A 115343-nucleotide genomic window follows, 5' to 3' on the forward strand; every position below is an offset into this window, starting at 1 on the left:
GCGGCTATGGCAATAACGGATTGATCCTCTACATTATACGGAGATGTATTTTCCAGACGAGTAAACAGTTCATCCATGTGCTTTTCAAGCAAATTATTTTTATTGGCATTGGATTCCAGAGACAACCTGGCACAGCATACCATCACTCCCCAGAGAGACATCGATATATCTTGCTGAGATAACTGAGGGTATTGACTGATTTGGTAGACAAGATGTTCAGTCGTGGATTTAACCACATTCAGCTCAACGAGTTCACCCAGTTTCGCCATGGCCCACAGCAGGTTGGAGATATACTGAGGAATAAACTGGTCTTTGCTTGTGTTCACTTGGGACAAAAGTGCGGTCAAGGCATCGTTGAGCCCTGGTGTTTGCTCCTGCCCGTTGTTCACCAGTTTCGCCATGGCCCACAGCCGGTGGGTGATATCCCGGGCATTAAATTGGTCTTTCTGTGCGTTCATGTGGAGCAACAGCGCGGCTACGGCTTCTTTGAGTTCTGGTGTCTGCGCCTGCCCGTTGTCCACCAGTTTCGCCATGGCCCACAGCAGGTTGGTGATTTCCTGGGGGTTAAAGTTGGCTTTCAGTGCTTTCAAGTGGGGCAACAGCGTGGCCACGGCCGCTTTGAGCTCTGGTGTCAGCGCCTGCCCGTTGTCCACCAGTTTCGCCATGGCCCACAGCAGGTTGGCGATATGCTGAGGAATAAATTGGTTTTTCAGTGCTTTCAAGTGGGGCAACAGCGCGGCTACGGTTGCTTTGAGCCCTGGTGTCAGCGCCTGCCCGTTGTCCACCAGTTTCGCCATGGCCCACAGCAGGTTGGCGATATGCTGAGGAATAAATTGGTCTTTCTGTGCATTCACGTAGGGCAACAACGCGGCCACGGCCTCTTTTAGCCCAAGTGTCAGTTCCTGCCCGTTGTCCACCAGTTTCGCCATGGCCCACAGCAGGTTGGCGATACCTTGTGGTTTAAAGTTAGCTTTCTGTGCATTCACGTGGGGCAACAATGCGCCTAAGGCCTCGTTGAGCCCTGATGTCTGCTTCTGGCCGTTGTCCACCAGTTTCGCCATGGCCCACAGCAGGTTCGCGATTCCCTGTGGTTTAAAGTTAGCTTTCTGTGTGTTTACGCGGGGCAACAGCACGACTAAGGCCGCGTTGAGCTCTGGTGTCTGCTCCAGCCCGTTGTCCATCAGTTTTGCCATGGCCCACAGCAGGTTAGCGATTTCCTTTGGCTTAAAGTTAGTTTTCTGTGCGTTCACATGGGGCAACAGCACGGCCACGGCCTCGTTGAGCCCTGGTGTCAGCTCCAGCCCGTTGTCCACCAGTTTTGCCATGGCCCACAGCAGGCCGGTTATGCCCTGAGTATTAAATTGGTCTTTCTGTGCGTTCACGTGGGGCAATAACCTGGCCACTACCTCTTTGAGACCTGGTGTCCTCTTCTGCCCGTTGTCCATCAGTTTCGCCACGGCCCACAGCAGGTTGACGATTTCCTGTGGGTTAAAGTTAGCTTTCTGAGTGTTCACGTTGGGCAATAACGCGGCAATAGCCCCTTTGAGCTCTGGTGTCTGCTCATGGCCGTTGTCCACCAGTTTCGCCATGGCCCACAGCAGGTTGGCGATACCCTGAGGAATAAATTGGTCTTTTTGTGCGTTCACGTGGGGCAACAGCGCGGCCACGGCCTCTTTGAGTTCTGGTGTTTGCTCCTGCCCGTTGTCCACCAGTTTCGCCACGGCCCACAGCAGGTTGGCGATTTCCTGTGGTTTAAAGTTAGCTTGCTGTGCGTTTACGTGGGACAACAGTGCGGACACGGCCTCTTTAAGCTCTGGTGTCCACTCCTGCCCGTTGGCCATTAGTTTCGCCATGGCCCACAACAAGTTGGCAATATGCTGGGCATTAAATTGGGCTTTCTGTGCGTTCACTCGGTGCAACAGGGCGGTCACGGTCTCTTTGAGTTCTGATGTTTGCTCCTGCCCGTTGTCCACCAGTTTTGCCATGGCCCACAGCAGGTTGGCGACACCCTGGGCATCAATATACCTGGCGTGAGGTTTTTGGTTGCACTTGAATATGATTGCATCAAGTAGTGTTGACAGTAAGGCAGCCTGAGTACGCTTAACACGCTGATCCATGGGTTTATGAGGGGTAAAAACACCCGCTGAAGTCAATGAGTGGAGTGTTGTCGTAAGGCTTCGCCAGTCCCAGCGCCGTGATATGGTAAAATTTTGCAGCAAACGTATCAGCTGGCTTTGTTCCGCTCGATTTAACGGTCTTTTTGCAGCGGATGTGTATTGTTTAATTGAATTGGCATACTGGCCGTGATTTCTCCCATCATAGCGATGACCGAAATGATGCAATTTACTTACCAGGTCATCCATTACTTCCTGTTTGATGAGCGCCTTAAAATCTTGAGCAGGGTTTACTGTACGGCGCTGTAGATATTGAGAAGAGCGTGTGTCAGAAGAATGGTAAAATTCATTGCGACCCGGGTTAGTGCGTGGGTTATTATCCCACTGCCTGACCGTGGCCTGTCTGTATCGTCCACACCTCGAAGCAGCAGCACGGCCACTCGCTCGGTTATGATTATTATCGGATCTTACGTATTGACCACTGATACCGGCAGAGCTTCCGTCCATAATTATATTTCATTAATTCATGGAAATATAAAAAGCAGACTGCTGTGCGGTTCAGAAGTTCATTTTGCTGAAATGTTTATCACCGGAATATGAACACGGTTCTAGATTTCATAATTCCCCGGCTCGTCAAGGCAATCCAGGACAAACGACACCAATCATATATTGACCATTCCATGCAGGATCTTCTGACGCAAAGAGTGCTGCAAATGGCCTGCGGTTATCAGGATGCCAAATGACAGCAACCATTTGCGTAAGGACCCCATGTTCAAGCTGGCTGTCGGTCGCAGTCCTCTGAATGCCGAGACCCATCTGGCATCAGCCCCCACATTTACACGACTCGGGAAGGGCTTGTCCCGCAGGGATATATACGACCTGGCCTACGCCTTTGCAGAGCATTTTCTCAGCAGCTATAAAAAACCGCCCAAGCTGGCAGTCATTGATCTGGATCACACGGCCAGCCTGACCCACGGTGCTCAACAGTACAGTCTGTTTAATACCAAATACGGCAATACCTGCTACTTGCCACTGATGATTTTTGAAGGTTTGAGCGGGAAGTTGATCACAGCCATTCTTCGGCCGGGTAAAACACCTTCGGGACGAAAGCATGGCAGAAGCTCGCCACTGTTTGCAAACACGTACAGCTTACGCCCGATTAAATAAATTACCGATACCTTACCGGGTGCGTCTGTATGGCGAGGCTCAGTATCAGGCAAAGAGCTGGAAAGGGCTGGATACACGTGTCATATATAAGGCTGAAGTGAACCAGATGGGTGACAACCCTCGCTTTGTATTGACATCAATCAAGAATGCCTCGGCCCGGTGCGTTTATTAGCTGTTCTATTGTCCCAGAGGACAGGATGAAAACTACATCAAACACCTGATTGTCTTGCTGGTATTATCACCCAGCAAGGATTGCCAACTGCTGTATGAGTAACTTTATTGGAGCTATCCAGGGCAACTACTTGTTTTTTTGTTGTGCAGTGTCTGTGGGTAGTTGGTTCAATGGTGCAGGCTGATCAGTTACCAACGTTGCTTTGTTTAATAGTTCCCGGAGGGCAGCAATTTCCTCGCGATTTGTTTTGCAGCTCTCATTAATCTCTTTTTGTTCCCTGTATAATTGATCCAGCTTGTCCATTGGCTTTTTGTTCAATTCCTTAATATTCTTTTCAAGATTCTCAATTTTTTTCTGGTTTTCGGTAAGTTTCAAAGTATTCTGTCTCAGCCTGTTCGATAATTGTTCAAACCTTTCCACTAGTGCATTGTTTAACTGCTGTTTGTTTTTGAGCAGTAGTACATTAGTGTATTGATGCCAGGCAATGCTGCGACGATTCAGGGTGCCAGCCAGGAGATTGGCACCGCAAAATGTCATAAAACCAACAGGTTCAGGTGTTATAGGGCTAACGATGCTACCGAAAATTTCACCAAAAACTGCACAACAGGCCGAACCTGCCAGCAAATCAAAATCTAAATAGTCTAACAAGTGTTCGGACGGCGCAATCGGGGGTGGTTGCATGATTGTTAATTCCTGAAAATGAGGGCTACATACTTAGTTAGTTATTACGGCGATAGATCAAACTAAAACATTTCCTCTAATATCCGACTTTCTTTCCAGAAAAAAGTTCAAAATATTTGATTGAAGGACCTTGGCTTTTTTTTCCTCTTCCTTGTTCTTTTTTTGGGTTTGCCTGTTTGCTTCTCTGAATGCTCTTCGCCGGTTAAGTAACAGTGATGTGAGGATTGACACCCGTTATCGATGGTAACGTTTGCCTCATATACCCACCCGATTTTATAGGATACAGAACCATGGGCCTGTGGCGGGATGTCCAGCCTGGTCTTTATTTCATCAATACATCGTTTTATTGAATCCGGGTTCAAAAAGGTGTTAGTGGGGATTTCAATGACCTCAAATCCTGCTTTTTGCAGCAGTGCGATTTTCAGCAGAGTCGAACCATTCCTGGTTTTGAAATCACCACACACGTAATGAAAGGGTCCCTGAATTTCAATAATAATATTGTGGTCAGGCAGTAGCAGATCAACCGGAGGTAATGAGTTCAGACTCCTTTCTGCTTCAATTTTTAAAGAGGGAATAGATGATTGAAGTTGATCGTGGAAGTCGGTTTGATGTTTTGAAATGCTGGTCTGGTAATGGGGGACGATGGGACACGCCCTGTCAAGCCAGCTTGCGGCCATGGCAATGAGGGATTGTTCCTCTACATCGTTTGGGGATGCATTTTCGAAGCGAGTAAACAGGGCGTCCATGTGCTTTTCAAGCAAGCTGTTTTTATTGGTATTGGCATTGGCATCTGGACAGAGCCTGGCACAGCATACCAATACTCCCCAGAGAGACATCGATATATCTTGCTGAGATAACTGAGGGCATTGACTGATTTGGTAGAGAAGAAGTTCAGACGTGGATTTAACCACGTTCAGCTCAACGAGCTCACCCAGTTTCGCCATGGCCCACAGCAGGCTGGCGATATCCCGGGCATTGAGTTGGACTTTCTTTGCGTTCTCGTGGGGCAACAGCGCGGCCACGACCTCTTTGAGACCTGGTGTCTGCTCCTGCCCGTTGTCCACCAGTTTTGCCATGGCCCACAGCAGGTTGGCGATACCCTGAGGAATAAATTGGTCTTTTTGTGCGTTCACGTGGGGCAGCAATGCGGCCACAGCCTCTTTGAGTTCTGGTGTCTGCGCCTGCCCGTTGTCTACCAGTTTCGCCATGGCCCACAGCAGGTTGGCGATTTCCTGGGGTTTAAAGTTAGCTTTCAGTGCCTTCACATGGGACAGCAGCGTGGCTACGGCCGCTTTGAGCTCTGGTGTCTGCGCCTGCCCGTTGTCCACCAGTTTTGCCATGGCCCACAGCAGGTTGGCGATTTCCTGGGGGTTAAAGTTAGCTTGCAGTGCTTTCACGTGGGGCAGTAGCATGGCTATGGCCGCTTTGAGCCCTGGTGTCTGCTCCTGCCCGTTGTCCACCAGTTTCGCCATGGCCCACAGCAGGTTGACGATACCTTGTGGTATAAAGTTAGCGTTCTGTGTATTCACGTGGGGCAACAATGCGCCTGAGGCCTCTTTGAGCCCTGGTATCTGCTCCAGCCCGTTGTCCACCAGTTTCGCCATGGCCCACAGCAGGTTGGCGATATCCTGGGCATTAAATTGGACTTTCTGTGCGTTCATGTGGGGTAACAACACGGCTAAGGCCTCTTTGAGCCCTGGTGTCTGCTCCAGCCCGTTGTCCACCAGTTTCGCCATGGCCCACAGCAGGTTGGCAGTTTCCTGTGGCTTAAAGTTAGCTTTTTGTGTGTTCACAAGGGTCAACAGCACGGCCACAGCCTCTTTGAGGCCTGGTATCTGCTCCAGCCTGTTGTCCACCAGTTTCGCCATGGCCCATAGCATGTTGGCGATATGCTGGGCATCAAATTGGTCTTTCTGTGCATTCACGTTTGGCAACAGCACGACTAAGGCCTCTTTGAGCCCTGGTGTATGCTCCAGCCCGTTGTCCACCAGTTTTGCCATGGCCGACAGCAGGTTGGCATTTTCCTGTGGCTTAAAGTTAGCTTTCTGTGCGTTCAAGTGGGACAAAAGTATGGCCAAGGTCTCGTTGAGCTCTGGTGTCAGCTTCTGCCCGTTGACTACCAGTTTCGCCATGGCCCACAGCATGTTGGCGATCTGCTGAGGAATAAATTGGACTTTCTGTGCGTTCACGTGGGGCAACAGCGCGGCCACTGTCGCTTTGAACCCTGGCGTCCACTTCTGCCCGTTGTCTACCAGTTTTGCCATTGCCCACAGCTGGTTGGAGATTCCCCAGGCATCAATGTCCCTGGCTTGAGGTTTTTGGTTGCACTTGAATATGATGGCATCAAGTTGTGTTGACAATAAGTAAGCTTGAGTTAGCTTGACACGCTCATCCATGGGGTTATGAGGGGTAAAAAACCCCGCTGAAGTCAATGAATGGAGTGTTGTTGTAAGGCTTCGCCAGTCCCAACGCCGTGTTATGGTAAAATTTTGCAGCAAACGTATCAGCTGGCTTTGTTCAGCTTGATTTAACGGTCTTTTAGCAGCTGATGTGTATCTTTTAATTGAATCAGCATACAGACCGTGATGTCTCCCATCATAGCGATCACCGAAACGATAAGATTTACTCACCAGATCAGCCATTATTTCTGGTTTGATGAGCGCCTTAAAATCTTGAGCAGGGTTAACTGAACGGCGCTGTAGATGTTGAGAAGGGCGTGCGTCAGAAGAACGGTAAAATGTAGTACGCCCCGGGTTTGTTCGTGGGGTATCATCCCACTGCCTGACCGTGGCCTGTCGGTATCGTCCACGCCTCGAAGCAGCAGCACGGCCACCCGCTCGGTTATGATTATTATCGGATCTTGCGTATTGACCACTGATACCGGCAGAGCTTCCGTCCATAATTATATTTCATTACTTCATGAAAATATAAAAAGCAGACTGCTGTGCGGTTCAGAAGTTCATTTTGCTGAAATGATTATATATAAGCAGTGCCGTATTTCTCATCTGCAGACCCGCTTTTAAGTGATACGGAGCCATGACCCTGTGGCGGGATGTCCACCCTGGTCTTTATTTGATCAATATATAGTTTTATTGAATCCCGGCTCCTGAGCTGGTTAACCGGGATTTCAATGACCTCAAATCCTGCTTTTTGCAGCAGTGCGATTTTCAGCAGAGTCGAACCATTCCTGGTGTTGAAATCACCATTCACGTAATGAGACCGTCCCTGAATTTCAATCACCATGTTGTGGTCTGGCAGTAGCAGGTCAACCGGAGGTAATGAGTTCAGACTCTTTTCTTCTTCAATCTGCAAAGAGGGAATGCATGATTGGAGTTGAGTGCGAAAGTCGGCTTGAGGTTTTGACAGGTTAGTCTGGTAATGGGGGACGATCGGACACGTTCTCTCAAGCCAACTGGCGGACAGGGAAATGATGCGTTGATCTTCTTCATTATCTGGGGATGTATTTTCCAGGCGAGTAAACAGGTCATCCATGTGCTTTTCAAGCCAGTTATTTTTATTGGTATTAGAGTCTAGAGACAACCTGGCACAGCATACCATGACTCCCCAGAGAGACATCAATATCGCTTGCTGAGAGAGCTGAGGTTTTTCACTGATTCGGTAGACAAGAGATTCGAACGTCGATTTAACCACGTTCAGCTCAACGAGCTCACCCAGTTTTGCCATGGCCCAGAGCAAATTAGCGATTTGCTGTGGATTAAAGTTAGCTTTCTGTACGTTCACGTGGGGCGACAGCGCGGCCACGGTCTCTTTGATCTCTGGTGTCTGCCCCTGCCCGTCGTCCACCAGTTTCGCCATGGCCCACAGCAGGTTGGCAATACCCTGTGGTTTAAAGTTGGCTTTCTGTGCGTTCACGTGGGGCAACAGCGCGGCCACGGTCTCTTTGATCTCTGGTGTCTGCTCCTGCCCGTCGTCCACCAGTTTCGCCATGGCCCACAGCAGGTTGGCAATACCCTGTGGTTTAAAGTTGGCTTTCTGTGCGTTCACGTGGGGCAACAGCGCGGCCACGGTCTCTTTGATCTCTGGTGTCTGCTCCTGCCCGTCGTCCACCAGTTTCGCCATTGCCCACAGCAGGTTGGCGATTTCCTGTGGTTTAAAGTTAGCTTTCTGTGCGTTCACGCAGGGTAGCAGGGCGGCCACGGACTCTTTGAACCTTGGTGTCTGCTTTTGCCCTTTCTCCGCCAGTTTCGCCATCGCCCACAGCAGGTTGGCGATATGCTGAGGAATAAATTGGTCTTTCAGTGCTTTCACGTGGGGCAACAGCGCGGCCACGGCCTCGTTGAGCCCCGGTGTCCGCTCCTGCCCGTTGTCCACCAGTTTCGCCATGGCCCACAGCAGGTTGGCGATTCCCTGGGCATTAAATTGGTTTTTCTGTATGTTCACGAGGGGCAACAGCGCGGCCACGGCCTCTTTGAGCCTTGGTGTCTGCTCTTGCCCGTTATCCACCAGTTTTGCCATGGCCCACAGCAGATTGACGATTTCCTGTGGGTTAAAGTTCGCTATTTGTATGTTCACGTGGGGCAACAGCGCGGCCATGGCCTCTTTGAACTCTGGTGTCCGCTCCTGCCCGTTGTCCACCAGTTTCGCCATGGCCCACAGCAGGTTGGCGATATGCTGAGGATTAAATTTGTCTTTCTGTGCGTTCACGTGGGGCAACAGCGCGGCCATGGCCTCTTTGAACTCTGGTGTCCGCTCCTGCCCGTTGTTCACCAGTTTCGCCATGGCCCACAGCAGGTTGGCGATATGCTGAGGAATAAATTGGTCTTTCTGTGCGTTCACGTGGGGCAACAGCGCGGCCACGGCCTCTTTGAGCCCTGATGTCCACTCCTGCCCGTTGTCTACCAGTTTCGCCATGGCCCACAGCAGATTGGCTATGCCTTGGGGATCAATATTCCTCGCTTCAGGTTTTTGGTTGCAGTTAAATATTATTGCATCAAGTAGCGTTGACAATAAGGCAGCTTGAGTACGCTCAACACGCTCATCTATGGGGTTATGGAGGGTAAAAACACCCGCTGAAGTAAAGGAATGCAGTGTTGTCGTCAAGCTTCGCCAATTCCAGCTCCGCGTTGCTGTGAAATTTTGCAGCAAGCGCATCAGCTGGCTTTGTTCCGCGCGATTTAACGGTCTTTTAGCAGCTGACGTGTATTTTTTAATTGAACTGGCATATCGACCGTGATTTCTCCCATCATAGCGATGACCGAAACGATATGATTTACTCACCAGATCATCCATTACTTCTTGTTTAATGAGGGCATTGAAATCTTGAGCAGAGTTCACTGAGCGGAACATTAGATTTTGAGAAGAGCAAGCGTCAGAAGAGTGGTAAAAATCGTTACGCCCCGGGGTAGTACGGAGGGGATTATCCCACTGTTCGACTGTACCATGTCTATATTGCACACGCCTTGAAGAAGCGGCATGGTCATTCGGTTGGTTGTAATCATTATCTGATTTTGCGTATTTACTACTGATACCAGCAGAACTTCTATCCATAATTATATTTCATTAATTCATGAAAATATAAAAAGCAGACTGCTGTACAGTTCAGAAGTTCATTTTGCTGAAATGTTTATATATAAGCAGTGCCGTATTTCTCATCTGCCGACCCGCTTTTAAGTGATACAGAGCCATGATCCTGTGGCGGGATGTTTATCCTGGTCTTTATTTGATCAATGTATAGTTTTATTGAATCCCGGCTCCTGAGCTGGTTAACCGGGATTTCAATGACCTCAAATCCTGCTTTTTGCAGCAGTGCGATTTTCAGCAGAGTCGAACCATTCCTGGTGTTGAAATCACCACTCACGTAATGAGACGGTCCCTGAATTTCAATCACCATATTGTGGTCTGGCAGTAGCAGATCAACCGGAGGTAATGAGTTCAGACTCTTTTCTTCTTCAATATTCAAAGATGGAAGGCATGACTGGAGTTGATCGCGGAAGTCGGTTTGAGTTTTTGAATTGTTTGTCTGGTAATGGGGGATGACCGGACACGTTCTCCCAAGCCAACTGGTGGCCATGGAAATGATGTGTTGATCCTCTTCATTATCCGGGGATGTATTTTCCAGGCGAGTAAACAGGTCATCCATGTGCTTTTCAAGCAAGTTATTTTTATTGGCATTAGAGTCTAGAGCCAACCTGGCACACAATACCATGACTCCCCAGAGAGACATCAATATGCCTTTCTGAGAGAGCTGAGGGTGGTCAATGATTTTGTAGATAAGCGATTCGGACGTGGAGGTAACCACATTCAGCTCTACAAGCTCGCCCAGTTTCGCCATGGCCCATAGCAGGTTGGCGATTTCCTTTGGTTTAAAGTTTGCTTTCTGTGCGTTCACGAGGGGCAATAGCACGGCCACGGCCTCTTTGAGCTCTGGTGTCCGCTCCTGACCGTTGTCCATCAGTTTTACCATGGCCCACAGCAGGTTGGCGATATGCTGAGGCATAAATTGGTCTTTCTGTGCGTTCACGAGAGACAACAGCGCGGCCACAGCCTCTTTGAGACCTGGTGTCAGCTCCTGCCCGTTGTCCACGAGTTTCGCCATGGCCCACAGCAGGTTGGCGATTTCCTGTGGGTTAAAGTTAGCTTTCGCTGTGTTGACGAGTGGCAACAGCGCGGCCACGGCCTCTTTGAGCAGCGGTGTCAGCTCCTGCCCGTTGTCCACGAGTTTCGCCATGGCCCACAGCAGGTTGGCGATTTCCTGTGGTTTAAAGTTAGCTTTCTGTGCGTTCACGCAGGTTAGCAGGGCGGCGACGGCCTCTGTGAACCTTGGTGTCTGCTTTTGCCCTTTGTCCGCCAGTTTCGCCATAGCCCACAGCAGGTTGGCGATATGCTGAGGAATAAATTGGTCTTTCAGTGCTTTCACGTGGGGCAACAGCGCGGCCAAGGCTTCGTTGAGCCCTGGTGTCCGCTCCAGGCCGTTGTCCACCAGTTTCGCCATGGCCCACAGCAGGTTGGCGGTTCCCTGGGCCTTAAATTGGTTTTTCTGTATGTTCACGAGGAGCAACAGCGCGGCCACGGCCTCTTTGAGCCTTGGTGTCTGCTCTTGCCCATTATCCACCAGTTTCGCCATGGCCCACAGCAGGTTGGCGATATGCTGAGGAATAAACTGGCCTTTCTGTGCGTTCACATGGGGAAACAGCGCGGCCACGGCCTCTTTGAGCTCTGGTGTCTGCTCCTGCCCTTCGTTCGCCAGTTTCGCCATGGCCCACAGCTGGTTGGCGATATCCTGGGCATTAAATTGATCTTTCTGTGCGTTCACGTGGGGCAACAGCGCGGCTACGGCCTCTTTGAGCTCTGTTGTCTGCTCCTGCCCGCTGTCCACCAGTTTCGCCATGGCCCATAGCAGGTTGGTGATTTCCTGTGGTTTAAAGTTAGCTTTCTGTGTATTCACCTGGGGCAACAGCGCGGCCATGGCCTCTTCGAACTCTGTTGTCTGCTCCTGCCCGTTGTCCACCAGTTTCGCCATGGCCCACAGCAGGTTGGCGATAGCCTGAGGAATAAATTGGTCTTTCTGTGCGTTCACATGGGGCAACAGCACGGCCACGGTCCCTTTGAACCCTGTTATCCACTCCTGCTCGTTGTCCACCAGTTTTGCCATGGCCCACAGCAGGTTGGCGATCCCCTGGGCATTAAATTGGTCTTTCTGTGCGTTCACGAGGTGCAACAGCGTGGCCACCGTCTCGTTGAGACCGGGTGTCCGCTCTTGCCCGTTGTCCACCAGTTTGGCCATGGCCCACAGCAGGATGGTGATATGCTGAGGAATTAATTGGTCTTTCTGTTCGTTCACATGGGGCAACAGCGCGGCCACGGTCTCGTTGATCTCTGGTGTCCGCTCCTGCCCGTTGTTCACCAGTTTCGCCATGGCCCACAGCAGATTGGCAATTTGCTGGGGGATAAATTGGTCTTTATTTGCGTTTAGATGGGGCATCAGCGCGGCCACGGCCTCTTGGAACTCTGGTGTCTGCTCCTGCCCGTTGTCCACCAGTTTCGCCATGGCCCAAAGCAGGTTGGCGATTCCCCGGGCATCAATATCCCATGCTTTAGCTTTTCGGTTGCACTTGAATATTATTGCATCCAGTAGCGTCGACAATACGGCAGCTTGTGTACGCTTAACACGCTGATCCATCGGTTTATGAGGGGTAAAAACACCCGCTGAAGTAAATGAGTGCATTGTTGTCGTCAGGCTTCGCCAATTCCAACTCCGTGTTACTGTAAAATTTTGCAGCAAACGCATCAGCTGGCTTTGTTCAACCCGATTTAACGGTCTTTTAGCAGCTGACGTGTATTTTTTAATTGAATTGGCATATAGGCAGTGATCTCTCCCATCATAGCGATGACCGAAACGATACGATTTACTCACCAGGCCATCCATTATTTCCTGTTGGGTGAACGCATTAAAATCTTGAGCAGGATTTACGGAACGGCGCGGTAAATATTGAGAAGGGCATGGGGCAGAAGATTGGTAAAATTCATTACGCCCCGGGGCTGTCCGGGGGGGAGGATCCCACTGTCTGACTGTGGCATACCTGTATCGCCCACACCTTGAAGAAGCGGCATGGTCATTCGGTTGGTTGTAAGCATTATCTGATCTTGCGTATTTACCACTGATACCTGCAGAGCTTCTGTCCATAATTATATTTCATTAATTCATGAAAGTATAAAAAGCAGACTGCTGTTCTGTTCAGAAGTTCATTTTACTGTAATGCCTGTAAAACCAATCCGTTATTTTCAAATCATTTTGGGCAACAGGTATTCAACGCTGGCGCTCCATCCCTGGAATATGAACACAGTTCTTGAGTCATGATGAAAGGGAAGAGGTTATTGGCTTTTTTTTTCTCTTCCTTTTTCTTTTTGTTGGTTTGCCCGTTTGCTTTTCTAAATGTTCTTCGGCGGTTAAGTAACAGTAATCTGAGGATTGACACCCTTTATCGACGGTAACGTTTGCCTCATCTGCCCACCCGATTTTATATGATACAGAGCCATGGCCCTGAGGCGGGATGTCCACCCTGGTCTTTATTTGATCAATACATCGTTTTATTGAATCCGGGTTCCAAAAGGTGTTAGTGGGGATTTCAATGACCTCAAATCCTGCTTTTTGCAGCAGTGCGATTTTCAGCAGAGTCGAACCAGTCCTGGTTTTGAAATCACCACACACGTAATGAGAGGGTCCCTGAATTTCAATAATAATATTGTGGTCTGGCAGTAGCAGATCAACCGGAGGTAATGAGTTCAGACTCCTTTCTGCTTCAATCTGTAAAGAGGGAATACATGATTGAAGTTGATCGCGGAAGTCGGTTTGAGTTTTTGAAATGGTTGTCTGGTAATGGGGGACGATCGGACACACTCTGCCAAGCCAGCTTGCGGCCATGGCAATGATGGATTGTTCATCTCCATTGTTTGAGGCTGCATTTTCCAGGCGAGTAAACAGGCCATCCATGTGCTTTTCAAGCAAGCTGCTTTTATTGGCATTGGCATCTGGAGAGAGCCTGGCACAGCATACCAATACTCCCCAGAGAGACATCGATATATCTTGCTGAGATAACTGAGGGCATTTACTGATTTGGTAGACAAGAAGTTCAGTCGTGGATTTAACCACGTTCAGCTCAACGAGCTCACCCAGTTTCGCCATGGCCCACAGCAGGTTGGCGATTTCCTGTGGTTTAAAGTTCGCTATTTGTGTGTTTACGTGGGGTAACAGCGCGGTCACAGCTTCGTTGAGCCCCGGTGTTCGCTCCTGCCCGTTGTCCACCAGTTTTGCCATGGCCCACAGCAGATTGGTGATACCCTGTGGTTTAAAGCTAGCTTTCTGTACGTTGACGTAGGACAACAGCGCGGCCACGGCCTCGTTGAGCTCTGATGTCTGATCCTGCCCGTTGTCCACCAGTTTCGCTATGGCCCACAGCAGGTTGGCGATATCCCGGGCATTGAATTGGTCTTTCTTTGCTTTCACGTGGGGCAACAGCGCGGCCACGGCCTCTTTGAGACCTGGTGTCTGCTCCTGCCCGTTGTCCACCAGTTTTGCCATGGCCCACAGAAGGTTGGCGTTACCTTGGGCATTAAATTGGTCTTTCTGTGCGTTCACGTGGGGCAACAGCGCGGCCACGGCCTCTTTGAGACCTGGTGTCTGCTCCTGCCCGTTGTCCACCAGTTTTGCCATGGCCCACAGCAGGTTGACGATATGCTGAGGGATAAATTGGTCTTTCTGTGTGTTCACGTGGGGCAACAGCGCGACCACGGCCTCGTTGAACTCTGGTGTTTGCTCCAGTCCGTTGTCCACGAGTTTCGCCATGGCCCACAGCAGGTTGGCAATGGCCTGGGCATTAAATTGGTCTTTCTGTGTGTTCACGTGGGGCAACAGCGCAACCACGGCCTCGTTGAACTCTGGTGTTTGCTCCAGTCCGTTGTCCAGCAGTTTCGCCATGGCCCACAGCAGGTTGGCAATGGCCTGGGTATTAAATTGGTCTTTCTGTGTGTTCACATGGTACAACAACGCGGCCACGGCCTCGTTGAGCCCTGGTATCTGCTCCTGCCTGCTGACCACCAGTTTCGCCATGGCCCACAGCAGGTTGGCGATATCCTGGGCACTAAATTGGTCTTTCTGTGCGTTCACGTTGGGCATCAGCGTGGCCACAGCCTCTTTGAGCCCTGATGTCCACCCCTGACCGTTGTCTACCAGTTTCGCCATGGCCCACAGCAGGTTGGCAGTATGCTGAGGAATAAATTGGTCTTTGTGTGCGTTCACATGGGGCAACAGTGCGGTCATGGTCTCTGTGAACTCTGGTGTTCGCTCCAGCCCGTTGTCCACCAGTTTTGCCATGGCCCACAGAAGGTTGGCGTTACCCTGGGCATTAAATTGATCTTTCTTTGCGTTCACGTGGGGCAACAGCGCGGCCACGGCCTCTTTGAGCCCTGGTGTCAACTCCTGCCCGCTGTCCACCAGTTTCGTCATGGCCCACAGCAGGTTGACGATACCCTGAGCCTTAAATTGGTTTTTCTGTACGTTCACGTGGGGCAACAGCGCGGCCACAGTCTCGTTGAACTCTGGTGTCCGCTCTTGCCCGTTGTCCACCAGTTTCGCCATGGCCCACAGCAGATTGGCGATATGCTGAGGAATAAATTGGTCTTTCTGTGCGTTTACGCAGGGCAACAACGTGGCTACAGCCGCTTTGACGCCTGTTGTCTGCTCCTGTCCGTTGTCCACCAGTTTCGCCATGGCCCACAGCAGGTTGGCGATATCCTGAGTATTAAATTGGTCTTTCTGTGCGTTTACGTGGGACAACAGGGTGGCTAAGACCTCTTTGAACTCTGGTATCCGCTCCTGCCCACTGTCCACCAGTTTCGCCATGGCCCACAGCAGGTTGGCGATACCCTGGGCATTAAATTGATCTTTCTGTGCGTTTACCTGGAGCAACAATGCGGCCACGGCCTCGTTGAGTTCCGGGGTCCGCTCCTGCCCGTTGACCACCAGTTTCGCCAAGGCCCACAGCAGGTTGGCGATATGCTGAGGAATAAATTGGTCTTTCTGTGCGTTCACATGGGGCAACAGCGCGGCCACTGCCTCTTTGAGCCCTGGTGTCCAATGCTGCCCGTTGACCACCAGTTTCGCCATTGCCCACAGCTGGTTGGCGATTCCCCGGGCATCGATGTCCCTGGCTTGAGGTTTTTGGCTGCACTTGAATATGATTGCATCAAGTAGCGTTGATAATAAGGCAGCTTGAGTACACTTAACACGCTCATCCATGGGTTTATGAGGGGTAAAAACACCCGCTGAAGTCAATGAATGAAGTGTGGTCGTGAGGCTTCGCCAGTCCCAACGCCGTGTTATGGTAAAATTTTGTAGCAAACCTGTCAGCTGGCTTTGTTCCGCTCGATTTAACGGTCTTTTAGCAGCTGATGTGTATTTTTTAATTGAACTGGCATACCAGCTGTGATTTCTCCCATCATAGCGATGACCGAAACGATGCGATTGATTCACCAGATCATCCATTATTTCCTGTTTGATGAGCGCATTAAAATCTTGAGTAAGGTCTACTGAACGGCGCTGTAGATTTTGAGAAGGGCATGCGTCAGGAGAACGGTAAAATGTATTGCGCCCGGGATTAGTGCGTGGGGTATCATCCAACTGCCTGACCGTGGCATGTCGGTATCGTCCACGTCTCGAGGAAGCGGCATGGCCACCCGGTCGATTACAATCATTAACTGATCTTGCGTATTGACCACTGATACCGGCAGAGCTTGTATCCATAATTATATTTCATTAATTCATGAAAATATAAAAAGCAGACTGCTGTGCCGTTCAGAAGTTCATTTTGCTGAAATGTTTATATAAGTAGTTAACCAAATGAAATCATATTTTCTGACTAAGTGGACGGTCACTCCCGGCAACTGCTCCTGCGTAGCTCTATCTCCTGCATCCATGCAATCGTGCGGCGTTACAACGCCAGTCACATAGCAACGGCTATGCTCCCTGCGTTCTGCCTTGCATAGTAACCGTCCACTTAGCCAGAAATATACGATTCCATTTGGCCAACTACTTAAGCAGTGCCGTATTGCTCATCTGTCGACCCGCTTTTCAGTAATACAGAGCCATAACCCTGTGGCGGGGTGTCTACCCGGGTCTTTATTTGATCAATACATAATTTCATTGAATCCTCGCTCATGAGCAGGTTAATCGGGATTTCAATGACCTCAAATCCTGCTTTTTGCAGCAGTGCGATTTTCAGCAGAGTCGAACCTTTCCTGGTGTTGAAATCACCACTCACGTAATGAGACGTTCCCTGAATTTCAATCACCATGTTGTGCTCTGGCAGTAGCAGGTCAACCGGGGGTAATGAGTTCAGACTCTTTTCTTCTTCAATCTTCAAAGAAGGAATGCATGATTGGAGTTGAGCACGGAAGTCGTCGGCCTGAAGTTTTGAAACGTTTGTCTGGTAATGGGGGACGACCGGACACGCTCTGCCAAGCCAGCTTGCGGCCATGGCAATAATGGATTGATCCTCTTCATTGTCTGGATATGTATTTTCCAGGCGAGTAAACAGATCAACCATGTGCTTTTCAAGGACGTTATTTTTATTGGCATTAGAGTCTAGAAACAACCTGGCACACAATACCATGACTCCCCAGAGAGACATCAATATGTCTTTCTGAGAGAGCTGAGGGTTGTCACTGATTCGGCAGACAAGCGATTCGGACGTGGAGGTAACCACATGTAGCTCAATAAGCTGACCCAGTTTCGCCATGGCCAACAGCAAGGTGGCGATACCCTGTGGTGTAAAATTATCTTTCTGTGCGTTCACGAAGGGCAATAGCGCGGCCACAGCCTGTTTGAGCTCTGATGTCTGGTTCTGCCCGTTGTCCACCAGTTTTGCCATGGCCCACAGCAGGTTGACGATTCCCCGGGCATTGATATCCTCGACTTGAGGTTTTTGGTTGCACTTGAACGTTATTGCATCCAATAGCGTGGACAATAAAGCAGCTTGAGTGAGCTTGACACTCTGATCCACGGGCTTATGAGGGGTAAAAACGCCCGCTGAAGTCAATGAGTGACATGTTGTCGTCAGGCTTCGCCAGTTCCAGCTCCGTCTGACTGTAAAATTTTGCAGCAAAGGCATCAGTCGGCTTTGTTCAGTTCGATTTAACGGTCTTTTAGTCGCTGACGTGTAATTTTTAATTGAACTGGCATATTGACCGTGATCTCTCCCATCATAGCGATGACCGAAACGACTCGTTTTACTCACCAGGTCATCCATTCTTACTGGGTTGATGAGCGTCTTAAAATCTCGAGCAGGGTTTACTGAACGGCGCACCAGAAATTGAGAAGATAAAGCGGCTAAAAATTCACTGCACCACTGGGCTATGCGGGGGGGATCATCCCATTGTTTGACTGTGGCATGTCCATATCGCCCACACCTTGAAGAAGCGGCATAGTCATTCGGTTGGTTGTAACCATTATCTGATCTTGTGGATTTTCCACTGATACCGGCAGAGCTTCTATTCATAATTATATTTCATTATTTCATGAGAATGTAAAAAGTAGACTGCTGTTATGTTCAGAAGTTCATTTCACTGAAATATTTATAAAACCAGCTCGTTGGGGATACACATCTACTTCTTATGCCACCAATCCGTTATTTTCAAATCATTTTGGCCAACTGCTTATTGCTTTTTTTTCTCTTCCTTTTTTTGGTTTGCCTGTTTGCTTTTCTGAATGCTCTTCGGCGGTTAAGTAACAGTGATCTGAGGATTGACCCCCTTTATCGGCGGTAGCGTTTGCCTCATCTGCCCACCCGATTTTATGTGATACAGAGCCATGGCCCTGCGGCGGGATGTCCACTCTGGTCTTTATTTGATCAATATATCGTTTTATTGAATCCGGGTTCGAAAGCGATTTAGTCGGGATTTCAATGACCTCAAATCCTGATTTTTGCAGCAGTGCGATTTTCAGCAGAGTCGAACCATTCCTGGTTTTGAAATCACCACACAGGTAATGAGAGGGCCCCTGAACTTCAATAATAATATTGTGATCTGGCAGTAGCAGATCAACCGGAGGTAATGAGTTCAGACTCCTTTCTGCGGCAATCTTTAAAGAGGGAATGCATGATTGAAGTTGATCGCGAAAGTCGGTTTGAGTTTTTGACATGTTAGTCTGGTAATGGGGGATGATCGGACACGCTCTGCCAAGCCAGCTTGCGGCCATGGCAATGATGGATTGATCCTCTTCACTGGCTGGTGATGTATTTTTCAGGCGAGTAAACAGGTCATCTATGTGCTTTTCAAGCACGTTATTTTTATTGGCGTTGGAGACAAGAGATAACCTGGCACAGCATACCATTACTGCCCAGAGAGACATCAATATCGCTTGCTGAGAGAATTGAGCGTTGTCACTGATTCGGTAGACAAGCGATTCGAACGTAGAGGTAACCACGCTCAGCTCAACGAGTTCACCCAGCTTCGCCATGGCCCACAGCAGGTTGGCGATACCCTGAGGATTAAATTGGTCTTTCTGTGAGTTCACGTGGGGCAACAGCACGGCCAAGGCTTCTTTGAGCTCTGCTGACTTTTCCTGCCCGTTGTCCAGCAGTTTCGCCATGACCCAGAGCAGGTTGGTGATACCCTGAGCACTAAATTGGCCTTTCTGTACGTTCACGCTGGGCAGCAGCGCCGCCACAGCCTCGTTGAGCTGTGGTGTTCGCTTCTGCCCGCTTCCTACCAGTTTCGCCATGGCCCACAGCAGGTTGGCGATACCCTGAGGATTAAATTGGTCTTTCTGTGCGATCACGTGGTGCAACAGCGCGGCCACGGCCTCGTTGAGCCCTGGTGTCTGCTCCTGCCCGTTGTCCACCAGTTTCGCCATGGCCCACAGCAGGTTGGCGATTTCCTGTGGTTTAAATTTAGCTTTCTGTGCGTTTACGTGGGGCAGCAGGACGGCCACGGCCTCTATGCTCACTGGTGTCTGCTCCTGCCCGTTGTCCACCAGTTTTGCCATGGCCCACAGCAGATTGGCGATATGCTGAGGAATAAATTGGTCTTTCTGTGCGATCACGTGGGGCAACAGTGCAGCCACGGCCTCGTTGAGCCCTGGTGTCCACTCCCCATTGTTCACCAGTTTCGCCATGGCCCACAGCAGGTTGGCGATTTCCTGTGGTTTAAAGTTCGCTATTTGTGTGTTTACGTGGGGTAACAGCGCGGCCACAGCTTCCTTGAGCCTTGGTCTTCGCTTCTGCCCGTTGTCCACCAGTTTTGCCATGGCCCACAGCAGGTTGGCAATATGCTGAGGAATAAATTGGTCTTTTTGTACTTTGACGTGGGGCAACAGCGCGGCCACGGCCTCGTTGAGCCCTGGTGTCCGCTCCTTCCCGTTGTCCACCAGTTTCGCCATGGCCCACAGCAGGTTAGCGATATGCTGTGGTTTAAAGTTCGCTATTGGTGTGGTTACGTGGGGTAACAGCGCGGCCACAGCTTCGTTGAGCCCTGGTGTTCGCTCCAGCCCGTTGTCCACCAGTTTCGCCATGGCCCACATCAGGTTGGCAAGATGCTGAGGAATAAATTGGTCTTTTTGTACTTTCACGTGGGGCAACAGCGCGGCCACAGCCTCGTTGAGCCCTGGTGTCCGCTCCTGCCCGTTGTCCACCAGTTTCGCCATGGCCCATAGCAGGTTGGCGATATGCTGAGGAATAAATTGTTTTTTCTGTGCGTTCACGAGGGGCAACAGCGCTGCCACGGCCTCGTTGAGCTCTGGTGTCTGCTCCTGCCCGTTGTCCACCAGTTTCGCCATGGCCCACAGCAGGTTGGCGATATGCTGAGGAATAAATTGTTTTTTCTGTATATTCACATGGGACAACAGCGCGGCCACGGCCTGTTTGAGCCCTGGTGTCCGCTTCTGCCCGTTGTCCACCAGTTTCGCCATGGCCCACAGCAGGTTGGCGATATGCTGAGGAATAAATTGGTCTTTCTGTACCTTCACGTGGGGCAACAGCGCGGCCACGGCTTCGTTGAGTGCTGGTGTCCGCTCCTGCCCGTTGCCCACCAGTTTTGCCATGGCCCACAGCAGGTTGGCAATTTCCTGTGGTTTAAAATTAGCTTTCTGTGCGTTCACATGGGGCAACAGCGCGGCTACCGCCTCGTTGAACTCTGTTGTCAGCTGCTGCCCGTTGTCCACCAGTTTCGCCATGGCCCACAACAGATTGGCGATGCCCTGTGGTATAAAGTTAGCTTTCTGTACGTTCACGTGGGGCAGCAGCGCGGCTACGGCCTCTTTGAGCTCTGGTATCAGCTCCTGCCCGTTGTCCACCAGTTTCGCCATGGCCCACAGCTGGTTGGCAATTCCCCGGGCATCAATATCCCTGGCTTCAGGTTTTTGGTTGCAGTTAAATATTATTGCATCAAGTAGCGTTGACAATAAGGCAGCTTGAGTACGCTTAACACGCTCATCTATGGGGTTATGGGGGATAAAAACACCCGCTGAAGTAAATGAATGAAGTGTTGTCGTCAGGCTTCGGCAATTCCAGGTCCGCGTTGCTGTGAAATTTTGCAGCAAACGCATCAGCTGGCTTTGTTCCGCTCGATTTAAAGGTCTTTTAGACGCTGACGTGTATTTTTTAATTAAACTGGCATATAGGCCGTGAGCTCTCCCATCATAGCGATGACCGAAACGATGCGACTTATTCACCAGATCATCGATTATTTCCTGTTTGATGAGCGCATTAAAATCTTGAGCAGGGTTTACTGAACGGCACTGTAGATGTTGAGAAGGGCATGCGTCAGAAGAACGGTAAAATTTATTACGCCCCGGGTTAGTGCGTGGGGTATCATCCCACTGTCTGACTGTGGCATGTCTATATCGGCCACGCCTTGAAGAAGCGCCCTGGTCATTCGGTCGGTTATAATTATTATGTGATCTTTCGTATTTACCACTGATACCTGCAGAGCTTCTATCCATAATTATATTTCATTAATTCATGAAAATATAAAAAAGTAGACTGCTGTTTTGTTCGGAAGTTCATTTTGCTGAAATGTTTATATATAAGCAGTGCCGTATTTCTCATCTGCCGACCCGCTTTTAAGTGATACAGAGCCATGACCCTGTGGCGGGATGTCTACCCTGGTCTTTATTTGATCAATGCATCGTTTCATTGAATCCTGGCTCCTGAGCTGGTTAACCGGGATTTCAATGACCTCAAATCCTGATTTCTGCAGCAGTGCGATTTTCAGCAGAGTCGAACCATTCCTGGTGTTGAAATCACCATTCACGTAATGAGACGGTCCCTGAACTTCAATCACCATGTTGTGGGCTGGCAGTAGTAGGTCAACCGGGGGTAATGAGCTCAGACTCTGTTCTTCTTCAATCTGCAAAGAGGGAATGCATGATTGGAGTTGAGCGCGAAAGTCGGCCTGAGATTTTGACATGTTTGTCTGGTAATGGGGGACGAACGGACACGCCCTGCCAAGCCAGCTTGCGGCCATGGCAATAACGGATTGATCCTCTTCATTGTCTGGATAGGTATTTTCCAGGCGAGTAAACAGGTCATCCATGTGCTTCTCAAACACGTTATTTTTATTGGTATTAGAGTCTAGAAACAACCTGGCACACAATACCAGGACTCCCCAGAGAGACATCTTTATGTCTTTCTGAGAGAGCTGAGGGTTGTCACTGATTCTGTAGACAAGCGATTCAAACGTGGAGCTAACCACGCTCAGCTCAACGAGTTCACCCAGTTTCGCCATGGCCCACAGCAGGTTGGCGATCCCCCAGGCATTAAATTGGTCTTTTTGTACGTCCACCTGGGGCAACAGCGTTACTACGGCCTCGTTGAGCCCTGGTGTTCGCTCTTGTCCGTTGTCCACCAGTTTTGTCATAGCCCACAGCAGGTTAACAATATTCTGAGCAATAAATTGGTCTTTTTTGGCATTCACGTGGGGCAACAGCACGACGACGGTCTCGTTGAACTCTGGAGTCCGCTCCTGGCCGTTGTCCAGCAGTTTCGCCATGGCCCACAGCAGATTGGCAATACCCTGTTGTGTAAAGTTGGCTTTCTGTGCGCTCACGTGGGGCAACAACGAGGCCATGGCCTTGTTGAGCTCAGGTGTCCGCTCCTGCCCGTTGTCCACCAGTTTCGCCATGGCCCACAGCAGGTTGGCGATACCCTGTGGTGTAAAGTTGGCTTTCTTTTCGTTTACACGTGGTAACAGCAGAGCCACGGCCTCGTTAAGCCCTGTTGTTCGCTCCATTCCGTTATCCACCAGTTTCGCCAAGGCCCACAACAGGTTGGCGATTTCCTGTGTTTGAAAGTCAGCTTTCTGTGACTTCACGTTTAGCAACAGCGCGGCCACGGCCTCGTTGAACTCTGGAGTCCGCTCCTGCCCACTGTCCATCAGTTTTGCCATGGCCCACAGCAGGTTGGCGATAGCCCGGGCATGAAACTGTTCTTTATGTGCGTTCACGTGGGGCAACAGCGCGGCCATGGCCTCGTTGAACTCTGGTGTTCGCTCCTGCCCGTTGTCCACCAGTTTTGCCATGGCCCACAGCAGGTTGGTGATACCCTGTGGTTTAAAGTTCGCTTTCTGTGCCTTCACATGGGGCAACAGCGCGTACACGGCCTCGTTGAGTCCTGGTGTCTGTTTCTGCCCGTTGTCCACCAGTTTTGCCATGGCCCACAGCACGTTGGCGATATGCTGAGGCGTAAATTGGTCTTTCTGTGCGTTCACGTGGGGCAACAGCGCATCCACGGCCTCGTTGAGTCCTGGCGTCTGTTTCTGCCCATTGTCCACCAGTTTTGCCATGGCCCACAGCAGGTTGGTGATACCCTGGGCATGAAATTGGCCTTTCTGTGCGTTCACGTGAGGCAACAGGGCGGCCACAGCCTCGTTGAGTTCTGGTGTCTGCTCCTGGCCGTTGTCCACCAGTTTCGCCATGGCCCACAGCAGTTTGGTGATTCCCTGTGGTTCAAAGTTAGCTTTCTGAGCGCTCACTTGCGGCATCAGCGCGGCCACGGACTCTTTGAGCCCCGGTATCCACTCCTGCCCGTTGTCCACCAGTTTCGCCATAGCCCAGAGCAGATTGGGGATAGCCTGAGGAATGCATTGGCCTTCCTGTACGTTCACGCGAGGCAACAGCGCGGCCACGGCCTCTTTGAGCGCTGGTGTCTGCTCCTGCCCGTTGTCCACCAGTTTCGCCATGGCCCACAGCAGGTTGGCGATATGCTGAGAAATAAATTGGTCTTTCTCTGTGTTTACGCAGGGCAACAACCCGGCCACGGCCTCGTTGAGCCCCGGAGTTTGCTCCTGCCCGTTGTCCATCAGTTTTGCCATAGCCCAAAGCAGGTTGGCGATTTCCCGTGATTTAAAGTCAGCTTTCTGTGTTTTCACGCAGGGCAACAGGGCGGCCACGGCCTCGTTGAGCGCTGGTGTCTGCTCCTGCCCGTTGTCCACCAGTTTCGCCATAGCCCACAGGAGGCTGGTGATTTCCTGTGGTATAAAGTGAGCTTTCTGTGTTGTCACGTAGGGCAACAGTGCAGCCACAGTCTCTTTCAGCTTTGTTGTCTGCTTTTGCCCGTTGTCCACCAGTTTCGCCATGGCCCACAACAGATTGGTGATATCCTGGGCATTCAATTGGTCTTTCTGTGCGTTCACGTGGAGCAACAGCGCGGCTACGGCCTCGTTGAACTCTGGTGTCTGCTCCTGCCCGTTGTCCAACAGTTTCGCCATGGCCCATAGCAGGTTGGCGATTTCCCGTGGTTTAAAATCAGCTTGCTGTGCGTTCACGCGGGTCAACAGGGCAGCCATGGCCTCATTGAGTTCTGGTGTCTGCACCTGGCCGTTGTCCGTCAGTTTCGCCATGGCCCACAGCAGGTTGGCGATATGCTGAGGAATAAATTGGTCTTTCTGCTCATTCATGTGAGGCAACAGCGCGGCCACGGCCTCTTTGAACTCTGGTGTGCGCAGCTGGCCGTTGTCCACCAGTTTCGCCATGGCCCACAGCAGGTTGGCGATTCCCCGGGCATCAATATCCCATGCTTTAGCTTTTCGGTTGCATTTGAAAATTATTGCATCCAGCAGTGTCGACAACAGGCCAGCTTGTGTACGCTTAACACGCTGATCCATAGGTTTATGGGGGGTAAAAACACCTGCTGAAGTAAATGAGTGCAGTGTTGTCGTCAGGCTTAGCCAATTCCAGCTCCGCGTTGCAGTGAAATTTTGCAGCAAACGCATCAGCTGGCTTTGTTCAGCTCGATTTAATGGTCTTTTAGACGCTGACGTGTATTTTTTAATTGAACTGGCATATAGGCCGTGATCTCTCCCATCATAGCGATGACCGAAACGATACGATTTACTCACCAGGCCATCCATTATTTCCTGTTGGGTGAGCGCATTAAAATCTTGAGCATGATTTACTGAACGGCGCAGTAGATATTGAGCAGGGCGTGGGGCAGAAGAATGGTAAAATTCATTACGCCCCGTGGCTGTGCGGGAAGGAGGATCCCATTGTCTGACTGTGGCATGCCTGTATCGCCCACGCCTTGAAGAAGCGGCATGGTCATTCGGTTGGTTGTAAGCATTACCTGATCGTGCGCATTGACCGCTGATTCCGGCAGAGCTTCTATTCATAATTATATTTCATTAATTCATGAAAATATAAAAAGAAGACTGCTGTGCGGTTCAGAAGTTCATTTTGCTGAGAGGTTTACCCTGGTTTTTATTTGATCAATACATAATGTCATTGAATCCTGGTTACCAAGCTGGTTAACCGGGATTTCAATGACCTCAAATCCTGCTTTTTGCAACAGTGCGATTTTCAGCAGAGTCGACCCATTCCTGGCTTTGCAATCACCATCCACGTAATGAAAGGGGCCCTGAACCTCAATCACAATGTTGTGATCTGGCAGCAGCAGGTCAACCGGAGGTAAAAAGTTCAGACTCTTTTCTTCTTCAATCTGCAAAGTGGGAAGGCATAATTGGAGTTGCTCACGGAAGAAGGTTTGAGGTTTTGAAATGACGGTCTGGTAACGGGGGAAGAACGGACAAGGTACCCCAAGCCAACTTGCGGCCATGGCAATGATGGATTGATCTTCTTCATTGTCCGGGAAGTCTGTTTTCAGCCGGGTAAACAGTTCATCCATAGGCTTTTCAAACTCATTATTTTTATTGCCATTGGAGACCAGGGACAGCCTGGCACAGCATACCATTACTCCCCAGAGAGACATCAATATCGCTTGCCTGGAGACCTGGGGGTTGCCACTGATTCGGTAGACGAGCGATTTGAACGTCGATATCACCACGTTCAGCTCAACGAGTTCACCCAGCTTCGCCATGGCCCACAACAGGTTGGCGATATGCTGAGAAGTAAATTGATCTTTCAGTGCGTTCACGAGGGGTAACAGCGCGCCCACGGTATCATTGAACTCTGGCGTCTGCTCCTGTCCTTTGTCCATCAGTTTCGCCATGGCCCACAGCAGGTTGGCGATATGCTGAGGAATAAATTGGTCTTTCTGTGTGTTCACGTGGGGCAACAGTGCCGCCACGGCCTCGTTGAGCTCCGGCGTCTGTTCCTGCCCGTTGTCCACCAGTTTCGCCATTGCCCACAACAGGTTGGCGGTACCCTGTGGTTCAAAGTTAGCTTTCTGTGGGCTAACGTGGGGCAGCAGCGCGGCCACGGCCTCTTTGAGCCCCGGTATCCACTTCAGCCCGTTGTCCACCAGTTTCGCCATGGCCCACAGCAGGTTGACAATATGCTGAGGAATCAATTGGCCTTTCTGTGCGTTCACACAGGGCAACAGCGCGGTTATAGCCTTGATGAACTCTGTTGTCGGCTCATACCCATTGTCTACCAGTTTGGCCATGGCCCACAGCACGTTGGCGATTTCCTGTGGTTTAAAGTTAACTTTCTGCTCGTTCACGTGGGGCAACAGTGCAACCAGAGCTTCGTTGAGTTCTGGTATCCGGTCCTTCATGTTGTCCACCAGTTTCGCCATGGCCCACAGCAGGTTGGCGATGCCCTGAGGTTTAAAATTGGCTTTCTGTGCGTTCACCTGGTGCAGCAGCCCGGCCATGACCGCGTTGGGCTCTGGTGTCGACTCCCCTTTGTCCATCAGTTTTGCCATGGCCCACAGCAGGTTGGCGATATGCTGAGGAATGAATTGCTCTTTATGAGTGTTCACATGGGGTAACAACGCGGCCGCAGCTTCTTTGAGCCCCGATGTCTGCTCCAGCCCGTTGTCCGCCAGTTTCGCCATGGCCCACAGCACGTTGGCGATTTCTTGTGGTTTAAAGTTGGCTTTATCTGCGTTCACGTGTGCCAGTAGCGCGGCCACGGCCTCTTTGAGCTGTGGTGTCCGCTTCAGCCCGTTGTCCACCAGTTTCGCCATGGCCCACAGCTGGTTGGCAATATGCTGGGGAATAAATCGGTATTTCTGTGCGCTCACATGGGGCAACAGCGCGGTCACGGCCTCGTTGAACTCGGGTGTCCACTTGTGCCCGTTGTCCACCAGTTTTGCCATGCTCCAAATCAGGTTGGCGATTTCCTGACGTTTAAAGTTAGCTTTCTTTATGTCCACCTGGGACAAAAGCGCGGTCACAGCCGCATTGAAATCGGGTGTCCGCTCCTGACCGTTGTCCATCAGTTTCACCATGGCCCACAGCAGGTTGGCGACACCCTGGGCATTAAATTGTTCTTTTTGTGCCTTCACACAGGGCAACAGCGCGGCCACGTCCTTGTTGAGCCCCGGTGTCTGATCCTGGCCGTTGTCCACCAGTTTCGCCACAGCCCACAGCAGGTTGGCGATACCCTGTGGTTTAAAATTTGCTTTCTGTTCTTTCACTTTGTGCAATAGCGCGGCTACGGCCTCTTTGAGTTCTGGTGTCTGCTCCTGCCCATTGCTCACCAGTTTTGCCATGGCCCAAATCAGGTTGGCGATATGCTGGGCATTAAATTGGTCTTTCTGTGCGTTTATATGGGGCAACAGTGTGGCTACGGCTTCGTTTAGCTCAGGTTTCTGTTCCTGCCCGTTGATCACCAGTCTCGCCATGGCCCACAGCAGGTTGACGAGATGTTGAGGAGTACATTGGGCTTTCTGTTTGTTCACGCGGGGCAACAATGCGGTCACGGCATCGTTGAGTTCGGGTGTCCATTCGTGCCCGTTGACCAACAGTTTCGCAATGGCCCACAGCTGGTTGGCGATATCCTGGGCATTAAATTGATCTTTCTTTGCCTTTACGCGGGGCAACAGCGCAGTCACAGCCTTTTTGAGTTCCGGTGTCTGCTTCTGCCCGTTGTCCACCAGTTTCGCCATGGCCCACAGCAGGTTAGTGATTTCCTGTGGTTTAAAGTCAGCTTTCTGTGCGTTCACGCAGGGTAACAGGGCAGCCATGGCCTCTTTGAGTTCTGGTGTCTGCTCCTGGCCGTTCTCCACCAGTTTCGCTAAGGCCCACAGCAGGTTGGCGGTATGCTGAGGTATAAATTGGTCTTTCTGTGCATCCACGTGTGGCAACAGCGCGGCCACGGCCTCCCGGAACTCTGGTGTGTGCTTCTGGCCGTTGTCCACCAGTTTCGCTATGGCCCACAGCAGGTTGGCGATTCCCCGGGCATCAATATCCCATGCTGCAGCTTTGCGGTTGCACTTGAATATTATTGCAGCCAGCAGCGTTGACAATAAGGCAGCTTGTGTCCGCTTAACACGCTGATCCATGGTGTTATCAGGGGTAAAAACACCCGCTGAAGTAAATGAATGAAGTGTTGTCGTCAGGCTTCGCCAATTCCAGCTCCGTGTTACTGTGAAATTTTGCAGAAAACGCATCAGCTGGCTTTGTTCAGCTCGATTTAAAGGTCTTTTAGAAACTAACGTGTAATTTTTAATTGAACTGGCATATTGTCCGTGATCTCTCCCATCATAGCGATCACCGAAACGATTCGATTTACTCAGCAGGCCATCCATTATTGCCTGCCTGGTGAGGGTATTGAAATCTTGAGCAGGGTTTACTGAACGGTACTGTAGATGCTGTGAAGAGCGTGTGAAAGAAGAATGGTCAAATTCATTACGCCCCGGGGCAGTGCGGGGGGGATTATTCCATTGTCTGACGGTGGTATGTCTATATCGCCCACGCCTTGAAGAAGCGGTATGGTCACCCGGTTGGCTGTAACCATTATCTGATCTTGCGTATTGACCACTGATGCCGACAGAGCTTCTGTCCATAATTATATTTCATTAATTCATGGAAATATAAAAAGCAGACTGTGGTTTTGTTCAGAAGTTCATTTTGCTGGAATGTGAAAACGGTTCCTGGGTCGAGAGGAGGGGGTTCCTCGCTTTTTTTTCTTCCTCTTGGCTGGTTTGCCGGTTTGTTCTTTTGACTGTTCTTCGGCGGTTAAGTAACCGTGATCTGAGGGTTGCCTGTCATCAGCAGTAATGCATGCCTCATCTGCCCACCTTCTTTTAATTGATACAGAGCCATCCCCCTGTGGCGGGATCCCTGTCCTGGTTTTTATTTGATCAATGTATGGTTTCATTAAATCCTGATTGTCAAGGCTGTTAACCGGAATTTCAATGACCTCAAATCCTGCTTTTTGCAACAGTGCGATTTTCAGCAGAGTCGAACCATTCCTGGTGTTGAAATCACCACCCACGTAATGAGACGGTCCCTGAACTTCAATCACGATATTGTAATCTGGCAGTAGCAGGTCAACCGGAGGCAATGAGTTCAGACTCTTTTCTTCTTCAATTTTCAGAGATGGGATAGATGATTGGAGTTGATCGCGGAAGTCGGCTTGGGTTTTTGAAATGTTTGTCTGGTAATGGGGGACGACCGGACAGGTTCTGCCAAGCCAACTTGCGGCCATGATCATGATGGATTGATCCTCTTCATTATCTGGTAGGGTCTCTTCCAGGCGCGTCAACAGGTCATCCATGTGCTTTTCAAACACGTTATTTTTATTGGTTTTGGAGTCTAGAGCCAACCTGGCACAGCATACCATGACTCCCCAGAGAGACATCGATATCTCTTCCTTATTAGAAAACTGAAGGTTTTTACTGATTCGATAGACAAGCGATTCGAACGTAGAGGTAGTCAGGTTCAGCTCAACGAGTTCACCCAGCATCGCCATGGCCCACAACAGGTTGGCGATATGCTGAGAAATAAATTGCTTCTTCTTATCGTTAACATCGGATAGCAACGCGGCCACAGCTTCTTTGAGCCCTGGTGTCTGCTCCAGCCCGTTGTCCACCAGTTTCGCAATGGCCCACAGCACGTTGGCGATATGCTGAGGAATAAATTGGTCTATCTGTGTTTTCACGTGGGGTAACAGTGTAGCCACGGCCTTTTTGAGCTCCGGCGTCTGTTCATGCCCGTTGTCCACCAGTTTCGCCATGGCCCACAGCAGGTTGGCGGTACCCTGGGCATTAAATTGGTCTTTCTGTGCATTCACGTCGAGCAACAGTGCGGCCACAGCTTCTTTGAGCTCTGGAGTTTGCTCCAGCCCTTTGTCCACCAGCTTCGCCATGGCCCACAGCAGGTTGGCGATATGCTGAGGAATAAATTGCCCCTTCTGAGCGTTCACATGGGGCAACAACGCGGCCACAGCTTCTTTGAGACCTGGTGTCTGCTCCAGCCCGTTGTCCGCCAGTTTCGCCATGGCCCACAGCACGTTAGCGATTTCCTGTGGTTTAAAGTTAGCTTTCTCCGTGTTGATGCATGGCAACAGCGCGGCCATGGCCTCCTTAAACTCTGGTGATCGCTCCTGCCCGTTGTCCACCAGTTTCGCCATGGTACACAGCAGGTTGGCGATACCCTGTGGTTTAAAATTGGCTTTCTGTGCGTTCACCTGGTGCAGCAGCCCGGCAATGACCGCGTTGGGCTCAGGTGTCGACTCCCCTTTGTCCATCAGTTTTGCCAGGGCCCACAGCAGGTTGGCGATATTTTGAGGAATAAATTGCTCCTTCTGAGCGTTCACACGGGGCAACAACGCGGCCAGAGCTCCTTCGAGCCCTGGTGTCTGCTCCAGCCCGTTGTCTGCCAACTTCGCCATGGCCCACAGCACGTTAGTGATTTCCTGTGGGTTAAAGTTAGCGTTCTCCGTGTTGATGCATGGCAACAGCGCGGCCATGGCCTGGTTAAACTCTGGTGTTCGCTCCTGCCCGTTAGCCACCAGTTTCGCCATGGCCCACAGCAGGTTGGCGATATGCTGAGAAATAAATTGGTCTTTCTGTGTGTTCACGTGGGGCAACAGCGCCCCCAGGGCCTTGTTGAACTCTGGTGTCCGCTCCTGCCCGTTAGCCACCAGTTTCGCCATCGCCCACAGCAGGTTGGCGATTTCCTGATGTTTAAAGTTAGCTTTCTTTATGTCCACTTGGGACAAAAGCGCGGTCACAGCCGAGTTGAAATCGGGTGTCCGCTCCTGCCCGTTGTCCACCAGTTTCGCCATGGCCCATAGGAGGTTGGCGATTCCCTGGGCATTAAATTGGTCTTTCTGTGCGCTCACGAGGGGCAACAGCGCGGCCACGGCCTCCTTGAGCTCTGGTGTCCGCTCCTGCCCGTTGTCTACCAGTTTTGCCATAGCCCACAGCAGGTTGGCGATACCCTGGGCATTAAATGGTTTTTTTGGCATCTTCACAAAGGGCAACAGCGCGGCCGCGGCCTCTTTGAGCCCCGGTGTCAGCTTCTGCCTGTTGTCTACCAGTTTCGCCATGGCCCACAGCAGGTTGGCGATACCCTGGGCATTAAATGGTTTTTTTGGCATCTTCACAAAGGGCAACAGCGCGGCCGCGGCCTCTTTGAGCCCCGGTGTCAGCTTCTGCCCGTTGTCTACCAGTTTTGCCATGGCCCACAGCAGGTTGGCGGTATGCTGAGGTATAAATTGGTCTTTCTGTGCATCCACGTGTTGCAACAGCGCGGCCACGGCCTCTTTGAGCTCTGGTGTCCGCTTCTGGCCATTGTCTACCAGTTTTGCCATGGCCCACAGCGGGTTGGCGATATCCTGGGCATTAAATTTATCTATCTTTGCCTTCACGAATGGCAAAAGTGCGGCCAAAGCCTCTTTGAGCCCTGGTGTCAACTTATACCTGTTATCCACCAGTTTCGCCATGGCCCACAGCAGGTTAGCGATTTCCTGTGGGCTAAAGTCAGCTTTCTGTGCGTTCACGAGGGACAACAGCGATGCCACGGCCTTTTTGAACTTTGGTGTCAGCTCCTGCCCGTTCTCCACCAGTTTCGCCATGGCCCACAGCAGGTTGGCGGTATTCTGAGGTATAAATTGGTCTTTCTGTGCATCCACGTGTGGCAACAGCGCGGCCACGGCCTTTTTGAGCCCCGGTATCAGCTTCTGCCCGTTGTCTACCAGTTTCGCCATGGCCCACAGCAGGTTGGCGACCCCCTGGGCAGCAACATCCTCGTCTTGAGTTTTTTGGTTGCACTTGAATATGATTGCATCAAGTAGTGCTGACAATAAGTGAGCTTGAGTAAGCTTAACACGCTCATCCATTGGTTTATGAGGGGTGAAAACACCCGCTGAAGTAAATGAGTGAAGTGTTGTCGTCAGGCTTAACCAATTCCAGCTCCGCGTTGCGGTGAAATTTTGCAGCAAATGCATCAGCTGGCTTTGTTCCGCTCGATTTAACGGTCTTTTAGACGCTGACGTGTATTTTTTAATCGAACTGGCAAATTGACCGTGATTTTTCCCATTATAGCGATGACCGAAACGATCCGATTTTCTCACCAGATCATCCATTTTTTCCTGTTTGATGAGGGCATTAAAATCTGGAGCAGGGTTTACTGTACGGCTCTGTAGAGATTGAGAAGAGCGTGTGCCAGAAGAATGGTTAACATTACGCCCCGGGGCAGTGTGGGGGGGATTATTCGATTGTCTGGCGGTGGCATTCCTATATCGCCCACGCCTTGAAGACGCCGCATGGCTACCCGGTTGGTTGTAACCATTACCTGATCTTGCGTATTGACCACTGATACCAGCAGAGCTTCTGTCCATAACTATATTTCATTAATTCATGAAAATTTAAAAAGCAGACAGTGGTTCTGTTCAAAAGTTCATTTTGCTGAAAAGTTTACTTGAGTCATGATGGGAGGAAGACGATTACTGGCTGTTTGTTTTCTTCCTCTTTGCCGGGTTGGTTTGTTCTCCTGAATGTTCTTCGGCGGTTAAGTCACCGTGATCTGAGGGTTGCCTGTCATTAGCAGTAACGCATGCCGCATCTGCCCACCTTCTTTTAAGTGATACAGAGCCATGCCCCTGTGGCGGGATGCCTGTCCTGATCTTTATTTGATCAATATATGGTTTCATTAAATCGTTGTTCAAAAGCTGGTTAGCCGGGATTTCAATGACCTCAAATCCTGCTTTTTGCAGCAGTGCGATTTTCAGCAGAGTCGAACCATTCCTGGTTTTAAAATCACCACCCACATAATGAGAGGGACCCTGAACTTCAATCACCATGTTGTGATCTGGCAGTAGCAGGTCAACCGGAGGTAATGAGTTCAGACTCTTTTCTTCTTCAATCTGCAAAGAGGGAATGCATGATTGGAGTTGATTGCGGAAGTCGGCTTGAGGTTTTGAAACAGTTGTCTGGTAATGGGGGACGACAGGACAGGCTCTACCAAGCCAACTTGCTGCCATGGCAATAACGGATTGATCCTCTAAGTTATCCGGAGATGTATTTTTCACGCGAGTAAACAAGTCATCCATGTGCTTTTCAAGCCAGTGATTGTTATTGGCGTCTGGTGACAACCTGGCACAGCATACCATTACTCCCCAAAGGGACATCAATATCGTTTGCTGAGAGAGCTGAGGATTTTCACTGATGCGGTCGACAAGCGATTCGAACGTAGAGATAACCACGTTCAGCTCAAGGAGTTCACCCAGTTTCGCCATGGCCCACAGCAGGTTGGCGATTCCCTGGGCTTTAAATTGGTCTTTCTTTGCGTTCACGTGAGGCAACAGAGCAGTCACGGCCTCGTGAAGCCCTGTTGTTCGATCCTGCCCGCTATCCATCAGTTTCGCCATTGCCCACAGCAGGTTGGCGATACCCTGTGGTTTAAAGTTACCTTTCTGTGCGTTCACGTGTGGCAAAAGCGCAGCCACGGCCTCTTTAAGCTGTGGTGTCCTATCCTCCCCGTTGTCCAGCAGTTTCGCCATGGCCCACAGAAGGTTAGCGATTCCCAGGGCATTAAATTGGTCTTTATGTGTGTTTACGTGGGGCAACAGGGCGGCCACGGCCTTTTTGGGCTCTGTTGTTAGCTCTTGCCCGTTGTCTACAAGTTTCGCTATGGCCCACAGCAGGTTGGCGATACCCTGTGGTTTAAAGTTTGCTTTCTGTGCGCTCACGTGGGGCAACAGCGCAGCCAACGCCTCGTTGAACTCTGGTGTTCGCTTTTGCTCGTTGTCCACCAGTTTCGCCATGGCCCACAGCAGGTTGGCGATATGCTGAGGAATAAATTGGTCTTTGTTTGCGTTCACGTGGGGCAACAGCGCGGCCACGGCATCATTGAGCCCTGGTGACCACTTCTGCCCGTTGTCCAACAGTTTCGCTATGGCCCACAGCAGGTTGGCGATACCCTGGGCATCAAATTGGTCCTTCTGTGCGTTCACATGGGGCAACAGCGCAGCCACGGCCTCTTTGAGCTCTGGTGCCCGCTCTAGCCCACTGCCCACCAGTTTCGCCATGGCCCACAGCAGGTTGACAATACCCTGTGGTTTAAAGTTAGCTTTCTGTTCATTTACGTGGGGTAACAGCGTAGCCACGGCCTCGTTGAGTTCTGGTGTCTGTTCCTGTCCGTTGTCCACCAGTTTTGCCATGGCCCACAGCAGGTTGGCGATATGCTGAGGAATAAATTGGTTTTTTTGGGGTTCACGTGGGGCAAAAGTGCGGCCAAAGCCTCTTTGAGCCCTGGTGTCAACTTATACCTGTTATCCACCAGTTTCGCCATGGCCCACAGCAGGTTGGCGATACCCTGGGCATCAAATTGGTCCTTCTGTGCGTTCACATGGGGCAACAGCGCAGCCACGGCCTCTTTGAGCTCTGGTGCCCGCTCTAGCCCACTGCCCACCAGTTTCGCCATGGCCCACAGCAGGTTGACAATACCCTGTGGTTTAAAGTTAGCTTTCTGTTCATTTACGTGGGGTAACAGCGTAGCCACGGCCTCGTTGAGTTCTGGTGTCTGTTCCTGTCCGTTGTCCACCAGTTTTGCCATGGCCCACAGCAGGTTGGCGATATGCTGAGGAATAAATTGGTTTTTTTTGGGGTTCACGTGGGGCAACAATGCGGCCACAGCCTCTTTGAGCCCTGGTGTCAACTCATGCCTGTTATCCACCAGTTTCGCCATGGCCCACAGCAGGTTGGCAATTTCCTGTGGTTTAAAGTTGGTTTTCTGTGCGTTCACGAGGAGCAACAGTGCGGCCACGGCCTCGTTGAACTCTGGTGTCTGCTCCTGCCCGTTGTTCACCAGTTTCGCCATGGCCCACAGCAGGTTGGCGATTTCCTGTGGTTTAAAGTGAGCTTTCTGTGCGTTCACGAGGGGCAACAGCACGGCTACGGCCCCGTTGAGCCCTGGTGTCTGCTCGTGCCCGTTGTCCACCAGTTTCGCCATGGCCCACAGCAGGTTGGCAATTTCCTGTGGTTTAAAGTTATCTTTCTGTGCGTTCACGTCGGGCAATAGCCTGGCCAGGGCCTCATTGAGCCCCGGTGTCCGCTCCTGGCCCTTGTCCACCAGTTTCGCCATGGCCCATAGAAGGTTGGCGACACCCTGGGCATTAAATTGGTCTTTCTGTTCGTTCACGAGGGGCAACAGTGCGGCCACAGCCTCGTTGAACCCTGGTGTTCGCTCCTGCCCGCTGTCTACCAGTTTTGCCATGGCCCACAGCAGGTTGGCGACACCCTGGGCATCAATATCCCTGGATTGAGGTTTTTGGTTGCACTTGAATATTATTGCATCAAGTAGCGTTGACAGTAACGCAGCTTGAGTATGCTTAACACGCTCCTCCATGGGGTTATGAGGGGTAAATACACCCGCTGAAGTCAATGAATGAAGTGTTGTCGTCAGGCTTCGCCAATTCCAGCTCCGTGTTACGGAAAAATTTTGCAGTGAACGTATCAGCTGGCTTTGTTCGGCTCGATTTAATGGTCTTTTAGACGCTGACGTGTATTTTTTAATTGAATTGGCATATTGACCGTGATGTCTCCCATCATAGCGATCACCGAAACGATAAGATTTACTCACCAGGTCATCCATTATTTCCTGTCTGGTGAGAGCATTAAAATCTTGAGCAGGGTTTACTGAACGGTACTGTAGATGTTGAGAAGAGCGTGTGAAAGAAGAATGGTAAAATTCATTACGCACCGGGGCAGTGCGGGAGGGGTTATCCCATTGTTTGACTGTGGCATATATATATCGTCCACGCCGTGAAGAAGCGGCATGGCCACCCGGTCGGTTATAATAATTATCTGATCTTGTGTATTGACCACCGATACCAGCAGAGTTTCTATCCATAACTATATTTCATTAATTCATGAGAATATAAAAAGCAGACTGCTGTTCTGTTCAGAAGTTCATTTTGCTGGAATGTTGATCAATGTAAGCAGTGGGAGAAACTCATCTGCTCCTGATGCCAACCATCCATTATCTTCAAATCATCCGGGGCGAAATTCAGGGGCAACAGGTCTTCAGCTGGTAGAACTTTACTTGAATGTGAAAACGGTTCCTGGGTGGAAGGGAGGGGGGGGGGTACTGGCTGTTTTTTCTCTTCCTCCTGGCTGGTTTGCCGGTTTGTTCTTCTAACTGTTTTTCGGCGGTCAGGTAACCGTGATCTGAGGGTTGCCTGCCTTTATCAGCAGTAACGTATGCCGCATCTGCCCACGTTCTTTTAAGTGATACAGAGCCATGCCCCTGTGGCGGGATGCCTGTCCTGGACTTTATTTGATCAATGTATGGTTTCATTGAATCCTGAGTCAAGAGCCTGTTAACCGGAATTTCAATGACCTCAAATCCTGCTTTTTGCAACAGTGCGATTTTCAGCAGCGTCGAACCATTCCTGGTGTTGAAATCACCACCCACGTAATGAGAGGGCCCCTGAACTTCAATCACCATGTTGTGATCTGGCAGCAGCAGGTCAACCGGAGGCAATGAGTTCAGACTCTTTTCTTCTTCAATCTGCAAAGAGGGAAAGCATGATTGGAGTTGATCGCGAAAGTCGCCCTGGGTTTTTGAAATGTTTGTCGGGTAATGGGGGACGACTGGACACGCTCTCCCAAGCCAACTTGCGGCCATGGCAATGATGCGTTGATCCTCTTCATTGTCTGAGGATGTATTTTCCAGACGAGTAAACAGGTCATCCATGTGCTTTTCAAGCCAGTTATTGTTATTGGAGTCCAGAGACAATCTGGCACAGCAAACCATGACTCCCCAGAGAGACATCAATAGGTCTTGCTGTAAGAGCTGAGGGTGTTCACTGATTCGGTAAACAAGCGATTCGAACATAGAGGTCACCAGGTTCAGCTCAACGAACTCACCCAGTTTCGCTGTGGCCCACAGCAGATTGGCGATTTCCTGTGGTTTAAAGTTAGCTTTCTCCGTGTTGACGCGTGGCAACAGCGCGGCCATGGCCTCGTTAAACTCTGGTGTTCGCTCCTGCCCGTTGTCTACCAGTTTCGCGATGGCCCACAGCAGGTTGGCGATATGCTGAGGAATAAATTGGTCTTTCTTTGCGTTCACGAAGGGCAACAGCACGGCCACGGCACCTTTAAGCCCTGGTGTTCGCGCCTGCCCCTTGTCCACCAGTTTCGCCATGGCCCACAGCAGGTTGGTGATATGCTGAGGAATAAATTGGTCTTTATTTGCATTAACATAGGGCAACAGCGCCGTCACTGCCGCTTTGAGCTCTGGCGTCAGCACCTGCCCGTTGTCCACCAGTTTCGCCATGGCCCACATCAGGTTGGCGATATGCTGAGGAATAAATTGGTCTTTCTGTGCGTTCACGTGGGATAAAAGCGCGGCCACGGTCTCTTTTAGCCCTTGTGTTCGCTCTTGCCCCTTGTCTACCAGTTTTGCCATGGCCCACAGCAGGTTGGCGATACCCTGAGGTGTAAAGTTTGCTTTCTGTGCGCTCACGTGGGGCAACAGCGCAGCCACCGCCTCGTTGAGCTCCGGTGTTCGCTTTTGCCTGTTGTCCACCAGTTTCGCCATGGCCCACAGCAGGCTGGCGATTCCCGGGGCATTAAATTGGTCTTTATGTGCGTTTACGTGGGGCAACAGCGCGGCTACGGCCTTGTTGAGCCCTGGTGTCTGCTCTTGCCCGTTGTCCACCAGTTTCGCCATGGCCCACAGCAGGTTGGCGATATGCTGAGGAATAAATTGGTCTTTCTGTGCGCTCAAGTGGGGCAACAGTGCGGCCACGGCCTCGTTGAACTCTGGTGTTCGCTTTTGCCCGTTGTCCACCAGTTTCGCCATGGCCCACAGCAGGTTGGCGATACCCTGTGGTTTAAAGTTTGCTTTCTGTGTGCTCACGTGGGGCAACAGCGCAGCCACTGCCTCGTTGAACTCTGTTGTTCGCTTTTGCCCGTTGTCCACCAGTTTCGCCATGGCCCACAGCAGGTTGGCGATACCCTGTGGTGTAAAGTTAGCTTTCTGTGCGTTCACGTGGGGCAACAGTGCGGCCACGGCCTCTTTGAGCACTGGTGTTTGCTCCTGCCCGTTGTCCACCAGTTTCGCCATGGCCCACAGCAGGTTGGCGATTTCCTGTGGTTTAAAGTGAGCTTTCTGTGCGTTCACGTGGGGCAACAGCGCGGCCACGGCCTCTTTGAGTTCTGGTGTCTGCTGCCCGCTGTCGACCAGTTTTGCCATGGCCCACAGCAGGTTGGCGATTTCCTGGGGTTTAAAGTTAGCTTTCTGTGCGTTCACGTGGGGCAACAGCGCGGCCACGGCCTCGTTGAGCCCTGGTGTCTGCTCCTGCCCGTTGTCCACCAGTTTCGCCATGGCCCACAGCAGGTTGACGATTTCCTGTGGGTTAAAGTTCGCTTTTTGTGCGTTCACGTCGGGCAATAGTCTGGCCACGGCCTCATTGAGCCCTGGTGTCCGATCCTGCCCGCTGTCCACCAGTTTTGCCATGGCCCACAGCAGGTTGGCGATACCCTGAGAATTAAACAGGTCTTTCTGTGTGTTCACGTGGAACAACAGCGCGGCCACGGCCTCGTTGAGCTCTTGTGTTCGCTTCTGCCCGTTGTCCGCCAGTTTCGCCATGGCCCATAGCAGGTTGGCGATTCCCTGGGCATCAATGCCCCTGGCTTGAGGTTTTTGGTTGAGGATAAATATTATTGCATCCAATAGCGTTGACAATAAGTTAGCTTGAGTAAGCTTTACGCGTTCATCCATGGGGTTATGAGGGGTAAAAACACCCGCTGAAGTCAATGAATGAAGTGTTGTCGTCAGGCTTCGCCAATTCCAGCTCCGTGTTGCTGTGAAATTTTGCAGCAAGCGCAGCAGCTGGCTTTGTTCCGCTCGATTTAACGGTCTTTTAACAGCTGACGTGTATTTTTTAATTGAACTGGCATATTGACCGTGATCTCTCCCATCATAGCGATCACCGAAACGATAAGATTTACTCAGCAGGCCAGCCATTATTTCCTGTCTGGTGAGGGTATTGAAATCTTGAGCAGGGTTTACTGAACGGTACTGTAGATGTTGAGAAGAGCGTGTGAAAGAAGAATGGTAAAATTCATTACGCCCTGGGGCAGTGCGGGAGGGGGTATCCCATTGTCTGACTGTGGCATATCTATATCGTCCACGTCTTGAAGAAGCGGCATGGCCACCCGGTCGGTTATAATAATTATCTGATCTTGCGTATTGACCACTGATACCAGCAGAGCTTCTATCCATAACTATATTTCATTAATTCATGAGAATATAAAAAGCAGACTGCTGTTCTGTTCAGAAGTTCATTTGGGGCGAAATTCAGTGACAACAGGCCTTCAACGTTGGTAGAACTTTCCTGGAATGTGAAAACGGTTCCTGGGTCGAAGGGAGAGGATTACTGGCTGGTTGTTTTCTTCCTCTTTCCTGGTCTGCCGGTTTGCTCTTTTGAATGTTCTTCGGCGGTTAAGTAACCATGATCTGAGGGTTGCCTGCCTTTATCAGCAGTAACGTATGCCTCATCTGCCCACCTTCTTTTAACTGATACAGAGCCATGACGTTGTGACGAGATGTCTACCCTGGCCTTTATTTGATCAATACATCGTTTCATTGAATTCCGGTTCCAAAGCATGTTAATTGGGATTTCAATGACCTCAAATCCTGCTTTTTGCAACAGTGCGATTTTCAGCAGCGTCGAACCATTCCTGGTTTTGAAATCACCACCCACGTAATGAGAGGGACCCTGAACTTCAATCACCATGTTGTGATCTGGCAGTAGCAGGTCAACCGGAGGCAATGAGTTCAGACTCTTTTCTTCTTCAATCTGCAAAGAGGGAAAGCTTGATTGGAGTTGATCGCGAAAGTCGGATTGACGTTTTGACATGGTAGTCTGGTAATGGGGGACGACCGGGCACGCTCTCCCAAGCCAGCTTGCGGCCATAGCAGTGATGGATTGATCTTCTTCATTGTCTGGGGAGGTGTTTTCCAGACGAGTAAACAGGTCATCCATGTGTTTTTCAAGCCAGTTATTGTTATTGGAGTCTAGAGACAACCTGGCACAGCAAACCATTACTCCCCAGAGAGACATCAATATGTTTTGCTGTGAGAGCTGAGGGGTTTCACTGATTCGGTAAACAAGCGATTCGAACATAGAGGTAACCATGTTCAGCTCAACGAACTCACCCAGTTTCGCCGTGGCCCACAGCAGATTGGCGATTTCCTGTGGTTTAAAGTTAGCTTTCTGTGTGTTCACGTGGCGCAACAGCGCGGCCACGGCCTCGTTAAACTCTGGTGTCCGCTCCTGCCCGCTATCCACCAGTTTCGCCATGGCCCACAGCAGGTTGGCGATAGCCTGTGGTGTAAAGTTATCTTTCTGTGCGTTCACGTGTGGCAACAGCGTGGCCAGGGCCTCTTTAAGCTCTGGTGTCCTATCCTGCCCGTTGTCCAGTAGTTTCGCCATGGCCCACAGCAGGCTGGCGATTTCCTGTGGTTTAAAGTTAGCTTTCTCTGGGTTCACTTGTGGCAACAGCACGGCCACGGCCTCTTTAAGCTGCAGTGTCCGCTCCTGCCCGTTGTCCACCAGTTTCGCCGTGGCCCATAGCAGGTTGGCGATTTCCTGTGGTTTAAAGTTAGCTTTCTGTGTATTCACGTGGGGCAACAGTGCGGCCACGGCCTCTTTGAGCGCTGGTGTCCGCTTCTGCCCGCTGTCAACCAGTTTCGCCATGGCCCAAAGCAGGATGGTGATACCCTGGGCATTAAATTGGTCTTTCTGTTCGTTCACGTGGGGCAACAACGCGGCCACGGCCTCTTTGATCTCTGATGTCCGCTCCTGCCCGTTGTCCACCAGTTTCGCCATGGCCCACAGCAGGTTGGCGAAATGCTGAGGAATAAATTGGTCTTTCTGTGCATTCACGCAGGGCAGCAGCGCGGCCACGGCCTCGTTGAGCCCTGGTGTCCGCTGCTGGCCGTTGTCCACCAATTTCGCCATGGCCCACAGCAGGTTGGTAATACCCTGTGCATCAAATCGGTCTTTATGTGCGTTTACCCGAGACAACAGCGCGGGCACGGCCTCGTTGAACTCTGGTGTTCGCTCCTGCCCATTGTCCACCAGTTTCGCCATGGCCCACAGCAGGTTGGCGATTTCCTGTGGTTTAAAGTGAGCTTTCTGTGCGTTCACGCAGGGCAACAGCGCAACCACACCCTCGTTGAGCTCTGGCGTCTGCTCCTGCCCGTTATCCACCAGTTTTGCCATGGCCCACAGCAGGTTGGTGACACCCTGGGCATTAAATTGTTCTTTCTGTGCGTTCACGTGGGGCAACAGCGCGACCACGGCCTCGTTGAACTCTGGTGTCTGCTCCTGCCCGTTGTCCACCAGTTTCGCCATGGCCCACATCAGGTTGGCGATTTCCTGTGGTTTAAAGTGACCTTTCTGTGCGTTCACGTAGGGCAATAGCCTGGCCACGGCCTCATTGAGCCCTGGTGTCCGCTCCTGCCCGTTGTCCACCAGTTTCGCCATGGCCCACATCAGGTTGGCGATTTCCTGTGGTTTAAAGTGACCTTTCTGTGCGTTCACGTAGGGCAATAGCCTGGCCACGGCCTCATTGAGCCCTGGTGTCCGCTCCTGCCCGTTGTCCACCAGTTTCGCCATGGCCCACAGCAGGTTGGCAATATGTTGAGGAATAAATTGGTCCTTCTGTGTGTTCACGTGGGGCAACAGTGCGGCCACAGCCTCGTTGAGCACTGGTTTTCGCTCCTGCCCGCTGTCTACCAGTTTCGCCATGGCCCACAGCAGATTGGCGACACCCTGGGCACCAATATAGCTGGCTTCAGCTTTTTGGTTGCACTTGAATACTATTGCATCCAGCAGTGTCGACAACAGGACAGCTTGTGTACGCTTAATACGCTGATCCATAGGTTTATGGAGGGTAAAAACACCTGCTGAAGTGAATGAGTGCAGTGTTGTCGTCAGGCTTAGCCAATTCCAGCTTCGCGTTGCTGTGAAATTTTGCAGCAATCGCATCAGCTGGCTTTGTTCCGCTCGATTTAATGGTCTTTTAGACGCTGACGTGTATTTTTTAATTGAACTGGCATATAGACCGTGATCTCTCCCATCATAGCGATGACCGAAACGATAAGCTTTACTCACCAGGCTATCCATTATTTCCTGTTTGATGAGAGCATTAAAATCTTGGGCATTGCTTATTGAATGGCACAGTAGATATTGAGAAGAGTGTGTAGCAGAAGAATGGTAAATTTCATTACGCCCCGGGACCGTGCGGGATGGGTTATCCCATTGTCTGACTGTGGCATATCTATATCGTCCACGCCGTGAAGAAGCGGCCTGGTTATCCGGTTGGTTGTCATCATTGCCTGATCTTGCGTATTGACCACTGATACCAGCAGAGCTTCTATCCATAACTATATTTCATTAATTCATGAGAATATAAAAAGCAGACTGCTGTTCTGTTCAGAAGTTCATTTTGCTGGAATGTGAAAACGGTTCCTGGGTCGAAGGGCAGGGATTACTGGCTTTTTGTTTTCTTCCTGTATCCTGGTTTGCCGGTTTGCTCTTCTGAATGTTCTTCGGTGGTTAAGTAACCGTGATCTGAGGGTTGCCCGCCTTTATCAGCAGTAACGTATGCCTCATATGTCCACTCACTTTCAAGTGATACAGAACCATGCTCCTGTGGCGAGATGCCTATCCTGGTCTTTATTTGATCAATGTATGGTTTCATTAAATCCTCATTCCATAACCTGTTAACCGGAATTTCAATGACCTCAAATCCTGCTTTTTGCAACAGTGCGATTTTCAGCAGAGTCGAACCCTTCCTGGTTTTGAAATCACCACCCACGTAATGAAACGGTCCCTGAACTTCAATCACCAGGTTGTGATCTGGCAGGAGCAGGTCAACCGGAGGCAGTGAGTTCAGACTCTTTTCTTCTTCAATCTGCAAAGAGGGAAAGCATGATTGGAGTTGATCGCGGAAGTCGGATTGAGGTCTTGACCTGATAGTCTGGTAATGGGGGACGAACGGGCATGCTCTCCCAAGCCAACTGGCGGCCATGGCAATGATGCGTTGATCCTCTTCATTGTGCAGGAATGTATTTTCCAGACGGGTAAACAGGTCATCCATGTGCCTTTCAAGCCAGTTATTTTTGTTGGCATCAGAGACCAGAGACAATCTGGCACAGCATACCATTAACCCCCAGAGAGACATAAATATGTCTTGCTGAGAGAGCTGAGGATTTTCACTGATTCGGTAGACAAGCGCTTCGAACGTAGAGATAACCACGTTCAGTTCAAGGAGTTCACCCAGTTTCGCCATGGCCCACAGCAGGTTGGCGATTCCCTGTGGTTTAAAGTTAGCTTTCGCTGCGTTCACGTGAGGCAACAGCACAGCCACGGCCTCGTTAAACTCTGGTGTCCGCTCCTGCCCGCTATCCGCCAGTTTCGCAGTGGCCCACAGCAGATTGGCGATTTCCTGTGGTTTAAAGTTAGCTTTCTGTGTGTTCACGTTGCGCAATAGCGTGGCAACGGCCTTGTTAAACTCTGGTGTCCGCTCTTGCCCGCTATCCACCAGTTTCGCCATGGCCCACAGCAGGCTGGCGATTTCTTGTGGTTTAAAGCTATCTTTCTGTACGTTCACGAAGGCCAACAGCCTGGTTACGGCCTTTTTGAGCTGTGGTGTTCGCTCCAGCCCCTTATCAACCAGTTTCGCCATGGCCCAAAGCAGGTTGGCGATTTCCTGTAGTGTAAAGTTACCTTTCTGTGCGTTCACGTGGGGCAACAGCGTGGCCAAGGCCTCTTTGAGCTGTGGTGTCCGCTCCAGACCCTTATAAACCAGTTTCGCCATGGCCCATAGCAGGTTTGTGATTCCCTGGGCATTAAATTGGTCTTTATGTGCGTTTACGTGGGGCAACAGCGCGGCCACGGCCTTGTTGAGCCCTGGTGTCTGCTCGTGCCCGTTGTCCACCAGTTTCGTTATGGCCCACAGCAGGTTGGCGATATGCTGAGGAATAAATTGGTCTTTATGTGCGTTCACTTGGGATAAAAGCGCGGTCACAGTCTCTTTGAGCCCTGGTGTTTGCTCCTGCCCGTTGTCTACCAGTTTTGCCATGGCCCACAGCAGGTTGGTGATACCCTGTGGTGTAAAGTTTGCTTTCTGTGCGCTCACGTGGGGCAACAGCGCAGCCACAGCCTCTTTGAGCCCTGGTGTCAACTCATGCCTGTTATCCACCAGTTTCGCCATGGCCCATAACAGGTTGGCGATTTCCAAGGCATTAAATTGTTCTTTCTGTGCGTTTACGTGGGGTAACAGCGCGGCCACGGCTTTGTTGAGCCCTGGTGTCTGCTCTTGCTCGTTGTCCACCAGTTTCGCCATGGCCCACAGTAGGTTGGCGATATGCTGAGGATTAAATTGGTTTTTTTTTGCGTTCACGTGGGGCAACAGCGCAGCCACCGCCTCGTGGAACTCTGGTGTTCGCTTTTGCCCGTTGTCCACCAGTTTCGCCATGGCCCACAGCAGGTTGGCGATACCCTGTGGTTTAAAGTTTGCTTTCTGTGTGCTCACGTGGGGCAACAGCGCAGCCACTGCCTCGTTGAACTCTGTTGTTCGCTTTTGCCCGTTGTCCACCAGTTTCGCCATGGCCCACAGCAGGGTGGCGATACCCTGTGCTGTAAAGTTAGCTTTCTGTGCGCTCACGTGGGGCAACAGTGCGGCCTCGGCCCCGTTGAGCACCGGTGTTTGCTCCTGCCCGTTGTCCACCAGTTTCGCCATGGCCCACAGCAGGTTGGCGATTTCCTGTGGTTTAAAGTGAGCTTTCTGTGCGTTCACGTGGGGCAACAGCGTGGCTACGGCCTCTTTGAGTTCTGGTGTCTGTTCCTGCCCGTTGTCCACCAGTTTTGCCATGGCCCACAGCAGGTTGGCGATATGCTGAGGAATAAATTGGTTCTTTTTTGCGTTCACGTGGGGCAACAGTGCGGCCACAGCCTCTTTGAGTCCTGGAGTCAATTCATGCCTGTTATCCACCAGTTTCGCCATGGCCCACAGCAGGTTGGTAATGCCCTGGGTGTTAAATTGGTCTTTCTGTGCTTTAACGTGAGGCAATAGCCTGGCCACGGCCTCATTGAGCCCTGGTGTTCGCTCCTGCCCGTTGTCCACCAGTTTCGCCATGGCCCATAGCAGGTTGGCAATATGCTGAGGAATAAATTGGTCTTTCTGTGCGTTCACGTGGGGCAATAGTGCGGCCACAGCCGTGTTGAGCCCTGGTGTTCGCTCCTGCCCGCTGTCTACCAGTTTCGCCATAGCCCACAGCATGTTGGCGATTTCCTGGGCACCAACATAGCTGGCTTCATGTTTTTGGTTGCACTTGAATATTATTGCATCAAGCAGTGTTGACAATAAGGCAACTTGAGTATGCTTAACACGCTCATCTATGGGGCTATGGGTAGTAAAAACACCTGCTGAAGTAAATGAGTGGAGTGTCGTCGTCAGGCTTCGCCAATTCCAGGTCCGCGTTGCTGTGAAATTTTGCAGCAAACGCATCAGCTGGCTTTGTTCCGCTCGATTTAACGGTCGTTTAGCAGCTGACGTGTATTTTTTAATTAAGCTGGCATATTGACCGTGATGTCTCCCATCATAGCGATCACCGAAACGATAAGATTTACTCAGCAGGCCATCCATTATTTCCTGTTTGGTGAGGCTATTGAAATCTTGAGCAGGGTTTACTGAACGGTACTGTAGATGTTGAGAAGAGCGTGTGAAAGAAGAATGGTAAAATTCATTACGCCCCGGGGCAGTGCGGGAGGGGGTATCCCATTGTCTGACTGTGGTATATTTATATCGTCCACGCCTTGAAGAAGCGGTTTGGTCATCCGTTTTTTTGTCATCATTGCCTGATCTTGCGTATTGACCACTGATACCAGCAGAGCATCTATCCATAACTATATTTCATTAATTCATGGAAATATAAAAAGCAGACTGCGGTTCTGTTCAGAAGTTCATTTTGCAGTAATGTGGAAACGGTTCCTGGGTCGAAGGGAGAGGATTACTGGCTGTTTGTTTTCTTCCTCTTGGCTGGTTTACCGTTTTGTTCTTCATGATGTTCTTCGGCGGTTGAGTAACCATGATTTGAGGGTTGCCTGCCTTTATCAGCAGTAATGTATACCGCATCTGCCCAACTTCTTTTAAGTGGTACAGAGCCATGCCCCTGTGGCGGGATCCCTGTCCTGATTTTTATTTGATCAATGTATGGTTTCATTAAATCCTGATGGCAAAGCCTGTTAACCGGAATTTCAATGACCTCAAAACCTGCTTTTTGTAACAGTGCGATTTTCAGTAGAGTCGAACCATTCCTGGTGTTGAAATCACCACCCACGTAATGAGACGGTCCCTGAACTTCAATCACTATGTTGTGATCTGGCAGGAGCAGGTCAACCGGAGGTAATGAATTCAGACTCTTTTCTTCTTCAATCCGCAAAGAGGGAAAGCATGATTGGAGTTGATCGCGAAAGTCGACCTGGGTTTTTGAAATATTTGTCTGGTAATGGGGGACGACTGGACACGTTCTGCCAAGCCAAATGGCGGCCAGGGCAAGGATGGATTGATCATCTTCATTGTTCGGGAATGTATTTTCCAGGCGAGTAAACAGGTCATCCATGTTCTTTTCAAGCACGTTAATGTTATTGGTATTGGAGAACAGAGACAATCTGGCACAGCATACCATGACTCCCCAGAGAGACATCGATATGTCTTGCTGAGAGAGCTGAGGGTTGTCACTGATTCGGTAGACAAGCGATTCGAGCGTGGATGTAACCACGTTCAGGTCAACGAGTTCACCCAGTTTCGCCATAGCCCACAGCAGGTTGGCGATGCCTTGGGCATTAAATTGGTCTGTTTGTGCGTTCACGTGTGGCAACAGCGCGGCCACGGCCTCATTGAGTTCTGGTGTCTGCTCCTTCCCGCTGTCCACCAGTTTTGCCATGGCCCAGAGCAGATTGACGATTTCCTGTGGTTTAAAGTTAGCTTTCTGTGGGTTCACGTGGGGCAGCAGCCCGACCAGGGCCTCATTGAACTCCGTTGTCCGCTCCTGCCCGTTGTCCACCAGTTTCGCCATGGCCCACAGCAGGTTGGCAATACCCTGTGGTGTAAAGTTAGCTTTTTGTGCGTTCACGTGGGGTAACAGTGCGGCCACGGCCTCATTGAACTCTGTTGTCCTCTCATCGCCGTTGTCCACCATTTTCGCCATGGCCCACAGCAGGTTGGTGATACCCTGAGGTTTAAAGTTGGTTTTCTGTGCGTTTACGAGGAGCAACAGTGCGGCCACGGCCTCTTTTAGTTCTGGTGTCTGCTCCTGCCCGTTGTCCACCAGTTTCGCTATGGCCCACAGCAGGTTGGCAATTTCCTGAGGTTTAAAGTTGGTTTTCTGTGCGTTCACGAGGAGCAACAGTGCGGCCACGGCCTCTTTGAGTTCTGGTGTCTGCTCCTGCCCGTTGCCCACCAGTTTCGCCATGGCCCACAGCAGGCTGGCGATTTCCTGTGGTTTAAAGTTGGTTTTTTGTGCGTTCACGAGGAGCAACAGTGCGGCAACGGTCTGTTTGAACCCTGGTGTCAATTCATGCCTGTTATCCACCAGTTTCGCCATGGCCCACAGCAGGTTGGCGATATGCTGAGGGATAAGTTGATCTTTCTTAGCATCCAGGTAGGGCAACAGCGCGGCCACGACCTCGTTGAGCCCTGGTGACCGCTCAAGCTCGCTGTCCATCAGTTTCGCCATGGCCCACAGCAGGTTGGTAATATCCTGGGCATTGAATTGGTCTTTCTGCGCCTTCACGTGGGGCAACAACACGGCTACGGCCGCTTTAAGTTCTGGTGTCCGCTCCTCCCCTTTGTCCACCAGTTTCGCCATGGCCCACAGCAGGTTGGCGATTTCCTGTGGTGTAAAGTTAGCTTTCTGTGCGTTCACGTGGGGCAACAGCACGACCACGGCCTCGTTGAGCCCTGGTGTCTGCACCAGCCCTTTGTCAACCAGTTTCGCCATGGCCCATAGCAGGTTGGCGATATGCTGAGGAATAAATAGGTTTTTCTGTGCGTTCACGTGGGGCAACAGCCCGGCTACGGCCTCTTTGAGTTCTGGTGTCTGCTCCTGCCCGTTGTCCACCAGTTTTGCCATGGCCCACAGCAGGTTGGCGATTTCCTGTGCTTTAAAGTTAGCTATCTGTGCATTTACGTGGGGCAACAGCGTGGTCACGGCCTCTTTGAGCTCTGGAGTCTGCTCCTGCCTGTTGTCCATCAGTTTCGCCATGGCCCACAGCAGATTGGCGATACCTTGTGGTTTAAAGTTAGCTTTCTGTGCGTTCACGTAGGGCAACAGCACGGCCTCGGCCTCGTTGAGTTCTGGTGTTTGCTCCTGGCCGTTGTCTACCAGTTTCGCCATGGCCCACAGCAGGTTGGCGATTTCCTGTGGTTTAAAGTTAGCTTTCTGTACGTTCACGTGGGGCAACAACGCAACCAGAGCCTCTTTGAGCCCTGGTGTTTGCTCCTGCCCGTTGTCCACCAGTTTCGCCATGGCCCACAGCAGGTTGGCGATTTCCTGTGGTTTAAAGTTATCTTTCTGTACGTTCACGTGGGGCAACAGCGCGACCACGGCCTCATTGAACTCTGTTGTCCGCTCCTGCCCGTTGTCCACCAGTTTCGCCATGGCCCACAGCAGGTTGGCGATACCCTGTGGTCTGAAGTTAGCTTTTTGTGCGTTCAATTGGTTCAACAGCGCGGCCAAGGCCTCTTTGAGTGCTGGTATTTGCTCCTGCCCGTTGTCCACCAGTTTTGCCATGGCCCACAGCAGGTTGGCGATACCCTGTGGGTTAAAGTTAGCTTTCTGTGTGTTAACGTGGGGCAGCAGCGCGGCCACGGCCTGTTTGAGTTCTGGTGTCTGCTCCTGGCCGTTGTCCACCAGTTTCGCCATGGCCCACAGCAGGTTGGCGATACCCTGTGGGTTAAAGTTAGCTTTCTGTGTGTTAACGTGGGGCAGCAGCGCGGCCACGGCCTCGTTGAGCTCTGGCCTCCGCTTCTGCCTGTTGTCCGCCAGTTTAGCCATGGCCCATAGCAGGTTGGCGATTCCCCGTGCATCAATGTCCCTGGCTTGAGGTTTTTGGTTGCAGTTAAATATTATCGCATCAAGTAGCGTTGACAATAAGTTAGCTTGAGTAAGCTTTACACGCTCATCCATGGGGTTATGAGGGGTAAAAACACCTGCTGAAGTCAATGAATGAAGTGTTGTCGTCAGGCTTAGCCAATTCCAGCTCCGTGTTGCTGTGAAATTTTGCAGCAAACGCATCAGCTGGCTTTGTTCAGCTCGATTTAACGGTCTTTTAGCAGTTGACGTGTATTTTTTAATTGAACTGGCATATTGACCGTGAAGTCTCCCATCATAGCGATCACCGAAACGATAAGATTTACTCACCAGATCATCCATTATTTCCTGTTTGGTGAGAGCATTAAAATCTTGAGCAGGGTTTACTGAACGGTACTGTAGATGTTGAGAAGAGGGTGTGAAAGGAGAATGGTAAAATTCATTACGCCCCGGGGCAGTGCGGGAGGGGTTATCCCATTGTCTGACTGTGGCATATCTATACCGTCCACGCCTTGAAGAAGCGGCTTGGTTACCCGGTTGGTTGTAATCATTATCTGATCTTGTGTATTGACCACTGATACCAGCAGAGTTTCTATCCATAACTATATTTCATTAATTCATGAGAATATAAAAAGCAGACTGCTGTTCTGTTCAGAAGTTCATTTTGCTGGAATGTTGATAAATGTAAGCAGTGGGAGGAACTCATCTGCTCCTGATGCCACCCATCCGTTATCTTCAAAACATCCGGGGCGAAATTCAGGGGCAACAGGTCTTCAACGCTGGTAGAACTTTACTTGAATGTGAAAACGGTTCCTGGGGCGAAGGGAGGGGATTGCTGGCTGTTTTTTCTCTTCCTCTTTGCTGGTTTGCCGGTTTGTTCTTTTAAATGTTCTTGGGCAGTTAAGTAGACGTGATCTGAGGGTTGCCTGTCATCAGCAGTAACGTATGAATCATCTGCCCACCTTCTTTTAAGTGATACAGAGCCATGCCCTTGTGGCGGGAAGCCTAGCCTGGTCTTTATTTGATCAATGTATGGTTTCATTAAATCCTGACTCAAGAGCATGTTAACCGGAATTTCAATGACCTCAAATCCTGCTTTTTGCAACAGTGCGATTTTCAGCAGCGTCGAACCATTCCTGGTGTTGAAATCACCACCCACGTAATGAGAGGGCCCCTGAACTTCAATCACCATGTTGTGATCTGGCAGGAGCAGGTCAACCGGAGGCAATGAGTTCAGACTCTTTTCTTCTTCAATCTGCAAAGAGGGAAAGCATGATTGGAGTTGATCGCGAAAGTCGGCCTGGATTTTTGAAATGTTTGTCGGGTAATGGGGGACGACTGGACACGCTCTCCCAAGCCAACTGGCGGCCATGGCAATGATGCGTTGATCGTCTTCATTGTCTGAGGATGTATTTTCCAGACGAGTAAACAGCTCATCCATGTGCTTTTCAAGCCAGTTATTGTTATTGGAGTCCAGAGACAATCTGGCACAGCAAACCATGACTCCCCAGAGAGACATCAATAGGTCTTGCTGTAAGAGCTGAGGGTGTTCACTGATTCGGTAAACAAACGATTCGAACATAGAGGTCACCAGGTTCAGCTCAACGAACTCACCCAGTTTCGCGGTGGCCCACAGCAGATTGGCGATTTCCTTTGGTTTAAAGTTAGCTTTCTGTGTGTTCACGTGGCGCAATAGCGCGGCCACGGCCTCGTTGAGCTCTGATGTCCACTCCCCGTTACCCACCAGTTTCGCTATGGCCCACAGCAGGTTGGCGATTTCCTGTGGTTTAAAGTTAGCTTTCTCCGTGTTGACGCGTGGCAACAGCGCGGTCATGGCCTCGTTAAACTCTGGTGTTCGCTCCTGCCCGTTGTCCACCAGTTTCGCCATGGCCCACAGCAGGTTGGCGATATGCTGAGGAATAAATTGGTCTTTCTGTGCGTTCACGAAGGGCAACAGCACGGCCACGGCCCCTTTAAGCCCTGGTGTCTGCTCCTGCCCGTTGTCCACCAGTTTCGCCATGGCCCACAGCAGGTTGGCGATATGCTGAGGAATAAATTGGTCTTTAAATGCGTTCACGTGGGGCAACAGCGCGGCGACGGACTCGTTCAGTTCTGGTGTCCGCTCCTGCCCGTTGTCCACCAGTTTCGCCATGGCCCACAGCAGGTTGGCGATAGCCTGTGGTGTAAAGTTATCTTTCTGTGCATTCACGAGTGGCAACAGCGCGGCCACGGTCTCTTTAAGCTTTGGTGTATCCTGCCCGTTGTCCAGTAGTTTCGCCATGGCCCACAGCAGGTTAGCGATTTCCTGTGGTTTGAAGTTAGCTTTCGCTGTGTTCACGAGTGGCAGCAGCGCGGCCACGGCCTCTTTGAGCCCCGGTGTCCGCTCCTGCCCGTTGTCCACCAGTTTCGCCATGGCCCACAGCAGGTTGGCGATAGCCTGTGGTGTAAAGTTATCTTTCTGTGCGTTCACGAAGGGCAACAGCGCGGCCGTGGCCTTGTTGAGCCCTGATGTCTGCTCCAGCCCGTTGTCCACCAGTTTCGCCGTAGCCCATAGCAGGCTGGCGATTTCCTGTGGTTTGAAGTTAGCTGTCTGTGCGTTCACCTGGGGCAACAGTGAGGCCACAGCCTCTTTGAGCCCTGGTGTCTGCTCCTGCCCGTTGTCCACCAGTTTTGCCATGGCCCACAGCAGGTTGGCGATATGCTGAGGAATAAATTGGTTTTTCTTTGCGTTCACCTGGGGCAACAGTGTGGCCACAGCCTCTTTGAGCCCCGGTGTCCACTCCTGCCCGTTGTCCACCAGTTTTGACATGGCCCACAGCAGGTTGGCGATACCCTGTGGTGTAAAGTTTGCTTTCTGTGCGCTCACTTGGGGCAACAGCGCAGCCAACGCCTCGTTGAACTCTGGTGTTCGCTTTTGCCCGTTGTCCACCAGTTTCGCCATGGCCCACAGCAGGTTGGTGATATGCTGAGGAATAAATTGGTCTTTCTGTGCGTTTACGAAGGGCAACAGCACGGCCACGGCCCCTTTAAGCCCCGGTGTCCGTTCCTGCCCGTTGTCTACCAGTTTTGACATGGCCCACAGCAGGTTGGCGATTTCCCGTGGTTTGAAGTGGACTTTCTGCCCGTTCACGTGGTGCACCAGCGCGGCCAGGGCCTCGTTCAGTTCTGGTGTCCGCTCATGCCCCTTGTCCACCAGTTTTGCCATGGCCCACAGCAGGTTGGTGACACCCTGGGCATTAAATTGGTCTTTCTGTGCGTTTACGCGGGTCAACAGCGCGGCCACGGACTCGTTCAGTTCTGGTGTCCGCTCCTGCCCGTTGTCTACCAGTTTCGCCATGGCCCACAGCAGGTTGGCGATATGCTTAGGAATAAATTGGTCTTTCTGTGCGTTCACGAAGGGCAACAGCACGGCCACGGTGCCTTTAAGCCCTGGTGTCTGCTCCTGCCCGTTGTCCACCAGTTTCGCCATGGCCCACAGCAGGTTGGCGATACCCTGTGGTCTGAAGTTAGCTTTCAGTGCGCTCACGTGGGGCAACAGCCCGGCCACAGCCTCGTTGAGTTCTGGTGTCTGTTCCTGCCCGCTGTCCACCAGTTTTGCCATGGCCCACAGCAGGTTGGCGATTTCCCGTGGTTTGAAGAGAACTTTCTGCCCGTTCACGTGGTGCATCAGCGCGGCCAGGGCCTCGTTCAGTTCTGGTGTCCGCTCATGCCCGTTGTCCACCAGTTTCGCCATGGCCCACAGCAGGTTGGTGACACCTTGGGCATTAAATTGGTCTTTCTGTGCGTTTACGCGGGTCAACAGCGCGGCCACGGACTCGTTCAGTTCTGGTGTCCGCTCCTGCCCGTTGTCCACCAGTTTCGCCATGGCCCACAGCAGGTTGGCGATATGCTGAGGAATAAATTGGTCTTTCTGTGCGTTCACGAAGGGCAACAGCACGGCCACGGCCCCTTTAAGCCCTGGTGTCTGCTCCTGCCCGTTGTCCACCAGTTTCGCCATGGCCCACAGCAGGTTGGCAATTTCCTGTGGTTTAAAGTTAGCTTTTTGTGCGTTCACGTCGGGTAATAGTCTGGCCACGGCCTCGTTGAGCTCTTGTGTTCGCTCCTGCCCCTTGTCCACCAGTTTTGCCATGGCCCACAGCAGGTTGGCGATACCCTGAGAATTAAATAGGTCTTGCTGTGTGTTCACGTGGAACAACAGCGCGGCCACGGCCTCGTTGAGCTCTTGTGTTCGCTTCTGCCCGTTGTCCGCCAGTTTAGCCATGGCCCATAGCAGGTTGGCGACTCCCTGGGCATCAATGTCCCTGGCTTCAGGTTTTTGGTTGCAGATAAATATTATTGCATCCAGTAGCGTTGACAATAAGTTAGCTTGAGTAAGCTTTACACGCTCATCCATGGGGTTATGAGGGGTAAAAACACCCGCTGAAGTCAATGAATGAAGTGTTGTCGTCAGGCTTCGCCAATTCCAACTCCGTGTTGCGGTAAAATTTTGCAGCAAGCGCAGCAGCTGGCTTTGTTCCGCTCGATTTAACGGTCTTTTAGCAGCTGACGTGTATTTTTTAATTGAACTGGCATACAGACCGTGATCTCTCCCATCATAGCGATGACCGAAACGATAAGATTTACTCACCAGGTCATCCATTATTTCCTGTTTGATGAGCGCATTAAAATCCTGAGCAGGGTTTACTGAGCGGTTCTGTAGATGTTGAGAAGAGCGTGTGAAAGAAGAATGGTAAAATTCATTACGCCCGGGGACAGTGCGGGAGGGGTTATCCCATTGCCTGACTGTGGCATATCTATATCGTCCACGCCGTGAAGAAGACGCCTGGCCATTCGGTTGGTTGTCATCATTGCCTGATCTTGCGTATTGACTACTGATACCAGCAGAGCTTCTATCCATAACTGTATTTCATTAATTCATGAGAATATAAAAAGCAGACTGCGGTTCTGTTCAGAAGTTCATTTTGCTGGAATGTTGATCAATGTAAGCAGTGGGAGAAACTCATCTGCTCCTGATGCCAACCATCCGTTATCTTCAACGCATCCGGGACGAAATTCAGGGGTAACAGGTCTTCAACGCTGGTAGAACTTTCCTGGAATGTGAAAACGGTTCCAGGGTCGAAGGGAAGGGATTACTGGCTTTTTTTTCTTCCTCTTGGCTGGTTTGCCGGTTTGTTCTTCGGCGGTTAAGTAACCATGATTTGAGGGTTGCCTGCCTTTATCAGCAGTAATGCGTGCCGCATCTGCCCACCTTCTTTTGAGTGATACAGAGCCATGCCCCTGTGGCGGGATGCCTGTCCTGGTCTTTATTTGATCAATGTATGGTTTCATTAAATCCTGATTCCAAACACTGTTAACCGGAATTTCAATGACCTCAAATCCTGCTTTTTGCAACAGTGCGATTTTCAGCAGAGTCGAACCATTCCTGGTTTTGAAATCACCACCCACGTAATGAGAGGGCCCCTGAACTTCAATCACAATGTTGTGATCCGGCAGTAGCAGGTCAACCGGAGGCAGTGAGTTCAGACTCTTTTCTTCTTCAATCTGCAAAGAGGGAAAGCCTGATTGGAGTTGATCGCGAACCTCGGATTGACGTTTTGACATAGTAGTCTGGTAATGGGGGATGACCGGGCACGCTCTCCCAAGCCAACTGGCGGCCATGGCAATGATGCGTTGATCCTCTTCATTGTCTGAGGATGTATTTACCACACGTGTAAACAGGTCATCCATGTGCTTTTCAAACCAGTTATTGTTATTGGAATCCAGAGACAATCTGGCACAGCAAACCATCACTCCCCAGAGAGAAATCAATATTTCTTGCTGTGAGAGCTGAGGGTTTTCACTGATTCGGTAAACAAGCGATTCAAACATAGAGGTAACCATGTTCAGCTCAACGGACTCACCCAGTTTCGCCGTGGCCCACAGCAGATTGGCGATTTCCTTTGGTTTAAAGTTAGCTTTGTGTGCGTTCACGTGGCGCAACAGCGCGGCCACGGCCTCGTTGAACTCTGATGTCCACTCCCCGTTGTCCACCAGTTTCGCTATGGCCCACACAAGGTTGGCGATATGCTGAGGAATGAACTGATCTTTCTGTGCATTCACGTGAGGCAACAGCGCGGCCAAGGCCTTGTTGAGTTCTGGTATCCACTTCCCGTTGTCCACCCGGTTGTCCACCAGCTTCGCCATGGCCCACAGCAGGTTGGCGATATTCTGGGCATTAAATAGGTCTTTCTGTACGTTCACGTGTTGCAACAGCGCAGCCACGGCCTCGTTAAACTCTGGTGTCCGCTCTTGCCCGCTATCCACCAGTTTCGCCATGGCCCACAGCAGGTTGGCGATATGCAGAGGAATAAATTGGTCTTTCTGTGCGTTCACGAGGGGCAACAGCGCGGCCACGGCCTCTTTGAGCCCTGGTGTCTGCTCCTGCCCGTTGTCCAGTAGTTTCGCCATGGCCCACAGCATGTTGGCGATTTCCTGTGGTTTTAAGTTAGCTTTCTCTGGGTTCACTAACAGCACGGCCACGGCCTCTTTGAGTTGTGGTGTCCACTCCAGCCCGTTGTCCACCAGTTTTGCCATGGCCCATAGCAGGTTGGCGATTTCCTGTGGTTTAAAGTTAGCTTTCTGTGCGTTCACGAAGGGCAACAGCGTGGCCACGGCCTGTTTGAACTGTGGTGTTCGCTCAAGCCCCTTATCAACCAGTTTCGCCGTGGCCCAAAGCAGGTTGGCGATTTCCTGTGCTTTAAAGTGAGCTTTCTGTGCATTCACGAAGGGCAACAGCGTGGCAACGGCCTCTTTGAGCTGTGGTGTCCGCTCCAGCCCCTTATCAACCAGTTTCGCCATGGCCCACAGCAGGTTGGCGATTCCCCGGGCATTAAATTGGTCTTTATGTGTATTTACGTGGGGCAACAGCGCGACCACGGCCTTGTTGAGCCCCGGTGTCTGCTCTTGCCCGTTGTCCACCAGTTTCGCCATGGCCCACAGCAGGTTGGCGATACCCTGTGGTTTAAAGTTTGCTGTCTGTGCGCTCACGTGGGGCAACAGCGCAGCCACCGCATCGTTGCGCTCTGGTGTTCGCTTTTGCCTGTTGTCCACCAGTTTCGCCATGGCCCACAGCAGGTTGGCGATACCCTGTGGTTTAAAGTTAGCCTTCTGTGCGCTCACATGGGGCAACAGAACGGCCTCGGCTCTGCTGAGCATCGGTGTTTGCTCCTGCCCGTTGTCCACCAGTTTCGCCATGGCCCAGAGCAGGTTGGCGATTTCCTGTGGTTTAAAGTTACCTTTCTGTGCGTTCACATCGGCCAATAAGCTGGCCACGGCCTCATTGAGTTCTGGCGTCTGTTCCTGCCCGTTGTCCACCAGTTTCGCCATGGCCCACAGCAGGTTGGCAATATGTTGAGGAATAAATTGGTCCTTCTGTGCGTTCATGTGGGGCAACAGTGCGGCCACAGCCTCGTTGAGCCCTGGTTTTCGTTCCTGCCCGCTGTCTACCAGTTTCGCCATGGCCCACAGCAGGTTGGCGACACCCTGGGCACCAATATAGCTGGCTTCAGCTTTTTGGTTGCACTTGAATATTATTGCATCAAGCAGTGTTGACAATAAGGCAACTTGAGTATGCTTAACACGCTCATCTATGGGGTTATGAGGGGTAAAAACACCCGCTGAAGTAAATGAGTGCAGTGTTGTCGTCAGGCTTCGCCAATTCCATTTCCACGTTGCTGTGAAATTTTGCAGCAAATGCATCAGTTGGATTTGTTCCGCTCGATTTAACGGTCTTTTAGTAGCGAACGTGTATTTTTTTATTGAGCTGGCATATTGCCCGTGATTTCTCCCATCATAGTGATCACCGAAACGATAAGATTTACTCACCAGGCCATCCATTATTTCCTGTTTGATGAGCGCATTAAAATCTTGAGCAAGGTTTACCGAACGGCGCTGTAGATTTTGAGGAGGGCATGCACCAGGAGAATGGTAAAATTCATTGTGCCCCAGTGCAGGGCGGGGGGGATTATCCCGATGTCTGACTGTAAACTGTCTATATCGTCCACGCCTTGCAGAAGCGGTATGGTTATCCGGATGGTTGTCATCACTACCTGGTCTTGCGTATTTTCCACTGATACCAGCAGATGTTCTATGCATAATTATATTTCATTAATTCATGGAAATATTAAAAGCAGACTGCGGTTCTGTGCAGAAGTTCATTTTGTTGGATTGTGAAAACGGTTCCTGGTCGAAGGGCTGTCTCTTAGTCAGATCTCTACACCCTTTGTCATCCGGTAAGTGTGGAGACGGTCTTGCAGTTTCGCCCAGCCATCCCAAACAACTAACCATCCGGAAACGCCTGTTCGTTTAGAGTCACCCAAGGTTGGTTCTTCAGCCAAAGCATCAAAAAGAAGTTGGTTATCACCAATTAAAATTCGGTTTTGTGTTGCTCTGACAACAAACCTTTGACTGTGAGTGGTCTTGTACTGATATATTCATAAACATCGGCTTCACGATCGCAGACACTAACTACCTTGGTCATTTGGGCACCCAGCCTGTGCTCAATGCTTTCAGAGGACTGCTGCCACTTAAAACTTTCTTTTTTCTTCGTAAGGTCGCTGCTTGCGAGTGTTCCGCTTGCCGCGCTCCCCGTCGTCTCTAATCCAGCGTTGCTGATCAATCAGCCCCATTGTTCGCTCAGTATCAGCATCCAGAAGCAACACTGAGTGAGCCCAAATGCCTCTGGCATTGCTATTTTTTGGTTCACTATATCGCCCAGTCTGACCTGATGGAATGTTTGTAGCTGAGAGTGGTACTGTCTTCAATGGCTAACAAGAGTTGTGCATCGTGTACAGCGAGCGCGGTCGCCTGAAATCCGGCTCTGCAATAAGTAGTTAACCAAATGAAATCATATATTTCTGACTAAGTTGTCAGTCACTCTGCGGCGTTGCAACTCCGGTCACATAGCTACGGCTATGCTCCCTACGTTGCGCCTTGCATAGCAACTGCCCACTTAGCCAGAAATATACGATTCCATTTGGCCAACTACTTAGCATCCGGTTCTACAGCTTCATTTCCAATAAATCGATAGGCACCTTCAACCACTGCAAGGTTGCTTTCACAAGAGGAGGCTAAAGATGAGCCCGTGTGGGCAGCCAGCTCAGCGGCTACATGAGTTAGTCTTTTTGTACGACGCTTGTCACCTAAGTCTGAGCACTTGAAAGTATGTTCAGCCCATTGCTGAAGAGGTAGTGGTGTAAACATAGTCTTGACCTATCTCAGAAAGGATAAGTCAAGTATAGAAGTTGTGACTAAGAGACAGGTCGAAGGGAGGGGATTACTGGCTGTTTGTTTTCTTCCTCTTTGCAGGTTTGTCGGTTTGCTCTTCTAAATGCTCTTCTGCGTTTAAGTAACCGTGATCTGTGGGTTGCCTGCCTTTATCAGCAATAATGTATGCCGCATCTGCCCACCTTCTTTTAAGTGATACAGAGCCATGCCCCTGTGGCGGGATGCCTATCCTGGCCTTTATTTGATCAATGTATGGTTTCATTAAATCCTGATTCAAAAGCCTGTTAACCGAAATTTCAATCACCTCAAATCCTGCTTTTTGCAACAGTGCGATTTTCAGCAGAGTCGAACCATTCCTGGTTGTGAAATCACCACCCACGTAATGATATGGTCCCTGCACTTCAATCACCATGTTGTGATCTGGCAGTAGCAGGTCAACCGGAGGTAATGAGTTCAAACACTTTTCTTCTTCAATCCGCAAAGAGGGAATGGATGATTGGAGTTGAGCGCGGAAGTCGGCCTGAGGTTTTGAAATGGTTGTCGGGTAATGGGGGACGAACGGACACGTCCTGCGAAGCCAGCTTGCGGCCATGGCAATGATGGATTGATCTTCTTTATTGTCCGGGGAGGTGTTTTCCAGACGAGTAAACAGCTCATCGATGTGCGGTTCAAGCCAGTTATTGTTATTGGAGTCCAGAGACAATCTGGCACAGCAGACCATTACTCCCCAGAGCGACATCAATATGTCTTGCTGTGAGAGCTGAAGATTTTCACTGATTCGGTAAACAAGCGATTCAAACACAGAGGTAGCCACGTTCAGCTCAACGAACTCACCCAGTTTCGCCGTGGCCCACAGCAGGTTGGTGATTTCCCGTGGTTTAAAGTTCGCTTTCTGGGTGTTCACATGGCGCAATAGCACGGTCACGGCCTCGCTGAGCTCTGATGTCCACTCCCCGTTATCCACCAGTTTCGCCATGGCCCACACAAGGTTGGCGATTTCCTGTGGTTTAAAGTTAGCTTGCTCTGTGTTGACGTGTCGCAACAGCGCGGCCACGGCCTCGTTGAGCCCTGATATCAACGCCCCGTTGTCCGCCAGTTTCGCCATGGCCCACAGCAGGTTGGCGATATCCTGGGCATTAAATAGGTTTTTCTGTACATTCACATGTTGCAGCAGCGCGGCCACGGCCTCGTGCAGCTCTGGTGTTTGCTCCAGCCCATTGTCCACCAGTTTCGCCATAGCCCACAGCAGGTTGGCAATATGCTGAGGGTTAAATTGATTTTTCTGTGCATTCACGCCGGTAAACAGCACGGCCAGGGCGGCTTTGAGCTCTGGTGTCTGCTCCTGCCCGTTGTCCACCAGTTTCGCCATGGCCCACAGCAGGTTGGCAATATGCTGAGGAATAAATTGGTTGTTTCGTGCGCTCACTTGGGGCAACAGCGCGGCCACAGTCTCTTTGAGCCCTGGTGTCCACTCCTGCCCGTTGTCCACCCGTTTCGCCATGGCCCATAGCAGGTTGGTGATTTCCTGAGGTTTAAAGTTAGCTTTCTGTGCGTTCACGAGGGGCAACAGCGCGGCCACGGCCTTGTTGAGTTCTGGGGTTTGCTCCTGCCCGTTGTCCACCAGTTTTGCCATGGTCCACAGCAGGTTGGCGATATGCTGAGGAATAAATTGGTTTTTTTTTGCGTTCACGAGGGGCAACAGCGCGGCCACGGCCTTGTTAAGTTCTGCTGTCTGTTCCAGCCCGTTGTCCACCAGTTTTGCCACGGCCCACAGCAGGTTGGCGATATGCTGAGGAATAAATTGGTTTTTTTTTGCGTTCAGGTGGGGCAACAGTTTGGCCACAGCCTCGTTGAGCCCTGGTGTCAACTCATGTCTGTTATCCACCAGTTTCGCCATGGCCCACAGCAGGTTGGCAATGCCCTGGGCATTAAATTGGTTTTTCTGTGCGTTCACGCGGGGCAGTAGCGCAGCCACGGCCTGGTTAAGCTCTGGTACCAACTGCTGCCCGTTGTCCACCAGTTTCGCCATGGCCCACAGCAGGTTGCTGATGCCCTGGGCATTAAATTGGTCTTTGTGGGTGTTCACAAGGGGCAACAGTGCGGCCACAGCTTTGTTGAGTCCTGATTTTTGCTCCTGCTCGCTGTCTACCAGTTTTGCCATGACCCACAGCAGGTTGACGACACCCTGGGCATCAATATCCCTGGCTGGAGGTTTTTGGTTGCACTTGAATATGATGGCATCAAGTAGCGTTGACAGTAAGGCCGCTTGAGTACGCTTAACCCGCTCCTCCATGGGCTTATGAGGGGTAAATACACCCGCTGAAGTCAATGAATGCAGTGTTGTCGTTAGGCTTCGCCAATTCCAGCTTCGTGTTACGGAAAAATTTTGCAGTAAAGGTATCAGCTGGCTTTGTTCGTCTCGATTTAATGGTCTTTTAGCAGCTGACGTGTATTTTTTAATTGAACTGGCATATAGGCCGTGATCTCTCCCATCATAGCGATCACCGAAACGATCCGATTTATTCACCCAGCCAATGATTATTTCTTCTTTTATGAGGGCATTAAAATCTTGAGCAAGGTTTACTGAACGGTGCAGTAGATTTTGAGGAGGGCATGCGTCAGGTGAATAGTAAAATTCATTGTGCCCCGGGGCAGGATGGGAAGGATTATTCCGATGTCTGACTGTACACTGTCTATATCGTCCACCCCTTGCAGAAGCGGTATGGTTATCCGGCTGGTTGTCATCATTACCTGATCTTGCGTATTGATCACTGATACCAGCAGAGCATCTATTCATAACTATATTTCATTAATTCATGAGAATATAAAAAGCAGACTGCGGTTCTGTTCAGAAGTTCATTTTGCAGGAATGTGAAAACAGTTTCTGGATCGAAGGGAGGGGATTACTGGCTGTTTTTTTCTTCCTCTTGGCTGGTTTGCGGGTTTGTTCTTGTAAATGTTCTTCGGCGGTTAAGTGACCGTGATCTGAGGGTTGCCTGCCTTTATCAGCAGTAACGTATGGCGCATCTGCCCACCTTCTTTTAAGTGATACAGAGCCATGCCCTTGTGGCGGTATGCCTGTCCTGGTCTTTATTTGATCAATGTATGGTTTCATTAAATCCTGATTCCAAAGCCTGTTAACCGGAATTTCAATGACCTCAAATCCTGCTTTTTGCAACAGTGCGATTTTCAGCAGAGTCGAACCATTCCTGGTGTTGAAATCACCACCCACGTAATGAGAGGGCCCCTGAACTTCAATCACCATGTTGTGATCTGGCAGGAGCAGGTCAACCGGAGGCAGTGAATTCAGACTCTTTTCTTCTTCAATCTGCAAAGAGGGAAAGCATGATTGGAGTTGATCACGGAAGTCGGATTGAGGTTTTGACCTGATAGTCTGGTAATGAGGGACGAACGGGCACGCTCTCCCAAGCCAACTGGCGGCCATGGCAATGATGCGTTGATCCTCTTCATTGTGCAGGAATGTATTTTCCAGACGGGTAAACAGGTCATCCATGTGCTTTTCAAGCCAGTTATTTTTGTTGGCATCAGAGACCAGAGCCAATCTGGCACAACATACCATTAACCCCCAGAGAGACATAAATATGTCTTGCTGAGAGAGCTGAGGGTTGTCACTGATTCGGTAGACAAGCGATTCGAACGTGGATGTAACCACGTTCAGGTCAACGAGTTCACCCAGTTTCGCCATAGCCCACAGCAGGTTGGCGATGCCCTGGTCATTAAATTGGTCTTTTTGTGCGTTCACGTGTGGCAACAGCGCGGCCACGGCCTCATTGAGTTCTGGTGTCTGCTCCTTCCCGCTGTCCACCAGTTTTGCCATGGCCCAGAGCAGATTGACGATTTCCTGTGGTTTAAAGTTAGCTTTCTGTGGGTTCACGTGGGGCAGCAGCCCGACCACGGCCTCATTGAACTCCGTTGTCCGCTCCTGCCCGTTGTCCACCAGTTTCCCCATGGACCACAGCAGGTTGGCAATACCCTGTGGTGTAAAGTTAGCTTTTTGTGCGTTCACGTGGGGTAACAGTGCGGCCACGGCCTCATTGAACTCTGTTGTCCTCTCCTCGCTGTTGTCCACCATTTTCGCCATGGCCCACAGCAGGTTGGTGATACCCTGAGGTTTAAAGTTGGTTTTCTGTGCGTTTACGAGGAGCAACAGTGCGGCCACGGCCTCTTTGAGTTCTGGTGTCTGCTCCCGCCCGTTGTCCACCAGTTTCGCTATGGCCCACAGCAGGTTGGCAATTTCCTGAGGTTTAAAGTTGGTTTTCTGTGCGTTCACGAGGAGCAACAGTGCGGCCACGGTCTGTCTGAACCCTGGTGTTTGCTCCTGCCCATTGTCCACCAGTTTCGCCATGGCCCACAGCAGGTTGGCGATATGCTGAGGAATAAATTGGTCTTTCTGTGCGTTTACGTGGGGCAACAGCGCGGCCACGGCCTCGTTGAGTTCAGGTGTTCGCTCCTGCCCGTTGTCCGCCAGTTTCGCCATGGCCCACAGCAGGTTGGCGATATGCTGAGGAATAAATGGGTCTTTTTGTGCGTTCACGAGGGGCAACAGCGCGGTCACCGCCTTGTTGAGTTCTGGTGTCTGCTCCTGCCCGTTGTCCACCAGGTTTGCCATGGCCCATAGCAGGTTGGCGATACCCTGGGTATTAAGCTGGTCTTTCTGTGCGTTCACGTGGGGCAACAGCGCGGCCACGGCCTCTTTGAGCCCTGGTATGTGCTCCTGCCCGTTGTCCACCATTTTCGCCATGGCCCACAGTAGGTTGACGATAGCCTGAGGAATAAATTGGTCTTTCTTTGCATTCATGAGGGGCAACAGCGCGGCCACGGTCTCGTTGAGTTCTGGTGTTTGCTCCTGCCCGTTGTCCACCAGTTTCGCCATGGCCCATAGCAGGTTGGTGATTCCCTGGGCATTAAGTTGGTCTTTCTGTTCATGCACGAGGGGCAACAGCACGGCCACGGCCCCGTTGAGCCCTGGTGTCTGCTCGTGCCCGTTGTCCACCAGTTTCGCCATGGCCCACAACAGGTTGGCAATTTCCTGTGGTTTAAAGTTGGTTTTCTGTGCGTTCACGGGGAGCAACAGTGCTGTCACGGCCTCTTTGAGTTCTGGTGTCTGCTCCTGCCCTTTGTCCACCAGTTTCGCCATGGCCCACAGCAGGTTGGCGATATGCTGAGGAATAAATTGGTTTTTCTGTGCGTTCACGAGGGGCAAGAGCACGGCCACGGCCCCGTTGAGCCCTGGTGTCTGCTCGTGCCCGTTGTCCACCAGTTTCGCCATGGCCCACAGCAGGTTGGCAATTTCCTGTGGTTTAAAGTTATCTTTCTGTGCGTTCACGTCGGGCAATAGCCTGGCCAGGGCCTCATTGAGCCCCGGTGTCCGCTCCTGGCCCTTGTCCACCAGTTTCGCCATGGCCCACAGCAGGTTGGCAATTTCCTGTGGTTTAAAGTTATCTTTCTGTGCGTTCACGTCGGGCAATAGCCTGGCCAGGGCCTCATTGAGCCCCGGTGTCCGCTCCTGGCCCTTGTCCACCAGTTTCGCCATGGCCCACAGCAGGTTGGCGATTCCCTGTGGTTTAAAGTTAGCTTTCTGTCCATTTACGTGGGGTAACAGCGTAGCCACGGCCTCGTTGAACCTTGGTGTTCGCTCCTGCCCGCTGTCTACCAGTTTTGCCATGGCCCACAGCAGGTTGGCGATTCCCTGAGCATCAATATCCCTGGCTTGAGGTTTTTGGTTGCACTTGAATATTATTGCATCAAGTAGCGTTGACAGTAAGGCCGCTTGAGTACGCTTAACACGCTCCTCCATGGGGTTATGAGGGGTAAATACACCCGCTGAAGTCAATGATTGAAGTGTTGTCGTCAGGCTTCGCCAATTCCAGCTCCGGGTTACGGAAAAATTTTGCAGTAAACGTATCAGCTGGCTTTGTTCGGCTCGATTTAATGGTCTTTTAGACGCTGACGTGTATTTTTTAATTGAACTGGCATATTGACCGTGAAGTCTCCCATCATAGCGATCACCAAAACGATAAGATTTAGTCAGCAGGTCAGCCATTATTTCCTGTCTGGTGAGGGTGTTGAAATCTTGAGCAGAGTTTACTGAACGGTACTGTAGATGTTGTGAAGAGCGTGTGAAAGAAGAATGGTAAAACTCATGACGCCTCGGGGCAGTGCGGGAAGGGGGATCCCATTGTCTGACTGTGGCATGTCCATATCGTCCACGCCGTGAAGAAGCGGCCTGGTCACCCGGTTGGTTGTCATCATTGCCTGATCTTGGGTATTGACATCTGATACCAGCAGAACTTCTATCCATAACTATATTTCATTAATTCATGAGAATATAAGAAGCAGACTGCTGCTCTGTTCAGAAGTTCATTTTGTTGGAATGTTGATAAATGCAGGGAGGGAATTACTGGCTGTTTTTTCTCTTCCTCCTGGCTGGTTTGCCGGTTTGTTCTTGTAACTGTTCTTCGGCGGCTAGGTAACCATGATTTGAGGGTTGCCTGCCTTTATCAGCAGTAACGTATGAATCGTCTGCCCACCTTCTTTTAAGTGATACAGAGCCATGCCCCTGTGGCGGGATGCCTATCCTGGTCTTTATTTGATCAATGTATGGTTTCGTTAAATCCTGATTCCAAAGCCTGTTAACCGGAATTTCAATGACCTCAAATCCTGCTTTTTGCAACAGTGCGATTTTCAGCAGAGTCGAACCCTTCCTGGTGTTGAAATCACCACCCACGTAATGAGACGGTCCCTGAACTTCAATCACCAGGTTGTGATCTGGCAGTAGCAGGTCAACCGGTGGTAATGAATTCAGACTCTTTTCTTCTTCAATCCGTAAAGATGGAATGCATGATTGCAGTTGATTGCGGAAGTGGGATTGACGGTTTGAAACGTTTGCATGGTAATGGGGGACGAACGGACACGGTCTCCCAAGCCAACTTGCGGCCTTCGCAATGGTGTGTTGACCCTCTTCATTGTTCGGGGATGTATTTTCCAGGCGAATAAACAGGTCATCGATGTGCTTTTCAAGCCAGTTATTGTTATTGGAGTCCAGAGACAATCTGGCACAGCAAACCATTACTCCCCAGAGAGACATCAATATGTCTTGCTGTGAGAGCTGAGGGTTTTCAATGATTCGGTAAACAAGCGATTCAAACATAGAGGTAACCACGTTCAGCTCAACGATCTCACCCAGTTTCGCCGTGGCCCACAGCAGATTGGCGATTTCCTGTGGTTTAAAGTTAGCTTTCTCCGGGTTCACTTGTGGCAACAGCACGGCCACGGCATCTTTGAGCTGCGGTGTCTGCTCCTGCCCGTTGTCCACCAGTTTCGCCGTGGCCCATAGCAGGTTGGCGATTTCCTGTGGTTTAAAGGTAGCTTTCTGTCCGTTCACGTGGGGCAACAGCGCAGCCACCGCCTCATTGAGCCCCGGTGTCCGCTTCTGCCCGTTGTCCACCAGTTTCGCCATGGCCCACAGCAGGTTGGCGATACTCTGTGGTGTAAAGTTAGCTTTCTGTGCGCTCACGTGGGGTAACAGCGCGGCCACGCTCTCTTTGAGTTCTGGGGTCCGTTCCTGCCCGTTGTCTACCAGTTTCGCCATGGCCCACAGCAGGTTGGCGATATGCTGAGGAATAAATTGGTTTTTTTTTTGCGTTCACGTGGGGCAACAGTGCGGCTACAGCCTTCTTGAGCCCTGGTGTCAACTCATGCCTTTTATCCACCAGTTTCGCCATGGCCCACAGCAGGTTGGCGACACCCTGGGCATCAATATCCCTGGCTGGAGGTTTTTGGTTGCACTTGAATATGATGGCATCAAATAGCGTTGACAGTAAGGCAGCTTGAGTAAGCTTAACACGCTCATCTATGGGGTTATGGAGGGTAAAAGCACCCGCTGAAGTCAAGGAATGAAGTGTTGTCGTCAGGCTTCGCCAATTCCAGCTTGGCGTTGCTGTGAAATTTTGCAGCAAATGCATCAGCTGGCTTTGTTCCGTTCGATTCAACGGTCTTTTAGCAGCTGACGTGTATTTTTTAATTGAACTGGCATAATTACCGTCAAGTCTCCCATCATAGCGATCACCGAAACGGTAAGATTTACTCATAAGGTCATCCATTATTTCCTGTCTGGTGAGAGCATTAAAATCCTGAGCAGGGTTTACTGAACGGTACTGTAGATGTTGAGAAGAGCGCGTGACAGAAGAATGGTAAAATTCATGACGCACCGAGGCAGTGCGGGAGGGGTTATCCCATTGTCTGACTGTGGCATATCCATATCGTCCATGCCTTGAAGAAGACGCCTGGTCATCCGGTAGGTTGTCATCATTGCCTGATCTTGCGTATTGACCACTGATACCAGCAGAGCTTCTATCCATAACTATATTTCATTAATTTATGAAATTAAAAGCAGACTGCTGTTCTGTTCAGAAGTTCATTTTGTTGGAATATTGATAAATGTAAGCAGTTGGAGAAACGCATCTGCTCCTGTTGCCACCAATCCGTTATCTTCCAAACATCCGGGGCGAAATTCAGGGGGAACAGGTCTTCAACGCTGGTAGAACTTTCCTGGAATGTGAAACGGTTCCTGGGTCGAAGGGAGGGGATTACTGGCTGTTTGTTTTCTTCCTCTTTGCAGGTTTGTCGGTTTGCTCTTCTGAATGTTCTTCGGCGGTTAAGTAACCGTGATCTGAGGATTGCCTGTCATCAGCAGTAATGTATGCCGTATCTGCCCACCTTCTTTTAAGTGATACAGAGCCATGCCCCTGTGGCGGGATGCCTATCCTGGTCTTTATTTGATCAATACATCGTTTAATTGAACCTTGGTTCCAAAGCATGTTAGCAGGGATTTCAATGACCTCAAATCCTGATTTTCTCAGCAGTGCGATTTTCAGCAGAGTCGAACCATTCCTGGTTTTGAAATCACCACCCACGTAATGAGAGGGCCCCTGAACTTCAATCACCATGTTGTGATCTGGCAGTAGCAGGTCAACCGGAGGCAGTGAGTTATGACTCTTTTCTTCTTCAATCTGCAAAGAGGGAATGCATGATTGGAGCTGATTGCGGAATTCGGCTTGAGGTTTTGACATGATTGTCTGGTAATGGGGGACGAACGGGCATGATCTCCCAAGCCAACTTGCGGCCATGGCAATAACGGATTGTTCCTCTTCATTGTCTGGGAATGTATTTTTCAGGCGAGTAAACAGGTCATTCATGTGTGTTTCAAGCACGTTATTTTTATTGGCATTGGAGAGTAGAGATTGCCTGGCACAACATACCATTACTCCCCAGAGAGACATCGATATCTCTTGCTTTGAGAGCTGAGGTTTTTTACTGATTCGGTAGACAAGGGATTCAACCGCAGATGTAACCACGTTCAGCTCAACAAAGTCACCCAGTTTCGCCATGGCCCACAGCAGGTTGGCAATACCCTGGGCATTGAATTGGTCTATTTGTGCGTTCATGTGGGGCAGCAGCGCTGCCACAGCCTCGTTGAGCCCTGGTGTCCACGTCTGCCCGCTGTCCACCAGTTTCGCCATGGCCCACAGCAGGTTGGCAATACCCTGGGCATTAAATTGGTCTATTTGTGTGTTCACGTGGGGCAGCAGCGCTGCCACAGCCTCGTTGAGCCCTGGTGTCCACGCCTGCCCGCTGTCCACCAGTTTCGCCATGGCCCACAGCAGGTTGGCAATATGCTGAGGAATAAATTGGTCTTTCTGTACGTTCACCTGGGGCAACAGCGCAACCACAGCCTCGTTGAGCCCTGATGTCTGCTCCTGCACGTTGTCCACCAGTTTCGCCATGGCCCACAGCAGGTTGGCGATATGCTGAGGATTAAATTGTTCTTTCTGTGTGTTCACGTGGGGCAACAGCGCGGCCAAGGTCTCTTGGAGCCCTGGTGTCCGCTCCTGCCCGTTGACAACCAGTTTCGCCATGGCCCACAGCAGGTTGGTTATACCCTGGGCATTAAATTGGTCTTTCTGTGCGTTCACGTGGGGCAACAGCGCAGCCACGGCCTCTTTGAACTCTGGTGTCTGCTTCTGCCCATTGTCCGCCAGTTTCGCCATGGCCCACAGCAGGTTGGCGATATGCTGAGGATTAAATTGGTCTTTCTGTGCGTTCACGTGGGGCAACAGCGCAGCCACGGCCTCTTTGAACTCTGGTGTCTGCTCCTGCCCGTTGTCCGCCAGTTTCGCCATGGCCCACAGCAGGTTGACGATATGCTGCGGAATAAATTGGTTTTTCTGTGCGTTCACGTGGGGCAACAGCGCGGCCACGGCCTCTTTGAGCCCTGGTGTCTGCTCCTGTTCGATGTCCATCAGTTTCGCCATGGTCCACAGCAGGTTGGCGATGCCCTGGGCATTAAATTGGTATCTATGTGCGCTCACGCGGGGCAACAGAGCGGCCACAGCCCCTTTGAGCGCTGGTGACCACTCCTGCCCACTGTCCACCAGTTTCGCCATGGCCCACAGCAGGTTGGCGACTTCCTGTGGATTAAAGTTAGCTTTCTGTGCGTTCACGTGGGGCAACAGCGCGGCCACAGGCTTTTTGAACTCTGGTGTCCGGTCCTGCCCGTTGTCTACCAGTTTCGCCATGGCCCACATCAGGTTGGCTATACCCTGGGCATTAAATTGGCATTTCTGTGCGTTCACGAAGGGTAACAGCGTGGCCACTGCCTCTTTAAACTCCGGTGTCCACTCCCCGTTGTTCACCAGTTTCGCCATGGCCCACAGCAGGTTGGCTATAGCCTGGGCATTAAATTGGCATTTCTGTGCGTTCACGAAGGGTAACAGCGTGGCCACTGCCTCTTTAAGCTCCGGTGTCCACTCCCCGTTGTCCGTCAGTTTCGCCATGGCCCACAGCAGGTTGGCGATTTCCTGTGGTTTAAAGTTAGCTTTCTGTGCGTTTACGTGGGGTAACAGCACGGCCACGGCCTCTTTGAGCTCTGGTGTCCGCTCCAGCCCGTTGTCCACCAGTTTCGCCATGGCCCACAGCAGGTTGGTGATTTCCTGTGGTTTAAAGTTAGCTTTCTGTGCGTTCACGTAGGGTAACAGTGCGGTCACGGCCCCTTTGAGCCCTGTTGTCCATTCCTGCCCGTTGTCCACCAGTTTCGCCATGGCCCACAGCAGGTTGGCAATTTCCTGTGGTTTAAAGTTAGCTTTCTGTGCGTTCACGTTGGGCAACAGGCTGGCCACGGCCTCATTGAGCCCCGGTGTCCGCTCCTGGCCCTTGTCCACCAGTTTCGCCATGGCCCACAGCAGGTTGCTAATGCCCTGAGCATTAAATTGGTCTTTCTGAGCGTTCATGTGGGGCAACAGTGCGGCCACAGCCTCGTTGAGCCCTGGTTTTTGCTCCTGCCCGCTGTCTACCAGTTTCGCCATGGCCCACAGCAGGTTGGCGACACCCTGGGCACCAATATAGCTGGTTTCAATTTTTTGGTTGCACTTGAATATTATTGCATCAACTAGCGTTGACAATAAGGCAACTTGAGTATGCTTAACACGCTCATCTATGGGGGTATGGGGGGTAAAAACACCCGCTGAAGTAAATGAGTGCAGTGTTGTTGTCAGGCTTCGCCAATTCCATTTCCGCGTTGCTGTGAAATTTTGCAGCAAAGGCATCAGCTGGTTTTGTTCCGCTCGATTTAACGGTCTTTTAGCAGCTAACGTGTATTTTTTTATTGAGCTGGCATATTGCCCGTGATTTCTCCCATCATAACGATCACCGAAACGATAAGAGTTACTCAGCAGGCCATCCATTATTTCCTGTCTGGTGAGGCTATTGAAATCTTGAACAGGGTTTACTGAACGGTACTGTAGATGTTGAGAAGAGCGTGTGAAAGAAGAATGGTAAAATTCATTACGTCCCGGGGCATTACGGGAGGGGTTATCCCATTGTCTTACTGTGGCATATCTATATCGTCCACGCCGTGAAGAAGTGGCCTGGCCATCCGGTTGGTTGTAATCATTGCCTGATCTTGCGAATTGACCACTGATACCAGCATAGCTTCTATCCATAACTATATTTCATTAATTCATGAGAATATAAAAAGCAGACTGCTGTTCTGTTCAGAAGTTCATTTGGGGCGAAATTCAGGGACAACAGGTCTTCAACGTTGGTAGAACTTTCCTGGAATGTGAAAACGGTTCCTGGGTCGAAGGGAGAGGATTACTGGCTGGTTGTTTTCTTCCTCTTTCCTGGTCTGCCGGTTTGCTCTTTTGAATGTTCTTCGGCGGTTAAGTAACCATGATCTGAGGGTTGCCTGCCTTTATCAGCAGTAACGTATGCCTCATCTGCCCACCTTCTTTTAAGTGATACAGAGCCATGCCCCTGTGGCGGGAAGCCTATCCTGGTCTTTATTTGATCAATGTATGGTTTCATTAAATCCTGATTGACAAGCATGTTAGCTGGGATTTCAATGACCTCAAATCCTGCTTTTTGCAACAGCGCGATTTTCAGCAGCGTCGAACCCTTCCTGGTGTTGAAATCACCACCCACATAATGAGACGGTCCCTGAACTTCAATCACCATGTTGTGATCTGGCAGTAGCAGGTCAACCGGAGGCAGTGAGTTCAGACTCTTTTCTTCTTCAATCTGCAAAGAGGGAATGCATGATTGGAGTTGATTGCGGAATTCGACTTGAGGTTTTGACATGATTGTCTGGTAATGGGGGACGAACGGGCATGATCTCCCAAGCCAACTTGCGGCCATGGCAATAACGGATTGTTCCTCTTCATTGTCTGGGAATGTATTTTCCAGGCGAGTAAACAGGTCATTCATGTGTGTTTCAAGCACGTTATTTTTATTGGCATTGGAGAGTAGAGATTGCCTGGCACAACATACCATTACTCCCCAGAGAGAGAGCGATATCTCTTGCTTAGGGAGCTGAGGTTTTTTACTGATTCGGTAGACAAGGGATTCAACCGCAGATGTAACCACGTTCAGCTCAACAAAGTCACCCAGTTTCGCCATGGCCCACAGCAGGTTGGCAATACCCTGGGCATTAAATTGGTCTATTTGTGCGTTCACGTGGGGCAGCAGCGCTGCCACAGCCTCGTTGAGCCCTGGTGTCCACTCCTGCCCGCTGTCCACCAGTTTCGCCATGGCCCACAGCAGGTTGGCAATATGCTGAGGAATAAATTGGTCTTTCTGTACGTTCACCTGGGGCAACAGCGCGACCACAGCCTCGTTGAGCCCTGATGTCTGCTCCTGCACGTTGTCCACCAGTTTCGCCGTGGTCCATAGCAGGTTGGCGATTTCCTGTGGTTTAAAGTTAGCTTTCTGTGCGTTCACGTCGGGCAATAGGCTGGCCACGGCCTCATTGAGCCCCGGTGTCCGCTTCTGCCCGTTGTCCAGCAGTTTGGCCATGGCCCACAGCAGGTTGGTGATACCCTGTGGTGTAAAGTTAGCTTTCTGTGCGCTCACTTGGGGCAACAGTGCGGCCACGGCCTCGTTGAGTTCTGGTGTTTTCTCCTGCCCGTTGTCCACCAGTTTCGCCATGGCCCACAGCAGGTTGGCGATGTGCTGAGGAATAAATTGGTTTTTTTTTGCGTTCACGTGGGGCAACAGCGCGGCCACGGCCTCGTTGAGTTCTGGTGTTTGTTCCTGTTCGTTGTCCACCAGTTTTGCCATTGCCCACAGCAGGTTGGTGATATGCTGAGGAATAAATTGGTTTTTTTTTGCGTTCACGTGGGGCAACAGTGTGGCCATAGCCTCTTTGAGCCCTGGTGTTTGCTCCTGCCCCTTGTCCACCAGTTTTGCCATGGCCCACAGCAGGTTGGCGATACCCTGTGGTGTAAAGTTTGCTTTTTGTGCGCTCACGTGGGACAACAGCGCAGCCACCGCCTCGTTGAGCTCTGGTGTTCGCTTTTGCCTGTTGTCCACCAGTTTCGCCATAGCCCACAGCAGGTTGGCGATTTCCTGTGGTTTAAAGTTAGCTTTCTGTGCGTTCACGTGGGGCAGCAACGCGGCCACGGCCATGTTGAGCCCTGGTGTCAATTCATGCCTGTTATCCACCAGTTTCGCCATGGCCCACAGCAGGTTGGTAATGCCTTGGCTATTGAATTGGTCTTTCTGCGCGTTCACGAGGAGCAACAGCGCGGCCACGGCCTCGTTGAGATCTGGTGTTTGCTCCAGCCCGTTGTCCACAAGTTTTGCCATGCTCCATAGCAGGTTGGTAATGTCCTGGGCATTAAATTGGTTTTTCTTTGCGTTCACGAGGGGCAACAGCACGGCCACAGTCCCTTTGAGCCCTGGTGTCTGCTTACGCCCATTGTCCACCAGTTTCGCCATGGCCCACAGCAGGTTGGCGATTTCCTGTGGTTTAAAGTGAGCTTTTTGTATGTTTACGTGAGGCAACAGCGCTGCCACGGTCTCTTTGAGTTCTGGGGTCCGTTCCTGCCCGTTGTCTACCAGTTTCGCCATGGCCCACAGCAGGTTGGTGATTTCCTGTGGTTTAAAGTGAGCTTTCTGTGCGTTCACGTTGGGCAATAGGCTGGCCACGGCCTCGTTAAACTCTGGTGTTCGCTCCTGCCCGTTGTCCACCAGTTTCGCCATGGCCCACATCAGGTTGGCAATATGCTGAGGAATAAATTGGTCTTTTTGTGCGTTCATGTGGGGCAACAGTGCGGCCACAGCCTCTTTGAGCCCTGGTGTTCGCTCCTGCCCGCTGTCTACCAGTTTTGCCATGGCCCACAGCAGGTTGGAGACACCCTGGGCATCAATATCCCTGGCTGGAGGTTTTTGGTTGCACTTGAATATGATTGCATCAAGTAGCGTTGACAGTAAGGCAGCTTGAGTGCGCTTAACACGCTCATCTATGGGGTTATGGGGGGTAAAAACACCCGCTGAAGTAAATGAATGCAGTGTTGTCGTCAGGCTTCGCCAATTCCAGCTCCGTGTTACGGAAAAACTTTGCAGTAAACGTATCAGCTGGCTTTGCTCGGCTTGATTTAATGGTCTTTTAGCAGCTGACGTGTATTTTTTAATTGAATTGGCATATAGGCCGTGATCTTTCCCATCATAGTGATCACCGAAACAGTAAGATTTACTCAGCAGGCCAGCCATTATTTCCTGTCTGGTGAGGGTATTGAAATCTTGAGCAGGGTTTACTGAACGGTACTGTAGATGTTGTGAAGAGCGTGTGAAAGAAGAATGGTAAAATTCATTACGCCCCGGGGCAGTGCGGGAGGGGGTATGCCATTGTCTGATTGTGGCATATCTATATCGTCCACGCCGTGAAGAAGTGGCCTGGTCATCCGGTTGGTTGTCATCATTGCCTGATCTTGCGTATTGACCACTGATACCAGCAGAGCTTCTATCCATAACTATATTTCATTAATTCATGAGAATATAAAAAGCAGACTGCTGTTCTGTTCAGAAGTTCATTTTGTTGGAATGTTGATAAATGTAAGCAGTTGGAGAAAGCATCTGCTCCTGATGCCAACCATCCGTTATCTTCAAATCATCAGGGCGAAATTCAGGGGCAACAGGTCTTCAACTCTGGTAGAACTTTCCTGGAATATGAAAACGGTTCCTGGGGCGAAGGGAGGGAATTACTGGTTGTTTTTTCTCTTTCTCTTGGCTGGTTTGCCGGTTTGTTCTTCTAACTGTTTTTCGGCAGTTAAGTCACCGTGATCTGTGAGTTGCCTGCCTTTATCAGCAGTAACGTATGCCGCATCTGCCCACCTTCTTTTAAGTGATACAGAGCCATGCCCCTGTAGCGGGATCCCTGTCCTGGTCTTTATTTGATCAATGTATGGTTTCATTAAATCCTGATTGCCAAGCCTGTAAACCGGAATTTCAATGACCTCAAATCCTGCTTTTTGCAACAGTGCGATTTTCAGCAGAGTCGAACCCTTCCTGGTGTTGAAATCACCACCCACGTAATGAGAGGGCCCCTGAACTTCAATCACCAGGTTGTGATCTGGCAGTAGCAGGTCAACCGGAGGTAATGAATTCAGACTCTTTTCTTCTTCAATCCGCAAAGATGGAATGCATGATTGGAGTAGATGGCGAACCTCGGATTGACGTTTTGACCTGGTAGTCGGGTAATGGGGGACGACCGGGCACGCTCTCCCAAGCCAACTGGCGGCCATGGTAATGATGCGTTGATCCTCTTCATTGTGCAGGAATGTATTTTCCAGACGGGTAAACAGGTCATCCATGTGCTTTTCAAGCCAGTTATTGTTTTTAGAGTTCAGAGACAATCTGGCACAGCAAACCATCACTCCCCAGAGAGAAATCAATAGGTCTTGCTGTGAGAGCTGAGGGTTTTCACTGATTCGGTAAACAAGCGATGCAAACGTAGAGGTCACCACGTTCAGCTCAACGAACTCACCCAGTTTCGCCGGGGCCCACAGCAGATTGGCGATTTCCTTTGGCTTAAAGTTAGCTTTTTGTGTGTTCACGTGGCGCAATAGTGCGGCCACGGCCTCGTTGAGCGTCGATGTCCACTCCCCGCTGTCCACCAGTTTCGCCATGGCCCACAGCAGGTTGGCGATTTCCTGTGGTTTAAAGTTAGCTTTCTCTTTGTTGACCTGTGGCAACAGCGCGGCTATGGCCTCGTTAAACTCTGGTGTTCGCTCCTGCCCGTTGTCCACCAGCTTCGCCATGGCCCACAGCAGGATGGCGATTTCCTGGGCATTAAATTGGTGCTTCCCCGCGTTCAGGTGAGGCAACAGCGCAGCCACGGCTTCGTTAAAGTCTGATGTCCGCTCCTGCCCGCTATTCACCAGTTTCGCCATGGCACACAGCAGGTTGGCGATACCCTGTGGTTTAAAGTTATCTTTCTGTGCGTTCACTTGTGGCAACAGTGCGGCCACGGCCTCTGTAAGCTCTGGAGTCCTATCCTGCCCGTTGTCCAGCAATTTCGCTATCGCCCACAGCAGGTTGGCGATATGCGGAGGAGTAAATTGGTCTTTATGTGCGTTTACGTAGGGCAACAGCGCGGCCACGGCCTTGTTGAGCCCTGGTGTTCGCTCTTGCCCCTTGCTCACCAGTTTTGCCATGGCCCACAGCAGGTAGGCGATATGCTGAGGAATAAATTGGTGTTTTTTTGCGTTCACGTCGGGCAACAGTGTGGCCACAGCCTCTTTGAGCACTGGTGTTCGCTCCTGCCCCTTGTCCACCAGTTTTGCCATGGCCCACAGCAGGTTGGCGATATCCTGTGGTTTAAAGTTACCTTTCTGTGCGTTCACGTGAGGCAATAGAGCGGCCACCGCCTCGTTGAGCTCTGGTGTTCGCTTTTGCCTGTTGTCCACCAGTTTCGCCATAGCCCACAGCAGGTTGGCGATTTCCTGTCGTTTAAAGTTAGCTTTCTGTGCGTTCACGTGGGGCAGCAACGTGGCCACGGCCTTGTTGAGCCCTGGTGTGCGCTCCTGCCCGTGGTCCACCAGTTTTGCCAAGGCCCACAGCAGGTTGGCGATATGCTGAGGAATAAATTGGTTTTTTTTTGCGTTCACGTGGGGCAACAGCGCGGCCACGGCCTTGTTGAGATCTGGTGTCTGTTCGTACCCGTTGTCCTCCAGTTTCGCCATGGCCCACAGCAGGTTGGCAATGCCCTGGCTATTAAATTGGTCTTTCTGTGCTTTCACGTGGGGCAACAGCGCGGCCACGGCCTTGTTGAGATCTGGTGTCTGTTCGTACCCGTTGTCCACCAGTTTTGCCATGGCCCACAGCAGGTTGGCAATGCCCTGGGCATTAAATTGGTCTTTCTGTGCGTTCACGAGGGGCAACAGCGTGGCTACGGCCTCTTTGAACCCTGGTGTCTGCTTTGGCCCGTTGTCCACCAGTTTCGCCATGGCCCACAGCAGGTTGGCGATATGTTGAGGAATAAATTGGTCTTTCTGTGCGTTCACGAGGGGCAACAAGGATGCCATGGCCTCGTTGAACTCTGGTATTCGCTTCTGTCCATTGTTCACCAGTTTCGCCATGGCCCACAGCAGGTTGGCGATTTCCTGTGGATTAAAGTTAGCTTTATGTGCGTCCACATCGGCCATTAACCTGGCCACGGCCTCATTGAGTTCTGGCGTCTGTTCCTGCCCGTTGTCCACCAGTTTCGCCATGGCCCACAGCAGGTTGGCAATATGCTGTGGAATAAATTGGTCTTTCTGTGCGTTCATGTGGGGCAACAGTGCGGCCACAGCCTCGTTGAGCCCTGGTGTTCGCTCCAGCCCTCTGTCTGCCAGTTTCGCCATGGCCCACAGCAGGTTGGCGATTCCCTGGGCATCAATATCACTGGCTTCAGGTTTTTGGTTGCACTTGAATATTATTGCATCAAGTAGCGTTGTCATTAAGGCAGCTTGAGTACGCTTAACACGCCCATCCATGGGGTTATGAGGGGTAAAAACACCCGCTGAAGTCAATGAATGAAATGTTGTCGTCAGGCTTCGCCAATTCCAGCTCCGTGTTGCGGTAAAATTTTCCAGCAAACGCATCAGCTGGCTTTGTTCCGCTCGATTCAACGGTCTTTTAGCAGCTAACGTGTATTTTTTAATTAAGCTGGCATATTGACCGTGATGTCTCCCACTATAGCGATCACCAAAACGATAAGATTTATTCACCAGGCGATCCATTATTTTATGTCTGGTGAGAGCATTAAAATCCTGAGCAGGGTTTACTGAACGGTACTTTAGATGTTGAGAAGAGCGTTTGAAAGAAGAATGGTAAAACTCATGACGCACCGGGGCAGTGCGGGAGGGGGGATCCCATTGTCTGACTGTGGCATATCCATATCGTCCACGCCGTGAAGAAGCGGCCTGGTCATCCGGTTGGTTGTCATCATTGCCTGATCTTGCGTATTGACCACTGATACCAGCAGAGCTTCTATCCATAACTATATTTCATTAATTCATGAGAATATAAAAAGCAGACTGCTGTTCTGTTCAGAAGTTCATTTTGTTGGAATGTTGATAAATGTAAGCCGTTGGAGAAACGCATCTGCTCTTGATGCCAACCATTCGTTATCTTCAAATCATCCGGGTGAAATTCAGGGGCAACAGGTCTTCAACGCTGGTAGAACTTTACTTGAATGTGAAAATGGTGCTTGAGTCATGACGGTAGGGAAGAGCTTACTGGCTGTATTTTTTCTTTCTACCTGGTTTGCCTGTTTGCTCCCCTGAATGTTCTTCGGCAGTCAAGTAACCATGATCTGAGGGTTGCCTGCCGTTATCAGCAGTAACGTATGCCGAATCTGGCCACCTTCTTTTAAGTGATACAGAGCCATGACCCAGTGGCGGGAAGCCTATCCTGGTCTTGATTTGATCAATGTATGGTTTCATTAAATCCTGATTCAAAAGCCTGTTAACCGGAATTTCAATGACCTCAAATCCTGCTTTTTGCAACAGTGCGATTTTCAGCAGAGTCGAACCATTCCTGGTTTTGAAATCACCACCCACGAAATGAGAGGGCCCCTGAACTTCAATCACCATGTTGTGATCTGGCAGTAGCAGGTCAACCGGAGGCAGTGAATTCAGACTCTTTTCTTCTTCAATCTGCAAAGAGGGAAAGCATGATTGGAGTTGATCGCGAACCTCGGATTGACGTTTTGACCTGATAGTCTGGTAATGGGGGACGACCGGACACGCTCTGCCAAGCCAACTTGCCGCCTGGGCAATGGTGCGTTGATCCTCTTCATTGTGCAGGAATGTTTTTTCCAGACGAGTAAACAGGTCATCCATGGGCTTTTCAAACACGTGTTTTTTATTGGCATTGGCGACCAGAGACAGCCTGGCACAGCATACCATTACTCCCCAAAGGGACATCAATATCGCTTGCTGAGAGAACTGAGGGTTGCCATTGATTCCCTCGACAAGCGATTTGAACGTGGTGGTTACCAAGTCCAGCTCAATGAGTTCGCCCAGTTTCGCCATGGCCCACAGCAGGCTGGCGATATGCTGAGGATTAAATTGATCTTTCTGTGCACTTACGTGGGGTAACAGCGTGGCCACGGCTTCGTTGAGTTCTGGTGTCCGCTCCTGCCCATTGTCCATCAGTTTCGCTATGGCCCACAGCAGGCTGGCAATATGCTGAGGAATAAATTGGTTTTTTTGTGCGCTCACTTGAGGTAACAGTGTGGCCATGGCCTCTTTGAGACCCGGTGTCCACTCCTGCCCGTTGTCCACCAGTTTCGCCATGGCCCACAGCAGGTTAGCGATTTCCTGTGGTGTAAAGTTAGCTTTCTGTGTGTTCGTGTAGGGCAACAGCGCGGCCACGGCCTCATTGAACTCTGGCGTTCGTTCCTGCCCGTTGTCCACCAGTTTTGCCATGGCCCACAGCAGGTTAGCGATTTCCTGTGGTTTAAAGTGAGCTTTCTGTGTGTTCGCGTAGGGCAACAGCGCGGCCACGGCCTCATTGAACTCTGGCGTCCGTCCCTGCCCGTTGTCCACCAGTTTTGCCATGGCCCACAGCAGGTTAGCGATTTCCTGTGGTTTAAAGTGAGCTTTCTGTGCGTTCACGTGTCGCAACAGTGTGGCCATGGCCTCGTTGAGTTCTGGTGTCTGTTCCTGCCCGTTGTCCACCAGTTTCGCCATGGCCCACAGCAGGTTGGCGATTTCCTGTGGTTTAAAGTGAGCTTTCTGTGCGTTCACGCGGGGCAACAGCGCGGCCACGGCCCCGTCGAGCTCTGATGTCTGTTCTTGCCCGTTGTCCACCAGTTTTGCCATGGCCCACAGCAGGTTGGCGATATGCTGAGGAATAAATTGGTTTTTTTTTGCGTTCACGTGGGGCAACAGTGCGGCCAAAGCCTCTTTGAGCCCTGGTGTCAACTCATGCCTGTTATCCACCAGTTTCGCCATGGCCCACAGCAGGTTGGTAATTTCCTGTGGTTTAAAATTAGCTTTCTGTGCTTTCACATGCGGCAACAGCGTGGTCACGGCCTCCTTGAACACTGGTGTCTGCTCCTGCCCGTTGTTCACCAGTTTTGCCATGGCCCACAGCAGGTTGGCGATTTCCTGTGGTATAAAGTGAGCTTTCTGTGCGTTCACGTTGGTCAATAGGCTGGCCACGGCCTCATTGAACCCCGGTGTCCGCTCCTGCCCGTTGTCCACCAGTTTCGCCATGGCCCATAGCAGGTTGGCAATATGCTGAGGAATAAATTGGTCTTTCTGTGCGTTCATGTGGGGCAACAGTGCGGCCACAGCCTCGTTGAGCCCCAGTGTTCGCTCCGGCCCGCTGTCTGCCAGTTTCGCCATGGCCCACAGCAGGTTGGCGATTCCCTGGGCATCAATATCCCTGGCTTCAGGTTTTTGGTTGCACTTGAATATTATTGCATCAAGTAGCGTTGTCATTAAGGCAGCTTGAGTGCGCTTAACACGCTCATCTATGGGGTTATGGGGGGTAAAAACACCCGCTGAAGTCAATGAATGAAATGTTGTCGTCAGGCTTCGCCAATTCCAGCTCCGTGTTGCGGTAAAATTTTCCAGCAAACGCATCAGCTGGCTTTGTTCTGCTCGATTCAACGGTCTTTTAGCAGCTGACGTGTATTTTTTAATTGAACTGGCATATTGACCGTGAAGTCTCCCATCATAGCGATCACCAAAACGATAAGATTTCTTCACCAGGCCATCCATTATCTTCTGTCTGGTGAGAGCATTAAAATTTTGAGCAGGGTTTACTGAACGGTACTGTAGATGTTGAGAAGAGCGTGTGGAGGAAGAATGGTAAAATTCATGACGCCCCGGGGCAGTGCGGGAGGGGGTATCCCATTGTCTGACTGTGGCATATCTATATCGTCCACGCCGTGAAGAAGACGCCTGGTCATCCGGTTGGTTGTCATCATTGCCTGATCTTGCGTATTGACCACTGATACCAGCAGAGCTTCTATCCATAACTATATTTCATTAATTCATGAGAATATAAGAAGCAGACTGCTGTTCTGTTCAGAAGTTCATTTTGTTGGAATGTTGATAAATGTAAGCTGTTGGAGAAACGCATCTGCTCCTGATGCCAACCATCCGTTATCTTCAAATCATCCGGGGCGAAATTCAGGGGCAACAGGTCTTCAACGCTGGTAGAACTTTACTTGAATGTGAAAACGTCTCCTGGGTCGAAGGGAGGGGGTTACTGGCTGTTTGTTTTCTTCCTATTTCCTGGTTTGCCGGTTTGCTCTTCTGAATGTTCTTCGGCGGTTAAGTAACCGTGATCTGAGGGTTGCCTGCCTTTATCAGCAGGAACGTATGCCTCATCTGCCCACTCTTTTTTAAGTGACACAGAACCATGCTCCTGTGGCGGGATGCCTATCCTGGTCTTTACTTGATCAATGTATGGTTTCATTAAATCCTGATTGCAAACCCTGTTAACCGGAATTTCAATGACCTCAAATCCTGCTTTTTGCAACAGTGCGATTTTCAGCAGAGTCGAACCATTCCTGGTTTTGAAATCACCACCCACGAAATGAGAGGGCCCCTGAACTTCAATCACCATGTTGTGATCTGGCAGTAGCAGGTCAACCGGAGGTAATGAGTTCAGACTCTTTTCTTCTTCAATCTTCAAAGATGGAATGCCTGATTGGAGTTGATCGCGGAAGTCGGATTGAAGTTTTGAAATGGTTGTTTGGTAATGGGGGACGACCGGACACGGTCTCCCAAGACAACTTGCGGCCATGGCAATGATGGATTGATCCTCTTTATTATCCGGGGATATATTTTCAAAGCGAGTAAACAGGTCATCCATGTGCTTTTCAAGCCAATTATTTTTATTGGTATTGGAGACTAAAGACAACCTGGCACAGCATACCATTACTCCCCAGAGAGACATCAATACCCCTTGCTGAGAGAGCTGAGGGTTTTCACTGATTCGGTAAACAAGCGATTCAAACATAGAGGTAACCACGTTCAGCTCAACGAACTCACCCAGTTTCGCAGTGGCCCACAGCAGATTGGCGATTTCCTGTGGTTTAAAGTTAGCTTTCTGTGTGTTCACGTGGCGCAACAGCTCGGCCACGGCCTCGTTAAACTCTGGTGTCTGCTCTTGCTCGCTATCCACCAGTTTCGCCATGGCCCACAGCAGGTTGGCGATTTCCTGTGGTTTAAAGTTAGCTTTCTGTGTGTTCACGTGGCGCAACAGCGCGGCCACGGCCTCGTTAAACTCTGGTGTCCGCTCCTGCCCGTTGTCCACCAGTTTCGCCATGGCCCACAGCAGGTTGGCGATACCCTGTGGTTTAAAGTTATCTTTCTGTGCGTTCACATGTGGCAACAGCGCGGACACGGCCTCTTTAAGCTTTGGTGTCCTATTCTGCCCGTTGTCCAGCAGTTTCGCCATGGCCCACAGCAGGTTGGCGATTTCCTGTGGTTTAAAGTTAGCTTTCTCTGGGTTCACTTGTGGCAACAGCACGGCCACGGCCTCTTTGAGCAGCGGTGTCCGCTCCTGCCCGCTGTCCACCAGTTTCGCCGTGGCCCATAGCAGTTTGGCGATTTCCTGTGGTTTAAAGTGAGCTTTCTGTGCGTTCACGTCGGGCAATAGGATGGCCACGGCCTCATTGAGCCCCGGTGTCCGCTTCTGCCCGTTGCCCACCAGTTTCGCCATGGCCCACAGCAGGTTGGCGATATGCTGAGGAATAAATTGGTTTTTTTTTGCGTTCACGTGGGGCAACAGCGCGGCCACGGCCTCGATGAGTTCTGGTGTTTGCTCCTGCCCGTTGTCCACCAGTTTCACCATGGCCCACAGCAGGTTGACGATTTCCTGTGGGTTAAAGTTAGCTTTCTGTGCGTTCACGTGGGGCAACAGCGCGGCCACGGCCTCGTTGAGTTCTGGTGTCTGTTCCTGCCCGTTGTCCACCAGTTTTGCCATGGCCCACAGCAGGTTGGCGATATGCTGAGGAATAAATTGGTTTTTTTTTGCGTTCACGTGGGGCAACAGCGCGGCCACGGCCTCGTTGAGTTCTGGTGTCAACTCATGCCTGTTATCCACCAGTTTCGCCATGGCCCACAGCAGGTTGGTAATGCCCTGGGCATTAAATTGGTCTTTCTGTGCTTTCACGTGTGGCAACAGCGCGGCCACGGCCTCGTTGAGTTCTGATGTCTGTTCCTGCCCGTTGTCCACCAGTTTTGCCATGGCCCACAGCAGATTGGCGACATACTGAGGAATAAATTGGTTTTTTTTTGCGTTCACGTGTGGCAACAGTGCGGCCACAGACTCTTTGAGCCCTGGTGTCAACTCATGCCTGTTATCCACCAGTTTCGCCATGGCCCATAGCAGGTTGGCGATTTCCTGGGCATTAAATTGGTCTTTATGTGCGTTCACATGGGACAACAGCGCGGCCACGGCCTCGTTGAACTCTGGCGTCTGCTCCTGCCCGTTGTTCACCAGTTTCGCCATGGCCCACAGCAGGTTGGCGATTTCCTGTGGTTTAAAGTTCGCTTTCTGTGCGTTCACGAGGGGCAGCAGCACGGCCACGGCCCCTTTGAGCCATGGCGTCAGCTCCTGTCCGTTGTCCACCAGTTTCGCCATGGCCCACAGCAGGTTGGCGATATGCTGTGGAATAAATTGGTCTTTCTGTGCGTTCACCAGGGGTAACAACGATGCCACAGCCTCGTTGAGCTCTGGTGTCTGCTCCTGCCCGTTGTTCACCAGTTTCGCCATGGCCCACAGCAGGTTGGCTATTTCCTGTGGTTTAAAGTTAGCTTTCTGTGCGTTCACGTGGGTCAACAGCGCGGACAAGGCTTCTTTGAGTCCCAGTGTCCGCTCCTGCCCGTTGTCCACCAGTTTCGCCATGGCCCAAAGCAGGTTGGCAATATGCTGAGGAATAAATGGGTCTTGCTGTGCGTGCATGTGGGGCAACAGTGCGGCCACAGCCTCGTGGAGCCCTGGTTTTCGCTCCGGCCCGTTGTCCACCAGTTTTGCCATGGCCCACAGTAGGTTGGCGACACCCTGGGCACCAATATAGCTGGTTTCAGCTTTTTGGTTGCACTTGAATATTATTGCATCAAGTAGCGTTGACAATAAGGCAACTTGAGTATGCTTAACACGCTTATCAATTGGGTTATGGGGGGTAAAAACACCCGCTGAAGTAAATGAGTGCAGTGTTGTCGTCAGGCTTCGCCAATTCCAGCTCCGTGTTGCTGTGAAATTTTTCAGCAAACGCATCAGCTGGCTTTGTTCCGCTCGATTTAACGGTCTTTTAGCAGCTGATGTGTATTTTTTAATTGAACTGGCATATCGACCGTGATTTCTCCCATCATAGCGATGACCGAAACGACCCGATTTACTCACCAGATCATACATTACTTCTTGTTTAATGAGGGCATTGAAATCTTGAGCAGAGTTCACTGAGCGGAACATTAGATTTTGAGAAGAGCATGCGTCAGAAGAGTGGTAAAATTCGTTACGCTGCGGGGTAGTACGGAGGGGATTATCCCACTGTTCGACGGTGCCATGTCTATATTGCACACGCCTTGAAGAAGCGGCATGGTCATCCGGTCGGTTGTAATCATTATTTGATCTTGTGTATTGGCCACTGATACCAGCAGAGTTTCTATCCATTTATATTTCTTTAATTCATGAAAATATAAAAAGCAGACTGCTGTTTTGTTCAAAAGTTCATTTTGCTGAAATGGCTAACTGGATGTTGGTTTTCTTCCTCTTTGTCGGTTTACCGGTTTGCTCCTCTGAATGTTCTTTCACAGTCAAGTAACCGTGATCTGAGGGTTGCCTGGCTTTAATAGCAGTAACTTATGCCTCATCTGCCCACGTTCATTTAAGTGATACAGAGCCATGTCCCTGTGGCTGGCAGCCTATCCTGGTTTTTATTTGATCAATGTATGGTTTCATTAAATCCTGATTCAAGAACCTGTTAACCGGAATTTCAATGACCTCAAATCCTGCTTTTTGCAACAGTGCGATTTTAAGCAGTGTCGAACCATTCCTGGTATTGAAATCACCACCCACGTAATGAAAGGGCCCCTGAACTTCAATCACCATATTGTGATCTGGCAGTAGCAGGTCAACCGGAGGTAATGAATTCAGACTCTTTTCTTCTTCAATCCTCAAAGATGGAATGCATGATTGGAGTTGATTGCGGAAGTCGGATTGACGTTTTGAAACGATTGCATGGTAATGGGGGACGAACGGACACGGCCTCCCAAGCCAACTTGCGGCCATCGCAATGGTGTATTGATCCTCTTCATTGACCGGGGATGTATTTTCCAGGCGAATAAACAGGTCATCCATGTGCTTTTCCAGCACGTTACCTTTACTGGTATTGGGAACCAGAGATAACCTGGCACAGCATACCATTACTCCCCAAAGCGACATCAATATCGCTTGCTGAGAAAACTGAGGGTTGCCACTGATTCGGTCGACAAGCGATTTGAACGTGGAGGTGACCATGTTCAGCTCAATGAGTTCGCCCAGACTCGCCATGGCCCACAGCAGGTTGGCGATATCCTGGGCATTACATTGGTTTTTCTGTGCCTTCACGAGAGGCAACAGCGCCGTCAAGGCCTCATTGAACTCTGGTGTCTGCTCCTGCCCGTGGTCCACCAGTTTCGCCATGGCCCACAGCAGGTTGGCGATCTCCTGTGGTCTTAAGTTAGCTTTCTGTGCGTTCACGCGAGGCAACAGTGCGGCCACGGCCTCTTTGAGTCCTGGTGTCTGTTTGTGCACTTTGTCCGCCAGTTTCGCCATTGCCCACAGCAGGTTGGCGATATGCTGAGCAATAAATGGGTCTTTCTGTGCGTTCACGTGGGGCAACAGCGCAGTCACCGCCTCTTTGAACTCTGGTGTCCAGGTCTGTCCGTTGTCGACGAGTTTTGCCATGGCCCACAGCAGGTTGGTGATTTCCTGTGGGTTAAAATTAGCTTTCTGTGCGTTCACGTGGGGTAGCAGAGCGACTATAGCCTCGTTGAACTCTGGTGTCCGCTCTTGCCCGCTGCCTACCAGTTTCGCCATGGCCCAAAGCAGGTTGGCGATATGATGGAGATTAAAGTGGTCTTTCTGTGCGTTCACCCGGGGCAGCAGTGCGGCCACGGCCTCTTTAAGCCCTTGTGCCCGCTCCAGCCCGCTGCCCACCAGTTTCGCCATGGCCCACAGCAGGTTGGCGATTTCCTGTGGTTTAAAGTGAGCTTTCTGTGCGTTCACGTGGGGCAACAGCGCGGCCACGGCCTCTTTGAGCCCTGGTGTCTGATCCTGCCCGTTGCCCACCAGTTTCGCCATGGCCCACAGCAGGTTGGCGATTTCCTGTGGTTTAAAGTGAGCTTTCTGTGCGTTCACGTTGGGCAACAGCGCGGCCACGGCCTCGTTGAGTTCTGGTGTCAGCTCCTGGCCGTTGGCCACCAGTTTCGCAATGGCCCACAGCAGGTTGGCGATTTCCTGTGGTTTAAAGTGAGCTTTCTGTGCGTTCACGTGGGGCAACAGCGCGGCCACAGCCTCGTTGAGCTCTGGTGTCCGCTCCTGCCCGTTGTCCACCAGTTTCGCCATGGCCCACAGCAGGTTGGCGATTTCCTGTGGTTTAAAGTGAGCTTTCTGTGCGTTCACGTGAGGCAACAGCGCGGCCACAGCCTCGTTGAGCTCTGGTCTCTGCGCCTGCCCGTTGTTCGCCAGTTTTGCCATGGCCCACAGCAGGTTGGCGATTCCCCGGGCATCAATATCCCTGGCTTCAGGTTTTTGGTTGCAGTTAAATATTATTGCATCAAGTAGCCTTGACAATAAGGCAGCTTGTGTAAGCTTAACACGCTCATCCATGGGTTTATGAGGGGTAAAAACACCTGCCGAAGTGAATGAGTGAAGTGTTGTCGTCAGACTTCGCCAATTCCAGCTTTGCGTTGCGTTAAAATTTTTCAGGAAACATATCAGCTGGCTTTGTTCCGCTCGATTTAACGGTCTTTTAGCAGCTGACGTGTATTTTTTAATTGAACTGGCATATTGACCGTGATGTCTCCCATCATAGCGATGACCGATCCGAGCAGATTGATTCACCAGACCATCCATTATTTCCTGTTTGATGAGGTTATTAAAATCCTGAGCGCGGTTTACTGAACGGCGCTGTAGATTTTGAGAAGAGCATGTGGCGGAAGAATAGTAAAATTCATTACGTACCGGGGCTGTGCGGGGGGGATGACCCCACTGTCTGACTGTGGCATGTCTGTATCGCCCACGCCGTGAAGAAGCGGCGTGTTCATTCGGTCGGTTGTAATCATTACCTGATCTTGCGTATTGACCACTGATACCAGCAGAGCTTCTATCCATAATTATATTTCATTAATTCATGAAAATATAAAAAGCAGACTGCGGTTCTGCTCAGAAGTTCATTTTGCTGAAGTATCTATAAACATAAACGGTTGGGAAAACACCTCTACTCCTGATGCCATTAGTCCGTTATTTGCAAATCATCCGGGGCGAGATGTATGGGCAACAGGTGTTCAACGCTGGCATTCCTTCCCGGAATGTGAAAGAGGTTCTTGAGTCATGATGTGAGGAAGGCAATTACTGGCTGTTTGTTTTCTTCCTCTTTGTGGGTTTACCGGGTTGCTCCCCTGAATGTTCTTCGGCAGTTAAGTAACCGGGATCTGAGGGTTGCCTGCCTTTATCAGGTGTAACGTATGCCTCATCTGCCCACCTTCTTTTAAGTGATAGAGAGCCATGACGTTGTGGTGGGATGCCTACCCTGGCCTTTATTTGATCAATACATCGTTTCATTGAATCCCGGTTCCAAAGCATGTTAATCGGGATTTCAATGACCTCAAATCCTGATTTTTGCAGCAATGCGATTTTAAGCAGAGTAGAACCATTCCTGGTTTTGAAATCACCACCCACATAATGAGACGGTCCCTGAACTTCAATCACCATGTTATGATCTGGCAGAAGCAGGTCAACCGGCGGTAGTGAGTTCAGATTCTTTTCTTCTTCAATCTTCAACGATGGAATGCGTGATTGGAGTTGATCGCGGAAGTCGGATTGAGGTTTTGAAATGGTTGTCTGGTAATGGGGGACGACTGGACTCGCTCTTCCAAGCCAACTTGCGGCCATGGCAATGATGGATTGTTCTTCTTCATTGTTTGGGGAGGTATTTTCCAGGCGAGTAAACAGGTCATCCATGTGCTTTTCAAGCACGTTATTTTTATTGGCATTGGAGACCAGAGACAACCTGGCACAGCAAACCATTACTCCCCAGAGAGACATCAAAATCACTTGCTGAGAGAGCTGAGGGTTTTCACTGATTCGGTAGACAAGCGATTTGAACGTAGAGGTAACCACATTCAGCTCAACGAACTCACCCAGTTTTGCCATGGCCCACAGCAGGTTGGCGATATGCTGAGGAATAAATTGGTCTTTCTGTGCGTTCATGTGGGGCAAAAGTGCGGCCGCGGTCTCGTTGAGTACTGGTGTCTGCTCCTGCCCGCTGTCCAACAGTTTCGCCATGGCCCAAAGCAGATTGGCGATTTCCTGTGGATTAAAGTTAGCTTTCTGTGCGTTCACGTGGGGCAACAGCGCGGCGACGGTCTCGTTGAGCCCTGGTGTCTGCTCCTGTCCGCTGTCCACCAGTTTCGCCATGGCCCACAGCAGGTTGGTGATTTCCTGTGGTTTAAAGTTAGCTTTCTGTGCGTTCACGTGGAGCAACAGCCTGGCCACGGCCTCTTTGAGCCCTGATGTCTGCTCTTGCCCGTTGTCCACCAGTTTCGCCATGGCCCACAGCAGGTTGGCGATATGCTGAGGAATAAATTGGTCTTTCTGTGCGTTCACGTGGGGCAACAGAGCGGCCACGGCCTCTTTGAGCCCTGATGTCTGCTCTTGCCCGTTGTCCACCAGTTTCGCCATGGCCCACAGCAGGTTGGCGATTCCCTGGGGAGTAAATTGGTCTTTCTGTGCGTTCACATGGGGCAACAGCGCGGCCACGGCCTCTTTGAGCCCTGATGTTTGCTTCAGCCCATAGTCCACCAGTTTCGCCATGGCCCACAGCAGGTTGGAGATTTCCTGTGGTTTATAGTTAGCTTTCTGTGCGTTCACTTGGGGCAACAGCACGGCCACTGCCTTGTTGAGACCTGGTGTCCGCTCCAGCCCACTGTCCACCAGCTTCGCCATGGCCCACAGCAGGTTGGAGATTTCCTGTGGTTTATAGTTAGCTTTCTGTGCGTTCACTTGGGGCAACAGCACCGCCACTGCCTTGTTGAGACCTGGTGTCCGCTCCAGCCCAATGTCCATCAGTTTCGCCATGGCCCATAGCAGGTTGGCGATTTCCTGTGGATTAAAGTGGTCTTTCTGTGCGTTCACGTGGGGCAACAGTGCGGCCACGGCCTCTTTGAGCCCTGGTGTGTGCTCCTGCCCGTTGTCTACCATTTTCGCCATGGCCCACAGCAGGTTGGCGATACCCTGAGGAATAAATTGGTCTTTCTGTACGTTTACGTGGGGCAACAACACGGCCACAGCCTCTTTGAGCTCTGCTGTCCGCTCCTGCCCGTTGTCCACCAGTTTCGCCATGGCCCACAGCAGGTTGGCGATACCCTGAGGATTAAATTGGTCTTTCTGTACGTTTACGTGGGGCAACAACACGGCCACAGCCTGTTTGAGCTCTGCTGTCCGCTCCTGCCCGCTGTCCACCAGTTTCGCCATGGCCCACAGCAGGTTGGCGATTTCCTGGGCATTAAATTGGTCTTTCTTTGTGTTCATGAGGAGCAACAGCGCGGCCACGGCCTCGTTGAGCTCTGGCGTCAGCTCCTGCCCGTTGTCCACCAGTTTCGCCATGGCCCATAGCAGGTTAGCGATTTCCCGGGCATTAAATTGGTCTTTCTTTGTGTTCATGTGGGGCAACAGTGCGGCCACGGTCTCGTTGAGCTCTGGCCTCCGCTTCTGCCCGTTGTCCGCCAGTTTAGCCATGGCCCATAGCAGGTTGGCGATTCCCCGTGCATCAATGTCCCTGGCTTGAGGTTTTTGGTTGCAGTTAAATATTATCGCATCAAGTAGCGTTGACAATAAGTTAGCTTGAGTAAGCTTTACACGCTCATCCATGGGGTTATGAGGGGTAAAAACACCTGCTGAAGTCAATGAATGAAGTGTTGTCGTCAGGCTTAGCCAATTCCAGCTCCGTGTTGCTGTGAAATTTTGCAGCAAACGCATCAGCTGGCTTTGTTCAGCTCGATTTAACGGTCTTTTAGCAGTTGACGTGTATTTTTTAATTGAACTGGCATATTGACCGTGATGTCTCCCATCGTAGCGATCACCGAAACGATAAGATTTACTCACCAGGTCATCCATTATTTCCTGTCTGGTGAGAGCATTAAAATCTTGAGCTGGGTTTACTGAACGGTACTGTAGATGTTGAGAAGAGCGTGTGAAAGAAGAATGGTAAAATTCATGACGCACCGGGGCAGTGCGGGAGGGGTTATCCCATTGTTTGACTGTGGCATATCTATATCGTCCACGCCTTGAAGAAGCGGCTTGGTTACCCGGTTGGTTGTAATCATTATCTGATCTTGTGTATTGACCACTGATACCAGCAGAGTTTCTATCCATAACTATATTTCATTAATTCATGATAATATAAAAAGTAGACTGCTGTTCTGTTCAGAAGTTCATTTTGCAGGAACGGTTCTTGATTCATGATGGAAGGGAGTCGATTACTGGCTGTTTGTTCTCTTCCTCTTTCCTGGTTGACCGGTTTGCTCTTCTAAATGTTCTTCGGCGGTTAAGTAACCGTGATCTGAGGGTTGCCTTTCTTTATCAGCACTGAAGTATGCAGCATCTGCCCTGCCTCTTTTAAGTGATACAGAGTCATGATCCTGTGGCGGGATGCCAGCCCTGATCTTTATTTGATCAATACATAGTTTCATTAAATCTTTGTTCCAAATCTGGTTAGCCGGGATTTCAATGACCTCAAATCCTGCTTTTTGCAGCAGTGCGATTTTCAGCAGAGTCGAACCATTCCTGGTTTTGAAATCACCACCCACATAATGAGACGGTCCCTGAACTTCAATCACCATGTTATGATCTGGCAGAAGCAGGTCAACCGGCGGTAGTGAGTTCAGATTCTTTTCTTCTTCAATCTTCAACGATGGAATGCGTGATTGGAGTTGATCGCGGAAGTCGGATTGAGGTTTTGAAATGGTTGTCTGGTAATGGGGGACGACTGGACTCGCTCTTCCAAGCCAACTTGCGGCCATGGCAATGATGGATTGTTCTTCTTCATTGTTTGGGGAGGTATTTTCCAGGCGAGTAAACAGGTCATCCATGTGCTTTTCAAGCACGTTATTTTTATTGGCATTGGAGACCAGAGACAACCTGGCACAGCAAACCATTACTCCCCAGAGAGACATCAAAATCACTTGCTGAGAGAGCTGAGGGTTTTCACTGATTCGGTAGACAAGCGATTTGAACGTAGAGGTAACCACATTCAGCTCAACGAACTCACCCAGTTTTGCCATGGCCCACAGCAGGTTGGCGATTTCCTGTGGATTAAAGTCAGCTTTCTGTGCATTCACGTGGGGCAACAGTGCGGCGACGGCCACTTTGAGTCCTGGTGTCAGCCCCTGTCCGCTGTCCACCAGTTTCGCCATGGCCCATAGGAGGTTGGCAATTTCCTGTGGTTTAAAGTTAGCTTTCTGTGCGTTCACGTGGGGCAACAGCCCGGCCACGGCCTCTGTGAGCCCTGATATCTGCTCTTGTCCGTTGTCCACCAGTTTCGCCATGGCCCACAGCAGGTTGGCGATATGCTGAGGAATAAATTGGTCTTTCTGTGCGTTCACGTGGGGCAACAGCGCGGCCAAGGTCTCTTTGAACTCTGTTGTCCGCTCCTGCCCGTTGTCCACCAGTTTCGCCATGGCCCACAGCAGGTTGGCGATACCCTGGGTATTAAATTGGTCTTTCTGTGCCTTCGCGTGGGGCAACAGCGCGGCCACGGCCTTATTGAGCCCTGGTGTTCGCTCCTGCCTGTTGTCAACCAGTTTCGCCATGGCCCACAGCAGGTTGGGGATTTCCTGTAGTTTAAAATTAGCTTTCTGTGTGTTCACGTGGGGCAACAGAGCGGCCACGGTCTCTTTGAGCCCTGATATCTGCTCTTGTCCGTTGTCCACCAGTTTTGCCATGGCCCAGAGCAGGTTGGCGATATCCTGGGCATTAAATTGGTCTTTGTGTGCGTTCACGTGTGGCAACAGCGCGGCCACGGCCTCGTTGAACCCTGGTGTCCGCTTCTGCCCGTTGTCCACCAGTTTCGCCATGGCCCACAGCAGGTTGGCGATTTCCTGGGCATTAAATTGGTTTTTCTGTGCGTTCACGCGAAGCAACAGCGCGGCCACGGCCTCTTTGAACTCTGGTGTCTGTTCCTGCCCGCTGTCCACCAGTTTTGCCATGGCCCACAGCAGGTTGGCGATATGTTGAGGAATAAATTGGTCTCTCTGTACGTTCACCTGTGGCAACAGCGCGGCCACGGCCTCGTTGAGCTCTGGTGTCTGCTCCAGCCCGTTGTCCACCAGTTTCGCCATGGCCCACAGCAGGTTGGCGATACCCTGAGGAATAAATTGGTCTTTCTGTGCTTTCACGCGGGACAAAAGCGCGGCCACGGCCTCATTGAACTCTGGTGTCTGTTCCTGCCCGTTGTTCACCAGTTTCGCCATGGCCCACAGTAGGTTGGCAATATGCTGAGGAATAAATTGGTCTTTTTGTGCGTTCATGTGGGGAAACAGTGCGGCCACAGCCTCGTTGAGCCCTGGTTTTCGCTCCGGCCCGACGTCCACCAGTTTCGCCATGGCCCACAGCAGGTTGGCGATTACCCGGGCATCAGGATCACTGTCTTCAGATTTTTGGTTGCAGTTGAATATTATTGCATCAAGTAGCATTGACAATAAGGCAGTTTGAGTGAGCCTGACACGCTCATCCATGGGTTTATGAGGGGTAAAAACACCCGCTGAAGTCAATGAATGAAGTGTTGTGGCCAGGCTTCGACAACTCCAACTCCGTGTTACTGTAAAATTTTCCAGCAAACGTATCAGCTGGCTTTGTTCGGCTCGATTTAATGGTCTTTTAGACGCTGACGTGTATTTTTTAATTGAATTGGCATATTGACCGTGATGTCTCCCATCATAGCGATCACCGAAACGATAAGATTTACTCACCAGATCATCCATTATTTCCTGTTTGATGAGCGCATTAAAATCTTGAGCAGGGTTTACTGAACGGTACTGTAGATGTTGAGAAGAGCGTGTGAAAGAAGAATGGTAAAATTCATTACGCCCCGGGGCAGTGCGGGAGGGGTTATCCCATTGTCTGACTGTGGCATGTCTATATCGCCCACGCCTTGAGGAGGCGGCATGGTCATCCGGTCGGTTGTAATCATTATTTGATCTTGTGTATTGACCACTGATACCAGCAGAGTTTCTATCCATAACTATATTTCATTAATTCATGAGGATATAAAAAGCAGACTGCTTTTCTGTTCAGAAGTTCATTTTGCTGGAATGTTGATAAATGTAATCAGTGGGAGGAACTCATCTGCTCCTGATGTCACCCATCCGTTATCTTCAAAGCATCCGGGGCGAAATTCAGGGGCAACAGGTCTTCAACGCTGGTAGAACTTTACTTGAATGTGAAAACGGTTCCTATTTGATCAATGTATGGTTTCATTAAATTCTGATTCAAAAGCTTGTTAACCGGAATTTCAATGACCTCAAATCCTGCTTTTTGCAACAGTGCGATTTTCAGCAGAGTTGAACCATTCCTGGTTTTGAAATCACCACCCACGTAATGAAAGGGCCCCTGAACTTCAATCACCATGTTGTGATCTGGCAGTAGCAGGTCAACCGGAGGCAATGAGTTCAGACTCTTTTCTTCTTCAATCTGCAAAGAGGGAAAGCATGATTGGAGTTGATCGCGAAAGTCGCCCTGGGTTTTTGAAATGTTTGTCGGGTAATGGGGGACGAATGGACACGCTCTCCCAAGCCAACTTGCGGCCATGGCAATGATGCGTTGATCCTCTTCATTGTCTGAGGATGTATTTTCCAGACGAGTAAACAGGTCATCCATGTGCTTTTCAAGCCAGTTATTGTTATTGGAGTCCAAAGACAATCTGGCACAGCAAACCATCACTCCCCAGAGAGACATCAATATGTCTTGCTGTGAGAGCTGAGGGTTTTCACTGATTTGGTAAACAAGCGATTCGAACATAGAGGTCACCAGGTTCAGCTCAACGAACTCACCCAGTTTCGCCGTGGCCCACAGAAGGTTGGCAATACCCTGTGCACTAAACTGGCCTTTCTGTGTGTTCACGAGGAGCAGTAGCGCGGCCACGGCCTCTTCGAGTTCTGGAGTCCACTCATGCCCGTTGCCCACCAGTTTCGCCATGGCCCACAGCAGGTTGGCGATATGCTGGGCATTAAACAGGTCTTTCTGTACGTTCACGTGTTGCAGCAGCGCAGACACGGCCTTGTTAAACTCTGGTGTCCGCTCTTGCCCGCTATCCACCAGTTTCGCCATGGCCCACAGCAGGTTGGCGATACCCTGGGCATCAAATTGGTCCTTCTGTGCGTTCACGTGGGGCAACAGCGCGGCCACGGCCTTGTTGAGCCCTGGTGTCTGCTCTTGTCCGTTGTCCACCAGTTTCGCCATGGCCCACAGCAGGTTGGCGATTTCCTTTGGTTTAAAGTTAGCTTTCTCTGGGTTCTTCACTTGTGGCAACAGCACGGCCACGGCCTTTTTGAGCTGCGGTGTCCGTTCCTGCCCGTTGTCCACCAGTTTCGCCGTGGCCCATAGCAGGATGGCGATTTCCTGTGGTTTAAAGTTAGCTTTCTGTGCGTTCACGAAGGGCAACAGCGTGGCCACGGCCTCTTTGAGCTGTGGTGTTCGCTCCAGCCTCTTATCAACCAGTTTCGCCATGGCCCAGAGCAGGTTGGCGATTTCCTGTGGTTTAAAGTTAGCTTTATGTGCGTTCACATCGGCCAATAACCTGGCCACGGCCTCATTGAGTTCTGGCGTCTGTTCCTGCCCGTTGTCCACCAGTTTCGCCATGGCCCAGAGCAGGTTGGCAATATGCTGAGGAATAAATTGGTCTTTCTGTACGTTCACGTGGGATAAAAGCGCGGCCACAGTCTCTTTGAGCCCTGGTGTTTGCTCCTGCCCGTTGTCTACCAGTTTCGCCATAGCCCATAGCAGGTTGGCGATACCCTGTGGTGTAAAGTTTGCTTTCTGTGCGCTCACGTGGGGCAACAGCGCAGCCACCGCCTCGTTGAACTCCGGTGTTCGCTTTTGCCTGTTGTCCACCAGTTTCGCCATGGCCCACAGCAGGTTGGTGATACCCTGTGGTGTAAAGTTTGCTTTCTGTGCGCTCACGTGGGGCAACAGTGCGGCCTCGGCACCGTTGAGCTCCGGTGTTTGCTCCTGCCCGTTGTCCACCAGTTTCGCCATGGCCCACAGCAGGTTGGTGATTTCCTGTGGGGTAAAGTTAGCTTTCTGTGCGTTCACGTGGGGCAGCAGCGCGGCCACGGCCTCGTTGAGTTCTGGTGTCTGTTCCTGCCCGTTCTCCAGCAGTTTTGCCATGGCCCACAGCAGATTGGCGATATGCTGAGGAGTAAATTGGTTTTTTCTTGCGTTCACGTGGGGCAATAGTGCGGCCACAGCCTCTTTGAGCCCTGGTGTCAACTCATGCCTGTTATCCACCAGCTTCGCCAGGGCCCAAAGCAGGTTGGTAATGCCCTGGGCATTAAATTGGTCTTTCTGTGCTTTCACGTGGGGCAACAGTGCGGCCACGGCCTCTTTGAGCCCTGGCGTCCACTCCTGTCCGTTATCCACCAGTTTCGCCATGGCCCACAGCAGGTTGGCAATGCCCTGGGCTTTAAATTGGTCTTTCTGTGCGTTTACGAGGGGCAACAGCGCGGCCATGGTCTCTTTGAGTTCTGGTGTTTGCTCCTGCCCGTTGTCCACCAGTTTCGCCATGGCCCACAGCAAGTTGGCAATTTCCTGTGGTTTAAAGTTAGCTTTTTGTGCGTTCACGTCTGGCAATAGCCTGGCCACGGCCTCATTGAGCCCTGGTGTCCGCTTCTGCCTGTTGTCCACCAGTTTTGCCATGGCCCAGAGCAGGTTGGCGATACCCTGAGCATTGAATAGGTCTTTCTGTGTGTTCACATGGGACAAAAGTACAGCCATAGCCTCGCTGAACTCTTGTGTTCGCTTCTGCCCGCTGTCCACCAGTTTCGCCATAGCCCACAGCAGGTTGGCGATTCCCCGGGCATCAATATACCTGGCTTGAGGTTTTTGGTTGCAGTTAAATATTATTGCATCCAGTAGCGTTGACAATAAGTTAGCTTGAGTAAGCTTTACATGCTCATCCATGGGGTTATGAGGGGTAAAAACACCTGCTGAAGTAAACGAGTGCAGTGTTGTCGTCAGGCTTCGCCAATTCCAGCTCCGCGTTGCTGTGAAATTTGGCAGCAAACGCATCAGCTGGCTTTGTTCCGCTCGATTTAACGGTCTTTTAGCAGCTGACGTGTATTTTTTAATTGAACTGGCATATCGACCGTGATGCCTCCCATCATAGCAATGACCGAAACGATAAGATTTACTTACCAGATCATCCATTATTTCCTGCTTGATGAGCGTATTAAAATCTTTAGCAAGGTTTACTGAACGGCGCTGTAGATGTTGAGAAGGGCATGCGTCAGAAGAACGGTAAAATTTATTACGCCCCGGGGTAGTGCGTGGGGTATTATCCCACTGTCTGACTGTGCCATGTCTATATTGCACACGCCTTGAAGAAGCGGCATGGTCATTCGGTTGGTTGTAATCATTATCTGATCTTGCATATTGACCACTGGCACCAGCAGAACTTCTATCCATAATTACATTTCATTAATTCATGAAAATATAAAAAGCAGACTGCTGTTTTGTTCAAAAGTTCATTTTGCTGAAATGTCTATAAATAGCTAACCATATGAAATCACATATTTCTGACTCCTTGTTCAGGCACTCCCGGCAACTGCTCCTGCGTTTCTCTAGCTCCTGCATCCATGCAGTCGTGCTTCGTTACAACTCCGGTCACATAGCTACGGCTATGCTCCCTCCGTTGTGCCTCGCATAGCACCTGCCCAAGTAGCCAGAAATATGTGATTCCATATGGCCAGCTACTTAGACGTAAACGGTTGAGGAAACACATCTACTCCTGATGCCATCAATCCGTTATTTGCAAATCATCCGGGGCGAGATGTATGGGCAACAGGTGTTCAACACTGGCATTCCTTCCCGGTATGGGAAAAAGGTTCTTGCGTCATGATACTAGGAGGCTGAACGAGAATAGACTGCCCTACTGCGGTGGCAGCAAATTGGTCTAAAAAGTCGGAAATTTTTAGCAAATAGAACCACTATTCACTAAAAATTTCCGACTTTTTATCCTCAATTTTCTGCCATCCTCGCTACGGGCGCTATTCTCGGTCAGCCTCCTAGGAAGGCAATTACTGGTTGTTTGTTTTCTTCCTCTTTGCTGGTTTGCCGGTTTGCTCCTCTGAATGTTCTTCGGCAGTCAAGTAACCGTGATCTGAGGGTTGCCCGCCTTTATCAGCCGTAACGTATGCTTCATCTGCCCACCTTCTTTTAAGTGATACAGAGCCATGCTCCTGTGGCGGGATGCCTGTCCTGGTCTTTATTTGATCAATGTATGGTTTCATTAAATCCTGATTCCAAAGCATGGTAACCGGAATTTCAATGACCTCAAATCCTGCTTTTTGCAACAGTGCGATTTTCAGCAGAGTCGAACCATTCCTGGTGTTGAAATCACCACCCACGTAATGAAACGGTCCCTGAACTTCAATCACCATGTTGTGATCTGGCAGTAGCAGGTCAACCGGAGGCAGTGAGTTCAGACTCTTTTCTTCTTCAATCCTCAAAGATGGAATAGAAGATTTGAGTTGATCACGGAAGTCGACCTGGGTGTTTGAAATATTTGTGTGGTAATGGGGGACGACCGGACACGCTCTGCCAAGCCAACTGGCGGCCTGGGCAATGGTGCGTTGACCCTCTTCATTGTGCAGGAATGTATTTTCCAGACGGTTAAACAGGTCATCCATGTGCTTTTCAAGCATGTGATTTTTATTGGCAGTGGAGACCAGAGACAGCCTGGCACAGCAGACCATTATTCCCCAGAGAGACATCAATATGGCTTTCTGAGAGAGCTGAGGGTTTTCACTGATTCGGTAGACCAGCGACTCGAACGTGGATGTAACCACGTTCAACTCAACGAGCTCACCCAGTTTCGCCATGGCCCACAGCAGGTTGGCAATAGCCTGGGCATTAAATTGGCCTTTCTGTGCGTTCACGAGGGGCAACAGCGTGGCCAGGGCCTCTTTGAGCTCTGGTGTCTGCTCCTGCCCGTGGTCCAACAGTTTCGCCATGGCCCACAGCAGGTTGGCAATACCCTGTGGTTTAAAGTTAGCTTTCTGTGCGTTCACGTGGGGCAACAGCGCGGCCACGGCATCGTTGAGCCCTGGTGACCACTTCTGTCCGTTGTCCACCAGTTTCGCCATGGCCCACAGCAGGTTGGCGGTTTCCTGTGGTTTAAAGTTGGCTTTCTGTGCGTTTACATGGGGCAACAGCGTGGCCACGGCCTCTGTGAGTGGTGTCCTCTCCTGCCCGTTGTTCACCAGTTTCGCCATGGCCCACAGCAGGTTGGCAATATGTTGAGGATTAAATTGGTCTTTCTGTGCGTTCACATGGGGCAACAGTGCGGCCACGGTCTCGTTGAGTTCTGGTGTCTGCTCGTGCCCGTTGTCCACCAGTTTCGCCATGGCCCACAGCAGGTTGGCGATACCCTGGGCATCAAATTGGTCCTTCTGTGCGTTCACATGGGGCAACAGCGCAGCCACGGCTTCTTTGAGCTCTGGTGTCGGCTCCTGCCCGTTGTCCACCAGTTTTGCCATGGCCCACAGCAGGTTGGCGATTTCCTGTGGGTTAAAATTAGCTTTCTGTGCGTTCACGTGGGCTAGCAGAGCGACCACAGCCCCGTTGAACTCCGGTGTCCGCTCCTGCCCGCTGCCGACCAGTTTCGCCATGGCCCACAGCAGGTTGCTAATATGCTGAGGAATAAATGAGTCTTTCTGCACGTTCACGAGGGGCAACAGCGCGGCCACGGCCTCTTTGAGCCCTGGTGTCCGATGCTGCCTGTTGTCCACCAGTTTCGCTATGGCCCAAAGCAGGTTGGCGATACCCTGGGCATCAAATTGGTCTTTCTGTGCGTTCACGTGGGGCAATAGCACGGCCAAGGCCTCTTCGAGCCCTGATGTCGGCTCCTGTCCGTTGTCCAGCAGTTTCGCCATGGCCCACAGCAGGTTGGCGATATGCTGAGGAGTAAATTGGTTTTTCTGTGCGTTCACGAGGGGCAACAGCACGGCCACGGCCCCGTTGAGCCCTGGTGTTCGCTCCTGCCCGTTGTCCACCAGTTTCGCCATGGCCCATAACAGGTTGGTGATTCCCTGGGCATTAAGTTGGTCTTTCTGTTCGTGCACGAGGGGCAACAACGCGGCCACAGCCAGGTTGAGCTCTGGTGTACGCTCCTGGCCGTTGCCCACCAGTTTCGCCATGGCCCACAGCAGGTTGGCGATATGCTGAGGAATAAATTGGTTTTTCTGTGCGTTCACGAGGGGCAACAGCACGGCCACGGCCCCGTTGAGCCCTGGTGTTCGCTTCTGCCCGTTGTCCACCAGTTTCGCCATGGCCCATAACAGGTTGGTGATTCCCTGGGCATTAAGTTGGTCTTTCTGTTCGTGCACGTGGGGCAACAGCGCAGCCACGGCCTCGTTGAGCTCTGGAGTCCGTTTTTTCCCGTTGTCAACCAGTTTCGCCATGGCCCACAGCAGGTTGGTGATTCCCTGTGGTTTAAAGTTAGCTTTCTGTCCATTTACGTGGGGTAACAGCGTAGCGACGGCCTCGTTGAACACTGGTGTCCGCTCCTGCCCGTTGTCCACCAGTTTTGCCATGGCCCACAGCAGGTTAGCTATTCCCCGGGCATCAATATCCCTGGCTTCAGGTTTTTGGTTGCAGTTAAATATTATTGCATCAAGTAGCGTTGACAATAAGTTAGCTTGAGTAAGCTTTACACGCTCATCCATGGGGTTATGAGGGGTAAAAACACCCGCTGAAGTCAATGAATGAAGTGTTGTCGTCAGGCTTCGCCAATTCCAGCTCCGTGTTACGGAAAAATTTTGCAGTAAACGTATCAGCTGACTTTGTTCGGCTCGATTTAATGGTCTTTTAGACGCTGACGTGTATTTTTTAATTGAACTGGCATATTGACCGTGATGTCTCCCATCATAGCGATCACCGAAACGATAAGATTTACTCACCAGACCATCCATTATTTCCTGTCTGGTCAGGGTATTGAAATCTTGAGCAGAGTTCACTGAGCGGAACATTAGATTTTGAGAAGAGCATGCGTCAGAAGAGTGGTACAATTCGTTGCGCCCCGGGGTAGTACGGAGGGGATTATCCCACTGTTCGACTGTGCCATATCTATATTGCACACGCCTTGAAGAAGCGGCATGGTCATCCGGTCGGTTGTAATCATTATTTGATCTTGTGTATTGACCGCTGATACCAGCAGAGTTTCTATCCATTTTTATATTTCTTTAATTCATGAAAATATAAAAAACAGACTGCTGTTTTGTTCAAAAGTTCATTTCGCTGAAATGTCTATAAACGTAAACGGTTGGGGAAGCACATTTACTCCTGATGCCATCAACCCGTTATTTTCCAATCATCCGGGGCAACAGGTGTTCAACACTGACATTCCTTCCCGGCATGTGAAAACGGATCTTGAGTCATGATAGGAGGAAGGCAATTACTGGCTGGTTGTTTTCTTCCTCTTTGCTGGTTTGCCGGTTTGCTCCTCTGAATGTTCTTCGGCAGTCAAGTAACCGTGATCTGAGGTTTGCCCGCCTTTATCAGCCGTAACGTATGCTTCCTCTGCCCACCTTCTTTTAAGTGATACAGAGCCATGCCCCGGTGGCGGTAAGCTTATCCTGGTCTTTATTTGATCAATGTATGGCTTCATTAAATCCTGACTCAAGAGCCTGTTAACCGGAATTTCAATGACCTCAAATCCTGCTTTTTGCAACAGTGCGATTTTCAGCAGAGTCGAACCATTCCTGGTGGTGAAATCACCACCCACGTAATGAGAGGGACCCTGAACTTCAATCACCAGGTTGTGATCTGGCAGTAGCAGGTCAACCGGAGGCAGTGAGTTCAGACTTTTTTCTTCTTCAATCTGCAAAGAGGGAAAGCATGATTGGAGTTGATCGCGGAAGTCGGATTGAGGTTTTGACATGATTGTCTGGTAATGGGGGACGAGCGGGCATGATCTCCCAAGCCAACTTGCGGCCATGGCAATAACGTATTGTTCCTCTTCATTATTGTCTGGATTGTCTGGGAATGTATTTTTCAGGCGAGTAAACAGGTCATCCATGTGCTTTTCAAGCCAGTTATTGTTATTGGAGTTTAGAGACAATCTGGCACAGCAAACCATTACTCCCCAGAGAGACATCAATATGTCTTGATGTGAGAGCTGAGGGTTTTCACTGATTCGGTAAACAAGCGATTCGAACATAGAGGTCACCACCTTCAGCTCAACGAACTCACCCAGTTTCGCCGTGGCCCACAGCAGATTGGCGATTTCCTGTGGTTTAAAGTTAGCTTTCTGTGTGTTCACGTGGCGCAACAGCGCGGCCACGGCCTCGTTAAACTCTGGTGTCCGCTCTTGCCCGCTATCCACCAGTTTCGCCATGGCCCACAGCAGGTTGGCGATACCCTGTGGTTTAAAGTTATCTTTCTGTGCGTTCACGTGTGGCAACAGCGCGGCCACGGCCTCTTTAAGCTCTGGTATCCTATCCTCCCCGTTGTCCAGCAGTTTCGCCATGGCCCACAGCAGGCTGGCGATTTCCTGTGGTTTAAAATAGGCTTTCTCTGGGTTCACTTGTGGCAACAGCACGGCCACGGCTTCTTTGAGCAGCAGTGTCCGCTCCTGCCCGTTGTTCACCAGTTTCGCCATGGCCCACAGCAGGTTGGTGATTTCCTGTGGTTTAAAGTTAGCTTTCTGTGTACTCACGTGGTGCAACATTGCGGCCACGGCCTGTTTGAGCCCTGGTGTCTGCTCCTGCCCGTTGTCCACCAGTTTCGCCATGGCCCACAGCAGGTTGGCGATATGCTGAGGAATAAATTGGTCTTTCTGTGCGTTCACGTGGGGAAACAGCGCGGCCACAGCCTCGTTGAGCTCTGGTGTCCGCTCCTGGCCGTTGTCCACCAGTTTTGCCATGGCCCACAGCAGGTTGGCGATATGCTGAGGAATAAATTGGTCTTTCTGTGCGTTCACGTGGGGCAACAGTGCGGCCACGGCCTCGTTGAGCGCTGGTGTCCGCTTCTGCCCGCTATCCACCAGTTTCGCCATGGCCCAAAGCAGGATGGCGATACCCTGAGCATTAAATTGGTCTTTCTGTGCGTTCACGTGGGGCAACAGCGTGGCCACGGTCTCTCTGATCTCTGGTGTCCGCTCCTGCCCGTTGTCCACCAGTTTCGCCATGGCCCACAGCAGGTTGGCGAAATGCTGAGGAATAAATTGGTCTCTTTGTGCATTCACGCAGGGCAGCAGCGCGGCCACGGCCTCGCTGAGCCCTGGTATCCGCTGCTGGCCGTTGTCCACCAATTTCGCCATGGCCCACAGCAGGTTAGTAATACCCTGTGCATTAAATCGGTCTTTATGTACGTTTACCCGGGACAACAACGCGGCCACGGCCTCGTTGAACGCTGGTGTCTGTTCCTGCCCGTTGTCCACCAGTTTCGCCATGGCCCACAGCAGGCTGGCGATTTCCTGTGGTTTAAAGTGAGTTTTCTGTGCGTTCACGAGGGGCAATAGCCCGGCCACGGCCTCATTGAGCTCTGGTGTTCGCTCCTGCCCATTGTCCACCAGTTTCGCCATGGCCCACAGCAGGTTGGCAATATGCTGAGGAATAAATGGGTCTTGCTGTGCTTTCATGTGGGGCAACAGTGCGGCCACAGCCGCGTTGAGCCCTGGTGTTCGCTCCTGCCCGCTGTCTACCAGTTTCGCCATAGCCCACAGCAGGTTGGCGATTTCCTGGGCACCAACATAGCTGGCTTCAGGTTTTTGGTTGCACTTGAATATGATTGCATCAAGTAGTGTTGACAGTAAGGCAGCCTGAGTAAGTCTGACACGCTCATCCAAGGGATTATGAGGGGTAAAAACACCCGCTGAAGTAAATGAGTGCAGTGTTGTCGTCAGGCTTCGCCAATTCCAGCTCCGCGTTGCTGTGAAATTTTGCAGCAAACGCATCAGCTGGCTTTGTTCAGCTCGATTTAACGATCTTTTAGCAGTTGACGTGTATTTTTTAATTGAACTGGCATATTGACCGTGATTTCTCCCATCATAGCGATCACCGAAACGATAAGATTTACTCAGCAGGCCATCCATTATTTCCTGTCTGGTGAGGGTATTGAAATCTTGAGCAGGGTTTACTGAACGGTACTGTAGATGTTGATAAGAGCGTGTGAAAGAAGAATGGTAAAATTCATTTCGCGCCGGGGCAGTGCGGGAGGGTTTATCCCATTGCCTGACTGTGGCATACCTATATCGTCCACGCCGTGAAGAAGTGGCTTGGTCATCCGGTTGGTGGTAATCATTGCCTGATCTTGTGTATGGACCACTGATACCAGCATAGCTTCTATCCATAATTATATTTCATTAATTCATGGAAATATAAAATGCAGACTGTGGTTCTTTTCAGAAGTTCATTTTGCTGGAATGTTGGTTAACTACTTACTGGCTGGTTGTTTTTTTCCTCTTTTCTGGTTTGCCGGTTTGCACTTCTGAATGTTCTTCGGCGGTTAAGTAACCATGATCTGAGGGTTGCCTGCCTTTATCAGCAGTAACGTATGGCTCATCTGCCAGCCTTCTTTTAAGTGATACAGAGCCATGCTCCTGTGGTGGGATGCCTATCCTGGTCTTTATTTGATCAATGTATGGTTTCATTAAATCCTGATTGCAAAGCCTGTTAACCGGAATTTCAATGACCTCAAATCCTGCTTTTTGCAACAGTGCGATTTTCAGCAGAGTCGAACCATTCCTGGTGTTGAAATCACCACCCACGTAATGAAACGGTCCCTGAATTTCAATCACCATGTTGTGATCTGGCAGTAGCAGGTCAACCGGAGGTAATGAGTTCAGACTCTTTTCTTCTTCAATCTTCAAAGATGGAATAGATGATTGGAGTTGATCGCGGAAGTCGACCTGGGTTTTTGAAATGTTTGTCTGGTAATCGCGAACGACCGGACAGGCTCTGCCAAGCCAACTTGCGGCCATGATCATGATGGATTGATCCTCTTCATTATCTGGCGATGTATTTTCCAGGCGAGTCAACAGGTCATCCATGTGCTTTTCAAGCACGTTATTTTTATGGGCATTGGAGTCCAGAGCCAACCTGGCACAGCATACCATTACTCCCCAGAGAGACATCAGTATCTCTTGCTGAGAGAACTGAGTGTTTTCACTGATTCTGTAGACAAGAGAGTTGAACGTGGATGTAAACACGTTCAGCTCAATGAGCTCACCCAGATTCGCCGTGGCCCACAGCAGGTTGGCGATTTCCTGTGGTTTTACATTAGCTTTCTGTGCGTTCACGAGGGACAACAGCGATGCCACGGCCTCGTTGAACTCTGGTGTCTGCTCCTGCCCATTCTTCACCAGTTTCGCCATGGCCCACAGCAGGTTGGCGATATGCTGGGGAATAAATTGGTCTTTCTGTACGTTCACGTGGGGCAACAGTGCGGCCAGAGCATCTTTGAACTCTGGTGTTTTCTCCAGCCCGCTGTCCACCAGCTTCGCCATGGCCCACAGCAGGTTGGCGATATGCTGAGGACTAAATTGGTCTTTCTGTGCATTCACGTGGGGCAACAGTGCGGCTACTGCATCGTTGAGCCCTGCTGTCCACTCCTGCCCGTTGTCCACCAGTTTCGCCATGGCCCACAGCAGGTTGGCGATTCCCTGGGCATTAAATTGGTCTTCTTGTGCGATCACGTGGGGCAACAGCGCGGCCACGACCTCGTTGAGCCCTGGTGTCTGCTCCTGCCCGTTGTCCACCAGTTTCGCCATGACCCACAGCAGGTTGGCGATTTCCTGGGCATTAAATTGGTCTTCTAGTGCGATCACGTGGGGCAACAGCGCGGCCACGACCTCGTTGAGCCCTGGTGTCTGCTCCAGCCCGTTGTCCACCAGTTTCGCCATGGCCCACAGCAGGTTGGCGATTTCCTGGGCATTAAATTGGTCTTTCTGAGTGTTCACGTGGGGCAACAGTGCGGTCACAGCCTCTTTGAGACCCGGTGTCTGCTCCTGCCCGTTGTCCACCAGTTTCGCCATGGCCCATAGCAGGTTGGTGACACCCTGTGCTTTAAAATGGTCTTTCTGAGCGTTCACGTGGGGCAACAGTGCGGCCACTGCATCGTTGAGCCCTGCTGTCCACTCCTGCCCGTTGTCCACCAGTTTCGCCATGGTCCACAGCAGGTTGGCGATAGCCTGTGGTGTAAAGTTGGCTTTCTGTGGCTTCACTTGGGACAAAAGCGCGGCCAGGGCCTCTTTGAGCTGTGGTGTCCGCTCCAGCCCGTTGTCCACCAGTTTCGCCATGGCCCACAGCAGGTTGGCGATATGCTGAGGAATAAATTGGTCTTTCTGTGCGTTCACGAGGGGCAACAGCGCGACCACGGCTTCTTTGAGTTCTGGTGTCTGCTCCAGCCCGTTGTCCACCAGTTTCGCCATGGCCCACAGCAGGTTGGCGATATGCTGAGGAATAAATTGGTCTTTCTGTGCGTTCACGAGGGGCAACAGCACGGCCACAGCCCCTTTAAGCACTGGTGTCTGCTTCTGGCCGTTGTCCACCAGTTTCGCCATGGCCCACAGCAGGTTGGCGATATGCTGAGGAATAAATTGGTCTTTCTGAGCGTTCACGAGGGACAACAGCGATGCCACGGCCTCGTTGAACTCTGGTGTCTGCTCCTGCCCGTTCTTCACCAGTTTCGCCATAGCCCACAGCAGGTTGGTGATTTCCTGTGGTTTAAAGTGAGCTTTCTGTGCATTCACGTTGGGCAATAGGCTGGCCACGGCCTCATTGAGCCCTGGTGTCCGCTCCTGCCCGTTGTCCACCAGTTTCGCCATGGCCCACAGCAGGTTGGCAATATGCTGAGGAATAAATTGGTCTTTTTGTGCGTTCATGTGGGGCAACAGTGCGGCCACAGCCTCGTTGAGCCCTGGTTTTCGCTCCTGCCCGCTGTCTACCAGTTTCGCCATGGCCCACAGCAGGTTGGCGATTCCCTGGGCATCAATATCCCTGGCTTCAGGTTTTTGGTTGCACTTGAATATTATTGCATCAAATAGCGTTGACAATAAGTTAGCCTGAGTAATTTTAACTCGCTCATCCATGGGTTTAGGAAGGGCAAAAACACCTGCTGAAGTGAATGAGTGCAGTGTTGTCGTCAGGCTTCGCCAATTCCAGCTCCGCGTTGCTGTGAAATTTTGCAGCACACGCATCAGCTGGCTTTGTTCCGCTCGATTTAACGGTCTTTTAGCAGTTGACGTGTATTTTTTAATTGAACTGGCATATAGGCCGTGATCTCTCCCATCATAGCGATGACCGAAACGGTGCGATTTACTCACCAGGCCAGCCATTATTTCCTGTTGGGTGAGCGCATTAAAATCTTGAGCAGGATTTACTGAACGGCGTAGTAGATATTGAGAAGAGTATGCGGTAGAAGATTGGTAAAATTCATTACGCCTTGGGGCTGTGCGGGGGGGAGGATCCCATTGTCTGACTGTGTTATGTCTGTATCGTCCGCGCCTTGAAGAAGCGGCATGGTCATTTGGTTGGTTGTAATCATTATTTGATCTTGTGTATTGACCACTGATACCAGCAGAGGTTCTATCCATAATTATATTTCATTAATTAATGAAAATATAAAAAGCAGACTGCGGTTTTGTTCAAAAGTTCATTTTGCTACAACGTCTATAAACGTAAACGGTTGGGGAAACACATCTACTCCTGATGCCATCAACCCGTTATTTTCAAATCATCCGGGGCAACAGGTGTTCAACACTGGCATTTCTTTCCGGCGTGTGAAAACGGATCTAGAGTCATGATAGGAGGAAGGCAATTACTGGTTGTTTGTTTTCTTCCTCTTTGCCGGTTTACCGGTTTGCTCATCTGAATGTTCTTCGGCAGTCAGGTAACCGTGATCTGAGGGTTGCCTGCCTCTATCAGCAGTAACGTATGCCTGATCTGCCCACCTTCTTTTAAGTGATACAGAGCCATGACGTTGTGACGAGATGTCTACCCTGGCCTTTATTTGATCAATACATCGTTTCATTGAATCCCGGTTCCAAAGCATGTTAATCGGGATTTCAATGACCCCAAATCCTGATTTTCTCAGCAGTGCGATTTTCAGCAGAGTCGAACCATTCCTGGTTTTGAAATCACCACCCACGTAATGAGAGGGACCCTGAACTTCAATCACCATGTTGTGATCTGGCAGTAGCAGGTCAACCGGAGGTAATGAATTCAGACTCTTTTCTTCTTCAATCTTCAAAGATGGAATGTGGGATTGGAGTTGTTCACGGAAGTCGGATTGAGGTTTTGAAATCATTATCTGGTAATGGGGGACGACCGGACACGCTCTGCCAAGCCAACTTGCGGCCAGGGCAATGGTGCGTTGATCCTCTTCATTGTGCAGGAATGTATTTTTCAGACGGGTAAAAAGGTCATCCATGGGCTTTTCAAGCACGTGATTTTTATTGGCATTGGAGACCAGAGACAGCCTGGCACAGCAGACCATTACTCCCCAGAGAGACATCAATATGGCTTTCTGAGAGAGTTGAGGGTTTTCACTGATTCGGTACACCAGCGACTCGAACGTGGATGTAACCACGTTCAACTCAACGAGCTCACCCAGTTTCGCCATGGCCCACAGCAGATTGGCTATGCCTTGGGGATCAATATTCCTCGCTTCAGGTTTTTGGTTGCAGTGAAATATTATTGCATCAAGTAGCGTTGACAATAAGGCAGCTTGAGTACGCTCAACACGCTCATCTATGGGGTTATGGAGGGTAAAAACACCCGCTGAAGTAAAGGAATGCAGTGTTGTCGTCAGGCTTCGCCAATTCCAGCTCCGGGTTGCTGTGAAATTTTGCAGCAAACGCATCAGCTGGCTTTGTTCCGCTCGATTTAACGGTCTTTTAGCAGCTGACGTGTATTTTTTAATTGAACTGGCATATTGACCGTGATTTCTTCCATCATAGCGATGGCCGAAACGATCCGATTTACTCACCAGACCATCCATTACTTCTTGTTTAATGAGGGCATTGAAATCTTGAGCAGAGTTCACTGAGCGGAACATTAGATTTTGAGAAGGGCGTGCGTCAGAAGATTGGTAAAATTCGTTATGCCCTGGGAAAGCGCGAGAGGGATTATCCCACTGTTTGACTCTGGTATGTCTATATTGCCCACGCCTTGAAGAAGCGGCATGGTCATTCGGTTGGTTGTAATCATTATCTGATTTTGCGTATTTACTACTGGTACCAGCAGAACTTCTATCCATAATTATATTTCATTAATTCATGAAAATATAAAAAGCAGACTGCTGTTTTGTTCAAAAGTTCATTTTGCTGCAACGTCTATAAACGTAAACGGTTGGGGAAACACATCTACTCCTGATGCCATCAACCCGTTATTTTCAAATCATCCAGGGCAACAGGTGTTTAACACTGGCATTCCTTCCCGGAATGTGAAAAAGGTTCTTTCGTCATGATGGGGGGAAGGTAATTACTGGCTGTTTGTTTTCTTCCTTTTTGCGGGTTTACCGGTTTGCTTCTCTGAATGTTCTTCGGCAGTCAGGTAACCGTGATCTGAGGGTTGCCTGCCTTTATCAGCAGTAACGTATGCCTCATCTGCCCACCTTCTTTTAAGTGATACAGGGCCATGCCCCGGAGGCGGTAAGCCTATCCTGGTCTTTATTTGATCAATGTATGGCTTCATTAAATCCTGACTCAAGAGCCTGTTAACCGGAATTTCAATGACCTCAAATCCTGCTTTTTGCAACAGTGCTATTTTAAGCAGGGTCGAACCATTCCTGGTCTTGAAATCACCACCCACGTAATGAGACGGTCCCTGAACTTCAATCACCATGTTGTGATCTGGCAGTAGCAGGTCAACCGGAGGTAATGAATTCAGACTCTTTTCTTCTTCAATCCTCAAAGATGGAATGTGGGATTGGAGTTGATTGCGGAAGTCGGATTGACGTTTTGAAACGATTGCATGGTAATGGGGGACGACCGGACACGCTCTGCCAAGCCAACTTGCGGCCTGGGCAATGGTGCGTTGATCCTCTTCATTGTGCAGGAATGTATTTTCCAGTCGGGTAAACAGGTCATCCATGGGCTTTTCAAGCACGTGATTTTTATTGGCATTGGCGACCAGACACAGCCTGGCACAGCAGACCATTACTCCCCAGAGAGACATCAATATGGCTTTCTGAGAGAGCTGATGGTTTTCACTGATTCGGTAGACCAGCGACTCGAACGTGGATGTAACCACGTTCAGCTCAACGAACTCACCCAGTTTCGCCATGGCCCACAGAAGGTTGGCGATTTCCTGTGGTTTAAAGTTAGCTTTCTGTGCGTTCACGTGGGACAACAGTGCGGTCACGGCCTCGTTGAGACCTGGTGTCTGCTTCTGTCCGTTGTCCACCAGTTTCGCCATGGCCCACAGCAGGTTGGCGATACTCTGGGCATTAAACCGGCCTTTCAGTGCGCTCACGAAGGGCAACAGCTCGGCTACGGCTTCTTTGAGCCCTGGTGTCTGCTCCTGCCCGTTGCCCACCAGTTTCGCCATGGCCCACAGCAGGTTGGCGATTTCCTGTGGTTTAAAGTGAGCTTTCTGTATGTTCACGTGGGGCAACAGCGCGGCCACGGCCTCGTTGAGCTCTGGCGTCCACTCCTGACCGTTGTCCACCAGTTTTGCTACGGCCCACAGCAGGTTGGCGATTTGCTGTGGGTTAAAGTGAGCTTTCTGTATGTTCACGTGGAGCAACAGCGCGGCCACGGCCTCGTTGAGCTCTGGTGTCCGCTCCTGACCGTTGTCCACCAGTTTTGCTACGGCCCACAGCAGGTTGGCGATTTCCTGTGGTTTAAAGTGGGCTTTCTGTATGTTCACGCGGGGTAGCAGGGCGACCATAGCCTCTTTGAGTTCTGGTGTCCGTTCCTGCCCGTTGTCTACCAGTTTCGCCATGGCCCACAGCAGGTTGGCGATATCCTGGGCATTAAATTGGTCTTTCTGTACGTTCACGTGGGGCAACAGCGTGGCCACGGCCTCTTTGATTTCTGGTGTTTGCTCCTGCCCGTTATCCACCAGTTTCGCCATGGCCCAGAGCAGGTTGGCGATATGCTGAGGAATAAATTGGTCTGTTTGTGCGTTCACGTGGGGCAATAGCGCGGCCACGGCCTCGTTGAGCCCAGGTGACCGAGCCTGGCCGTTGTCCACCAGTTTTGCCATGGCCCAGAGCAGGTTGGCGATACCCTGTGGTTTAAAGTTAGCTTTCTGTGTGTTCACGAGGAGCAACAGCGTGGCAACGGCTTTGTTGAGTTCTGGTGTCGGCTCCTGCCCGCTGTCCATCAGTTTCGCGATGGCCCACAGCAGGTTGGCGATTTCCTGTGGTTTAAAGTGAGCTTTCTGTGTGTTCACGTGGGGCAACAGCGCGGCCACAGCCTCTTTGAGCTCTGGTGTCGGCTCCTGCCCGATGTCCACCAGTTTCGCCGTGGCCCACAGCAGGTTGGCGATACCCTGGGCATCAATATCCTTGGCTTCAGGTTTTTGGTTGCACTTGAATATTATTGCATCAAGCAGAGTGGACAATAAGGTAGCTTGAGTGAGCTGAACACGCTCATCCATGGGCTTATGCGGGGTAAAAACACCCGCTGAAGTAAATGAATGCAGTGTTGTCGTCAGGCTTCGCCAATTCCAGCTCCGCGTTGCTGTGAAATTTTGCAGCAAACGCATCAGCTGGCTTTGTTCCGCTCGATTTAACGGTCTTTTAGCAGTTGACGTGTATTTTTTAATTGAACTGGCATATAGGCCGTGATCTCTCCCATCATAGCGATGACCGAAACGGTGCGATTTACTCACCAGGCCAGCCATTATTTCCTGTTGGGTGAGCGCATTAAAATCTTGAGCAGGATTTACTGAACGGCGTAGTAGATATTGAGAAGAGTATGCGGTAGAAGATTGGTAAAATTCATTACGCCTTGGGGCTGTGCGGGGGGAATGACCCCATTGTCTGACTGGGGCATGCCTATATCGCCCACGCCTTAAAGAAGGGGCATGGTCATTCGGTTGGTTGTAATCATTATCTGATTTTGCGTATTTACTACTGGTACCAGCAGAACTTCTATCCATAATTATATTTCATTAATTCATGAAAATATAAAAAGCAGACTGCTGTTTTGTTCAGAAGTTCATTTTGCTGAAACGTTTATAAACGTAAACAGCTGGGGAAATACATCTACTCCTGATGCCACCAATCCATTATTTTCAAATCCTCCGGGGCGAGGTGTATGGGCAACAAGTGTTCAACGCTGGCATTCTTTACCGGAATGTGAAAGAGGTTCTTGAGTCATGATGGGAGGAAGGCAATTACTGGCTATTTGTTTTCTTCCTTTTTTCGGGTTTACCGGTTTGCTCCTCTGAATGTTCTTCTGCTGTTAAGTAACCTTGATCTGAGGGTTGCCTGCCTTTATCAGCAGTAACGTATGCCTCATCTGCCCACCTTCTTTTAAGTGATACAGAGCCATGGCGTTGTGACGAGATGTCTACCCTGGCCTTTATTTGATCAATACATCGTTTCATTGAATTCCGGTTCCAAAGCATGTTAATCGGGATTTCAATGACCTCAAATCCTGCTTTTTGCAACAGTGCGATTTTAAGCAGAGTCGAACCCTTCCTTGTGTTGAAATCACCACCCACATAATGAGAGGGTCCCTGAATTTCAATTACCATGTTGTGATCTGGCAGTAGCAGGTCAACTGGAGATAATGAATTCAGACTCTTTTCTTCTTCAATCCTCAAAGATGGAATGCATGACTGGAGTTGATTGCGAAAGTCGGATTGACGTTTTGAAACGATCGCATGGTAATGGGTGACGAACGGACATGGTCTCCCAAGCCAACTTGCGGCCATCGCGATGGTGTGTTGATCCTCTTCATTGTCCGGGGATGTGTTTTCCAGACGAATAAACAGGTCATGCATGTGCTTTTCCAGCACGTTACCTTTACTGGTATTTGGAACCAGAGATAACCTGGCACAGCATACCATTACTCCCCAAAGGGACATCAATATCGCTTGCTGAGAGAACTGAGGGTTGCCACTGATTTGGTCGACAAGCGTTTTGAACGTGGAGGTTAACACGTCCAGCTCAATGAGTTCGCCCAGTTTCGCCATGGCCCACAGCAGGTTGGCGATATCCTGGGCATTACATTGGTTTTTTTGTGCCTTCACGTGAGGCAACAGCGCCGTCACGGCCACATTGAACTCTGGTGTCTGCTCCTGCCCATGGTCCACCAGTTTCGCCATGGCCCACAGCAGGTTGGCGATCTCCTGTGGTGTTAAGTCAGCTTTCTGTGCGTTCACGCGAGGCAACAGTTCGGCCACGGCCTCGCTGAGCTCTGGTGTCCGCTGCTGCCCGTTGTCCATCAGTTTCGCCATGGCCCAGAGCAGGTTGGCGACACCCTGGGCATTAAATTGGTCTTTCTGAGTGTTCACGTGGGGCAACAGTGCGGTCACAGCCTCTTTGAGACCCGGTGTCTGCTCCTGCCCGTTGTCCACCAGTTTCGCCATGGCCCATAGCAGGTTGGTGACACCCTGTGCTTTAAAATGGTCTTTCTGAGCGTTCACGTGGGGCAACAGTGCGGCCACAGCCTCTTTGAGCCCTGGTGTCTGTTCATGCACTTTGTCCGCCAGTTTCGCCATGGCCCACAGCAGGTTGGCGATATGCTGAGGAAAAAACTGGTCTTTCTGTGCGTTCACGTGGGGCAACAGCGCAGCCACCGCCTCTTTGAACTCTGGTGTCCACGCCTGTCCGTTGTCCACGAGTTTTACCAGGGCCCACAGCAGGTTGGTGATTTCCTGTGGGTTAAAGTTAGCTTTCTGTGCGTTCACGTGGGGTAGCAGGGCGGCCATAGCCTTGTTGAACTCTGGTGTCCGCTCCTGCCCGCTGCCTACCAGTTTCGCCATGGCCCACAGCAGGTTGGCGATATGCTGAGGATTGAATTGGTCTTTCTGTGCGTTCACCCGGGGCAGCAGCGCGGCCACGGCCTCTTTGAGCTCAGGTGTCTGCTTCTGCCCGTTGTCCACCAGTTTCGCCATGGCCCACAACAGGTTGACAATACCCTGTGGTTTAAAGTTAGCTTTCTGTGAGTTTATGTGAGGCAACAGCGCGGCCACAGCCTCGTTGAGCTCCAGTCTCTGCTCCTGCCCATTGTTCGGCAGTTTTGCCATGGCCCACAGCAGGTTGGCGATTCCCCGGGCATCAATATCCCTGTCTCCAGGTGTTTGGTTGCATTTAAATATTATTGCATCCAGTAGCGTTGACAATAAGGCAGCTTGAGTAAGCCTGACACGCTCATCCATGGGTTTATGAGGGGTAAAAACACCTGCTGAAGTCAATGAATGCATTGTTGTCGTCAGGCTTCGCCAATTCCAGCTCCGCGTTGCTGTGAAATTTTGCAGCAAACTGATCAGCTCGCTTTGTTCCGCTCGATTTAACGGTCTTTTAGCAGTTGACGTGTATTTTTTAATTGAACTGGCATATTGACCGTGATTTCTCCCATCATAGCGATGTCCGAAACGATACGATTTACTCACCAGATCATCCATTACTTCTTGTTTAATGAGGGCATTGAAGTCTTGAGCAGGGTTCACTGATCGGAACATTAGATTTTGAGAAGGGCATGCGGCAGAAGAGTGGTAAAATTCATTACGCCCCGGGGCTGTGCGGAGGGTATTATCCCATTGTCTGACTGTGGTATGCCTATATCGCCCACGCCTTGAAGAAGCGGCATGGTCATTTGGTTGGTTGTAATCATTATTTGATCTTGTGTATTGACCACTGATACCAGCAGAGCTTCTATCCATAATTATATTTCATTAATTCATGAAAATATAAAAAGCAGACTGCTGTTTTGTTCAAAAGTTCATTTTGATGAAATGTCTATAAGCGTAAACGGTTGGGGAAACACATCTACTCCTGATGTCATCAATCCGTTATTTTCAAATCATCCGGGCAAAAGGTGTTCAACACTGACATTCCTTTCCGGCATGTGAAAACGGATCTTGACTCATGATAGGAGGAAGGCAATTACTGGCTGTTTGTTTTCTTCCTTTTTGCGGGTTTACCGGTTTGCTCCTCTGAATGTTCTTCTGCAGTTAAGTAACCGTGATCTGAGGGTTGCCTGCCTTTATCAGCAGTAACGTATGCCTCATCTGCCCGCCTTCTTTTAAGTGATACAGAGCCATGCTCCTGTGGCGGGAAGCCTATCTTGGTCTTTATTTGATTAATGTATGGTTTTATTAAATCCTGATTCGAGAGCATGTTAACCGGAATTTCAATGACCTCAAATCCTGCTTTTTGCAACAGTGCGATTTTCAGCAGAGTCGAACCATTCCTGGTTTTGAAATCACCACCCACGTAATGAGAGGGACCCTGAATTTCAATCACCATGTTGTGATCTGGCAATACCAGGTCAACCGGAGGTAATGAGTTCAGACTCTTTTCTTCTTCAATCTTCAAAGATGGAATGCATGATTGGAGTTGATCGAGGAAGTCGGATTGAAGTTTTGAAATGGTTGTTTGGTAATGGGGGACGACCGGACACGGTCTCCCAAGACAACTTGCGGCCATGGCAATGATGGATTGATCCTCTTCATTATCCGGGGATATATTTTCAAAGCGAGTAAACAGGTCATCCATGTGCTTTTCAAGCCAATTATTTTTATTGGTATTGGAGACTAAAGACAACCTGGCACAGCATACCATTACTCCCCAGAGAGACATCAATACCCCTTGCTGAGAGAGCTGAGGGTTGTCACTGATTCGGTAGACAAGCGATTTGAACGTGGATGTTACCACGTCCAGCTCAATGAGTTCGCCCAGTTTAGCCATGGCCCACAGCAGGTTGGCGATATGCTGAGGTATAAATTGGTCTTTGTTTGCGTTCACGTGGGGCAACAGCGAGGCCACGGCCTCTTTGAGCCCTGGCGTCCGCTCCTGTCCGTTGTCCACCAGTTTCGCCATGGCCCACAGCAGGTTGGCGATATGCTGAGGAATAAATTGGTCTTTGTTTGCGTTCACGTGGGGCAAAAGGGCGGCCACGGCATCGTTGAGCCCTGGTGACCACTCCTGCCCGTTGTCCACCAGTTTCGCCATGGCCCACAGCAGGTTGGCGATTTCCTGTGGTTTAAAATTAGTTTTCTGTGCGTTCACGTGGGGCAACAGCGCGGCCACAGCCTCTTTGAGCTCTGCTGTGCGCTCCTGCCCGTTGTCCACCAGTTTCGCCATGGCCCACAGCAGGTTGGTGATTGCCTGTGGTGTAAAGTTAGCTTTCTGTGCGTTCACGTGGGGCAATAGCGCGGCCACGGCCTCGTTGAGCCCTGGTGTTTGCTTTTGCCCGTTGTCCACCAGTTTCGCCATGG

The 115343-nt window shown here is 50.7% G+C and carries 43 protein-coding genes (2 of these 43 cut by a window edge); 2 read left to right on the plus strand and 41 right to left on the minus strand.

The features are described 5' to 3' along the window. A protein-coding gene (locus tag ACO6UX_RS23525) for a DUF1601 domain-containing protein (protein WP_422450729.1) crosses the window boundary here: on the minus strand, positions 1 to 2621 show its 5' portion. 439 nt of this gene lie to the left of the window's left edge; 2621 of the gene's 3060 nt are visible here — the first part of the coding sequence; its start codon is at positions 2619 to 2621; the stop codon falls past the left edge of the window. Between the two features lie 225 nt (positions 2622 to 2846). Here ACO6UX_RS23525 and ACO6UX_RS23530 point away from each other — a divergent pair, with 225 nt between their 5' ends. Continuing rightward, a complete protein-coding gene (locus ACO6UX_RS23530; RefSeq protein ID WP_422450730.1) occupies positions 2847 to 3281 on the plus strand; it encodes a transposase in 435 nt (144 codons plus the stop codon). Next, on the plus strand, positions 3226 to 3453 hold the full coding sequence (locus ACO6UX_RS23535; RefSeq protein ID WP_422450731.1) for a transposase: 228 nt from the start codon (positions 3226 to 3228) through the stop codon (positions 3451 to 3453). Before ACO6UX_RS23530 ends, ACO6UX_RS23535 begins: the two co-directional genes overlap by 56 nt. Before the next feature lie 126 nt (positions 3454 to 3579). Here the strand turns inward: ACO6UX_RS23535 and ACO6UX_RS23540 are convergent, their stop codons facing one another. The 40 genes from ACO6UX_RS23540 to ACO6UX_RS23735 form a co-directional block, all read right to left on the minus strand. Continuing rightward, on the minus strand, positions 3580 to 4134 hold the full coding sequence (locus tag ACO6UX_RS23540) for a hypothetical protein (RefSeq protein WP_422450732.1): 555 nt from the start codon (positions 4132 to 4134) through the stop codon (positions 3580 to 3582). A gap of 107 nt (positions 4135 to 4241) precedes the next feature. Then, a complete protein-coding gene (locus ACO6UX_RS23545; protein WP_422450733.1) occupies positions 4242 to 7034 on the minus strand; it encodes a DUF1601 domain-containing protein in 2793 nt (930 codons plus the stop codon). A gap of 76 nt (positions 7035 to 7110) precedes the next feature. Beyond that, complete coding sequence (locus ACO6UX_RS23550) at positions 7111 to 9642, minus strand: DUF1601 domain-containing protein (RefSeq protein ID WP_422450734.1); 2532 nt, start codon at positions 9640 to 9642, stop codon at positions 7111 to 7113. Between the two features lie 76 nt (positions 9643 to 9718). After that, entirely contained in the window at positions 9719 to 12778 is a 3060-nt protein-coding gene (locus ACO6UX_RS23555; protein ID WP_422450735.1) for a DUF1601 domain-containing protein, read from the minus strand. Positions 12779 to 12946: 168 nt separating this feature from the next. Then, positions 12947 to 16393, minus strand: coding sequence for a DUF1601 domain-containing protein (locus ACO6UX_RS23560; RefSeq protein WP_422450736.1), 3447 nt, complete (start codon positions 16391 to 16393; stop codon positions 12947 to 12949). A 289-nt stretch (positions 16394 to 16682) separates the two neighbouring features. Then, the gene (locus ACO6UX_RS23565) at positions 16683 to 18146 is read right to left on the minus strand and encodes an RAP domain-containing protein (protein WP_422450737.1); all 1464 of its coding nucleotides are present in this window, start codon (positions 18144 to 18146) and stop codon (positions 16683 to 16685) included. A gap of 140 nt (positions 18147 to 18286) precedes the next feature. Then, a complete protein-coding gene (locus ACO6UX_RS23570) occupies positions 18287 to 21586 on the minus strand; it encodes a DUF1601 domain-containing protein (protein ID WP_422450738.1) in 3300 nt (1099 codons plus the stop codon). 77 nt (positions 21587 to 21663) lie between these two features. Then, positions 21664 to 25251, minus strand: a complete 3588-nt coding sequence (locus ACO6UX_RS23575; RefSeq protein WP_422450739.1) for a DUF1601 domain-containing protein — start codon at positions 25249 to 25251, stop codon at positions 21664 to 21666. A 59-nt stretch (positions 25252 to 25310) separates the two neighbouring features. After that, positions 25311 to 28832 carry a DUF1601 domain-containing protein gene (locus ACO6UX_RS23580; RefSeq protein WP_422450740.1) on the minus strand — a complete coding sequence of 1174 codons (3522 nt, stop codon included), beginning with the start codon at positions 28830 to 28832 and terminating at the stop codon, positions 25311 to 25313. Between the two features lie 59 nt (positions 28833 to 28891). Beyond that, positions 28892 to 32614 carry a DUF1601 domain-containing protein gene (locus ACO6UX_RS23585; protein ID WP_422450741.1) on the minus strand — a complete coding sequence of 1241 codons (3723 nt, stop codon included), beginning with the start codon at positions 32612 to 32614 and terminating at the stop codon, positions 28892 to 28894. 105 nt (positions 32615 to 32719) lie between these two features. Next, the gene (locus ACO6UX_RS23590) at positions 32720 to 34435 is read right to left on the minus strand and encodes a DUF1601 domain-containing protein (protein ID WP_422450743.1); all 1716 of its coding nucleotides are present in this window, start codon (positions 34433 to 34435) and stop codon (positions 32720 to 32722) included. Further along, on the minus strand, positions 34357 to 36126 hold the full coding sequence (locus ACO6UX_RS23595; protein WP_422450744.1) for a DUF1601 domain-containing protein: 1770 nt from the start codon (positions 36124 to 36126) through the stop codon (positions 34357 to 34359). The genes ACO6UX_RS23590 and ACO6UX_RS23595 overlap by 79 nt, the downstream gene beginning before the upstream one ends. A gap of 156 nt (positions 36127 to 36282) precedes the next feature. Continuing rightward, complete coding sequence (locus ACO6UX_RS23600) at positions 36283 to 39507, minus strand: DUF1601 domain-containing protein (protein WP_422450745.1); 3225 nt, start codon at positions 39505 to 39507, stop codon at positions 36283 to 36285. A 151-nt stretch (positions 39508 to 39658) separates the two neighbouring features. Beyond that, complete coding sequence (locus tag ACO6UX_RS23605; RefSeq protein WP_422450747.1) at positions 39659 to 42676, minus strand: DUF1601 domain-containing protein; 3018 nt, start codon at positions 42674 to 42676, stop codon at positions 39659 to 39661. Positions 42677 to 42782: 106 nt separating this feature from the next. Next, positions 42783 to 46202, minus strand: coding sequence for a DUF1601 domain-containing protein (locus ACO6UX_RS23610; RefSeq protein WP_422450748.1), 3420 nt, complete (start codon positions 46200 to 46202; stop codon positions 42783 to 42785). Between the two features lie 106 nt (positions 46203 to 46308). Further along, on the minus strand, positions 46309 to 49992 hold the full coding sequence (locus tag ACO6UX_RS23615) for a DUF1601 domain-containing protein (protein WP_422450750.1): 3684 nt from the start codon (positions 49990 to 49992) through the stop codon (positions 46309 to 46311). A gap of 190 nt (positions 49993 to 50182) precedes the next feature. Then, positions 50183 to 54289: a DUF1601 domain-containing protein gene (locus ACO6UX_RS23620; RefSeq protein WP_422450752.1), complete on the minus strand. Its 4107-nt coding sequence runs from the start codon at positions 54287 to 54289 to the stop codon at positions 50183 to 50185. Positions 54290 to 54462: 173 nt separating this feature from the next. Continuing rightward, positions 54463 to 57525 carry a DUF1601 domain-containing protein gene (locus ACO6UX_RS23625; protein WP_422450753.1) on the minus strand — a complete coding sequence of 1021 codons (3063 nt, stop codon included), beginning with the start codon at positions 57523 to 57525 and terminating at the stop codon, positions 54463 to 54465. Between the two features lie 271 nt (positions 57526 to 57796). Beyond that, on the minus strand, positions 57797 to 58048 hold the full coding sequence (locus tag ACO6UX_RS23630) for a hypothetical protein (RefSeq protein WP_422450754.1): 252 nt from the start codon (positions 58046 to 58048) through the stop codon (positions 57797 to 57799). Between the two features lie 365 nt (positions 58049 to 58413). Beyond that, positions 58414 to 58632, minus strand: a complete 219-nt coding sequence (locus tag ACO6UX_RS23635) for an IS4/Tn5 family transposase DNA-binding protein (RefSeq protein ID WP_422450756.1) — start codon at positions 58630 to 58632, stop codon at positions 58414 to 58416. Between the two features lie 73 nt (positions 58633 to 58705). Then, complete coding sequence (locus ACO6UX_RS23640; RefSeq protein WP_422450757.1) at positions 58706 to 61453, minus strand: DUF1601 domain-containing protein; 2748 nt, start codon at positions 61451 to 61453, stop codon at positions 58706 to 58708. A 51-nt stretch (positions 61454 to 61504) separates the two neighbouring features. Further along, positions 61505 to 64978 (minus strand): DUF1601 domain-containing protein, encoded by a 3474-nt coding sequence (locus ACO6UX_RS23645; RefSeq protein ID WP_422450758.1) that lies wholly within the window; start codon positions 64976 to 64978, stop codon positions 61505 to 61507. 96 nt (positions 64979 to 65074) lie between these two features. Continuing rightward, positions 65075 to 66268 carry an RAP domain-containing protein gene (locus tag ACO6UX_RS23650; protein ID WP_422450759.1) on the minus strand — a complete coding sequence of 398 codons (1194 nt, stop codon included), beginning with the start codon at positions 66266 to 66268 and terminating at the stop codon, positions 65075 to 65077. Further along, the gene (locus tag ACO6UX_RS23655) at positions 66174 to 67037 is read right to left on the minus strand and encodes a hypothetical protein (RefSeq protein ID WP_422450761.1); all 864 of its coding nucleotides are present in this window, start codon (positions 67035 to 67037) and stop codon (positions 66174 to 66176) included. Before ACO6UX_RS23655 ends, ACO6UX_RS23650 begins: the two co-directional genes overlap by 95 nt. Before the next feature lie 228 nt (positions 67038 to 67265). Next, positions 67266 to 70676 (minus strand): DUF1601 domain-containing protein, encoded by a 3411-nt coding sequence (locus ACO6UX_RS23660; protein WP_422450763.1) that lies wholly within the window; start codon positions 70674 to 70676, stop codon positions 67266 to 67268. A gap of 151 nt (positions 70677 to 70827) precedes the next feature. Continuing rightward, on the minus strand, positions 70828 to 73983 hold the full coding sequence (locus ACO6UX_RS23665) for a DUF1601 domain-containing protein (RefSeq protein WP_422450764.1): 3156 nt from the start codon (positions 73981 to 73983) through the stop codon (positions 70828 to 70830). A gap of 230 nt (positions 73984 to 74213) precedes the next feature. After that, positions 74214 to 77492, minus strand: coding sequence for a DUF1601 domain-containing protein (locus ACO6UX_RS23670; protein WP_422450766.1), 3279 nt, complete (start codon positions 77490 to 77492; stop codon positions 74214 to 74216). A gap of 237 nt (positions 77493 to 77729) precedes the next feature. Beyond that, positions 77730 to 80486, minus strand: a complete 2757-nt coding sequence (locus ACO6UX_RS23675) for a DUF1601 domain-containing protein (RefSeq protein WP_422450767.1) — start codon at positions 80484 to 80486, stop codon at positions 77730 to 77732. 232 nt (positions 80487 to 80718) lie between these two features. Further along, positions 80719 to 84138 (minus strand): DUF1601 domain-containing protein, encoded by a 3420-nt coding sequence (locus ACO6UX_RS23680; protein WP_422450769.1) that lies wholly within the window; start codon positions 84136 to 84138, stop codon positions 80719 to 80721. A 210-nt stretch (positions 84139 to 84348) separates the two neighbouring features. Then, complete coding sequence (locus ACO6UX_RS23685; protein ID WP_422450771.1) at positions 84349 to 86841, minus strand: DUF1601 domain-containing protein; 2493 nt, start codon at positions 86839 to 86841, stop codon at positions 84349 to 84351. 237 nt (positions 86842 to 87078) lie between these two features. After that, the gene (locus ACO6UX_RS23690; RefSeq protein ID WP_422450773.1) at positions 87079 to 90102 is read right to left on the minus strand and encodes a DUF1601 domain-containing protein; all 3024 of its coding nucleotides are present in this window, start codon (positions 90100 to 90102) and stop codon (positions 87079 to 87081) included. A gap of 104 nt (positions 90103 to 90206) precedes the next feature. Next, entirely contained in the window at positions 90207 to 92966 is a 2760-nt protein-coding gene (locus tag ACO6UX_RS23695) for a DUF1601 domain-containing protein (RefSeq protein WP_422450775.1), read from the minus strand. Between the two features lie 190 nt (positions 92967 to 93156). Further along, positions 93157 to 96408, minus strand: a complete 3252-nt coding sequence (locus ACO6UX_RS23700; RefSeq protein ID WP_422450776.1) for a DUF1601 domain-containing protein — start codon at positions 96406 to 96408, stop codon at positions 93157 to 93159. 611 nt (positions 96409 to 97019) lie between these two features. Further along, positions 97020 to 100172, minus strand: a complete 3153-nt coding sequence (locus tag ACO6UX_RS23705) for a DUF1601 domain-containing protein (RefSeq protein ID WP_422450777.1) — start codon at positions 100170 to 100172, stop codon at positions 97020 to 97022. A 224-nt stretch (positions 100173 to 100396) separates the two neighbouring features. Next, positions 100397 to 103294 carry a DUF1601 domain-containing protein gene (locus tag ACO6UX_RS23710; protein ID WP_422450779.1) on the minus strand — a complete coding sequence of 966 codons (2898 nt, stop codon included), beginning with the start codon at positions 103292 to 103294 and terminating at the stop codon, positions 100397 to 100399. Positions 103295 to 103381: 87 nt separating this feature from the next. Then, positions 103382 to 106537, minus strand: coding sequence for a DUF1601 domain-containing protein (locus tag ACO6UX_RS23715; RefSeq protein WP_422450780.1), 3156 nt, complete (start codon positions 106535 to 106537; stop codon positions 103382 to 103384). Between the two features lie 224 nt (positions 106538 to 106761). Further along, complete coding sequence (locus ACO6UX_RS23720; RefSeq protein ID WP_422450781.1) at positions 106762 to 108201, minus strand: RAP domain-containing protein; 1440 nt, start codon at positions 108199 to 108201, stop codon at positions 106762 to 106764. A gap of 224 nt (positions 108202 to 108425) precedes the next feature. Next, the gene (locus ACO6UX_RS23725; protein WP_422450782.1) at positions 108426 to 111053 is read right to left on the minus strand and encodes a DUF1601 domain-containing protein; all 2628 of its coding nucleotides are present in this window, start codon (positions 111051 to 111053) and stop codon (positions 108426 to 108428) included. A gap of 237 nt (positions 111054 to 111290) precedes the next feature. After that, complete coding sequence (locus ACO6UX_RS23730) at positions 111291 to 113786, minus strand: DUF1601 domain-containing protein (RefSeq protein ID WP_422450784.1); 2496 nt, start codon at positions 113784 to 113786, stop codon at positions 111291 to 111293. A 223-nt stretch (positions 113787 to 114009) separates the two neighbouring features. Beyond that, on the minus strand, positions 114010 to 115343 hold the 3' portion of the coding sequence (locus ACO6UX_RS23735; protein WP_422450786.1) for an RAP domain-containing protein. The gene runs 136 nt beyond the window's last position; only the last 1334 of its 1470 coding nucleotides appear in the window; its start codon lies beyond the right edge, outside the window; it ends in the stop codon at positions 114010 to 114012.

Origin of the sequence: Endozoicomonas sp. ALB091 (genome assembly GCF_049310265.1) — a bacterium.
In the GTDB taxonomy this organism is placed as follows: domain Bacteria; phylum Pseudomonadota; class Gammaproteobacteria; order Pseudomonadales; family Endozoicomonadaceae; genus Endozoicomonas.

Bases quoted from the DNA above. Each gene is read 5' to 3' on its own strand.
- ACO6UX_RS23530 (WP_422450730.1), top strand. From the start codon at position 2,847: ATGCCAAATGACAGCAACCATTTGCGTAAGGACCCCATGTTCAAGCTG.
- ACO6UX_RS23535 (WP_422450731.1), top strand. From the start codon at position 3,226: ATGGCAGAAGCTCGCCACTGTTTGCAAACACGTACAGCTTACGCCCGA.
- ACO6UX_RS23540 (WP_422450732.1), bottom strand. From the start codon at position 4,134: ATGCAACCACCCCCGATTGCGCCGTCCGAACACTTGTTAGACTATTTA.
- ACO6UX_RS23545 (WP_422450733.1), bottom strand. From the start codon at position 7,034: ATGGACGGAAGCTCTGCCGGTATCAGTGGTCAATACGCAAGATCCGAT.
- ACO6UX_RS23550 (WP_422450734.1), bottom strand. From the start codon at position 9,642: ATGGATAGAAGTTCTGCTGGTATCAGTAGTAAATACGCAAAATCAGAT.
- ACO6UX_RS23555 (WP_422450735.1), bottom strand. From the start codon at position 12,778: ATGGACAGAAGCTCTGCAGGTATCAGTGGTAAATACGCAAGATCAGAT.
- ACO6UX_RS23560 (WP_422450736.1), bottom strand. From the start codon at position 16,393: ATGGATACAAGCTCTGCCGGTATCAGTGGTCAATACGCAAGATCAGTT.
- ACO6UX_RS23565 (WP_422450737.1), bottom strand. From the start codon at position 18,146: ATGAATAGAAGCTCTGCCGGTATCAGTGGAAAATCCACAAGATCAGAT.
- ACO6UX_RS23570 (WP_422450738.1), bottom strand. From the start codon at position 21,586: ATGGATAGAAGCTCTGCAGGTATCAGTGGTAAATACGAAAGATCACAT.
- ACO6UX_RS23575 (WP_422450739.1), bottom strand. From the start codon at position 25,251: ATGAATAGAAGCTCTGCCGGAATCAGCGGTCAATGCGCACGATCAGGT.
- ACO6UX_RS23580 (WP_422450740.1), bottom strand. From the start codon at position 28,832: ATGGACAGAAGCTCTGTCGGCATCAGTGGTCAATACGCAAGATCAGAT.
- ACO6UX_RS23585 (WP_422450741.1), bottom strand. From the start codon at position 32,614: ATGGACAGAAGCTCTGCTGGTATCAGTGGTCAATACGCAAGATCAGGT.
- ACO6UX_RS23590 (WP_422450743.1), bottom strand. From the start codon at position 34,435: ATGGCAAAACTGGTGGACAACGGACAGGAACAGACACCAGAACTCAAC.
- ACO6UX_RS23595 (WP_422450744.1), bottom strand. From the start codon at position 36,126: ATGGATAGAAACTCTGCTGGTATCGGTGGTCAATACACAAGATCAGAT.
- ACO6UX_RS23600 (WP_422450745.1), bottom strand. From the start codon at position 39,507: ATGGATAGAAGCTCTGCTGGTATCAGTGGTCAATACGCAAGATCAGAT.
- ACO6UX_RS23605 (WP_422450747.1), bottom strand. From the start codon at position 42,676: ATGGATAGAAGCTCTGCTGGTATCAGTGGTCAATACGCAAGATCAGGC.
- ACO6UX_RS23610 (WP_422450748.1), bottom strand. From the start codon at position 46,202: ATGGATAGATGCTCTGCTGGTATCAGTGGTCAATACGCAAGATCAGGC.
- ACO6UX_RS23615 (WP_422450750.1), bottom strand. From the start codon at position 49,992: ATGGATAGAAACTCTGCTGGTATCAGTGGTCAATACACAAGATCAGAT.
- ACO6UX_RS23620 (WP_422450752.1), bottom strand. From the start codon at position 54,289: ATGGATAGAAGCTCTGCTGGTATCAGTAGTCAATACGCAAGATCAGGC.
- ACO6UX_RS23625 (WP_422450753.1), bottom strand. From the start codon at position 57,525: ATGCATAGAACATCTGCTGGTATCAGTGGAAAATACGCAAGACCAGGT.
- ACO6UX_RS23635 (WP_422450756.1), bottom strand. From the start codon at position 58,632: ATGTTTACACCACTACCTCTTCAGCAATGGGCTGAACATACTTTCAAG.
- ACO6UX_RS23640 (WP_422450757.1), bottom strand. From the start codon at position 61,453: ATGAATAGATGCTCTGCTGGTATCAGTGATCAATACGCAAGATCAGGT.
- ACO6UX_RS23645 (WP_422450758.1), bottom strand. From the start codon at position 64,978: ATGGATAGAAGTTCTGCTGGTATCAGATGTCAATACCCAAGATCAGGC.
- ACO6UX_RS23650 (WP_422450759.1), bottom strand. From the start codon at position 66,268: ATGGCGAAACTGGTAGACAACGGGCAGGAACGGACCCCAGAACTCAAA.
- ACO6UX_RS23655 (WP_422450761.1), bottom strand. From the start codon at position 67,037: ATGGATAGAAGCTCTGCTGGTATCAGTGGTCAATACGCAAGATCAGGC.
- ACO6UX_RS23660 (WP_422450763.1), bottom strand. From the start codon at position 70,676: ATGGATAGAAGCTATGCTGGTATCAGTGGTCAATTCGCAAGATCAGGC.
- ACO6UX_RS23665 (WP_422450764.1), bottom strand. From the start codon at position 73,983: ATGGATAGAAGCTCTGCTGGTATCAGTGGTCAATACGCAAGATCAGGC.
- ACO6UX_RS23670 (WP_422450766.1), bottom strand. From the start codon at position 77,492: ATGGATAGAAGCTCTGCTGGTATCAGTGGTCAATACGCAAGATCAGGC.
- ACO6UX_RS23675 (WP_422450767.1), bottom strand. From the start codon at position 80,486: ATGGATAGAAGCTCTGCTGGTATCAGTGGTCAATACGCAAGATCAGGC.
- ACO6UX_RS23680 (WP_422450769.1), bottom strand. From the start codon at position 84,138: ATGGATAGAAACTCTGCTGGTATCAGTGGCCAATACACAAGATCAAAT.
- ACO6UX_RS23685 (WP_422450771.1), bottom strand. From the start codon at position 86,841: ATGGATAGAAGCTCTGCTGGTATCAGTGGTCAATACGCAAGATCAGGT.
- ACO6UX_RS23690 (WP_422450773.1), bottom strand. From the start codon at position 90,102: ATGGATAGAAACTCTGCTGGTATCAGTGGTCAATACACAAGATCAGAT.
- ACO6UX_RS23695 (WP_422450775.1), bottom strand. From the start codon at position 92,966: ATGGATAGAAACTCTGCTGGTATCAGTGGTCAATACACAAGATCAAAT.
- ACO6UX_RS23700 (WP_422450776.1), bottom strand. From the start codon at position 96,408: ATGGATAGAAGTTCTGCTGGTGCCAGTGGTCAATATGCAAGATCAGAT.
- ACO6UX_RS23705 (WP_422450777.1), bottom strand. From the start codon at position 100,172: ATGGATAGAAACTCTGCTGGTATCAGCGGTCAATACACAAGATCAAAT.
- ACO6UX_RS23710 (WP_422450779.1), bottom strand. From the start codon at position 103,294: ATGGATAGAAGCTATGCTGGTATCAGTGGTCCATACACAAGATCAGGC.
- ACO6UX_RS23715 (WP_422450780.1), bottom strand. From the start codon at position 106,537: ATGGATAGAACCTCTGCTGGTATCAGTGGTCAATACACAAGATCAAAT.
- ACO6UX_RS23720 (WP_422450781.1), bottom strand. From the start codon at position 108,201: ATGGATAGAAGTTCTGCTGGTACCAGTAGTAAATACGCAAAATCAGAT.
- ACO6UX_RS23725 (WP_422450782.1), bottom strand. From the start codon at position 111,053: ATGGATAGAAGTTCTGCTGGTACCAGTAGTAAATACGCAAAATCAGAT.
- ACO6UX_RS23730 (WP_422450784.1), bottom strand. From the start codon at position 113,786: ATGGATAGAAGCTCTGCTGGTATCAGTGGTCAATACACAAGATCAAAT.